The organism is Streptomyces sp. NPDC020731 (genome assembly GCF_044334705.1).
Taxonomy (GTDB): domain Bacteria; phylum Actinomycetota; class Actinomycetes; order Streptomycetales; family Streptomycetaceae; genus Streptomyces.
Genome location: NZ_JBIRTN010000016.1, coordinates 111,821 through 198,434, shown reverse-complemented (window position 1 = coordinate 198,434; position 86,614 = coordinate 111,821). Strand labels below are relative to the sequence as shown.

Below are 86,614 nucleotides of genomic sequence, written 5' to 3'. Positions count from 1 at the left end.
CGCCCGGTTACATTCCGAACCCGGAAGCTAAGCCTTACAGCGCCGATGGTACTGCAGGGGGGACCCTGTGGGAGAGTAGGACGCCGCCGAACAATTCTTGGAGAAAGCCCCCGTGCCGATGGCACGGGGGCTTTCTGCGTTTAGGGTCGAAGTCATGCGCTATGACCTCGCCATCTTCGACAACGACGGTGTTCTCGTCGACAGTGAGCCGATCTCCAACCGGCTCCTGGCCGCCTTTCTCACCGAACTCGGCCATCCGACCTCGTACGAGGACTCCATCCGTGACTACATGGGCTCCGCCATGCATCGCGTGCACGATCTCGTCGAGGAGCGGACCGGGCAGCGGTTGCCGGCGGACTTCGACGACGTGTTCCACGCCCGGGTCTTCGCCGCGTTCGAGCGGGAGTTGAAGCCGGTCGTCGGCGCCATGGACGTACTCGAGAAACTGGTCGCCGACGGGGTGCCGTACTGCGTGGCCTCGTCCGGGAGCCATGAGCGGATCCGGGTGGGGCACCGCACGACCGGGCTCGACCGGTGGTTCGACGACGAGCGGATCTTCAGCTCGCAGGACGTGGGGCGGGGAAAGCCGGCGCCGGACCTGTTCCTGTACGCGGCCGAGCGGATGGGCGTGGCGCCCGAGCGGTGCCTGGTCGTCGAGGACAGCCCGCTGGGCGTGCAGGCGGCGGTCGCGGCCGGGATGGACGTGTACGGGTTCACCGCGATGACGCCTGCCGGGAGGCTCTCCGGGGCCACAGGGCTCTTCGGGGACATGGGGGAGTTGGTCCCCCTGCTCTCACGAGCGCGAAACTGAGGGTAATTCATCTTTGACCGGATCTACCCACCGGTACCCCCGAGCCCTACGCTCGCCGCCATGACTGATGTGCTGCGGCGCGGCAGGGCCTCGCTGGCGTTCGGCTTCCTCGTGCAGGGCGTCGCCTTCGCCCTGCTCGTGACGCGCATCCCGGCCATCCAGGACCGGTACGGGGTGTCCGACGCGCTGCTGCCGGTCTTCCTCGCCGCCGTGCCGATCCTGGCGGGCGTCGGGAGCGTCACGACGGAGCGGCTGGTGAAGCGGGTGCCGCCGAGCCGGGTGCTGCGCTGGTCGCAGCCGGTGGTGCTGCTGGCGCTGCTGGGCGTCGGGGCGGGCGGGCACATGGTGGGGCTGGGCGTGGCGCTGGCCGCGTTCGGGCTGGCCGTGGGTGCGCTGGACGCGTCGATGAACATGCTCGGGGTGAGTCTGCAGCGGGCGTACGGGCGCAGCATCATGCTGAGTTTTCATGCCGCGTACAGCCTGGGCGGGATCGTCGGGGCGTCGCTCGCGTGGGCGGGGGCGCACTGGGATCTGGCGTTGTGGGTGTCGTATCTGCCGGTGGTGCTGGTGCTGCTGCCGGCCGCGCTGGTCGGCAGCCGGTGGTACGTCGACGGGGGCGAGGAGCCGGCACAGGAGAACAAGAAGGGCGAACAGGCGGCCGACGGCCTCAGGTGGCTGTTGCCGCTGTGCCTGGTGATGACGGTGGCGTACATCGGGGACTCGACGGTCTCCAACTGGAGTGCGAAGTACCTCCAGGACGTGCTGGGGGGTTCGGAGCAGCTGGCGACCGTTCCGTACAACGTCTACATGGTCACCACGCTGCTGGGGCGGGTGATCGGGGATGTCGGGGTGCGGCGGTTCGGTGCTGTGGCGGTGGTGCGGGCGGGGGCGCTGGTGGCGGCGGTGGGGTTCGCCGTGGTGGCCGGGGCTTCGGGGGCGTGGGTGGGGATGCTGGGGTTCACGCTGCTGGGGCTCGGGCTGTGTGTGCTGGTGCCGCAGACCTTCGCGGCGGCCGGGCGGCGGGCTTTCGAGAGTGGTCGTCCGGGAGCTTCGGATGCTGCCGTGGCGCGGCTCAATGTCTTCAATTATGTGGGTTTCCTGATCGGTTCGCCGTTGGTCGGGGCGCTCGGCGACGCCTGGAGCTACCGCGGGGCGATGCTTGTGCCGATGGTGTTGGTGCTGGTGACGCTCGTGTACGCCAGGTCGTTCGCGACTGAACCGGACCGATACGGTGGCGGGCATGAGCGGGCGCGTACAGCTGATGTGGGACGAGGCAGTAACGGGCTATGACTTCGGCCGGGACCATCCGATGGACCCGGTCCGGCTGGCGCTGACCCGGAGTCTGGTCGGTGCTCTGGGGCTCGACCGTGAGGTGGAGGTGGTCGCCGCGAAGGCGGCCGGGGAGTCGACGCTGCGGCTCGTCCACCGGGAGGACTACATCGAGGCGGTGCGGGCCGCGTCGGCGGACCCGGCGGCCGCTGACCAGTCGTACGGGCTGGGGACGCTGGACGATCCCGCGTTCGCCGGGATGCACGAGGTGTCGGCGCTGATCGCGGGGCAGTCCGTGGGCGCGGCGGAGGCGGTGTGGCGCGGGGACGCGCCGCACGCGGTGAACTTCGCGGGCGGGCTGCACCACGCCATGCCGGGCGCGGCCTCCGGCTTCTGCGTGTACAACGACGCCGCGCTGGCGATCGCGCGGCTGCTGGAGCTGGGCGCGGAGCGGGTCGCGTACGTCGATGTCGACGTGCACCACGGGGACGGGGTGCAGGCGGCGTTCTGGGAGGATCCGCGCGTGCTGACGATCTCGCTGCACGAGCATCCGCGGACGCTGTTCCCGCAGACCGGGTGGCCGGAGGAGACCGGGGCGGGTGGCGCGGAGGGCGGCGCGGTCAACGTGGCGCTGCCGGCCGGGACCGGGGACGCGGGGTGGCTGCGGGCGTTCCACTCCGTCGTGCCGGAGCTGATCGCGGACTTCCGGCCGCAGGTGCTGGTGACGCAGCACGGGGCCGATACGCATTTCGAGGATCCGCTGGCGCACCTGGCGGTGTCGCTGGACGCGCAGCGGGCGGTGCAGGTGGCGTGCCACGAGCTGGCGCACGAGTACGCCGACGGTCGCTGGGTGGCGCTGGGCGGTGGCGGTTACGCGGTGGTGGAGGTCGTGCCGCGGTCCTGGACCCATCTGGTGGGCATCGCGGCCGAGCGGCCGGTGGACCCCACGACGGTGATCCCCGAGGGCTGGCGGCAGGAGGTGTACGCCCGGACCCGGCAGCCGGCGCCCCGGCGGATGACGGACGGGCGGTGGCCGGTGTCCTGGGCCGCGTGGGACGAGGGGTACGACCCGGCGGACCGCCTGGACCAGGCGATCCTGGCGGCGCGGCGGGCGGTGTTCCCGTTGCGGGGGCTGCTGCCGTAGGAGCGGTGCCCGTTACTCCGACCGTGCGGTGTCCGCCGGTTCCGGGCGCGCCCCGATCCCGTGTCCCGCACCATCGCTTCCGTGCTGACCACCGCTGACCTCCGCGCGCATCTCCTCACGGCCCGGCTCGCCGGGGTCGTGGGCACGACGCGGGAGGAGAGCCTGCGGAGTTACCGGTTGTTCGCCGCCCGGGATCCGCGTCTGCTGATCGGGTTGGACCCCGAATGGGTATGGGGTGAGCGGGAGTTGCTCGCTTTGATGGCGGACAGGTGTGGAGTTTCGGCCGATCCCGCGCACACCTCCGGCCATGATGTGATCGACCCCGAGCGGACCCTGGCCGCCCTGGACGCCTTCGCGGAGCGGCTGGCGGTCGTTGCGGAGCGTGGCGGGCCGGTGCTGCTCGGCACCGGTCATCCGCACCGGCTGCTCGGCTTCTACGCCGCTCTGGCAGACGCCTTGTCGGCGGCGGGATGTGCCGTCCTCACCCCCGCACGGGGTCGCTGTGTCGACATAACGACCCGGTTCGGTCTACGCACGTACAACCTCGACTACGTACGAGGAGTCGGGCTCGTCCGGGGCGCGACCGCGGAACGCCCCGGTTGTGAGCCCGGCGCACACACGCACTCCCCCCTCCCGGTTCGGACCGCGCTCGTCGCGGCGGCCGACGCCGGCGGACCGCTTCCGGAGTTGGTGATCGGAGACCACGGCTGGGTATGCGGGGCAGGTCAGCTGGGGTTCGAGGCCGTCGGCCCGGCCGATGTGAACGACCCCGCGCCGTTCGTCGGCGAGGCCGAGGGGGCCGTATCCCTCGTCGTTCCACTTGATGACGGCGTGCGGTCCGATTACTACCTGCCGTTGACCCGCTACATACTCAATCGAGCGTGTCTGTCACAGTAGGCCGCCGATGGGTGCACCTCTTCCCCACTCGCATCACCCGCCCCTACATTGGGGAGTGAGCACGCAGCGACGAAGAGTCACCGGAAGGGGAAGCCGGTGGCCGTCGAGTGCGGAAGGTTCAGGTGTGTCATGGCTGCAGCTGGCGAGAGGCCTCTGAACGAGGTTCAGTTCCTTACCGTGGCGGAAGTCGCCTCGGTGATGCGAGTGTCGAAGATGACCGTGTACCGGCTGGTGCACAGTGGTCATCTGCCCGCGATCCGGGTGGGGCGGTCCTTCCGCGTCCCGGAGCAAGCGGTTCACGAGTACCTCCGCGAGAGCTACGTGGGGGTGGAAACCGCCTGACGGCGATCCGGGGAGGTCCGTACCGGGCACTCACGGGCCTCCCCGGTCACCTCGATTACGGTCTCGGCGCTCGGGCGGGTAGGCTAGCCCCTCGTAGGTCGTGTGGGCCCATGGCGCCCAAACACCGAGTGATGAGAAGTGAGCGAGGGTAGTCGTGGGCTCTGTTATCAAGAAGCGGCGCAAGCGGATGGCCAAGAAGAAGCACCGCAAGCTGCTCAAGCGCACGCGCGTCCAGCGTCGCAACAAGAAGTAAGCGACAGCGCGAGAGCGTGTCCAGTGGCCCCCCACCGCACCTCGGTGGGGGGCCACTGCCATTCGTACGTCCGGGGCTGTCGTCACTTCAAGCATCCGGTCGGCACCACAGAGCGACGACGACCCGATAGGTTGGCCGTCGGGAGCAGGGCGAGAGGAAGGCGCTGATCTTGGGAAAGGTCGTGCTCGTGACCGGGGTGGCCCGTCAGCTGGGGGGCCGTTTCGTCCGGCGGATCCTGCGGGATCCCGAGGTGGACCGGGTCGTCGCCGTGGACGCGGTCCCGCCCGAGCACCACCTGGGCGGCGCCGACTTCGTCCAGGGGGACATCCGCCAGCCCACCATCGCGCGGGTGCTCGCCGAGTCGGGCGCCGACACGGTCGTCCACCTCGACGTGACGGGCACGCCGCTCGGCAGCGGCGGCCGGACCGCGCTGAAGGAGACCAACGTCATCGGCACCATGCAGCTGCTCGGTGCCTGCCAGAAGTCCCCGAACATCAAGCGGCTGGTCGTGAAGTCCAGTACGAACGTCTACGGTTCCGCGCCCCGCGACCCGGCGGTCTTCACCGAGTCGACCCCGCCCAAGTCCCTGCCCAGCGGAGGCTTCGCGAAGGACACGGTCGAGGTCGAGGGGTACGTGCGCGGCTTCGCGCGCCGCCGTCCGGACGTCGCCGTGTGCGTGCTGCGGTTCGCCAACATCCTGGGCCCGGCCGCGGACAGCCCGCTCGCCTCGTACTTCTCGCTGCCGGTGCTGCCGACCGTGTTCGGCTACGACCCCCGGCTGCAGTTCGTGCACGAGGACGACGTCATCGAGGTGCTGCGGATCGGCTCGCACGAACCCCGGAGATCCACGCTCAACAGCGGCACCTTCAACATCGCCGGTGACGGCGTGCTGCTGCTCTCGCAGTGCTCGCGGCGGCTCGGCCGGCCGACCGTGCCACTGCTGCTTCCCGCGGTCACCTGGGCAGGTTCGCTGGTGCGTACGCTGGGGATGACGGACTTCTCGCCCGAGCAGATCCGGCTGCTCACACACGGGCGGGTGGTGGCGACGGACCAGATGCGGGAGACGCTGGGCTTCACCCCGAAGTACTCGACCGCCGAAACGTTCGCGGACTTCGTGCGCAGTCGCGGCCCCGGGCTGCTTCCGCCGGAGACGCTCGTGAGGGCCGTCGACCGGATCGCCGCGCTGCCCCTGCCGGGCAGCGGTCACCCCCCGACGCAGAGCGCCAACTGAGGAGCGCAGCAACGATGGCGGACGCCAAGGTCATTCCGTTCGACGACGACCACCGCTCGCGCGGGGGTGCCACGCAGCGCCCGTCGCGCCGCCGGGGCGCGGGGGGCCGGCGCCAGGGCGGCGCGCAGCCCGCGGCGGTCGGGGACGTCCAGCCGCTGCCGGGTGTGGCGTCCGTGCAGGATGATGAACCGGTGACCGGTGTGGACGAGCAGCCCCAGGAGCCGGCAGGCGACGGCGCCGGCGGCCTGGAGCAGCGGGTCGCGAGCGGTCTGGCGTTTCTGCGCCGTCGGCTCACCGGGGACTACGACGTCGACGACTTCGGCTACGACGAGGAGCTCACCGACCAGGTCCTGATGTCCCTGCTGCGGCCGATGTACGAAAAGTACTTCCGGGTCGAGGTGAAGGGCGTCGAGAACATCCCCTCGGAGGGCGGCGCGCTGATCGTCGCCAACCACTCCGGGACGGTGCCGGTGGACGGTCTGATGATGCAGGTCGCCGTCCACGACCGTCATCCGGCCGGCCGTCATCTGCGGCTGCTCGCGGCGGACCTGGTGTTCATGCTGCCGGTGGTCAACGAACTCGCCCGCAAGCTCGGGCACACCCTGGCCTGCGCGGAGGACGCCGAACGCCTGCTCGGGCAGGGTGAGCTGGTGGGGGTGATGCCGGAGGGGTTCAAGGGCATCGGGAAGCCGTTCGGCGAGCGGTACAAGCTGCAGCGGTTCGGGCGCGGCGGGTTCGTCTCGACGGCGCTGCGGCAGGGCGCCCCGATCATCCCGTGCTCGATCGTCGGGGCGGAGGAGATCTACCCGATGATCGGCAACGCGAAGACGCTGGCGCGGGTGCTGGGCTTTCCGTACTTCCCGCTGACGCCGACGTTTCCGTGGCTGGGCCCGCTGGGCGCGATTCCGCTGCCGACGAAGTGGACGATCCAGTTCGGTGAGCCGATCCCGACGGACGGTTATCCGCCGGAGGCGGCGGACGACCCGATGCTGATGTTCAACCTGACCGACCAGGTCAGGGAGCAGATCCAGCACACGCTGTACAAGTTGCTGGTGCAGCGGCGGTCGGTGTTCTTCTGAGGCGCGTTGTACCGACCGGGTGAGGTGAGGCGACGGGCGGAGTCCGGCGCAGCTGTGCGAAGCCTGCGGAGCAGTGCGAGGGCAGCAGGCAGGAGGGGTCAAGTTGCTGGTGCAGCGGCGGTCGGTGTTCTTTTGAGGGGGTGCCCCTTTTTGACCTCGGGGGCGCGGGAGAGCTCGGTGCGACGGGTTGTGTGGCGGGTGCGGGCCGGTCGTGGTTGTTCGCGCAGTTCCCCGCGCCCCTGAAGGGCGCAGTTCCCGCCCCTGGGAGGGGCGGGAACTGCGTATCCGGTCCTACTCGGCGTCCTCGCTGTCGATGCCCAGGCCGGGGAGGAGGCCGGGGAGGAGGGGCGGGAGGGTGACGTCGGGGGCGGAGGGCGGGGTGATGCCGCCCGTCCCCGGTGGCGGGGTGGTGACGGTGGCGCTCTCCTTGGGCGGGTCGAGCAGGCCGCCGGTGTTGCCGCCGAGCAGGCCGTCGCTCTCGCGGTCGGCGTCGGCGGAACCGGACGGACCGGTACTGCCGGCGCCGCTCTCGTCGGGGGTGCCGTCGCCGGTGCCGGAGGACTGCGAGGGGCCCGTGCCGGACGGGGCGTCGGACGCCGGACCGGAGTCGCGCCGCCGTGCGCCGTCGTCGTCCTCGTCGGCCGGGGGCCGGGGGAGCAGCGACCGCAGCGGGGCGACGTCTTCGTCTATGGCGTCGAACACCGACGAGACCTGCTCGCTCACGTCCCCCAGCTGCACGGGCAGCCGGTCGCGCAGGGTGCCCCAGCTCTGGCGGTGTGCCTGGGAGAAGGAGGAGAGCGCCTGCATGGGGCTCAGGGAGTCCGGGTCGCGCTCGTAGGCCTCGCGCAGCAGCCGGTGGCCCTCGGCGGCGTCGTGCCGCATGCCGGAGAGGGCGCGGCGGATCTCGCCGAGGGACTCGTGGTCGAGGGGGCCGCTGCGGTCGCGCTCCATCAGCCGACGGGCTTCGCCGAGACGGGTGGAGGCGTGGTCGAGGTAGACCCGGCCACGCTCGTCGTCGCCGTCGGCGAGGCCGAGCTTGACGTCCTCGATGCCGCGCTTGACTCCGTAGAGGGAGTCACCGGGCAGGGCGTCGGAGCTGGCGACGGCGACTCCGCCGAGGGCGCCGGCGGCGACGCCGACGGTGAGTCCGCCCGCGGTGAGCCCTTTGGCCAGCCGCGACCGTGGTCGCAGCTTGCCCAGTGGGGTCGCCCGGTGGGTGCCCCCGGCCCGGCGCGAGCGCTGTCCGGGTACGGCCTGATCCCTCGCCTCGCCCGCAGCGGTGCCCTCCTGGAGCATGGCCTCGAACGCGGCCACCAGCTGGGCCCGCTGGACGACCTTGACCTCGGGGTCCAGTTCCGGTTTGGGCAGCGCGCCGAGGCCGGAGGCCAGCGTGAGCAGCTGTGCCTGCCCGGTCTCCGCGGCGGCGGCCGGGGCCGGTGCCGATCCTTCGGACTGCTCGGCCGCCGTGCCCCGGTCGGACTGCTCCTCCAGGGCCTGGGCGAAGGCGTTCGCCCGCCGGTGCGCCGATACGTTCGCGATCACTGGCGGCACCTCCTCTCGTCATCACGGTCGACTCCCCAGGGGGTTCTGAGGGTTCCCCGCCCTGACCGGGGCCATACGATCGAGTGATCGAAGCCGGTCAGGGGGTGACCACAGGGAGCCTGTATCCCGCACAACGAGTGGCGCGGCACTTGGGTTACGGACCCGGGATGACCGAATGAGGAAGCCAACCGTGTTTCACGTACCGCGAGTTGGGTGTCGCGGAGCATGTTCCGGCCGGCGGGTGTGTTCGGTCAGCGGGCGTCGTCCGGGAGGAGCCGGGCGAGGGTGCGGACGGCCCGGTACTGGAGGGTCTTGATGGCGCCCTCGTTCTTGCCCATCACACGGGCGGTCTCGGCGACGGACAGACCCTGGAGGAATCGGAGCGTGACGCACTCCTGCTGTTGGGGGTTGAGTCGTCGTACGGCATCGAGGAGGGCGGCGTTGGACAGTGACTCGAGAACGGAATCCTCGGGGGAGCGCTCGACCTCGTTGGCGTCGAGCATCTCCCCGGTGGTGACCTCGAGGCGGAAGCGGCTGGACTTGAAGTGGTCGGCGACGAGGTTGCGGGCGATGGTCACCAGCCAGGCGCCGAAGTCGCGGCCCTGCCAGGTGAAGGTGCCGATGCGGCGCAGTGCGCGCAGAAAGGTCTCGCTGGTGAGGTCCTCGGCGGTCGCCTTGCCGCCCACCCGGTAGTAGATGTAGCGGTAGACGGTGTCGCTGTACTGGTCGTACAGCCGCCCGAAGGCCTCGGCCTCGCCGGCCTGGGCGCGCTCGACGAGGTCCATCATCCGGGCGCTGTCGCTGTCGGCGGCGGGGCGGCGGGCGGTGGGGGCGCCGGTGGTCGTCCTGGCGGCGGCCCCTCTGGCCGCGCCCTTGGCCGCGGCGGCGGGCGCTGTGGAGGGTGCCGCGGAGTGGCGCCCCCGTCTGCCGACCGCGGCGCTGCCGTCGGCGAGGGCGTAGCACGGGCCGGCGGCGGGGGCGGTGGCGAATGCGGGGACTGCGTGCGCGGTGGGGACGATGCCGCGCAGCAGGTCTCGGGCTGTCGCGACTGTCGCGCGCAGCGTAGCCAGGCCCGAGGCGTCAACCCCGACATGTGGGTACACGGGACTCCCAGAGGCAGAGCTTCCATCACGTGCAGTGCGGGACCGTTCACCCGTCGTGGCTATGGGTGGGTACCGGATTGCGTCTGAGGAGAATAACGCTTCGTACAGGCTCTGCTACACCGAGTTGCTCAAATCACCGATTGCGTCGCTTCTGTAACCGGTTGATGGGCGATCAGGTGCGGTCTGGTGACCGGTTGTTGACCGGAATCGTTCGTGTTTCGTGGCGGTGTGGGGCGGGTTGTGGCCGTGTGCAGCCAAGAGGGCTGGACAGGGGGGTTGCGGGGTACGGGAGTCGGATTGGCCGGGTGTTGACCGGTTGCGCGGTCATGTGGCCGGTCGGGGGTGTTCGCGCGGCCCGGCGCTTGCGGGGTGCCTCCCCCGGAGGGGGTACCCCCGGTCCGTCCGTGCCGCCCCAGCGGCACGACTGCCCGCGGGGCGGCGGGATGCGGCGGCTGCCCGTGGGGGCGGCAGCGGTGGAATGCGGCGGTTGTTCGTGGGAGTAGGGGCTGCGGGTGGTCGTGGTCTCGTGCGGGTCAGCGGCGTTTGCGGTGGAGGGCGATGGCGGCTGCCGTGCCGCCGGCCACCGCGCCCACGCCCGCCGCCGCCGGGATGCCGACCTTGGCCGCCTTGCGGCCGGTGCGGTAGTCGCGCAGGCGCCAGTCCATGCGGCGGGCGTGCTTGCGGAGCTTGGAGTCCGGGTTGATCGCGTACGGGTGGCCCACCAGCGACAGCATCGGGATGTCGTTGTGCGAGTCGCTGTACGCCGCGCAGCGGCCGAGGTCCAGTTCCTCCGCCAGCGCCAGCGCGCGTACCGCCTCCGCCTTCGCTGGACCGTGCAGCGGTTCGCCCACCAGTTTGCCCGTGTACACGCCGTCGACCGACTCCGCGACCGTCCCCAGCGCCCCGGTCAGCCCCAGCCGGCGCGCGATCACCTGCGCGATCTCCACCGGTGCCGCCGTCACCAGCCACACCCGCTGCCCCGCGTCCAGGTGCGCCTGTGCCAGCGCCCGGGTCCCCGGCCAGATCCGCTCGGCCATGTACTCGTCGTAGATCTCCTCGCCGATGGACTGCAGCTCGGAGACGCGGTGGCCCTGGACGATGGAGAGCGCCGAGTCGCGGGCCTCCTGCATGTGCTCGGGGTCCTCGACCCCGGCCAGCCGGAACCACGCCTGCTGCCAGGCGAACCGGGCGAGGTCGCGGGTCTCGAAGAACTTCCGCTTGTACAGGCCCCGCCCGAAGTGGAACAGGGCCGCGCCCTGCATCACCGTGTTGTCCAGGTCGAAGAACGCGGCGGCCCGTTCGTCGCCGGGTACCGGGAATTCGGGTTCGCGTTCGGAAATCTCCTGGGTGGACTTCCGTGCGGCCTCCGCCGAGGCCTCGCCTGCCAACACGCTCCGCGCCGTGGCGGAGCGCCTACGGGGAGTGAGCCATCCGAGAGCGGCCATGGCGTGAGCATAGCCAGTCGACGAGGATGTTCCGGAGCCGAGAGGTTCGAGCCTCGTGAACTCCCCGGGTCCGGGAGTCGGGGCGCGCGCGACAATGGCCCGTATGAGCCCTCTCTTCCGCCGCAACGCCCCGGCCGCCCCGCGGGACCGGCTCGTCACCCTCGTCCGCAAGCCCGGCTGTCATCTGTGCGACGACGCGCAGGTGGTGGTGGAGAAGGTGTGCGGAGAGCTCGGTGTCCCGTGGGAGCGCAAGGACATCACCCAGGACCAGGAGCTGCACGACCGGTACTGGGAGCAGATCCCCGTCGTTCTCGTCGACGGCCGTCAGCACACCTTCTGGCGCGTGAACGAGGACCGTCTCCGCAAGGCCCTCGCCGACTGACCGGCCAGTCCAAACCGACCGGAAAGTCGCTTAGGATCGATGGTGACTTGGTCTCGGGGGCGGGATTCACAGAGGAGAGTGTGCGGTTTTGCCCCCAGAAGAAAAGGAACGGTGGTGCTCGCGCGCCGGTTCCTCGCGAGTGCGCCGGGGGCGCGTGACCCCGGTCACGTTGGCCGGGCAAATCGGACACAATCTTTGTGCACGCGTTCACAAAGACATAGCCTGCATTCGACGGGGCGGTCCGGGGACGTATGACCTGACGTATGACCGCCTGAAGCCCCGCTCTACCCGCAGGAGCACCGTGGCAACTGGCCGAACTCACCGACCGGCGACCCGTAGCCGAGGGATTCCCGAGGCCACCGTCGCCCGCCTTCCGCTGTACCTCCGCGCCCTCACCGCGCTCTCCGAGCGCTCGGTGCCCACGGTCTCCTCGGAGGAACTGGCGGCCGCCGCGGGGGTCAACTCCGCGAAGCTGCGCAAGGACTTCTCCTACCTGGGCTCGTACGGGACCAGGGGCGTCGGCTACGACGTCGAGTACCTCGTGTACCAGATCTCCCGTGAGCTCGGCCTGACCCAGGACTGGCCGGTCGTGATCGTGGGAATCGGTAACCTCGGCGCCGCCCTCGCCAACTACGGCGGGTTCGCCTCCCGTGGTTTCCGGGTCGCCGCGCTGATCGACGCCGACCCCGCGATGGCCGGGAAGCCCGTCGCCGGCATCCCGGTCCAGCACACCGACCAGCTCGAGTCGATCATCACGGACAACGGCGTGTCGATCGGCGTGATCGCGACCCCCGCCGGCGCCGCCCAGCAGGTCTGCGACCGTCTCGTGGCCGCCGGTGTCACCTCCATCCTGAACTTCGCGCCGACCGTGCTGACCGTTCCGGACGGTGTCGACGTGCGCAAGGTGGACCTCTCCATCGAGCTGCAGATCCTCGCCTTCCACGAGCAGCGCAAAGCCGGTGAGGAGGCGGCGGCCGGGACCGCCGTCGCCCCGGCCGCCGTTGCCCGCAAGAACTCCGCCACCGACCAGGGGCCCGACGGGGACGTACCCGCCGTGATGCCGGCATGAGTCTCCTCGTCGTCGGACTGAGCCACCGCAGCGCGCCGGTCAGCGTGCTGGAGCGGGCCTCGCTGAACGCGGACGCGCAGACCAAGCTGCTGCAGGACACGGTCGCCGCGGAGCCCGCCGCCGAGGGCGCGGTCCTCGCCACCTGCAACCGCATCGAGCTGTACGCCGACGTGGACAAGTTCCACGCCGGTGTCGCCGAGCTGTCCACGCTGCTCGCCCAGCACAGCGGGGTCGGCCTGGAGGAGCTCACTCCTTATCTCTATGTGCACTACGAGGACCGGGCCGTCCACCACCTGTTCTCGGTGGCCTGCGGCCTCGACTCGATGGTCGTGGGCGAGGGCCAGGTCCTCGCCCAGATCAAGGACGCGCTCGCCCGCGCACAGGAGCTGCACACCGCCGGACGGCTGCTGAACGACCTGTTCCAGCAGGCGCTGCGGGTCGGCAAGCGGGCCCACTCCGAGACCGGTATCGACCGCGCCGGACAGTCCCTGGTCACCTTCGGCCTGGAGCAGCTGGCCGTCGGCGCGCCCGTCGAGACCTGGGTACGGGACAAGAAGGCCCTGGTCATCGGTGCCGGTTCGATGTCCTCGCTGGCCGCGGCCACGCTCGCGCGGGCCGGTGTCGGCGAGATCGTGATCGCCAACCGCACGCCCGAGCGTGCCGAGCGTCTTGCACAGATCCTCGCCGAGGGCGACGACACGGACGTGCTGGCCCGCGCGGTCCCGATGGGATCGGTGCCGTTCGAGCTGACACGTGCCGACGTCGTCGTCTCCTGCACCGGCGCGACGGGACTGGTCCTCACGGCCGACGCGATCGCCGCGGGTGTGGAGAGCCGTATCGGACAGCAGCCGGTCGTCGACCTGGACGACGAGGCCGCCGAGGCTCCGCTCCCGCCCACCTCCGTGGGCGCGGAGGAGGGCTGCCCGCTGGACCTGTCCGCCGTACGGCCCGGTTTCTCCGTGATGGGCGAGGCCGCCGTCGCCGGTATGGACGCGGCGACGCTGGAGCAGCACGCCACGTGGGCCGCGGGGACGACCGTCGACCGCCGCCGGGCCGGCCGCGGCGGTCCGGAGGCCGACGCCGAGCTGATCGGCGCGCTCGTCGCGACCGCTTCCGCCGTCGGCCGGATCCCCGAGCGGCGCCGTCCGGAGCCGGTGGCCGAGCCGCCGCGCCCCGAGCCCGTGCTGTTCCTGCTGGACCTCGCGATGCCGCGCGACATCGACGCGGCCGCGCACCGCCTCGCCGGTGTGCGCCTCGTCGACATCGAGTCGCTCGCCGAGGCGTCCGCGGACGCTCCGATGGCTGCCGATGTGGACCAGGTCCGGCGTATCGTCTCCGACGAGGTCGCCGCGTTCGGGGCGGCACAGCGGGCGGCGCACATCACGCCGACCGTCGTCGCCCTGCGCACCATGGCGGCCGATGTGGTGGCCGGCGAGATCGCCCGACTGGAGGGGCGGCTTCCCGGCCTGGACGACAAGCACCGCGCGGAGATCACCCAGACCGTGCGGCGGGTGGTCGACAAGTTGCTCCACGCGCCGACGGTACGGGTCAAGCAGCTCGCGGCCGAGCCCGGCGGCGCCGGGTACGCGGACGCGTTGCGCACCCTGTTCGACCTCGACCCCGAGACGGTGGCCTCCGTCTCCCGAGCCGAGGAAAGCACCGAGAAGAACGCAAGGAACCGAGGGCCGGCATGACTGAGAAGGCACTGAGGCTGGGGACGCGGCGGAGCAAGCTCGCCATGGCCCAGTCCGGGCAGGTGGCGGAAGCCGTGAGCCAGGTGACCGGACGGCCCGTCGAGCTCGTCGAGATCACCACGTACGGTGACGTCTCGCGCGAGCACCTCGCGCAGATCGGCGGCACGGGGGTGTTCGTGGCCGCGCTGCGCGAGGCGCTGGCGCGGGGCGAGGTGGACTTCGCGGTGCACTCGCTGAAGGACCTGCCGACCGCGCAGCCCGACGAACTGGTCGTGGCGGCCATACCGGTGCGCGAGGACCCGCGCGACGTGATGGTCACGCGGGACGCGCTGAAGCTCACCGATCTGCCGCGCGGCGCCCGTATCGGCACCGGTTCGCCGCGCCGCATGGCGCAGCTGAACGCGTACGCGCGCAGCCACGGCATGGACATCGAGACGGTCCCGATCCGGGGCAACGTCGACACCCGCATCGGGTACGTCATGAAGGGCGAACTCGATGCCGTGGTGCTGGCCGCCGCCGGAATGAACCGGATCGGACGCAGTGACGAGGTGACCGACTTCCTGTCGGTCGACACGGTTCTGCCCGCCCCCGGCCAGGGGGCACTGGCGATCGAATGCGCCGCGGACAACGCGGAGCTGATCGCCGCGCTCGCCGAGCTCGACGACCCGTTCACGCGGGCCGCCGTGACGGCCGAGCGCTCCCTGCTCGCCGCCCTGGAGGCCGGCTGCAGCGCACCCGTGGGGGCGCTGGCCGACTTGCTGGCCGACGGGCAGATTGTCAAGGAGATGCGCCTGCGCGGCGTCGTCGGCTCGACCGACGGCTCGACGCTGGTGCAGCTGTCCACCACCGGTCCCGTGCCCGAGACGCACGAGGCGGCGATGGCGCTCGGTCGCGACCTCGCCGCCGAGATGCTCTCGCAGGGCGCGGCCGGTCTGATGGGGGAGCGAGCACAGTGAGCCCCACCACCCTTCCCGCCCCTCCGGAACACGGGCACGTCACCTTCCTCGGTGCCGGACCCGGGGATCCGGGACTGCTGACCCTGCGCGCCGTGGAGGCGCTGGCGAACGCGGACGTCCTCGTCGCCGAGCACGAGGTGCTCGACGTCGTACGCACGCACGCGAGGCGGGGCGTCGCCGAAGTGCACACGGACGCCGATACGTCGGATCCAGGCACGGGTACGCCCCAGCTGACGGTCGTTGACGGCGCGTCAACAACCGCCGGTGCCCCCGCGATGCGGGATGCGGCACATCTTGTCATGGAGGCCGCGCGGGGCGGCAGGCGGGTCGTGCGTGCGGTGTCCGGTGATCCCGGGCTCGACGCGTACGCCGCCGGAGAGATGCTGGCGTGCGCCTCGGCAGGGGTGCCGTTCGAGGTCGTCCCCGGTGTCGCGACGGCGGTCGGCGTACCCGCGTACGCCGGTGTGCCGCTGCGCGACGCCGAGGGCGCGGACGTGCGGTTCGTCGACGCGCGGACGGCGTCCGACCGGTGCTGGACCGAGGTCGGGGCGTCGGACGGCACGGTGGTCGTCTCCACCACGCTGGACTCCGTGGCCGCCGCGGCGGGCGAACTGGTGTCCGCCGGACGCAAGCCCGACACCCCGCTGACGGTGACGGTCGCCGGTACGACGACCCGGCAGCGCACCTGGACGGCGACGCTCGGAACGATCGCGCAGATGCTGAAGCAGGCGAAGGTGCTGCCCTCCCCGGAGGGCGGCCGGCCGGTGATAGCCGTGGTCGGTGAGCGCAGTGCCGCCGCCCAGCGGGACCGGCTGGCGTGGTTCGAGTCCAAGCCGCTGTTCGGCTGGAAGGTGCTCGTACCGCGCACGAAGGAGCAGGCGGCGTCGCTCTCCGACCAACTGCGGTCGTACGGGGCCGTGCCGCACGAGGTGCCGACGATCGCCGTCGAGCCGCCGCGCACGCCCCAGCAGATGGAGCGGGCGGTCAAGGGCCTGGTGACGGGCCGCTACGAGTGGATCGCGTTCACCTCGGTCAACGCGGTGAAGGCGGTCCGCGAGAAGTTCGAGGAGTACGGCCTCGACGCGCGTGCCTTCGCGGGGATCAAGGTCGCGGCGGTGGGCGAGCAGACGGCGAACGCGCTGATCGCCTTCGGAGTGAAGCCGGACCTGGTGCCGAGCGGTGAGCAGTCGGCGGCGGGTCTGCTGGAGGACTGGCCTCCGTACGACCCGGTCTTCGACCCGATCGACCGGGTCTTCCTGCCCCGTGCCGACATCGCCACGGAGACGCTGGTCGCGGGCCTGATCGAGCTGGGCTGGGAGGTCGACGACGTCACGGCCTACCGGACCGTGCGCGCGTCGCCGCCCCCGGCGGAGACCCGCGAGGCGATCAAGGGCGGCGGCTTCGACGCGGTGCTGTTCACGTCGTCGTCGACGGTCCGGAACCTGGTGGGCATCGCGGGCAAGCCGCACAACGTGACGGTGATCGCCTGCATCGGCCCGGCGACGGCGAAGACGGCCGAGGAGCACGGCCTGCGCGTGGACGTGATGGCTCCCGAGCCGTCGGTCCACAAGCTGGCGGAGGCCCTGGCCGACTTCGGCACGCGGCGCCGGCTGGCCGCGCTGGACGCCGGCGACCCGGTGACCCGGCCGAGCGAGCGGCGGCCGGGGGCGCGGAGGCGGCGGTCGACGACCTGATCCCGGCGAGCGGCGGGGCGGGTGCAGCACGCGTGTGTGCTGTGCCCGCCCCGTTCGCGTCAGCTGCCCGAGGCGTACGGCAGGAAGGTCGCCCAGGTGGTGGGGGCGAGGGCGAGGCGAGGGCCGTCCGGGATTTTGGAGTCGCGTACGTGGACGGTTGCCAAGGTAGTGGCGACTTCGACACAGGAGGGGGTGTCTGCACCGCTGTAGCTGCTCTTTATCCACTTGAGCACTGTCTCGTCCCTGGAGGCGGGCTTGAAGCTCATGGCTCTCCCAGCATTTTCTCGATGAAGGCCAGGGACTCTTCGGGAGTGAGGGCTTGGGAGCGGATGGCCCCGTAACGGATCTCAAGGATCTGAACGAGCTTGGGGTCGACGATCGAACGACTGGTGAGCTGAACCTCGTTGTAGCCCACGGTGATGCCTTCCTTGAGCCTGAGTACCCGGAACGGGCCATCGACCCCGGCGTTCGCCTCGCGCCCAAGAGGCATGACCTGAAGGTCAACGTTCAGCAACCCGCCCAACCGCAACAGCTGTTCGAGTTGCTTGCGCATCACCATTGTGCCCCCGTACGGGCGCCGCAAGGTCGACTCGCACTGGACGAAGCTGAAGACCGGCAACGTGGCGGTGCAGTCCATGATCTCTTGGCGTGCCGCCCGCGCAGTGACCTGCTGCTCCAGTTCTTCCTTCGTGAACGGCGGACGCCGTGAGCCGAACACCGCACGCGCGTATTCCTCGGTCTGCAACAACCCGTCGATGACCGAGTTGTTGTAAGAGCAGATCTCGACGGCTTCCGCTTCCAGGCGCTTCACGTCCCGCACCTTCTTCGGGTACCGGACCTCCGCCACGTCCTTCTTCATCGCGGCGATCTTGCCGCCCGCGCCGAGGACCTCATCCGCCGCGTCCAGGTACTCCGGGCGGGGAATCCGCCGCCCCCGCTCCACGCAGGAGACCGTCTCCTCCCCGTACTTGATCGCCGCCCCGAACTCCGCCTGGGTGAGGCCGGCCGCCTCCCGCCACAGCTTCAGCTGCCGGGTGACCGTACGCATCACGGCCCCGGCCTCTTCGTCGTCCAGCCCCGCTTCCCACTCACCCATGTTCGCCGCCTCCCGTCGCGCGCCCTTCCCCGGACCAACTCCGGCCGCCCGCGCGCGGTCACCCCGGGCAGGGCGGACAGAAACCGGACAGCCGGCGTACAGCCACCGGCCGTACGAGCTGCCCGTATTCACAGTGTGCACACGCGTGAGCACACTGGGTGGCGAGAATCTGGAACTCCGCATCGCGGACAGAGAAGGGAACCCCATGACGACGCTCACCCCCGAAACCCCCTGGGCGCTGCGCCTGGTCACCGACCGGCTGCCGGTCGGGCCGCCGCCGTACGCGACGGTGGCGCTCGACCCCGTCACCCAGACCGCCCGCTACACCTGGTGCGCTGGACTGGCGCCGGGGCGACTGGGGCGCCCTGCTCCACGCCCCGATCACCGTGCCGCCGTCCGTCGAGGCGGCGCTGCACGCCTACCTGGCCTCGTTCGGTCTGGTCTTCGGTTGCTTCGACTTCGCGCTCACCGGGGACGGGGGCGACCCGGAACACTGGACGGCGATCGAGTGCAACCCGAACGGACAGTGGGGCCGGCTGCCCGACGCCGAGGACGTCACCGAGGCGTTCGCCGATCTTCTCACCGTGGAAAGGAAGGGCCGTTCATGACGCTGCCCGTCGACCTCGACACCGATGCCGCGCGGCTGCGCGCGGTCATGGCGGAGGACCTCGCCGTACGCGGGGCGCTGGACGATCCGGGCTGGCGGGCGGCCGTGGAGGCGGTGCCCCGGCACCGGTTCGTGCCCGGCTTCTACCTGCCCGGCGAGGGGCGCGACGGGCAGGGGCTGCCCCTGTGGCAGCCGGTCACCGCCCGCCTCGACCACGGGCGCTGGCTGGCCGCCGCGTACTCCGACACCACGCTCGTCACGCAGTTCGACGGCGACGAACCCGACTGGGAGCACCCGGCCGAGCGGTTCGGAGGGGCCCCGACCTCGTCCTCCACCCTGCCGTCGCTCGTGGTGCGGATGTGGGCCGACGCCGATGTCCGGGAGGGGCACACGGTGCTGGAGATCGGCACGGGGACGGGCTACTCGACCGCGCTCGCCTGCGAACGCCTCGGGTCGGCCGGCGTGACGAGCGTCGAGGTGGACCCGCACCGGCTGGAGCGGGCCGCGAGCGCGCTGCACGGCTGCGGTTACGCCCCCACCCTCGCGGTAGCGGACGGGCTGTACGGGTACTGGCCCGAGGCCCCGTTCGACCGGATCGTCGCCGCCTGCTCCTTCCGGGCGGTGCCCCCGGCCCTGGTCGCCCAGACCCGGCCGGGCGGAAAAATCCTGCTGACGCTCTCCGGCTGGCTCTACGGGTACGCCCGCGCCCTGCTCACGGTCGCCGGGGACGGCACCGCCGAGGGGCGTCTGCTGGGTGGCGCGGTCTCCTTCATGTCGGCGCGTACGCATGCGGCGCCGGCCTTCGGCAACCCCGCCCACTGGGCGGCGGAGCTGCCGGGGGAGGCGCGGGTCGCCCGGCACGGTCCCGAGCGGATCACCGCCGCGACCGAGGAGGCCTTCCACCTGCGCTTCCTCGCGCAGAGCGCGGTGCCCGACGCCCAACTGGCCACCGTCGGCGATGTCCTGCATCTGATCGATGTGGTGAGCGGGTCGGCCGCCGTGCTGACGCCGGACGGCGACGGTGGCTGGCGGGTGCGGGAGGGAGGTCCGGTGCGGCTGTGGGAACGGGTCGAGCGCGTTCTCGACGCCTACGACACGGCAGGGCGGCCGGGGCCGGAGACCTTCACCCTGTGCGTCCACGACGGCGGACAGCACCTGCGGCACCCGCGCGTGCCGTGCCTTCCGCTGCCGTCGCCCTGAGGGGGCGGCCCGGACGGAGCCGGACAGCCCCCGGCCGCACGGGCCACTCGCCTTCACAACAGGCGCGTGACTGAACACGCTGAGTGACATGAATCAAGGAATCGCCGCATCACGCACCCCGCTCCACCAGTTCACCGTGCCGCTCTCCGCCACCCGCCGGGGCGCCCGTCTCGCCCGCCTGCTCGCCACCGAGCAACTGGACGCCTGGGGGCTGCCGTTGGATCCGGCCCGGCTGATCGTCGCCGAACTGGCCACGAACGCCGTCCTGCACGGCCGTGTCCCGGGCCGGGGCTTCCGGCTCACCCTCACCGTCACCGTGGACGGGGTGCTGCGCATCGAGGTGGCCGACCCCAGGGGCGAGAGCGCGCCCGTGGCCCGGGACGCGCCGCCGGAGCCCGCCGAGTCGGGCTACGGGCTGCTGCTGGTCGAGGAGTCGGCCGACCGCTGGGGTGTGCTGCCGGGGCCGTTCCCGCGCAAGACCGTGTGGGCCGAGCTGGAGCCCGGCCGCTTCCGGTGACCTCGGGGGCAGAGAGCGTCGATGTCCTCGGCGAGTGCGGTGGGGGCCGCGTCGGCGAGGGCGGGTGGAAGGCCGCGGTCGTCACTCGGGCGCCGTAACCACCGTCACTGGCGACAGGGCCGGAGGGGAGTGTCTTGGGTGGTGGGGCACCGGAGCCGGGTGCGGCGGGACGCGGCGGGGCGCGGGACGGGGCTGCGGGCGGTAAAAGACCTAAGTACCAAGGGTAAAAACCAACCAACCCGACCAAACCTCGCGTAGGTCACTCGGGCGGGTGAAACGCCTCGAACTGGCTGGCGCGGCGGGGGTTCGGGCGGGCAGTCTCAGCGCTGAGGGCCGAAGCAACTCGGCGCTCCCACAAGCCCGTACGTACGTCGGCCCCCGCCGGGAACTTCACTTCCGAGGCGAGGGCCTGACCAACAAGGAAGAGAAGAGCTTCCCCATGGCTGAGAAGAAGCCTAGTCCTGCCCCGCTCCCGATTCAGGGTGTTCGAGGATCCGCCACACCCTCCGGTGTCACCCACGTACGCACGTACCAGTCCGGCCAGTACGTGGTGATCGGCAACCACCTCGCCCAGCACCGCGAGCTGTCGCTGACCGCGATCGGGCTGGCGGCCCACATCATGTCGGTGCCCGAGGGCACGCCGGTCGACATCCGCAGTCTCGCCGAGCGCTTCCCCGAGGGGCGGGACCGGATCGCGTTCGCACTGCGGGAGCTGGAGGCGCACGGCTATCTGGAGCGGGTCCGCGAGCACACGGAGGCGGGCCGTCTGGTGACGCGTACGTACGCCCACCACACGCCGCTGCCCGCGCGGGCGGCCGTGTCGTCCGTTCCCGCCCGGACGGCCGGGCGTGCGGGGACGGGACGTGCCCGTGCTCGGGACTCGGTGGAGGGCGCGGGCGGTCGGGAGACTCCCGAGGAGGGCGACCAAGCACCTGGTGAGCCGGTTGTCCTGGTTGCTCCGGTCGTCCCGGACGCTCCGGTCGTCCCGGACGCGCCGGTGGAGGCCCCTGAGGTGACGTCCGTACCCGCTGCCGTCCCCGTGGATCCGCCGCGCGAGCCCGCCCGCTCGGGGCGGTGGTACGAGGAGGCGGTCACCCTCCTCGCCGGCCTGCGTCGGACCGACGAACGCCTCACCCTGTCCCTGCGGGACGTGAACAGACTGGCCCCGAGCGTCGTCGACTGGCTCGAACGAGGCGCCGCCCCCGCCGCCGTCCACCGCACCCTGACCGCCGACCTGCCCGTCCCCATGAAGCATCCGGCGGGCGTGCTCGCCTACCGCCTCCGCGAGCTGCTGCCCCCGCCGCTTCCCGCGGTCCCGGCGCGTTCACCGGTCACGGCAGGCGCCCACCGCCCGCCTCCCTTCCAGGACTGCGACGGCTGCGATCGGCCCTTCCGCGCCCCGGAACCCGGCCGCTGCCGTGACTGCCGGTACGGACCGACGACAACGAGCGGGGTGGCGAGCGCGGCCTGAGCCCGTGCCCACCCGTACCGTCCGCCGAGGCGGCCCGGTGCCGGTGGTGCGGTCAGCCGCCCTGGCCGGCGCTGCCGATCGGGCCGACCTTCACCGGGGTGCCGGAGCCGTCCGTGACGGGCAGCGAGGCGGCGCCCGGCCAGTCGAGGGTGACCGACTTCGTCTCGTTCGGCGGGGTCACCACGAGCCCGGTGATGCGGACGCCGGAGCCGCCCGTGTCGTTGGCCGGGTAGGAGATGTGGAAGGAGATCGACTCGCCGTCCTTCAGGACGGTCGCGGGGGCCGGCTCACCCGTGCGCTCCGCGGACACCGTCCCCGCATTGGTCTTCAGGTCGACACCGGCGAAGCCCGCGATCGAGCAGTCCCGGCCGCCGCCGTTCGTGAACGTCACCGCGACGGTGTTGTCCTCGTCGCCGCCGATCGTGTTGTCCTGCGCCGTGACCTCCAGCTCGTCGGTGCGGCACTTGCCGGTCGCGCTCTGCTCCTGGTCCGAGCTCTCCCCGGCGGAGTCCTCCGCGGTTCCCTGGGCCGAGTCACCCGAGCCCGAACCGTCGTTCGAGGAGGAAGAGGACGAGGAGGAAGAGGAGGACGCGGCGGACGAGTTGCCCTGGCCCGTGGCGGCGTCGTCGTTCTGGCAGGCGGTGAGCGAGAGACCCGCGACAACGGCCAGGGCTGCGATGGTGATCTTGTTGACGCGCATGGTGTCTTCCTCGGTGTCGGTCGGGGTGCCGGCCCGTCGGTCCGGGCGAGCGTTTCTGAGCACCAAGAGCCGTTCGGTCCGGTCGCCGTTTCGCCCAACCACCCCCTAATACACCCCTGTTACAGATGGGGAGAGACGGTGACATGGAGCTCAGGAGCGCCGGGTCAGCTCGCGCAGGGCTTGGCCGAGGGTCCGTACGCCCTCGGTGAGGGCTCCGGGCGGGTCGGCCGCGTAGCCGAGGACCAGGCCCCGGGGGCCGGGGAGTTGGCGGTGCCAGGACAGGGGGTGGCACTTCACGCCGCGGGCGAGGGCGGCGGCGGCCAGTTCGGTGTCGGGTACGTCCGGCGCGTAGGTGACCGTCAGGTGCAGGCCGGCCGCCGCGCCGTGGACGGCCGCGCCCGGCAGGTGTGCGGTGACGGCGTCGATCACCGCGTCGCGGCGGCGGACGTGGCGGGCGCGGAGCAGGCGTAGGTGCCGCTCCAGTCCGCCCGATTCCATCAGCCGGGCGAGGACCAGTTGCGGCAGCACGGCGTTGCCCAGGTCGGTGAAGCGTTTCGCTTCGGTCAGCGCGTGCAGATGGTGGGGCGGCGGGATCATCCAGCCGATCCGCAGTGCGGGGGCGAGGAGTTTGGAGACGCTGCCCATGTAGCAGAGGCGGTCGGTGAGCAGGGAGCGCAGCGCGGGTACGGGCGGGCGGTCGTAGCGGTGCTCGGCGTCGTAGTCGTCCTCCAGGATCAGGCCGCCGTCCGCGGCCCAGCGCAGCAGTTCGCGGCGGCGCCCGCCGCTTGTCACGACCCCGGTGGGGAACTGGTGGGCCGGTGTGAGCAGTACCGCCCGGGCGCCGGTGGCGCGCAGCGCGTCGACGCGCAGGCCCTGGTCGTCGACCGGTACCGGCGGGGTGGCCAGACCGCCGTTCCGCAGGTGCTGGCGGGTGCCGAGCGAGCCGGGGTCCTCCACCGCGACACCGGTGACGCCGTCCGCCGACAGCACGGGGTGCAGCAGGGTGAGCGCCTGCGCGGTGCCGGCGACGATCAGGATCCCGTCCGGCTCGACCCGGATGCCGCGGCTGCGCGCCAGCCAGTCGGCGACGGCGCGGCGCAGCCGTGGGGCACCGCGGGGATCGCCGTATCCGAGGTCCGCGGTGGACAGTTCGGCGAGCACGGCCCGTTCGGCGCGCAGCCAGGCCGTGCGGGGGAACGCGGAGAGGTCGGGCCGGCCGGGGGTGAGGTCGATGCGGGCGTCGGCGGCGCGCAGCGCGTCGAAGACGTCGGCGCCGGGCTCGCCGGTGAAGGGGGAGCGGGGCGCTGTCCGGCCGGGGTGCGGGACCTTCGGTTCGCGGGCGGGGGGCGCCGCGACCACCACCGTGCCGCCGCGTCGGCGTCCCTCGACGTGGCCGTCCTCGGCGAGCCGCCGGTACGCCTCGGTGACCACGCCCCGGGAGACGCGCAGCTCGGCGGCGAGCACCCGGGTGGCCGGCAGCCTGCTGCCCACGGTCAGCCGGCGGTCGGTGATCGCCTGCCGCAGCCGCCCGGCCAGCCAGTCCGCCTTGCCGCCCGCGGGTGCGTCGTCGGGCCGCAACTGCAGGAAGTCGGAGCCGTGCGCCGCCGTACCGCTCGTCAGTGCTTCCCTCTCGCTCACCGCACCCATGGTGCCACCGGTGCCCCGCACCGCTACGGCGCCGCCCGAGTGCCGGACAGTGGCTCGTCGCTGAACGTGAACTCCCCTGCGGAGGGGGTGAGAAGGGCCGTCACCGGAGTGACCTGCCAGTGCGCGGTGAGTTCCCGTTCGATCGTCCGCAGCGCCTCCGCGACGGTGTCCGTTCCGCCGTCGTGCACGGCTTCCACCACCACGAAGATCCGGCTGGTGCGGTCGCCGACCGCGGAGTGGCCGCTCTGCCGGTTGGTCCAGCGGCGGGCGTGCGCCCGCCCGGCGGAGTCGGCGTACGTCACCTCGCCGGGTGCCGGGTGTTCCGTACCGCCGCCGAAGGTCGTGTACTCCTCGTCACCACGGGCGTGACGCACTTCGAGCAGCGGGCCGGTGACGCGGTCGGCGTCGAGCACCGCGACCGGGACGGCGTACGCGACGGAGATCGCGTTGCACAGGTCGACCACCGGGTGGATGTGCGGCAGTGCTCCCTCCTTGCGCAGCCGCCGCAGCAGGGACTCCGAGGCGCACCTGTACTGGGTCGGCTTCAGCCCCATCCGGGCGAAGACCCGCCGCCAGGCGAGCACTTCGGGGAACTGGCCCTCGGGGGCGTCGGCCAGCCGGGCCAGGGCGCGGGCGGTGTACTCCGCGACGCGCGGGCCGACGTCGGCCGCCCGGCTGACGCCGGTGGTGTGGAGCGCGCCCACCGCGAGGTGGGGATGGTCGGACCAGAGCGCGTCTGCGTGCCGGAAACGCATGTCACGCCACCGCCATCCGTGCGCTCAGACCCACGAAGCAGACGGCGAACACCCGGCGGATGCCGGTCATGATCCGGGGGCGGGCCGTCAGGCGGTCGCGCACGGCCGCGGCGAACATGCCGTACGCGGCGAAGACGACGAAGGTCAGTGCCATGAAGACCGCGCCGAGCCGGAGCATGAGGCCGAGGGAGCCGGGCGCGCCGGCGGGGACGAACTGGGGGAGGAACGCGACGAAGAACATCGTCAGTTTCGGGTTCAGCACGTTGATCAGGACTCCTGAGGCGATCACGCGGAGCGCCGGCCGCGGCTCGGCCTCCGCCTCGACGGCCAGCGTGTCCTTGTCGCGCAGCGTCGCCCACGCCATGTACAGCAGATAGCCGACACCGAGGTACTTCACCACCCCGTAGGCGACGGCACTGGTGTGCAGCAGCGCGGCGAGACCGCTGATCGTCGCCACCAGGTGCGGCACGACGCCGAGGGTGCAGCCGAGCGCGGCCACCACGCTCGCCCGACGGCCGTGGGACAGCCCGGCGGCGAGGGTGTACACCACGCCGGTGCCGGGGGTGACCACCACGACCAGGGTGGTCAGCAGGAACGCGAGACTCAAGAGAACCCTCCGGGAGGTCGACGGTCCTCCCAGCCTGCTGCGGCCATGGTCCGAAGGGCAGAGCCAAAAGGCACCGGTCCGACCGGTCCAAAAGCCACGGGGTGCCCGACCTGGCACCACCCCCGTCGGGCGGCGGCTCAGGTGCGGTTCACGAAGGGGCGGGAGAGGACCGTGACGGCGACCGAGACCGCGGCGAGCGCGGTGATCGTCGTGGCGGGGGTGAGGTGCTGGGCGATACCGCCCGCGAGCGCGGCGCCGATGCCCTGCCATGTCATGCGGCCGGCCGACTCGACGCCCTGGACCTGGCCGCGGACCGGGTCCGGGGTCAGCGCCAGGAGACGTTCCTGGAGGGGGAGGGTGGCGGCGAAACCGGCACTGGCGACGAACACGGCGGCCGTCGCCACCGGCAGGGGCGGGTGGAGGGCGAACAGCAGGTAGGGAGCGGCGAGCAGCAGGCGCAGGGGGAACGCGCAGCGGTCCCGGCGGGCGGCGGTGAGCAGTCGGCCGACGATCAGGTCGCCGAGGAGCATGCCCGCGGATCCGGCGGCCAGGAGGATGCCGGCGTGATCGGGGGCGTAGGAGATGAACAGGGCCTCGCAGCCGACGATCAGGCCATTGGGGACCCACAGGTTCAGCAGCAGCGCGCGGGGGCCGGAGCGGGAGAAGAGTGCGGTGTTCGTCGTCCAGGTCTGGCGGAGGCCGGGGCGGCGGGGCGGGCGGATCGAGCGTTCCCGGACGGTTGCCGCCGTCGCGATCAGGCCGGTCCCGGTCAGGACCGCCGCCGTGACGAAGAGACCCTGCGGGGTCAGGTACCGCAGCAGCACGGCGCCGAGCGCGTAGCCGAGGACGGCCGTGCCGCCCGAGGTGATGTTCATCAGCGAACGCGCCGGGACGTACGCGGAGGCCGGCACCACCTCGGCGAGCAGCCCCATCCGGGTACCGGTGCCCAGGGACTGGAAGAAGCCCAGCAGCAGGAGGAGGGCGAAGCGGACGGTCAGCGGTAGTCCGGGGACCGCCTGTGCGGCCACGCCCAGCAGGGAGACGCACTGGAGCGTGACAAGGGTCCGGCGCGGACGGTTTCCGTCCGCGACCGACATCAGCGTCATCGCGCCGAGCACGGTCGCGAAGGTGGCGCCGTACATGCTCACGGCCGTCAGGAACGGGGAGCCGGTCCGCCGGTCGACCAGCGTGCCGAGGGCGAAGCCCGACAGGGTGCTCGCGGCGACCGTGAGGGTGAAGCTCGCGTACAGGCCGGCGAACTCACGGTCGCGGAGCAACGCCCGGTAGGTGGTGGTGGGTTCGGAGAGGTCGGAAGGCATGAAAAAAGCCTCCGGACGCACCCGCCGGGGCGCCGAAGGCCAACACGCACATTCTAGCACCCCCGCGATCCCGTCCCGTCAGGAGGAACCCGCCGGCCGTTGGCGCTCGATCTCCGCGCGGACGGCGGTCGCGCTGTAGTACAGCCGGAGCAGGGTCCGCGTGGAAAGGATCCGTGCCTCGCAGTCGGGCGCGTGACCGAAGTACGCCTCGTTCCCGCTCCACGCGGGCATGTACGCGCCGCGGCAGAGGGGGCAGTACGTTTTCACGCGGTCGTCGAAGTCGTCGTCCCAGTCGATGCCGTAACTCATGGTGCGTCCCTCCGGCCGTGTTGCCTGCGTCGGACCCGCCGGGCCTCCACCACCGTGGCGACGGCCACGCGCAGCGTCGCGACGACCACGATCGTGCCGGCGGCCCAGCGGCATGCCGCATGCTCGGTCGACGCACTCTCGTGCGGGGCCAGCGCGACGGCCGTCCCCATGCCGAGCGTCACCACACCCCAGTTGTAGAGCCTGACAGCTTTGCGGGACGAGCGCTTCCAGATCTGGAAGTCGTGCTGCTGGATCTGCATCAGCACGGTGTCCGGCGGTTTCTCCGACGCCCCGTACCAGGTGTCCAGGTCCGCCGGGTTGAAGAGGTGTGTGGCCGCGTTGAAACTGCTCTGGATGCAGGTGACGAAGAGCACCGCGCACACGGTCAGCAGCATCATGGCCGGCCCCGGCCAGCGGAACTTGTCGCCGTCGGCGGCCATCACCCCGGCGATCCCGATGGCCGCGGCGGCCAGCAGCGGGGCCGCCACGAAGTGCGCGTTCTGCGCGGCGTTGACATAGCCGATCTTCGGCGGGATCGCCCAACGGTCCCTCGGTGTCCCCGGCACGGGTTCAGCCGAGGCGGCGGATCGGGGTGCCGGACAGGTAGGCCTCGATGTCCTCGACCGCCTGGCCGTAGTACGTGCGGTAGTTGGCGTGGGAGACGTAACCGAGGTGCGGAGTCGCCAGGAGGCGGGGTGCCGTGCGCATCGGGTGGTCGGCGGGCAGGGGCTCCGTGTCGAAGACGTCGACCGCCGCGCCCGCGATCCGGGCCTCGTGCAGCGCGGTGAGCAGCGCGTCCTGGTCGACGAGTGCCGAGCGGGAGGTGTTGATCAGGTAGGAGGTCGGCTTCATCAGGGCCAGTTCGGGGGCGCCCAGGATGCCCCGGGTGGTGTCGCCCAGTACGAGGTGGAGCGAGACGAAGTCACTGGTGCTGAGCAACTCCTCCTTCGACGGCGCCAGTTCGACGCCCGCCTCGTCCGCGCGCTCCTTGGTGAGGTGCGGGCTCCACGCCGTGACCTCCATCCCGAAGGCGAGGCCCACCCGCGCCACCCTGCCGCCGATCCTGCCCAGCCCGAGCAGGCCGAGACGGCGGCCGTGCAGGTCCGAGCCGACCGTCGACTGCCAGGGCCCGCCCGTGCGCAGGGCGTTGTTCTCCGTGACGATGCCGCGGGCCAGCCCGAGCAGCAGCGCCCAGGTCAGCTCCACCGGTGGGACGGAGGAACTCCGGGTGCCGCAGACCGTGACGCCGTTGCGTTCGGCGGCCGCGTGGTCGATGACCGAGTTGCGCATGCCGGAGGCGACGATCAGCTTCAGCCGGGGGAGCCGGTCGAGCAGCGGGGCGCGGAACGGGACCCGTTCCCGCAGGGTCACCACGATGTCGAAGTCCGCGAGTACCGCGGCCAGTTCGTCCTCCGTGGCGATGTGCTCGGTGAAGACGGTGACCTCCACCCGGTCGCGGAGGGGGCTCCAGTCGGCGATCGTGGTGGCGATGTCCTGGAAGTCGTCGAGCACGGCGCAGCGAAGCCGCATGTCGGTCCTCTCCTACGGGGCCAGGGCCTCCGCCACGGCATGGGCGAACGCCTCCGGATTGTCCAGCATGACGTTGTGGCCGCAGTCGGGCACCGGGATCACCGAAACGCCCGCGGCCGTCAGTTCAGAGGCACCGGGGAAGGGCGAGTCCGGCTCGGGGAACAGGAACGTGCGGGGGACCGGCAGGGCGAGCAGCAGCTCGCGCATGGTCGGGGTCGTGCCGCGGATCAGCTGGGTGGCGCTGCGGTGCAGGGCCTCCAGGCCCGCCAGGCGCATCGTCGACCACCAGTGCGCGCCCACGCGGTCGCGGACCTCGCGCCAGCCGCCGGACACGAACTCCTCCTCCGTGTAAGCCGCGATGCCGCTGCTGCCGGACGAGCCGGGCACCCGGGGCAGCGGGTCCAGGTTGGCGTCGACCAGCACGAGCCGGGACACCAGCTCCGGATGGCGGGCGGCGAGCACGACGGCGACCGAGCCGCCCATGCTGTGGGCGACCACTTCGGCCCCCGCGACGCCTGCGGCGCGCAGGGCGGTGGCGAGCGCGTCGGCGTGGTCCTCAAGGGTGTAGGCGAACGAGGTGGGGCGGTCGCTGTGGCCGTGGCCGAGGAGGTCCACCAGGAGCGAGCGGTGACCCGCGAGGAGCGGGTGGACCGCGGTCGCCGTGAAGTACGCGGGGGAGGTGGCGCCCAGGCCGTGGACGTAGACGCGTGCCGGGTCCCGGCCGGGCAGCTCGACCCAGCGGATGCGGTCGCCCTCGGCCGTTACGGTGGCGCTGTGCACGGTGTGGTTCCCCTCGGTGGCGTGATCGCGGCAGAGGAGAACGGTACTCACACCGTGTGGCCGAAGCGCAGGAGGTTCGACGGGTCGTAGGTCTGCTTGGCGCGGCGCAGGCGATCGTGGACCTCCGGGGTCCAGGCACGGGCGCGGTCCGTCGCGTCGCCCGGGGTGCCGTGGATGTTGACCATGGTGCGGCCCGTGCTGTACGGGGACATCGCGGCGTGCAGGGAGGTCGTGGCGCGTTCGACCGCCTCGGCGTCGGGCGGGGCGCCGATGACCGCGACCGACTCCAGGAAGTGTGCCGCGTCGCGGGCGCAGACCGCGTCCTCCGTCCGCGCGGGGCGGGACAGGGCGCCGCCCATGTGGCGGAGCTGGGCGACCAGCAGTGGGCAGTCGGGGACGTCGGGGCCCACCTGGCCGAGGAAGGCGCCGATCGCGTCGGGCGTCAGGTCGCGCAGCAGGGAGCACGACTCACGGGCGGGGAGCGGGTCCTGCGGTTCGATGTAGATGCGGTCTACGTCCGTGCACGGCATCTCCTCCACCATGTCGACCTCCACCGGCGCCGCCGCGCGGATCGGTGCCAACAGCTGCTCGGCCTCGGCCGGTTCGCCGGTCCAGGTGACCGCGACGCGGGCCCAGAAGCGGCCGCGGAGCTGTTCGGGGAGCTGCGGGATGGGCGGCAGGCGGAGGACGCCGAACGCGCTGCACATCTCCTCCGGCACCGTTCGCGTCCACTCGGCCCAGGCGGTCAGGAGGGCCTCGGCGTGCTCGCCGGAGGAGTAGAGGCCACCGCCGAGTACCGTGCGCAGCGGGACCAGTTCGGTGACCAGGGACGTCACGACGCCGACATTGCCCTTGCCGCCGCGCAGTGCCCAGAAGAGCTCCGGTTCGTGGGTCGGGTCCGTTTCCCGGAGGGTGCCGTCGGGGGTGACGACCTGGAAGGAGCGGACCAGGTCCGTGGCGTAGCCGTAGGTCCGGCCGAGCAACGGCAGGCCGCCGCCCACGGTGTAGCCGATCGCGCCCGCGTCCGTGGACGTGCCGTTGAGCGGGGCCAGCCCGTGCGGTGCGGTCGCCTTCAGCACGTCCCGCCACTTCGCGCCGGCGGCGATCGTCGCGGTGCGCCGCTCCGGGTCGACCTGTACGTCGGTCATGCGGGCGGTGCTGATCAGCAGGCCGTGGTCGATGGGGAAGTTGGCGCCGTGGCCGGTGGCCTGGACGGCGACCGGAGTACCGGTGGCCGAGGCCCAGCGCAGCGCGGTCACGACGTCGTCGGTGCCGGTCGCGACGACGATCACGTCGGGAGTGTGCAGTGCGGCCAGGTTGAAGCCGGTGGCCTCCTCGGCGTAGCCGTCCTCGCCGGGGCGCAGTACCGGGCCGCGGATCTCCGAGAGGGCGAACAGGTCGGGGGTGTGGTGCGTGGTTGTCATGACGTCCTCCGTGGCGCGCGTACGGAGGGACGGCGGCGGACTGCAGGTCAGACGTCGGAATGGGCGGCGGGGGGCGAGCTGCCGTCGGGGTCCGTCCTGGGGCGTAGGCCGACTGTGGTGGCCGGTGCGGGTCCCTTCCACCAGCATGACCCCTCGGCGGGGGTCCCGCACGCGGCCCCGGGCCGACTGCGCGTCGGTAAAGGCACGGGAGGGGCGGGCGTAGCGTAGGTGGTATGACGACGTACGGATCCTTCCCCGGCACGCGGCCCCGGCGTCTGCGTACCACCCCCGCCATGCGGCGCATGGTCGCCGAGACCCGGCTGCACCCCGCCGACTTCATCCTCCCGGCCTTCGTGCGTGAGGGCGCGGGCGAACCCGTGCCGATCACGGCGATGCCGGGGGTCGTGCAGCACACGCGGGACAGCCTGAAGAAGGCGGCGGCGGAGGCCGTGGCGGCCGGGATCTCCGGGATCATGCTGTTCGGCGTGCCGGAGGAGTCCGGGAAGGACGCGGTCGGGACGCCCGGCACCGACCCGGACGGGATCCTCCAGGTCGCCCTGCGGGACGTGCGGGCCGAGGTCGGGGACGACCTGCTCGTCATGTCCGACCTGTGCCTCGACGAGACGACCGATCACGGGCACTGCGGGGTCCTCGACGAGCGGGGGCGCGTCGACAACGACGCGACGCTGGAGCGGTACGCGGAGATGGCGCAGGTGCAGGCCGACGCGGGCGCCCATGTCGTCGGGCCGAGCGGGATGATGGACGGGCAGATCGGGGTCATCCGCGACGCCCTCGACCGGATCGGGCGGGAGGACGTGGCGATCCTCGCCTACACCGCCAAGTACGCCTCCGCCTTCTACGGGCCGTTCCGGGAGGCCGTCGCCTCCTCGCTGCGGGGCGACCGCAAGACGTACCAGCAGGACCCGGCGAACGTCCGCGAGTCGATGCGCGAGCTGGCGCTCGACCTGGAGGAGGGCGCCGACATGGTGATGGTGAAGCCGGCGGGTCCGTATCTGGACATTCTGGCCCGGGTCGCGGACGCGGTGGACGTGCCGGTGGCGGCGTACCAGATCTCCGGTGAGTACTCGATGATCGAAGCCGCCGCCGAGAAGGGCTGGATCGACCGGGACCGGGCGATCCTCGAGACGCTGACCGGCATCAAGCGGGCCGGTGCGCGCAACATCCTCACCTACTGGGCCACCGAAGTGGCCCAGAAGCTGGATGCCGTTCAGTAGGTGAGGGCGTCGGCCTGCGACTGCTGCCAGTACGTCACCGCCATGCTGCTGTCGTAGTACACGCCGTCCGCGGGCAGGCCCGGGACGGCCGACGGGCCGCCGTCGCTGTTCGGGGTGGAGCCCTGGAAGGCGACGGTGAGCTTGTGGGCGGTGGCGCCGCCGTCCCCGCTGCCGTCGGCGGCCGACAGGAGCACGCCCGCGTACGCCGTCTCACCCGGGGCGAGAGTGACCACGGCCTGCGGCTTCGACGCCTCGACGGGCTGCGGCACCCACTGCATCTCGTCGAAGCGGAGCACCGGGTAGTAGGTGAGGTCGCAGGTCCCCGAACCCGAGTTCTTGACCGTGATCAGCATGTGGTTGACGGGGCGGGAGACCGGCTGGGCGTCGACGGTGGTGTTGGAGCCGTTGCAGCTGACGCGGGCCTGCGGGCCGTCGTCGGACTCGGCCGTCCCGCCGCCGGCCTTGTCCCCGCCGCCGGTGCCTCCGTTGCCGGTGTCCTTGTTCCCGCCGGTCCGGGACGGGCCGTTCGAGGTGGAGTCGTCCTTCGCGGAGTCCGAGGGCTTGTCCGAGGGCGTGTCCGTGGTCGCCGTCGCGCCGGGCCGGGACGTGCCGGCGCCCTCGTCCTCGGTGCCCGTGCCGTCCTCGCAGGCCGTGAGGGCGAGGGCGGCGAGGGCGGCACCGGTGGCGGCGAGCAGACGGATGCGGGAGGTACGCATGGCGAATTCCTTTGTGTGAGTACGGCTTTGGCGTGACCGCTCGACCGGAGGCCGGGAGCGGCGTGCTTGGATGACCAGAGCTTGTTCGGTGATCCGTCCCGGCCGCCAGGCCTGGCGGGTCTTCCGGGACGCTGGAACGCTCGTACCGTTGTTGACCTGGGGAAACGACCGTTCCCTGGAACGGCGGAATGGGACGTGGGGTGGGAGGAACGGTGTCGCAGGACACGGCAGCGGCGGAGTTCGCCGCACGGTTGAGGGCGCTCAAGGAACGGTCCGGGCTGAGCTACGGGGTGCTCGCCAAGCGGCTCCACATGAGTACGTCGACCCTGCACAGGTACTGCAACGGGGACGCGGTGCCGACGGAGTACGCGCCGGTGGAACGGCTGGCCCGGCTGTGCAGGGCGAGCTCCGAGGAACTGGTCGAGCTGCACCGGCGGTGGGTGCTGGCGGACGCGGCGCGGGGGCGGAAGGGGTCGCCGCCGGAAGGAGCGGCGCCCGCGGGCGCACCGGCGCCTGCCGGCGAACCGGCGGAGGACGCGGCGGTCCGGGACCAGGAAGCGGACGGCCGCCCGGCGGCCGGGCAGCCGACGCCCGGGCAGCCCGGGGCCGAGGTCCCGGAAGCGGAGGTCCCGGAGGCGGAGGTCCCGGAGGCGGAGGTCCCGGAGGCAGGGCCCCAGGAGGCAGAGATCCCGGTGGTCGCCGGCCCCGGCGAGGTCCGCACCCGCCCCCGCCGCCGTACCCGTACCGCCGTCCTCGCGGGGATCGCCGTGGCCGCCGTGCTCGGCGGGGTCACGTTCGCGCTGGGCCTGCCGGACGGCGGCGACGGGGGCGGGAACGACCGGAAGGACCCGGTGGGAGCCGCGACCCTCGACGGCGGGGCGGACGGGAAGAAGGACGTCACCGCGTCACCGTCCGCCTCCGCCTCCGCTTCGGCCTCCGCCTCCGCGTCCGCGTCCCCCTCCGCGAAGGACAAGGAGGCGCCCCGTACCCCGGCCGCCGCCTCCACCACCCCGGCGGACGACGGCGCCGGGGACGCCGTGCCGCTGACCGTGCAGACCGACCCGTACGCGTGGGAGAGCCCCTGTTCGCAGCGGTACCTGGTCAACAGGCCGGCGAGCGGGGTGAAACCGCCGCCGACGGAGCAGGACGCGACGGCGTGGGTCAGTTCGTTCGGGGCCGTCCCGTCGGAGGAGCAGTACGTGCGGCTCACCGTGCAGGGGACCGGGGACGAGACGGTCGTCGTGGAAGGGCTCACCGTGCGGGTGGCGGCCAAGCGGTCGCCGCTCGCCTGGAACGACTTCGCCATGGGCTACCCCGGCGTCGGCTGCGGCGGTGACGTGCCCGCGCGTTCCTTCGCCGTCGCCCTGGACGCCGCCCGCCCGGCCGTGACGCCGGAGGCCGGACAGCGGAACTTCCCGTTCTCGGTGAGTGAGTCGGACCCCGAGGTCTACTACGTCACGGCCGACGCCTCCGCCTACGACGTGAGCTGGTACCTGGAGCTGAAGTGGTCCAGCGGCTCCCGCAGCGGCACGCTCACCGTGGACGACAAGGGGCGCCCCTTCCGCACCAGCGGCAACAACGGGCGTCCGGCGTACGAGTTCCCGCTGGGCGGCGAGGAGTGGGTCCCGGAGGGCACGACGAAGCTCGACTAGCCGGCCGGGCCGTCCGGATCGCGGAAAGCCGCATGTAGAGGGCACGCGGTTTCCTAGGCTGCGGGCACGCGTCGTCACCGCAGCCGAAGGAGCCGTGCCATGACCGTCACCGAGCCCGCCGCCCACGCCCCCACACCGCCGTTCGCGGCACGGGCCCGCACGGTCGGCGGCTCGCCCGTACGGGACATCCTGGCCGTCACCGCCCGCCCCGAGGTGATCAACTTCGCGGGCGGGCTCCCGGCTCCCGAACTGTTCGACACCGACGGCATCGCGGCGGCGTACCGGGCGGTGTTCGCCGAGACACCCGCACAGGCCCTGCAGTACTCCACGACGGAGGGCGAGCCCGCACTACGGGCGGCGCTCGCCGCCCGCACGGCCGCCCGCTCCCTGCCCACCGGCTCCGACGACCTGCTCGTCACCACCGGATCCCAGCAGGCCCTCTCCCTCCTCGCCACCGTGCTGCTCGAACCCGGTGACACGGTCCTGGTCGAAAACCCCTGCTATCTGGCGGCACTTCAGGCCTTCTCCCTGGCCGGGGCCCGCGTGGTGGCCGTCCCCGGCGACGAGCAGGGCCTCGACCCGGACGCGCTGGACGAGCTGGTGGCGCGCGAACGCCCCAAACTCCTCTACACCGTGCCCACCTTCCAGAACCCCACCGGCCGCACCCTGCCCGCCGCCCGCCGAGCCGCCGTCGCCGAGGCCGCCGCCCGGCGCGGACTGTGGATCGTCGAGGACGACCCGTACGGCGAACTGCGCTACGAGGGCGAACGGGTGCCGTGGATCGCCGCCCACCCCGGCGCCGAGGACCGCACCGTGCTGCTCGGCAGCTTCTCCAAGGTCATGGCCCCCGGCCTGCGCCTGGGCTGGCTGCGCGCCCCCGCCGACCTGCGCCGCGCCTGCGCCGTCGCCAAGCAGGCCGCCGACCTGCACACCCCCACCGTCAACCAGCTCGCCGCGGCCCGCTACCTCGCCGACAACGACCTCGACGCCCACGTCGCACGGGTCGCCGGGGCCTACGGCGCCCGCCGGGACGCGATGCTCGCCGGCCTGCCCGCCGCCCTCCCGGCCGGCTCGACCTGGACCCGCCCCGAGGGCGGCATGTTCCTCTGGGCCCGCCTGCCGGAGTCGTACGACACCACGGCCCTCCTCCCCGAAGTGGTCCGGCACGACGTGGCGTACGTCCCCGGCGCACCCTTCCACGCCGCCGACCCGGACCGGGCCACGATGCGGCTCTGCTTCGTCACGCAGACACCGGACGAGATCGCGGAGGGGCTGCGCAGGCTGGGGGAGGCGCTGCGCGCCCGACCCTAGGAGGGCGGCCGGCCCGTCGCGGCCGCGTCCACGCGGGCCTCGAATGCCGCCGGCACGCCGGGCGGGGGCCGGCAGTGACCGCGTGTCCCTCCGCCAGCGTTCGGCGGCGATCTCGTGCAGCACCAGCAGCCGGGCCACGGCGTGTGTCTTTCGGGTGCTCAGAGCCGCTCGGGCGTCCGGATGCCCAGGAGGGCCATGCCCCGGTGCAGGGTGGCGGCCGTGATGTCGCACAGGAACAGGCGGTTCTCCACCCGGGCCGGCGACTCGGCCTTCAAAACCGGGCACTTGTCGTAGAACGACGTGTACAGCGACGCCAGTTGGTACAGGTACGCGGCCAGCTTGTGCGGGGCGTACTCCGCGGCCGCCTCGAAGACCGTGTCCCCGAACGCGTCCAGGTGCAGGCCCAGCGCGCGCTCCGCCTCGTGCAGGTCCAGCTCCGGGTGGGCCGAGGGGCGGACCTCGCCGGCCTTGCGCAGGATGGACCTGATACGGGCGTACGCGTACTGGAGGTACACGCTGGTGTCGCCGTTGAGCGAGACCATCTGGTCCAGGTCGAACTTGTAGTCCCGGCTCGGCGACGTCGACAGGTCCGCGTACTTCACCGCTCCGATGCCGACCTGCGCGGCCCGCTCCCGGATCTCGTCCTCGGTGAGGTCGCGCGCCTTCTCCCGCACGACCTCCGCGGCCCGCTGCACCGCCTCGTCCAGCAGGTCCTCAAGGCGTACGGTCTCGCCCGCACGCGTCTTGAAGGGCTTGCCGTCCGCGCCGAGCACCGTGCCGTAGCCCATGTTGTGCGCGGTGACGTCGTCGCCGAGCCAGCCGGCCCGGCGGGCCGTCTCGAAGACCATCCTGAAGTGCAGCGACTGGCGCACGTCGACGACGTACAGCAGCGTGCTCGCGTGCAGGTCGACGACCCGGTTGCGGATCGCGGTCAGGTCGGAGGCCGCGTAGCCGAAACCGCCGTCCGCCTTCTGCACGATCAGCGGGACCGGCTGGTCGTCCTTGCCGCGGATCTCGTCGAAGAACACCACGAGCGCGCCCTCGGAACGCACCGCGACACCCGTCTCCTCCAGGATGCGGGCGGTCTCGGGCATGCCCTCGTTGTACGCGGACTCGCCGACGATCTCCTCGTCGCGGATCTCCATGTCGAGCTTCTCGAAGACGGAGTAGAAGTAGACCTTCGACTCGTCCACGAACTGCTGCCACAGTTCGAGCGTCTCCTTGTCACCGGACTGGAGGGCGACGACCCGCCTCCGGGCCCGCTCCTTGAACTCCTCGTCCGAGTCGAAGAGCACACGCGACGCCTTGTACACGCGGTTCAGGTTGCTCATGGCCTGCTCGCCGTCGACATCGGCCGCGGGGGCCAGCTCGCCGGGGTGCTCGAACAGGTACTGGATGAGCATGCCGAACTGGGTGCCCCAGTCGCCGATGTGGTGCCGGCCGATCGTCTTCTCGCCGGTGAAGTCGAGCATGGAGCGCAGCGCGTCGCCGATGACCGCCGACCGCAGGTGGCCGACGTGCATCTCCTTCGCCACGTTCGGCTGGGCGTAGTCGACGACCGTGACGCCCGGGTCCTCCTTCAGCGGCACGCCGAGACGCTCGCCGTCCGCGTGCCGCGCGGCGAGGTTCCCGGTGATCGCCCGGTCGGCGACGGTGATGTTGAGGAAGCCGGGGCCGGAGACCTCGACGTCCCGGATCAGGTCGCCGGTGGTGATGTGCGAGACGACCTCGGTGGCCAGCTCCCGCGGGTTCGCCTTCGCCTTCTTGGCCAGCGCGAGGATGCCGTTGGCCTGGAAGTCCGCCCGGTCGCTTCGTCGCAGCAGCGGGTCGGCGCCGGCGGCCTCGGGGCGGGTGGCCGAGAGGGCGGACGCGAGATGCTGCTGGACGGAGTCGGTGAGGGACGTGACCGAGGCCATGGAGTGGCTGCCGTTCTCTCGGGTTCGTGGACTGCTGCGAAAGTCGATTATCCCACGCGGTGAAAAGCGGTTTTCGCAGATGCGGGCCGGACTGGGAGAATGGAGCGGTCAGCCGTGCGACCGTACCGGCTGCCCGAGCAGAAAGAAGGACGTGCCGATCGTGGCTCAGAGCACCGAGACCACCGACTGGGTCTCCCGTTTCGCGGACGACGTCATCGAGGAGTCGGAGCGTCGGGCCCCGGGCAAACCTGTGGTCGTCGCGTCCGGTCTTTCCCCCTCGGGCCCGATCCACCTCGGGAACCTCCGCGAGGTCATGACCCCCCACCTCGTCGCCGACGAGATCCGCCGCCGCGGCCACCAGGTGCGGCACCTGATCTCCTGGGACGACTACGACCGGTACCGCAAGGTCCCGGCCGGGATCGCCGGCGTCGACGAGTCGTGGTCCGAGCACATCGGCAAGCCGCTGACCTCCGTCCCGGCCCCCGAGGGCTCCGCGTACCCGAACTGGGCCGAGCACTTCAAGGCCGCGATGACCGAATCGCTGGCCGAGCTGGGCGTGGAGTTCGACGGGATCAGCCAGACGGAGCAGTACACCTCCGGTGTCTACCGCGAGCAGATCCTGCACGCCGTCAGGCACCGCGCCGACATCGACGCGATCCTCGACCAGTACCGCACCAAGAAGGCCCCGGCGAAGAAGCAGCAGCAGAAGCCGGTCGACGAGGCCGAGCTGGAGGCCGCCGAGGGTTCCGGCGCCGCCGCCGAGGACGACGGCAGCTCGGGGGCCGCCGGGTACTTCCCGTACAAGCCGTACTGCGGCAACTGCGAGAAGGACCTGACGACGGTCACCGCGTACGACGACGACTCCACCGAGCTGACCTACGCCTGCACGGCGTGCGGCTTCTCGGAGACCGTCCGGCTCAACGAGTTCAACCGCGGCAAGCTGGTCTGGAAGGTCGACTGGCCCATGCGGTGGGCGTACGAGGGCGTGATCTTCGAGCCGAGCGGTGTCGACCACTCCTCGCCCGGGTCGTCGTTCCAGGTCGGCGGGCAGATCGTCGGGATCTTCGACGGCAAGCAGCCGATCGGGCCGATGTACGCCTTCGTCGGCATCAGCGGCATGGCGAAGATGTCGTCGTCCCGTGGCGGCGTGCCCACGCCCGCCGACGCGCTGAAGATCATGGAGCCGCAGCTGCTGCGCTGGCTCTACGCCCGGCGCCGCCCCAACCAGTCCTTCAAGATCGCCTTCGACCAGGAGATCCAGCGCCTCTACGACGAGTGGGACCGGCTCGACGCCAAGGTCGCCGACGGCACGGCCCTGCCCGCCGACGTCGCCGCGCACTCCCGCGCGGTGCGCACGGCGGGCGGTGAGCTGCCGAGGACGCCCAGGCCGCTGCCGTACCGCACGCTCGCCTCGGTGGCCGACATCACCGCCGGTCACGAGGACCAGGCGCTGCGGATCCTGAGTGACCTGGACCCGTCGAACCCGCTGGGCACGCTGGACGAGGCCCGGCCGCGCTACGACAAGGCCGAGGCGTGGATCAACACCCACGTCCCCGCCGACCAGCGCACCATCGTCCGCGCGGAGCCCGACGCCGAGCTGCTGAAGTCGCTCGACGAGCGGGGACAGCAGTCACTGCGGCTGCTGCTCGACGGCCTCGCCGACAACTGGTCGCTGGACGGGCTCACCCACCTCGTCTACGGCGTGCCCAAGGTCCAGGCGGGCTTCTCCGCCGACGCCACGCCCAAGGAGCTGCCGGCGGAGATCAAGACGGCCCAGCGGTCGTTCTTCGCGCTGCTGTACCACCTGCTGGTCGGGCGGGACACGGGGCCGCGACTGCCCACACTGCTGCTGGCGGTGGGGCAGGAGCGGGTGCGGGCGCTGCTCGGGGAGTAGGCCCCGGTCCTACGACGGAGGGGGCGCCCGGTGTGATCCGGGTGCCCCCTCCGTCGTGTGCGCGCGTCAGGCGATGTGGTCCTCTTCCATCTCTGCCGTGTGGCGTGCCTGGAAGCGTTCGGCGAGGGTCTTCAGCTCGCTCGAATTCAGGGTCGTGCCGTAGGTCGCCTGGATGTTGTCACCGAGGACGCGGGGCGTGGGGTAGCTGCCGTCTATCGACTGGCGGAACACCTGGTAGTACGCCTCCTCGTCCGGGTCGGAGGCGGGGGTGCCGCCGCCCTCGCCCAGCTCGCGGGTGCGGCCGCCGGGGACCACCGGGATGGGGAAACTGCCGGTCTCCTCCGGGGAGGGCTCCTGGAGGGGCGGCTCCTCCTGGTACTGGTCCTGGTACTGCTCGGCGTGCTGTTGCTCCGCGTACCAGCGGGCGTATTCCTCGTCGGGGTCGTAGGTGGGGTCGTAGCCGCCGTTGTACGCGACGGTGCGGGGGTCGCGGGCGTGGAGCCACTGGTTCTGGTCCGGGGCCGCGCCTCCCTGGGGTTCGGGGGTCTGGTTGCCCTCGAGTTCCAGGCGCTGCTCGCTCGGAGGTGCTGCCGCGCCCACCAGTGCCGCCCCAGCGGCACGACTGCCCGCAGCTGTCTCCGGTGTGTCGGGGGCCGGGGGGAGCAGGGCCGGTTCTATGCCTGCCGCCGCCAGACCCGCCGGGGCCGTTTCGGCCAGGGGGACGCCGTACTTGGCGAGGCGCAGCGGCATCAGGGACTCGACCGGGGCCTTGCGGCGCCAGGCGCGGCCGAAGCGGGAGCGGAGGCGGGCCTGGTAGACCAGGCGCTCCTGCTCCAGCTTGATCACCTGCTCGTAGGAGCGCAGCTCCCACAGCTTCATCCGGCGCCACAGCAGGAACGTCGGCACCGGCGACAGCATCCAGCGGGTGAGCCGGACGCCCTCCATGTGCTTGTCGGCGGTGATGTCGGCCATGCGGCCGATCGCATGCCGGGCCGCCTCCACCGAGACCACGAACAGCACCGGGATCACGCCGTGCATGCCCACGCCGAGCGGATCGGGCCACGCCGCCGCGCCATTGAACGCGATCGTCGCCGCCGTCAGCAGCCACGCCGTCTGCCGCAGCAGCGGGAACGGGATGCGGATCCAGGTCAGCAGCAGGTCCAGGGCCAGCAGGACGCAGATACCGGCGTCGATGCCGATCGGGAAGACGTAACTGAAGTTTCCGAAGCCCTTCTTCAGGGCAAGCTCACGGACGGCCGCGTACGAACCCGCGAAGCCGATTCCGGCGATGATCACGGCACCGAAGACGACCACACCGATGAGAACCCGGTGCGTCCGTGTCAGCTGAAGTGGCGCGGCCACCCGTACTCCCCTCCCAGTGCGTGTTGTTGCGCGCAACAGAGTGGCACATGTGTACGGGGGACGGGTGGCCGGTTCTCGTTCAGGGTCGGGTCAGCTCTTGCTCGACGCCTTCGAAGCGGACTCCGAGGCGGACTTGGAAGGCGACTTCGAGGCCGACTCGGACGGGGACTTCGAGGCCGACTCGGACGGCGCGGCGCCCGTGCCGTTCGCCTTCGTCACCGAGGCCACCGCCTCCTTGGCCGCCTTCTGCGCGTCCTTCATCAGGTCGTCGGCGTCCGGCGTCCTGTCACCGGCGAGACCGGCACCGTTGTAGTCGAGGGTGACGACCACGTTCTCGACGCGTGCCACGACCGTCTGCTGCTTGAAGGTGCCTTCCTTCTTCTTCAGGTCGTAACGCACCGCCGTCGCCTCGTCACCGGTCCCGCTGACCGGCTCCGCCTTGACGCTCTTCGCGCCCTCGGCCGACTGGGCGTCCCGCACCTGCTTGTCGTAGTACTCCTGGGCGAGCTTGTCCCCCGGACCACGGGTGGTGTCCGAGTCGAAGCGCAGCAGCGACACGTTCAGCCAGCGGAACTGCGAGCCCTTCACGCCGTTGTTGTCCAGACTGCTCCAGGAGCAGCTGCCCCGGGTGGAGACGTCGTCCGAGGTGCCCTCCTTGCCCGACTTCGCCTTCGGCGCCAGGTCGTCCAGGGTCTTCTCGGACAGCACCGCGCACGGCTCCGGGAGCCTCTTGTACGCAGCCGCCTGCACCGTCGGGGACGGGCTCGCGGACTGCGAGGCGGAGGCGGAGGCACCCTTGTCCTTGCCGTCGTCGGAGCCGGAGTCCGAGGAGCAGCCGGCGGCGACCAGGGGGACGGCGACCGCGCAGACAAGGACGCGGGTAAGGCGCTTCGCCCGCTTGTTTCGCGGGTCTCGCTGTGCTCGTCGCTGCATGGTTCCTTCACTCATGACGCTTGTGTTCCCTGCGGTCGGAACGGGGTCCGAGGGGTCACGGTACGCGGTGAGCCGCCCGTGCGGTCCTCCTTCGCGTGCTTCGCGCAGAGGGGTGGAGGAGCCGTGGACCGCGCTCAGCCACCCAGCGAATCGGCCAGCTCCGAGGCCAGCTTCCGTGCCCTGTCCTGCAATTCCTTGCTGTCCGGGACGACGCCGACGGTCATCGGCTGCTCCGCGTACTCGATGGTCACGATCACGTTGGACGTGCGGAACGCCACAGTCACCGTGCGCTGCCCGGCGGTCGAACCGGAGCTGTTCAGCTCGTCGTCGAGGAACGCCTCGTCGCCCAGGTCCTCCAGGAGACGGGGCTGGAGATCGGTGGGGGCGACGGACGGCGAGGCGGTGGTGGGCGACCCGGACGAGGAGGGCGAACTCGGGTCCGTGGAAGGGCCGATGGACGGAGTGCCGGTCTCCGTGGTCGTCACCGTCGGCTCCGGGAGCTGCGCCGCCGCCTGCCTGGCCGTGAAGAGTTCCCCGGCCTGGGCGTCGTCGCTGACGGCGTTGTCGTAGGAGACGGCCCGCTCGAAGTCGACCAGCAGATGGTCGGTCGCCTCCGCCGACTCCACCTTCCAACGACAGCCCACCTTGCGGTCGGTGTCGTACGTGAGGGTCGCCTCGCCCGCGTACGCCTTCTCGCGCTGCGCCTCGTCGGTCATCTCCCCGATGCCGGGCAGGAGTTGGTCGAGCGTGGTGTCCTCGACCACGCCGCAGGGCTCGGGGAGCGTGGCGTACCTGCCGGGCTGGGCCGCCTGGGTCGCCGTACCGGCGCTTCCCGGGTTGGAGTCGTCCGACCGGCCGCCGTCGTCCGAGCTGCCGGTGCAGCCGGCCAGGACGGCCGCCAGGAGCGCGGCGACGCCGGGTACGTACGCCTTCCGCTGCACGTTCGGGCTCCTCTCGACGGTGGGGTGCGGGCCGGTGCCCGCCGGGTCTCCCCAGTGTCCCCGCTGGTTAATCGCTTGCCGCACGGGGGCCTCCCCTGCAGACAATGTGTATCGCACGCACTGCCGTGGACGCCGGTCCGTCATCCCTTTTCGTCGACCTTGGCACCGGTTTTGCGATTCGATACTTCTGTTGGTTTTCCGGGGGAATGAGGACGTCATGTCGTACGTGGAAGTGCCGGGCGCGAAGGTGCCGATCCGCATGTGGGCCGACCCGGCGACGGTGGAGGAGGGCGCCCTCCAGCAGCTGCGCAACGTCGCCACCCTGCCGTGGATCAAGGGCCTGGCCGTGATGCCGGACGTGCACTACGGCAAGGGCGCGACGGTCGGGTCGGTCATCGCGATGCGGGGCGCGGTGTGCCCGGCGGCGGTGGGTGTCGACATCGGCTGCGGCATGTCGGCGGTGAAGACGTCCCTGACGGCGAACGACCTGCCCGGTGATCTGTCGCGGCTGCGGTCGAAGATCGAGCAGGCGATTCCGGTGGGCCGCGGTATGCACGACGACCCGGTCGACCCGTCCCGCTTCCACGCCTTCGCGACCGGCGGTTGGGACGACTTCTGGGGCCGGTTCGGTGGTGTGGCGGACGCGGTGAAGTTCCGCGAGGAGCGCGCCACCAAGCAGATGGGCACCTTGGGCGGGGGAAACCATTTTGTGGAGGTATGTACCGATACGGATGGTTCCGTCTGGCTGATGCTGCACTCCGGTTCCCGCAACATCGGCAAGGAACTGGCCGAGCACCACATCGGCATCGCCCAGAAACTCCCGCACAACCAGAACCTGGTCGACCGCGACCTCGCCGTCTTCGTCGCGGACACCCCGCAGATGGCGGCGTACCGCAACGACCTGTTCTGGGCGCAGGAGTACGCGAAGTACAACCGCTCGATCATGATGGCGCTCCTGAAGGACGTGGTCCGCAAGGAGTTCAAGAAGGCCAAGCCGGTCTTCGAGCCGGAGATCAGCGCACACCACAACTACGTGGCCGAGGAGCGCTACGACGGCATGGACCTGCTCGTGACCCGCAAGGGCGCGATCCGTGCGGGTTCCGGCGAGTACGGGATCATCCCGGGCTCCATGGGTACGGGCTCGTACATCGTCAAGGGCCTCGGCAACGCCGAGTCCTTCAACTCGGCGTCGCACGGGGCCGGTCGGCGGATGAGCCGCAACGCGGCGAAGCGGCGCTTCTCGACGAAGGACCTGGAGGAGCAGACGCGGGGTGTGGAGTGCCGCAAGGACTCCGGCGTCGTGGACGAGATCCCGGGTGCGTACAAGCCGATCGAGAAGGTGATCGAGCAGCAGCGGGATCTCGTGGAGGTCGTCGCGAAGCTGAAGCAGGTCGTCTGCGTGAAGGGTTAGGAGCCCGGTGGGCCCGGCATCGCACGCCGCGTCCACCGGGTCCGTCCGGTGACACGGACGCGCGTGGGTACGGGGTGCGGCCGAAGCGACGTGCCGACAGGACAGGCCGCCCTTCTCCGGACCCAGGCCGATCGGCGGCATCGCCACCGGCGGCGGAGAGGACGGCCACCGCCGTCTCCTGAGCCGGCCGGGACCCGGCCGTCACTTCGCGTGCGTCACCGCGTAGATCATGACGAAGGCCACGATGTGGATGCCGAAGAGGAAGTAGCCGAGGTAGTACCAGACGTAGCGTTCGCGCTTCTTCTCCAGGGCCAGGCGGCGTTGTTCGCTGTCGGACATCACTGCTCCCGGTGGACCTTCGTGTTGGAGGCCTGGGCGCGGGGGCGGACGACCAGCAGGTCGATGTTGACGTGGGGCGGGCGGGTGACCGCCCAGGTGATGGTGTCGGCGACGTCGTCGGCCGTGAGGGGCTCGGCGACGCCCTGGTAGACCTTGGCGGCCTTCTCCGTGTCGCCGCCGAAGCGGGTGAGGGCGAACTCGTCGGTCCTGACCATGCCGGGCGCGATCTCGATGACGCGCACCGGGCGGCCGACGATCTCCAGGCGCAGGGTCTCGGCGAGGACGTGGGCGCCGTGCTTGGCGGCGACGTAGCCCGCGCCGCCCTCGTAGGTGGCGTGGCCGGCGGTGGAGGACACGACGACGACCGTGCCGTCGCCGCTCGCGTCCAGCCGGGGCAGCAGGGCCTGGGTGAGGTTGAGGGTGCCGAGGACGTTCGTCTCGTACATCGTGCGCCAGTCCTGCGGGTCGCTGGTCGCGACCGGGTCGGCGCCGAGCGCGCCGCCGGCGTTGTTGACGAGGACGCCGACGGTCTTGAAGGCGGTGGCGAACTCGTCGACGGCCGCGCGGTCGGTGACGTCGAGGGGGTAGGCCGTCGCCGCGTGGCCGGCCGCGGTGAGTTCCTCGGCGAGCGCCTCGATGCGGTCCTTGCGGCGGGCGGTGAGGACGACGCGGTAGCCGGCCTCGGCGAGGCGGCGGGCCGTGGCGGCACCGATTCCGCTGCTGGCGCCCGTGACGACGGCGATACGGGACGCGGCGGGCGGTACGGCGGTGGCCATGGGCTGCTCCTCGGGCGGGCGGTGTGTGCGCGGTCGGGACCTGCGCGGCCAGCATAGGCGGGGGCGGCCGGGCGGTGACGGGGCGGGCGACGGGAGCCGTCAGCCGTTGCGCGGCGCCCACATGATCACGGCCATTCCGGCGAGGCAGACCAGTGCGCCGGTGATGTCCCAGCGGTCCGGGCGGTAGCCGTCGGCGACCACGCCCCACAGGATCGAACCGGCGACGAAGATCCCGCCGTACGCGGCGAGGACGCGGCCGAAGTGGGCGTCGGGCTGGAAGGTGGCGACGAAGCCGTAGGCGCCGAGGGCGAGGACACCGCCGGCCGCCCACATCCAGCCGCGGTGTTCGCGTACGCCCTGCCAGACCAGCCAGGCACCGCCGATCTCCAGTACGGCGGCGAGGACGAACAGGGCGGCGGAGCGGAGGATCAGCATGCGTGCAGCTTCGCATCCGGGTACATCACCTGATGGACGGCGCCTGGCACGGGCCGGAGGTGGGATACATCCGCAGACGCGGAGGAGCGGAGAGGAGCTGCGCATGCCGGGGAACGCGCGGGCCGGGCTGCTGGCGGAGCTGGGGGTGGTGTCCCGGCGGTACATGGCGGCCCACGCCCTGTTCAACCAGGTGCTCGCCGACCGTCTGGGTCTGCATCCCACCGATCTGCAGTGTCTGAACCTGCTGACGCTGGAGGACGGCCCGGTGACCACGGGCCGGATCGCGGAGCTGACGGGGCTGACGACCGGCTCGGCGACGCGGCTGGTGGACCGGCTGGAGCGGGCGGGGTACGTGGTGCGGGAGCGGGACGCGGGGGACCGGCGGCTGGTGCTGGTGGCGGTGGTGCCGGAGCGGGCCGCCGAGTTCGGGCGGGTGTGGGAGCGGCTGGGTGGCGGCTGGTTCGCGCTCTTCGACGACCTGGACGACTCCGAACTCACCCTGTTCATCGACCACATGAGGCGCACGACGGACTTCAGCGCGGAGCAGGCGGCCCGGCTGCGGTCGGGGGAGGTCCCGGACGGTTAGCCGGTCTCGGTGTCGTAGTGCTCCCTGGCCCGGTGGACCTCGTCGAAGTGGTTCTCCGCCCAGTCCTTCACGGCGGTCAGGAGCAGGCTGAGGCTGGTTCCGAGCGGGGTGAGTTCGTAGTCGACGCGGACGGGTACGGACGCGGTCACCGTGCGGGTGAGGATGCCGTCGCGTTCCAGTGACCGCAGTGTCTGCGTGAGCATCTTGGGGCTGACGCCGGCGATCTTGCGGCCGAGGTCGCTGTAGCGCATGGGGCCCGCGGCGAGGGCGCTGACGATCAGGCTGACCCACTTGTCGCTGATGCGGTCCAGGAGCTGGTTGGTGGGACAGCTCCTGAGGAACGCGTCGTACTCGAAGCGTGCCTGTTCGCGCCGCTGGGCCGCCGTCGTGGTCGCCATGGCTCACCTCCGGGAGACATACGCACTCTCAGGTAACTACTTACTCCTGGATAGTAACTCTTCCTAGGGTTGTTTCCAGCCGCGGAGGAACCGCGGTGCACAGCCACCATCAGGGAGTTTCTGTCATGCGTGCTGCAGTGGTGACGTCGTTCGGTGGGCCCGAGGCCGTGCGGGTCGTGGAGGCGGAGGTGCCGGAGCCGGCCGCCCGGCAGGTGCGGATCAAGGTCGCGGCGGCGGCGCTGAACCCGGTGGACGCGGGGGTGCGGGAGGGCGTCTTCGGCGGTGCGGGCAAGGCGATCGGGCTCGGCTGGGACGTCGCGGGCACGGTCGACGCGACCGGGCCGGCGACCGCGTGGAGCGTCGGTGACGAGGTGGTCGCGCTCGACCACGGCCTGGTGAAGCCGCTGGGCACGCACGCCGAGTACGTCGTCGTCCCGGCGGACGCGGTGGCGCGGGCCCCGCGGACGGCCGACGTGGTGCACGCGGCGACGTTGCCGCTGAACGCGCTGACCGCCGCGCAGGCCCTGGACCTGCTGGCGGTGCCCGAGGGCGGGTCGCTGCTGGTGACGGGCGCGGCGGGTGCGGTGGGCGGCTACGCCGTCCAGCTCGCCGCCCACCGGGGGATCGGCGTCACCGCCCTGGCCCGGGAGGACGACGAGGAGCTGGTGCGCTCCCTCGGTGCCGCACGCTTCACGGTCGGTGTGGTGGAGGCGGGGGGCTTCGACGCCGTACTGGACGCGGCGGTGCTCGGGGAGAGGGCGCTGGCGTGGGTGCGGGACGGGGGCGCGTACGCCGGTGTCATCCCGCGGGCCGCGCCGGCGTCGGAGCGCGGGGTGCGGACGGCCGCCGTCGAGGTGGCCGCCGACGGGGCCCGGCTGGCGGAGCTGGTGCGGCTGGTGGACGAGGGCGTGCTGACGCTCCGGGTCGCGGAGGTCTTCGCGCTGGCCGACGCGGTGAAGGCGCACGCGCGCCTGGCGGAGGGCGGGGTGCGGGGGCGGCTGGTGCTGGTGCCGTAGCCGCGTGGCGGGGGTGCCGCGGGGGGAGGGGAATAGGAGGGGGTGGGGAGCCGTTCCAGGGGTATAGTTGAAGCGTAAACAACCTGGAGGGTGAGCGGCCATGCAGTTCGGGATCTTCAGCGTCGGGGATGTCACGCCCGACCCGACCACGGGGCGCACGCCGACCGAGCGCGAGCGGATCAAGGCCATGGTCGCCATCGCGCTGAAGGCCGAGGAGGTGGGCCTGGACGTGTTCGCGACCGGGGAGCACCACAACCCGCCGTTCGTGCCGTCCTCGCCGACCACCATGCTCGGCTACATCGCCGCCCGCACCGAGCGGCTGGTCCTCTCCACCTCGACCACCCTGATCACCACCAACGACCCGGTGAAGATCGCCGAGGACTTCGCGATGCTCCAGCACCTGGCCGACGGCCGGGTGGACCTGATGATGGGGCGCGGGAACACCGGTCCGGTCTACCCCTGGTTCGGGCAGGACATCCGTCAGGGCATCAACCTGGCGGTGGAGAACTACGCGCTCCTGCACCGGCTGTGGCGCGAGGACGTCGTCGACTGGGAGGGGAAGTTCCGCACCCCGCTGCAGGGCTTCACCTCCACGCCCCGCCCGCTGGACGGCGTACCGCCGTTCGTCTGGCACGGCTCGATCCGCTCGCCGGAGATCGCCGAGCAGGCCGCTTACTACGGCGACGGCTTCTTCCACAACAACATCTTCTGGCCGGCCGACCACACCAGGCGCATGGTCGAGCTGTACCGGTCCCGGTACGCCCACTACGGGCACGGCACCCCCGAGCAGGCGATCGTCGGCCTGGGCGGTCAGGTGTTCATGCGGAAGAACTCGCAGGACGCGGTGCGCGAGTTCCGGCCGTACTTCGACGTCGCGCCGGTCTACGGGCACGGGCCCTCGCTGGAGGAGTTCACCGAGCAGACCCCGCTGACCGTGGGCTCCCCGCAGCAGGTCATCGAGAAGACGCTGTCCTTCCGCGAGTACGCCGGCGACTACCAGCGCCAGCTGTTCCTGATGGACCACGCGGGCCTGCCGCTGAAGACCGTGCTGGAGCAGCTCGACCTGCTCGGCGAGGAGGTCGTGCCGGTGCTGCGCGAGGAGTTCGCCAGGAACCGCCCGGCCGACGTGCCGGACGCGCCCGTCCACAGCTCGCTGCTGGCCGGAGCCAGGGCGAAGGAAGGTGCACAGGCATGAGGCTCGTCGTCGTCTCGGCGGGGCTGGGCGTCCCGTCCTCCACCCGGCTGCTCGGCGACCGGCTGGCCGCCGCGGCCGCCGCGCAGTCACCGGCCGACGTCCAGGTGATCGAACTGCGCGACCTCGCCGTGGAGATCGCGCACACCTTCACCAACGGCTTCCCGGGCCGGGCCCTGTCCGAGGCCTTCGACACGGTGGCCGGGGCCGACGGGCTGATCGTGGTCACGCCGGTGTTCTCGGCGTCGTACAGCGGACTGTTCAAGTCGTTCTTCGACGCGCTGAGCGGCACCGACCCCGACGTCCTCGCCGGGAAGCCGGTGCTGGTCGCCGCGACCGGCGGCAGCGCCCGGCACTCGCTGGTCCTGGACCACGCCCTGCGGCCGCTCTTCTCCCACCTCAGGGCCGTCGTCGTCCCCACCGGCGTCTACGCCGCCTCGGAGGACTGGGGCGCCGAGGGACTGGACGGCCGTGTCGAGCGCGCGGCCGGGGAGCTGGCGGCGCTGGCGGCCGGGCTGTCCACCGCCCGTCCGCTGCCCCGGCGGGACTCCTTCGAGGAGGTCACCCCGTTCGAGGAGCGGCTGGCGGCGCTGCGGCCCGCCGGGTGAGATACGGGTAAGAAGCGGGCTCCGGTGCCGTCCGCCGGGGCCGGGGCCCGCCGGTGGTTGGCACACTGGGCGCGTGCCGCACACCGTTCTGCTCGCCGAAGACGACCGCGCCATCCGCAACGCGCTGGAGCGCGCCCTCACCCTGGAGGGCTACCTGGTCACGGCCGTCGCCGACGGTGTCGAGGCCCTCGCGCAGGCCCATCGCAGCCGGCCCGACGTGCTGGTCCTCGACGTGATGATGCCCGGCATCGACGGGCTCCAGGTGTGCCGGGTGCTGCGCGCCGAGGGCGACCGCACGCCGGTGCTGATGCTGACCGCGCTGGTGGAGACCGCCGACCGGATCGCGGGACTGGACGCGGGCGCCGACGACTACGTCGTCAAGCCGTTCGACGTCGAGGAGGTCTTCGCCCGGCTGCGCGCGCTGCTGCGCCGGGCGGCCCCGGTGGTGCCGGTCCCCGAGCCGGTGGAGGAGGCGGGGCCGGAGACCTCCGGCCGGTTCGTGGAGGCGGCCGGGTTGCGCATGGACCCGCAGGCGCGCCGGGCCTGGCGGGGCGGGCGGGAGCTGGAGCTGACCCGTACCGAGTTCGAGCTGCTGGAGCTGCTGATCCGCCATGCGGGCATCGTCCTGGACCACTCCACCATCTACGACCGCATCTGGGGCTACGACTTCGGCCCCGGCTCCAAGAACCTCGCCGTCTACGTCGGTTACCTGCGCCGCAAGCTCGACGAGCCCGGCGCGTCGCAGCTGATCCACACCGTGCGCGGGGTGGGTTACGTGCTGCGGGAGGGCTGAGTGTCGTACGGGCGGCCGGTTTCCCGGAGACGGCTGCGGCTGCTGTCCCTGGGGACCACCTTCGCGGTGGCGTTCGCGGCGGTCACCGCCACCGTCACCGTGCTGGTCGGGATCCTCTCGTACAACGCCGCCGCCCGCCTGGTGCGGGTGGACCAGCAGTCCGTGTTCGACGAGGTCGTGCAGGACCTGCGGGACGAGGTCCGGGAGAACCGGATGTCGCCGCACGACTTCTCCTCCGCCGCGCCCGGCCACGACCTGGTGCGGCCCGCGCGGACCGACGTACAGGTGCTCGGGCCGGACGGCCGGATCGTCGACCCGGGCAACCCGGGGCTGCCGGTGGTCGACGCCGACCGGCGGATCGCGGGCGCCGCGACCGCCGGGCGGGTGGTCGTGCACGCGGACGTAGACGTCGGCGACGACGTCTACCGGGTGGCCACCGTCGCACTGGGCGGCAGCCGGGGCGCGGTGCAGGTCGCGCAGGAGTTCAGCGACACCGAGGACCTGCTGCGGGCGCTCCAGCGGCGCACGCTGATCCTGATGGCGGCGGTGGTGGTCGGCGCCGGGCTGTTCGGCTGGTGGCTGGCCCGGCGCATCACCCGCCGCCTGGTCGTCCTCACCAACACCGCCGAGGCCGTCGCCCGCACCCGGCGGCTCGGCATCCAGGTACCCGTCGCCGGCTACGACGAGGTGGGGCGCCTCGGCCGCGCCTTCGACCGGATGCTGGGCCGGCTCGCCCAGTCCGAGGAGGACCAGCGCCGGCTGGTCCAGGACGCCGGACACGAGCTGCGCACGCCGCTCACCTCGCTGCGCACCAACATCTCCCTGCTGCGCCGCATCGACGAACTGCCGCCCGGCACCCGTGAGGAACTCGTCGCCGACCTCACCCAGGAGGCCCGCGAACTGACCGACCTCGTCAACGAGCTGGTCGACCTCGCGGCCGGGCAGTACGACACCGAGCCGCCGCAGCGGGTCGACCTCGCGGACATCGCCGAGGACGTGGCGGGGCTGGCCCGGCGCCGCACCGGGCGGGAGATCGTGGTGGGCGCGAGCGGTGACACCACGACCGACGGGCGGCCGGGGATGCTCACGCGGGCGCTGTCCAATCTGGTGGAGAACGCGGTCAAGTTCGACCGGGGCGGTCGCGCTCCCGTCGAGATCCACGTCGCGGGGCCGGCGCGTCCGGGGACGGTACGGGTGGAGGTGCGCGACCGGGGCCCCGGTATCGCCGATGACGATCTGACCCGTGTCTTCGACCGCTTCTACCGGGCCGCCGACGCGCGCTCCCTGCCGGGGTCGGGGCTCGGTCTGTCCATCGTCCGCGAGGTCGCTCTCGCTCACGGCGGGGCGCCGTACGCCTTCCCCCGCGAGGGCGGCGGGACGGTGACCGGGTTCACGGTGGGGGGCGTGGCCGGGCGGCCGGCGGACGGGTGAGCGGTGCTTGCTCTCGGCTTCGCCCAAGCGGGAGGGCGTGAGTGGGGAGGAGGTACTGGGGAGGCACGACTGTCCGCGGCCCGCGGTCCGCGTCTCCGTGCCCGGGAAAGCGGCGCACGGCAGTTCACGGGAGCAGGGGGTCAGCGCGGTCGACGCCTATCTGCCCCTGCACCGGGCGCTGGCCGCGCTGGAGACGGAGCGGAACCGGGACCCGGACCCACTGCTCGCCGAGTACCCGGTCCCGTACGCCCTGTCGGTGGGCACCGTGCGCGCCGGGGACTGGGCGAGCAGCGTGCCCGACCTGCTGGTCGCCGAGGGCCGGCTCGGCGTACGCCTCGACGAGGACCCGGCGCACGCGCGGGCCGCGCTGGAGCGGTGCGTGGCCGAGGCGTGCGCCGCCGACCCCTGGCTGCGCGACCGTCCGGCGACCGTGACCTGGCCGGGCGGGCAGTTCGCGAGCGGCCGGCTGCCCGAGGGCCACGCCCTCGCGGACGTGGCCGGTTCCGCGTACGCCGACGCGACGGGCCGCCCCCGGCCGAGGCGGCGCGGCGCCACGTACGGCAGTGACCTGCGGCACTACGCCGGCGCCGGGATACCGACGCTGCAGTACGGTCCCGGGGACATCGCGGTGGCCCACAGCGACCGCGAACACGTGTCCCTGCGCGAGACGGCGGAGGCGGCCCGGACGCTGGTCCTGACGGTGCTGCGGACGGTCGGGACGAAGTGAGGACGGCGGGGCGTCCGCCGTTCCGGGGCCGGCCACCCGTGGGCGGCGGGGGAACGCCGGTCAGCGCACGAGGAGGTCGATCACGCCCGTCAGGTCCTCCTCGCCGCTGCCCTCGGCCAGACGGCGGCGCATCAACGCGAAGTACGGGGCGAGCAGTTCCGGACTGACGCCCTGTTGCTCGGCGGTGCTCAGGAAGGTCGGTGTGCCGGCCACCTGCATGGCGAGGTTGGAGACGACCCCCTTGGTGTAGTCGCCGCTGCGCAGCTGGTCGGCGGTCTGGTGCACGGACGGGGCCATCGCGGTGAGCCAGTCGGCGAGCAGCGGGGCGAGCGACGCGGGGTCGATGTCCTCCTTGCGGATCAGGGCGAAGGCGTGCGCCGCCCCGGCGAACATCCCGTACATGGCGCTGAGCAGGGCCACGTCGTGAAGGGCGGCGAAGCCCGCGTCCGCACCGACGTAGCGCGTGCCGAGCGGTACGCGCAGCGTCTCCGCGTATTGCTCGAACAGCTCCCGTGAACCGCTGTAGAAGACGTAGCCGCCGGCCTCGGCGACGCCGACCATCGGAGGGACGGCCATGATCCCGCCGTCCAGGTAGCGGGCGCCGCGCTCGCGGGCCCACTCGGCGCGGGCCCGGGCCTCGGCCGGGGTGCCGGTGGTCAGGTTGACCAGGTCCCGGCCGGCCAGGTCGGTGCCGGCCAGCGTCTCCTCGACCGAGGCGTCGTCCAGCAGACAGACGACGACGAGCGTGTTCGCCGCGACGGCGGCTGCGGCACCGTCCGCGACTTCCGCCCCCTCGGCGGCGAGCGGCGCGGAGCGGGCCGGAGTGCGGTTCCAGACGGTGACCGGGTGGCCGGCGGCGAGCCAGGTACGGGCCAGCGCGGTACCCATCGCGCCGAGGCCCAGCAGCGTGACGGCGGTCTTCTCAACAGTGTTCTGTGCCATGCCGACTAGGCTGGGAGCAGACCCGGAAGTGATCAAGTACGCACTTCGGAGTGGGTGGTTACCCCGGGGTGAGCGAGCACGTCAAAGGGGTGGGGCATGACGACGCTGAACCGGCCGGGCGCACCGGACGGACACGTCTGCGGGATCGACACCGCGATGGAGGTGATCGGCGGCAAGTGGAAGGTGCTGATCCTCTGGGCGCTCCACGAGCACCCCCACCGCCGCTTCGGCGAGCTGCGCCGGCTCCTCCCGGGGATCACCGAGAAGGTGCTCGCCTCCCACCTGCGCGAGATGGAGGCGGACGGTGTCGTGCGCCGCGTCTCCTACGACGAGGTGCCGCCCCGCGTCGAATACTCACTGACCGGGGACGGCGAGCACCTCAACGACGCACTCCGGCCACTGGCCGCCTGGGGAAGCGAGCGGACGGCCGCCCGAGGCGCGGGGGAGCGCGCCGACCGGAGCGCGCCACCGGTCCGCGCACCCTCAGGGCGGACCGCTTCGACACCCCCGGACCGGCACCGAGGCTGATGCCCCGCCTCATGTGCGGATGAAGGACGAACAGCCGCTCAGCTCCCCCTTGCCCGGCCGGCCGGAGGACGCGGAGTCAGTCCTTGCCCATGGCCTTGCGGACGGTGTCCTTGGTGCGGTCCATGAGGGCGGCGACCGGGCCGAGGGCCATGTTCTTGGCGCCGGACTCGACTCCGGGGTGGGGGCGGGTGGGTGCCATCGCCTCGGCGGCCTTGATGGCCTTGGCCATCGCGGCCAGGTTGGCAGTGTTGGTGCTGCGGCGGATGTGGGTGAACTCGTAGCGTTCCTCGGCCCGGGCGTGCTCCTGTACGTCCTTGCGCAGCTCGCGCAGCCGAGGCATGAACGCCGGGTCGTCGGTGTCCGTCCCGTCGAGCGCCGCGAGGGTCTCCTTGGCCGCCCGTTCCTCGGCGAGGCGGTCCTTCACGACCTTTTCACCGCCGGGGATTCGGTAGACGGGTCTCCCGTCACCTGCCGGAAGCCGACACTCACCGCCGGCGCACCACCGGTCACCCGTCGCGCTCGTCACCATTCCGTCCGTGGCGGGAGCCGGCGTACGCGGCGTCGCGGAGTCGGCGCAGTCGTCCGGTGGGCCGCAGCCCGGGGAGGCAGTGGGCGTAGGGGTCGTAGGACACGGTGCTGGAGGCCGCGGCGGTGTGCGCGGCCTCCAGGGACAGCGAGGCGAAGGTGCTCCAGGGCTCGTCGGAGGCGGCGGCGCGCAGGTCGAAGCGGACGGGCCGGCAGGTGAGTTCCTGCCACAGGGTGGGCATGGTGTCTTCCGGAGCGCCGCTCGGATCGGGGACGGGGAAGGCCGCCAGCACGCGTTCGCGATCCCCCACCCGGTAGGACAGCAGGGTCGAGTATGGCCCGCTCAGGGCGTCGGGTCGCAACAGGGGCAGGTGGCGGCCGAGCCGGCCGGAGCGACTGGACGTGAACAGCAGGTCGAGCGCGCTGCCGAGCCCGTCGGCGTCCTTGACCCGGACGGCCAGACCCAGGCCGTCCGGCAGTCGCCGGGGCAGTCCGAGCGCCCGGGACCAGCGCACCGTCACCCGATAGGAGCCGGGTCGGTCCAGCCAGGGCGCACCCCACCTGGTGCCCGGGCTACCGGTGACGGTCAGCGTCCCCGTGCACAGCACCCCCTGGGGGTGCAGGGCCGGTGCCGACCGCCACCGGGCCAGGCGACGGGCGAGTCCGTGAGCGACCCGACTGATGATCATGCCGTCCTTCAGGGCTGGGGGCGGATGACGGCGCGGACGCAGCCGTCGGTCTTCTGCTTGAACATGTCGTACGCCGTGGGCGCCTGGTCGAGCGAGAGGGTGTGGGTCGCCAGGTGGGCCGTCTCGATCTCCCCGGCGGCCAACCGGTCCAGGAGCATCGGGATGTAGCGCTGCCCATGCATCTGGGCGCCGCGGACGGTGAGCCCCTTGTTGATCACGGCGCCGAGCGGAAATTTGTCGACGGCGCCGGCGAAGACGCCCAGGACGAACACGGTGCCGGCCTTGCGGCAGGCGTGGATGGCCTGGCGTACGGCGGTGGGCCGGTCGGTCTGGAGGCGGAGCTGCTGCTTGGCCTGGTCGTACAGGTGCATCGGGCCGTCGCTGTGGGCTTCCATGCCGACGGCCTCGATGCACACGTCGGGGCCGCGTCCGCCGGTGCGTTCGCGCAGTTCGGCGGCGACATCCGTGGTGGTGTAGTCGATGGTCTCCGCGCCGGCGTACCGCTCGGTCATGGCCAGCCGCTCGGGGATGCGGTCGATGGAGATGACCCGCTCGGCGCCCTTGAGGACCGCCGCCCGGGCGGCCATTTGTCCCACGGCACCGCAGCCCCAGACGGCGACCACGTCGCCGGGTTTCACCCCGGCCAGGTCGGCGCCCATCCATCCGGTGGGCACGGAGTCGGAGACGAACAGGGCGCTGGTGTCGTCGACGCCTTCGGGGACCTTGAAGGCGCCGTAGTCGGCGAAGGGAACGCGGACGTATTCGGCGTGGCTGCCGCGCAGTCCGCCCATGGCGTGGGAGTAGCCGAAGATGCCGGCGGTCTCGTAGCCGAAGAGGGCCTGTCCGATGCCGGGGTTGGTGTTGGTGTTGTCGCACAGGGACCACAGGTCATTGGCGCAGTACCAGCAGCGTCCGCAGCCGACGAACGAGCAGACGACGACCCGGTCGCCCACCTTGTGCCGGCGCACGGCGGACCCGGTCTCCACGACCTCCCCGACGAACTCGTGGCCGATCACGTCCCCGGCGCGCATCGCCGGGATGTAGCCGCCGATGAGGTGCAGGTCGGAGCCGCAGGTGGTGCCCGCGATCAGCCGCACGATGACGTCCTGGTCGTTGCGCAGGTCCGGATCGGGGACCTGCTCGACGGAGAGCTTGTTCACGCCTTCCCAGCACAGCGCCTTCACAGCACTCCCTCCCCACCGGAGCGACGGGTGAAGATTTGGACCAGTTTGCCGCCCGGCGTGGGGCGGCTCGTGGGCGGTGCGTCGGGTTGCAGCACCTCTCCCGCCTCGAGCAGGGATTTGGCGTCGCGCAGGGCACGCCGCAGTTCTTGACGCGGGTCCTGCCCGGCCAGTCGCGCGGGTACGGAGGCGGTCGCGGGGGGTACGGGCTCCTTGAATCGTGCGGCCAGTTCCGTGCCGCGGTCGCCCGGTGCCGGTCGGATCTGTACATCGATCCGCTCGGCCAAGTCGTCCAGGGGCGGGGGCGGCTTCCCTTCGGAGCCGATGTCCGCGGGCGGCCGGTTGACCGTCACGGTCAGCCAGCGCTCGCCCGCCCGCTCGTCGGCCCGGTGCGCCGGCTGGGACCGCCGCACAGCCACCGCCCCCGCGGCCGCGACCGGAACCACCCACCACAGCTTCCTCATGGAAATGCCCTCCGCTCCGGCGCACCGGCGGCCACCGTCGGTCGCCGGGTTTCCGTGGCCACCCGCATGAAACGGTGACGGTCGGTACCCGCAGGGGCTGCGGGTACCGGAGCTCTCCCGCACGGCACCCACCCGACTGAACATGCGGCCGGGGCAGCGTCGGGCTACGAGGCGCGCTACCTGGAGTTGCGACGCGCCCTGGTTCGGCGTCAGCGGTGCGGTCCGCACGTTGGCGCGATGACCAGACACCGGTGGCGCCCGACCCCGGCCTCGGACGGCCCTCCGCATGGGTTCGGCCGCCACCGTCCGGCGGCGGCTTCCGCGGCCTCCGGGACGAGCGGTGACGCGAACCGGGCCGGGGGAGCCGGGGCAGGTGAGCCGCGAAGCGTTGGGTACTCGCCGCGGCATGATGAAGCGCGCGTGGTGGCAGGGGTTGCTGGCCGGCACGGCCGGGGTGCTGGTGATGACGCTGGGCGAGAAGGCGGAGCAGCGGCTGACCGGTCGCCCCGACTCCCACGTGCCCGCCCGGACCCTGGAACGCCTGACGGGTATGCGCGAGTATCCCGGCTGCCAGCCCGTAGCGGTGAACCTGGCCATGCACGTGGGGCAGGCCGCCTTCCTCGGTGTCCTCAGGTCGGTGATGTCGCACGCCGGGCTGCGCGGGCCCTGGTCCTCGGCGAAGTTCGCCGTCGTCCGTGTCACCAGCGACCAGATCCTGGAGAACGCCACCGGTGTCGGCGCCCCGCCCCCGACCTGGCCGCGCCGCGAACTCGTCGTCGACCTGCTCCACAAGACGGTGTACGCCTTCGCCACCGGGGCCGTCGCCGACGCCCTGGCCGCCCGGTCGGGACCCGGTCCGGGGCAACGGCACGCAGCCCTGCGCCCCGGCCGTCACTCCGACGTGGGCCCCCTGCCCCGGAGGCGGTGACCGCCACACCGCGCCACCGCCCCGAAGCCCCTCAGAGCCGTACGACGGGGTCAGTCACCGGTCGTCTTCTCCACCAGCGCGCTGTAGGTCAGCTGCAACACGTCCGCGCCGGCCAGCGCGGTGAGCGCCCCCATGGCGGTACGGGTGGCGCGCGGACAGAGCAGCTGTCCGGCGGTGAGGGTCGAGGCCACCCAGACGCTCATACAGAACGGACACGTCAGCAGCTCGCCGACCGTGTCCTTGGCGCCCTCGGACCGCGCCTCCTCGTGCAGCTCGGCCGGACCCTGCGGACCCTGGAACGTGGTGAAGGGAGCCCTCAGCGGACTGGTCACCGACGCCTTGCTCAGCAGCCGGCTCAGCCGGAACGTCGCCACCGCGGTCAGCGCCACGTCCCAGGGCAGAGGCCGGTCCGGCAGCGCACGGCCGCGCAGCTTGACCACCGCCGCCCATCCCGCTGTGTACGCGCCGAAAGCCGTCATGGCGGCCAGGTAGCCGCGCAGCGGGCGGTGCTCTTCCGCCGAGTACGTGCGTTCGGTATGCCGCAGTCGTCGCCTCAGACGCTCCGCGAAACGGCCGTCAGCTGCTGTGTCCATGGTGCCTGTCCTCTTCTGCCCGCATCGTCGTCTCGTCCGCTTCCCGGTCGGCCGGTCTCTCCGTCCCGTTCTCGCGGCGCAGTCCGACCTCCATGTGTCCGTCGACGACGCGGTGTCGAAGACGGGCTGCGGCGCGGTGGCGGGACCTCGGACGTTCCAGCCGTCCGAGAGCCGGATGACGCTGTCGTGGGCGGAGGGTCCCCCCAGGGGCAGGGGGCAAACAGCCACTCCAGGGCCCTTCGCCCGGCCGCGGGCCGGGCGAAGGGCCCTGGTTCCACGCCGAGGCCGGCCGGGCGCGTGCGCCCAGTGGAGGACGCGGAGTCAGTCCTTGCCCATGGCCTTGCGGACGGTGTCCTTGGTGCGGTCCATGAGGGCGGCGACCGGGCCGAGGGCCATGTTCTTGGCGCCGGACTCGACTCCGGGGTGGGGGCGGGTGGGTGCCATCGCCTCGGCGGCCTTGATGGCCTTGGCCATCGCGGCCAGGTTGGCAGTGTTGGTGCTGCGGCGGATGTGGGTGAACTCGTAGCGTTCCTCGGCCCGGGCGTGTTCCTGTACGTCCTTGCGCAGCTTGAGCAGCTGGGGCATGAACTTCGGGTCGTCGGTGTCCATGTCGTCGAGCGCGGACAGCGTCTCCTTGGCCGCCTTCTCCTCGGCGAGGCGGTCCTTCACGACCTGTTCACCGCCGGGGAGCGCGCGCCGGGCGAAGGGGTGGACGACCTCCTCCTCGGCGGTCTCGTGCACGGCCAGCAGCCGTACCAGACGGCGGAACGCGTCGCGGCGCTCCTCACCGGTGGTGGCCTCGACCTCGTCGAAGAGGTTGCGGATGTCGCCGTGCTGACGCATCAGCAGGGCGACGACGTCGTCGTCCTTGGCCTTGTCATCCCCGGTGTGCGGGGTTTTCAGCTCGGACATCCCGGCCTCCCTACTTCTCGCGCATCGCGGGGTCGGGGTGCTCGCCCTCGGACTGGACGCGGTACTCGCGGCCGAACATCGCGTCGTGTTCGGCCATGACCCGGTCGCTCGGGGGTGCTTCGCCGCCGTGGATGGCCTCCTGCATCTGCTCGAACCGCTCGTGCGCCTCACGCACGTAGCCGGCACCCAGCGTGGTCAGGTCCATCTGGGTGTCCAGCAGCTCGCGCAGGTAGCCCTTGTTCGGCTCGAAGGTGAGCACGTCGGGCAGCTCGGGGGCCAGTACCGAGGCGGGGTCGCGGCCGTCGTGCCGGCGCATCAGGTCGCAGGCGGCGTGCAGGTGCTCCAGCTCCATGTTCAGGTGCAGCTCCCAGATCGCCTTCACCCTGGGGTCGCTCTCCTGCTCCATGAAGGAGTGGTACAGGTAGCACTCGTTGTACTCGTGGTTGACCAGCTGCTCCCACCACGTCTCACCGGGGTCCACGAGGGACTCGTAGTGGGTGACGTGCTCCTCCTCGATCAGCCCGATCTCCTGGTAGAGCTGGCGGGCGATCGGCTCCATGTAGGTGGGGCCGGTGTTCATGTAGAAGTTCATGGTCTGCTGCTCGGCCGACATGATCGTCAGGGCGTGCAGCTTCGACAGCGGATCCGTCTCGTCCTTGGCGTAGGGGTCGCGGACGTTGTCGACCGGGTTGCGGTGGTGGAACCTCGTGGGCCGGCCGGGCATGACCTCGGTCAGGTTGTCGACGATCGACTCGGCCTTGCGGTGCTCGATCATCTCGTACAGGTTCGCGTACCGGTACAGGTGGTCGAAGTCCTCCAGCACACCGAACTGGTACGCCTGCTTCAGGTACGGGTCCGGCTCCATCCGCGCCACCCACGCCGTCAGGTCCACCGCGACCTGCTCGTAGGCGATCGTCGTCTCCAGCACCGACGACACCCCGGGCAGCAGCCAGTTCACGACCTTCTGCTGCTGCGCCTCGATGTACCGCACCCGTGCCAGCTGCCGCTTGATCTCCGGGTCCACGGTGTGGCGGGCGAGCTGGTGGCTGAACAGGATCGCCTCCACCTCGATCCCGTTCATCGTGATGATCCGGCAGCGGGTGTACGGGTCGCAGTGGTCCGGGTCGATCGGGTCCACGTTCAGCTCACGCCAGCTGCGCAGCTGGCGGTCCAGCGGGATACCCCGCTGTTCCAAGGGATTGAAGGTCATGGGGCGTGCCTCCTGAGGACGAGGGGGGATCCGCGCGCCGCCGGGGTACCCCGTTTCAAACGACGAGCACAGACATGGTCCTCAGTCTGTTCACGAGGGGCGCTTTCCAGCCACCACTCACACCCGCAGGCCGAATGGTTCCCCCTGGTGGCTCAACCGGGCGGGCGGATGCCGTGATCCTCGGCGAAGCGTGTCCGCGCCTCACCTGACGACGCGGCGGTCAACGACAGACGACGGCGTCCCGCTCGCGGCGCAGGGCGCATTGGTGCCCCCAGCGAAACCCATGTGCCCTGGCTGCCTGACGGCCCCTCCCGGCACATGACAAAGGCGGGACCCGAAAGCCCCGCCTGCACCCAACGAAACCCCAGCTCAGGGCCACACCAGGCAATAAGGCTGATGCCCCGCCTCATGCAGCCGATGGCTGAAGTCCTGCCACTCGTGCAGCGATTGGCGGCAGCCTCCCCCTGACCTGGAGTTACTCGGGTGAACGTGCGTTGACCAGGGGAAAATCCTCTCCGTAGTTCTCACTGGTCTACGCCGTTTCCCGGGCTCATGTGCCCTGGATGTGCCCTCGCGGTCGCCTAGCCCAGAGCATCGACGAGTGCTTCGCACAAAGCCTTGGTGTCCTCGATCGCCTGGCGGCACACGCCCTCGGTGAGAACGAGTCGCTGACCGGCGCGTACAGAGGAGTTCGGCACCTTGGCCAGGTACTTGTCGTCCACGATGCCGTCATTGTGGGTGAAGACGTGACGGGCCGCCCAAGTGGTCAGAAGGCGCTGCCACCTCTCTTGACCAAGAACCGGTCGTAGATCGGGGAAGCCGGCGTCGACGAGCAGGTCGGCCATGGGGTCGAGGCGCTGGAAGATGGCACCTTTTCCTCTCACCAGGGTGCCGGCGTCCGGCACGGCGGCGTGGAAGAGGGAGGACGCGAGAGCTTCTACGACTCCGACCACGTTCTCGACCGTGTCCACCCAGTTGCGTGTGAACACTCCCTGCTCGCGGAGCAGCGCCTTCCCCAATCGCCTACTGATCTTCTGCATTCCGTAGTTGCCTGCGGCTTGTATGAGGCGCTTACGCTGCTGTTGGGTCAGGAAGTTCGAGTGCTCGGCGTGATACCCGCAGTACACGCACCACAGAGTGAGGTCGTCGGGCAGGGCCTTGTACTGCTGCATGTCCATCCGGAAGATCAGCGAGCAGTCGGGGCACTGACGACCGAAGAACCCGTCGCCGTCGGAGGGCACGCTGACCTGTATCCGAACCGATTTGCCCGGGCGGCCGACGAGTTCGGCACCGTTGGGCATTCTGAAGTTGCGGGTGTCGCGCATGGGTCGATTGTGGTGTGGTGCACTGACAATGCCGCTGTCTGTGGTGCCGGCCGCCGCGTTCCTGCCGTCCGTCAGGAGCGCACGAGGCGGGCGATGGCGTCGCTGGCTTCCTTCAGCTTGATGTCGCCGCTGTCACTGCCGTCCGCCACGGCGGTGCGTACGCAGGTGTCCATGTGCTCGTCGAGCATCTGCAGGGCGAAGGACTGCAGGGCGCGTGTGGTGGCGGAGACCTGGGTGAGGACGTCGATGCAGTAGGTGTCTTCTTCCACCATTCGCTGCAGGCCTCGGACCTGCCCTTCGATCCGCCGCAGTCGCTTGAGTACGTCCTCTTTTCGATTGCTGTAGCTGGCCATCGGCTTCTTCTCCCTTCTTCTTGCGGGGTCAGTGCTGGTGGTTGCTGTCGCTGTGCTCTTCGCTGGTTGCAGGCTTCGTAGTGCCCGCGGGAGTCGTCTTCCCGGTGTGGACGGTGAAGGCCGCGGTGTGGACGGTTCCGTTGTGCTTGAAGTCGAGGAACAGGCGGTACGTCCCGGTGCTGGGCGCGGTGGCGGTGAAGGAGATGCCGGGACCGGGCTTGGTGGTGCCGTCGCCGGGTTCGCCGCTGGGGTGGACGTGGAGGTAGGCGAGGTCGCCGGAGCGCAGGGCGACCAGGTGGCCGTAGGCGCCCAGGTAGGGCTCCAGGTCGGTGACCGGGCGGCCGTCGCGGCTGACGCTGAGGGTCAGCTCGCCCGCCTTGCCGGGGCGCAGGGCGCCGTTCAGTGTGACGGCGTAGCCGTCGATTGTTGTGGTGGCGGCGGGTTCGGGCAGGGCTGCCGTCCTGTAGGCGCCGGAGGCTGTGAGGTCCGCTCCCAGGGTGAGGTTGGTGGCGTCTTCGGCGTCCGGGGTGAAGTCTGCGAAGACGCGGTAGGTGCCGGCGGCGGGCAGGTCGACGGGGGTGCTCCAGGTGCCGTCGGCTGCGCGGGCGGGGTGCAGGTGGCGGTAGGTGACCAGGTCGCGTGAGGCGAGGATGAGGTGGAGCTCCTTGCCGTGCTCGCGCCGGAAGGATGTCACCCGGCGTCCGTCCTGGTCGCGGATGGCGAAGCGGAGTTCGCTCTCTTCACCTGCGGTCACGTGAGGTGTCTTGAGGTCCAGGGTGTATCCCGCCTCGGAGATCTGCAGGCCCGCGGGGGCGGCGTTCGCGTGGCCGCTGTGGCCGGACGGTGCCGGGCGGTCGTGCTTCGCGTGCGCTGCCGGCTCCTGGTCTCCGGCGGCGGGGTCGATCGCCGCGCCGACCCCGTAGGCAGTGCCGAAGGTGGCCGCGAGCGCGGTAGCGAAAACGGTGATCTTCACGCCGGTGTTCATGACGTGCCCTCTCTTGTCGGCGTCGCGCTTCTGCTGAACCTGACGCCGACTATATACCCCAGGGGGGTATGTGCAAGTGATCCGTCAATGTTTGCCAAACATACCCAGGGGGGGTATACATGGTGGCGCCAGGATACCCCTCGGGGGTACTGATCGCCTTGTCTAGGAGGAACCCATGTCCTGCTGCACCCCCGACGGCAACTGCTCCACCGGCACCACTACGGCCACGGTCACGGCGGGCACCACCACCGTCTACGACGTCTCCGGGATGACCTGCGGCCACTGCAAGGCCACGCTCACCAAGGAGATCGGCGCGCTGGAGGGCGTCCTGGCGGTCGACGTCGATCTCGAAGCCGGCCAGGTCAGCGTCACCACGAAGGACGAGCCCGACGACGCGCTGCTGGCCAAGGTCGTCGACGACGCCGGTTACGAGCTCACCGGCCGCGCGGCCTGAAGCCTCCGCATACCTGCCGGGCCCGCCCGCGGGCCCGGCCACCTCTTTCGTTTTCCTTCCCTTGTTCGCCGACCAGCACGAGGAGCAGTGATGGCCACCACGGTCCCCGACACAGCCGAGGTAGAACTCGCCATCGGCGGTATGACCTGCGCCTCGTGCGCCGCCCGGATCGAGAAGAAGCTCAACCGGATGGACGGGGTCACCGCGACCGTCAACTACGCGACGGAGAAGGCGAAGGTCAGCTACGCCGCTGACGTGTCCGTCCCGGAATTGATCGCCACGGTCGAGGCGACCGGGTACACCGCCCGCGAACCCGAACCGGCGCGCACCGAGGCCGCGTCCGGGCCGGAGGGCGCCGAGACCGCCGACGAGCTGCGCCCCCTGCGGGAGCGGCTGGTGACGGCGGTGGTGCTGGCGGTCCCGGTGATCGCGATGGCGATGGTGCCGGCGCTGCAGTTCGAGTACTGGCAGTGGCTGTCGCTGACTCTGGCGGCGCCCGTGGTGACGTACGCGGCCTGGCCCTTCCACAAGGCCGCGTTCACCAACGCCCGGCACGGCGCGGCCACCATGGACACCCTGATCTCGGTCGGCACGTCCGCGGCGTTCCTGTGGTCGCTGTGGGCGCTGTTCCTCGGCACCGCGGGCACGCCCGGCATGACCCATCCCTTCGAGCTGACCATCGCCCGCGGTGACGGCTCCGGGAACATCTACCTGGAGGCCGCGGCCGGGGTGACCGCCTTCATCCTCGCCGGGCGCTACTTCGAGGCCCGCTCCAAGCGCAAGGCCGGCGCCGCGCTGAAGGCCCTGCTGGAGCTGGGCGCCAAGGACGTCACCGTTCTGGACCCGGACGGCAGCGAACGGACAATCCCCACGGCAGAACTGGCGGTGGGTGACCGCTTCCTGGTCCGCCCCGGCGAGAAGATCGCCACCGACGGCACGGTCGTCGAGGGCACCTCCGCGGTCGACGCCTCCATGCTCACCGGCGAGTCGGTGCCCGTCGAGGTCGGCGTGGGCGACCAGGTCACCGGCGCCACCCTGAACGCGGGCGGCCGGCTGGTGGTCGAGGCGACGCGGGTCGGCGCCGACACGCAGCTGGCGCGGATGGCGAAGCTGGTGGAGGACGCGCAGAACGGCAAGGCCGCGGCCCAGCGGCTCGCCGACCGCATCTCCGGGGTCTTCGTGCCCGTCGTCATCGCCCTGGCGCTGGCCACCCTCGGCTTCTGGATCGGCAACGGCGCCGGACTGACCGCCGCGTTCACCGCCGCCGTGGCGGTTCTGATCATCGCCTGCCCCTGCGCGCTGGGGCTGGCCACCCCGACCGCGCTGATGGTCGGCACCGGGCGCGGCGCCCAGCTCGGCATCCTCATCAAGGGCCCCGAGGTCCTGGAGTCCACCCGCAAGGTCGACACCATCGTCCTCGACAAGACCGGCACCGTCACCACCGGCCGCATGACCCTGCTCGCCGTGCACACCACCGACGGCACCGACGAGACGGACGTACTGCGCCTGGCCGGCGCCCTGGAGCACGCCTCCGAACACCCGATCGCGCAGGCAGTTGCCGCCGGGGCAGCCGACCGCACGGGCACCCTGCCCGTCCCGGAGGACTTCGCCAACGTCCCCGGTCTCGGCGTGCAGGGCATCGTCGAGGGGCACGCCGTCCTCGTGGGCCGCGAGAAGCTCCTCGCCGAGTGGGCCATGGACCTGCCCGTCGACCTGGCACGCGCCAAGGCCGAAGCGGGGGCGGCGGGACGCACCGCGATCGCGGTCGCCTGGGACGGCGAGGCGCGGGCGATCCTGGAGGTCGCCGACGCGGTCAAGGAGACCAGTGCCGAAGCCATCGGTCGACTGCGCGCCCTGGGCCTGACCCCGATTCTCCTCACCGGCGACAACAGGGCCGTCGCCGAGGCGGTGGCGGCGGAGGTCGGAATCGCCCCCGAGCACGTCATCGCCGAGGTCATGCCCGAGGACAAGGTCGATGTCGTCAAGCGCCTCCAGGACGAGGGCCGTTCGGTGGCGATGGTCGGGGACGGGGTCAACGACGCCGCCGCGCTCGCCCAGGCCGACCTGGGGCTCGCCATGGGCACCGGCACCGACGCCGCCATCGAGGCCGGCGACCTCACCCTGGTCCGCGGCGACCTGCGCGCCGCCGCCGACGCCATCCGCCTCGCCCGCAAGACGCTCGGCACCATCAAGTCCAACCTCTTCTGGGCCTTCGCCTACAACATCGCCGCCCTGCCGCTCGCCGCGGCCGGACTCCTCAACCCGATGATCGCCGGAGCGGCCATGGCCTTCTCCTCCGTCTTCGTCGTCGGCAACTCCCTGCGACTGCGTGGCTTCAAGGCCGCGAGCTGAGAACACTGTCCAAGAAAGAGGGTGAGGGCGGGGCCTGATGGCCCGCCCTCACCCTCTTCTGCCCTCCCGCTTCGGGCCCGCAGGGGTCACCCTGCGCCGGCTCCCGAGTACTTGCCCAGCGTGATCTGCACGCGCAGACACATCCCCACCACCTGCCGGACCAACGTCACCTGCGCCGTGCCGACTCCGCACCACGTCCCGCATGACGACGCCTTGGCGGCCCTGGTCGCCAACTGAGCAATGTCCTTCGCTTCCACAGAGCGTCCATACCCCCTCCCCGTATGCTCAGTCATCCTGGAAGCGGTCACTGGTCAGCCGCGGGACAGGGTGCCCTCATCGAAGACGTGCACCTCGCCCAGCGTCCAGCCGTCGACGAGGCGGTGGCCTGGACGTCGAATGCCGCCCGCTACGGGGCTCCGCTCCCCTCTCCGGCCGACCCCGTAGCTCCCCCGGTCGGCTCAGGAGGCGTTGGCCAGGACCTGGCGCAGCTGGTCGGTGGCGGGGAGTCCAGCCAGCCCGTCGGGGATGCGGTACACCCGGCAGGTCAGGCCGGCTGCGTGGTCGGGCTCGGTGAAGGGGTCTTGGCCGTCGACGAGGATGGTCGGCGAGCCGGTGAAGCCGAGCCGCTCGGCCTCCGCCTGGTCTGCGATGGTCCGGGTGGTGAACGCGGTGTCGTGCAGACCGAGGTCGTCGAGCACACCTCTGAGCTGCTCGGCGGCAGGCGTCGCGTCGGGGCGGGCACGACAAGGATCTCGATCTCCATGCCTCCAGGATCGCGCGTCCTGCCGCAGCGCCCCAAAGTCATGACGGCTCTGCCATCTCTTCCCGCGACGCGCAGATCGTCGTCTGCTCACCGCAAACCAGGGCCATCGTCTACAGCAGTGACACTCACATGGCCGGTCACAGCCACGACCTGCCGTTCTTCGCCCAGGCACGCAGTCCGTGGCCGGCTGACGCGAGCGGGATCACGCCTCCAGCGGCACGCCGGAGGACTTGAGCAGCACCGCGAGATCGCCGGCAGTGGCATCGGTGTGTTCAGCCCCGCCCGGGTCCGCCTCCGCGATCGCCGACTCCAAGCAGACGCTCCTGTGCACGTACCTGTCGGCCGTCCTCCTGGTCGGCTTGGCCCTCAACGCCACCTTCGGCTGGTCCTGGGCCGATCCGATCGCCGCCATATCGCTCGTTCCCTCCCGCTGAGTATAGATACCCCGGGTGGGTATCTTTCTTGCGGCGGAACGATATACCCCCTGGGGTATCTCGGAAAGGGGTTGTTGTTCTGGGACAGGCTGTGTGCGAGGTCATCCAGGCCCGGCGGAGAGTCCGGAGGCGGGAGCTGTCACTGGGTCACCGTCTGTGGGCATGCCGCAGCAGGCCGTGGTGGGTGCGAGACTTCCGGGTCGACCCTGGGCGTCAGATCGGCGCGGGTCCGGTCCTGTGTGGATGCCGGGCGGGCGGGCGTCCGTCAGGCGGGGCGGGGGCTGTAGTGGCCCAGGAACATGTCGACGCCGCTCACGGTGAGGCGGTCGGTGAGGTCCTCGTCGATGTGTGTGCCGTAGGTGCCGAAGATCAGGTGGGGGAAGATCAGGAGTGCGTAGAGCTGGATGATCGCCGTTTCCGGGTCGGGAATGACCAGGCGGCCTTGGTCGGCGAGGGTGCGCAGGGTCTGGGCGGCGGCGGGGTGATGGCCTTCCGGCCCGTGGTGTTGCCAGGCCCGGCCCAGCTCGGGAAAGCGGCGCGCCTCAACGGCGACCAGATTGCGCAGCGCGGTGACGTCGTCGTTGGTGCGCACCGAGTGGACCCACCGTCGCGCGGCGTCGAGCAGGGCCGGGCGGAGGTCGTCGGCCTCGACGAGCTTGGCGAGCGCGGCTGACGGCTCCCCGGACAGGGAGTCGTCCAGTGCGCCGGCGATCACCGCGGTGAAGAGCGCTTCCTTGCTGCCGAAGTGGTTGTAGACCGTCACCTTGGAGACGCCCGCCGCTGCGGCAATGGTGTCCATACCGATGCCGAAGCCGTGCCGGAGGAAAAGTTCGCGGGCGGCTCGCACGATGGCCTGTCGCTTGAGGGTGGCGCGAGGCCCGCTCGGTGGCTGCTTGGCCCCTTCCGTGTCCATGCGCCGAGCCTACACCTGCCTGTACTGAACGGTTGAGTTCATATGAACTGCACAGTACAGTTCAATTCATCGGCCGTGGTCACCCTGCGGCATGCCGGTTCGTCGCTGCCATCCGTACGCATCGCGCGTCGGCGACCGACTCCACAGCTCCTTCGCCTCGTCCTCCGCCCCCGGGCCTCATTCCGTGGGCCTCGTCCAAGGACTCAAAATGACGCACCCGACCGTCGGCGCTTCGCACCCACCGGGCCACGCCGACCCCCACGCCCATCCACACAGGTGGGTCGCTCTGGCTCTCATCTGCCTGGCGCAGTTCATGCTGATCCTCGACGTCACCGTCGTGAACGTGGCGCTGCCCGACATGGCCGCGGACCTCGACCTCGGCCGTGAGTCACTGACCTGGGTCGTCACTGCGTACACCCTCTGCTTCGGCGGCCTCATGCTGCTCGGCGGACGTCTCGCGGACGTGCTGGGCGCCCGCCGGACCCTGCTGGTCGGACTGGCTCTGTTCACGGCTGCCTCGCTGGTCTGCGGCCTGGCGGGCAACGCAGCGGTCCTGCTGGGCGGGCGCATCGCCCAGGGGGTCGGCGCGGCACTGCTCTCTCCCGCCGCACTTTCCCTCGTCACGGCCACTTTCCACGGCCCCGAACGCACCAAGGCCCTCGGCGCATGGGCGGCCATCGGCGGGTCCGGCGCCGCCGCCGGTGTCCTGCTCGGCGGGGCGCTCACCGACGGACCGGGCTGGCCATGGGTCTTCTATGTCAACGTGCCCGTGGGACTCGTCGTCCTGGCCGCCCTCCCTGGCGTCGTGGCGGCCCGTGCCCCACAACCGGCCCGACTCGACCTTCCGGGGGCCCTGCTGGCCACCGCCGGAACCGGCGCGCTGATCTACGGCCTGGTGGAAGCGGGAGACTCGGGCTGGGGGAGCCCGTCCACCCTGTCCCCGCTGGCCGGCGCCCTGGCGGCCTACGCACTGTTCACCGCCGTTGAGCGCACCAGTCGTGCTCCGCTGATGGACCTGCGCATGTTCACCCGGCGGCCCGTCCTCGCCGGGGCGTTTCTCATGCTTATGGCCACGGCGCTGCTGATCGCCTACTTCTTCCTCGGGTCGGTGTACCTCCAGCACCTGCGCGGCTTCAGCCCGCTGAGGACCGGACTGGTCTTCCTGCCCGTAGCCGTCGCCACCGGCGTCGGCGCACACCTGGGCTCCCGCCTGGTCGGCAGGATCGGCAGCCGTGCGACGGCCGGCGGCGGCATGGCGGTCACCGCCGCCGGAACCGTGTCGCTGGCCCGGCTCTCGAACACGGACAGCGTGTACGCCGTGCTGCTGCCGGGCTTCGTCGTCGCCGCCCTCGGTCTGGGCGCGGTCTTCGTCACCGCGACCACCACGGCGCTCGCCATGGTCGAGCACCGAGAGGCCGGGCTGGCGTCCGGTGTGGTCAACACCTTTCACGAAGTCGGCGGCTCGATCGGCGTGGCAGTCGTCTCCACCGTCGCGGCCTCAGGCTTCGAACGGGGATCCGCCGGCGGATTCACCGACGCGTTCACGCTGTGCGCGGCAGCGGCCGCGGTGACCGCAGTCGTGGCCCTGCCGCTCGTGCCGCGGGGCAAGCCCCGGATGACGGGCGGACCGCACGTGCACTGACCTCTGTCCCGCCCCGTGAAGCCGACGTTCTTCCTCGGAGTGCGCGAGGCGGTGACCGTTTGCGGCGCGCGGTCGGGTGATACCCGGCAGGCACCGCGCGACGGACGCTGTCCGGTGCTCCGTCAGCAGCAGAACAGGAGCGGCCCCATGAGCACATCCGTCAACGACATGCTCCGCACCTACCCCGCAGACCTGGGTGGCGTGGACCAGGAAGCGATGGCCAGGTGCATCGAGGAGTGCCTCGCCTGCGCTCAGGCGTGTACCGCGTGCGCCGACGCCTGTCTGTCGGAGGGCATGGTCGGCGATCTGACCAAGTGCATCCGCACCGACATGGACTGCGCCGACGTCTGCAACGCCACCGCATCGGTCTTGTCCCGGCACACCGGCTACGACGCCAACATCACCCGGGCCGTCCTGCAAGCCTGCGCCACCGTCTGCAAGGCGTGCGCCGACGAGTGTGCCGCCCACGCCGACATGCACGAGCACTGCCGCGTCTGCGCCGAAGCGTGCCGACGCTGCGAGCAGGCATGCAACGACTTGCTGGCGAGTCTGGGCTGACTTCGGCTGCTCAACGCCGGGCGGCCCCCAGGTTTCTGGGGGCCGCCCGGCGTTGTGGTGATGCGGTTCAGTGGTAGGCGTGGACGACGGCGTGGCCCTTGCCGCGGCCGATCATCCACTTGTTGACCGGCGTGGTGATCACGAACGCCACGGCGAAGCCGCCGAGCAGGGCGTACCAGAACAGGCCGTCGGACAGGTGTGCGTCCATCGCGTCCGGTACGAGGGCGATGATGCCGTTGTCGACCAGTTCCATCACGGCGGTGACTCCACCCACCGCTGAAGCGGCGGGCTTCCTGTGTCGGTGGCTAAGCACCGTCGCAGAGGGCCGGCCCGGCCCTGTGCAGGACGTTCAGCGCGCCGACGTGGTCGGCGTTGGCGGTGAAGCCGCACGCGGTGCACTCGAAGTCGGCTTGGGTGACGCGGTTCTCCTTGGCGACGTGCCCGCAGGCGGGGCAGGTGCGGGAGGTGTTGCGGGCGTCCACCGGGATCACGCGGCGAGCGGCACTCTCAGCCTTCTGCGCCAGGATTCCCAGGAACAACCCCCAACCCGCGTCGAGGATGCTGCGGTTGAGTCCGGCCTTCGCGGCGGCCCCGTTCGGCAGGAAACCGCCGGGAGTCCCGGGATCGGGCCTGGCTGCCGGGCTCTTGGTCATCCCGGCGGTGTTCAGCCTCTCGTGGGCGACCACGTCGTGATCGCGCAGCAGTTCGTTCGCCCGCTTGTGGTGGTGGTCGAGCCGCTGCCTGCGGATCTTCGCGTGGATCGTGGCGACCTTCCGGGCCGCCGCGCGGTGGCGCTTGGTGCGCTGCCGGGTCCGCTTGGGGAATGTCGCGAGGTGCTGCTGGGCGGCGGCCAGCTCCCTGCAGGCGGCCCCGGAGGACGGCATCACGCCCTCCGGCACGCGTACGCCTCCGTGCTCCTGGACGCGGGGGAGAGCATCAAAGCGCTCTCCGGGTACCTCGGCCACTCGGACCCCGGCTTCACGCTCCGGACGTACACGCACCTGTTGCCGTCCAGCGAGACCCGCACTCGCAAGGCGATCGACGATGCCTTGACAGCCACCCGCAGCGCCCCGGCCGTCACGCGGTGAGGCCGGGCCGGGTGCGGCCGGTGTTGCCGTCCGGGTACTTCCCGGCCGCTGAGCCGGGGGCGGCGACCAGCAAGCGCACGAGCTGTATGAGCGCTGCGGTGAGGTCGCCTTGGCGCAGGGCGAGGCGGAGCATCACGGCGTGGGTGCGGGTGTGGGACATCGGCCCGGTCTGGCACGGCAGGGACCTCCAGATGATCCAGGGATTCCTGAATTCAGGATTGTGTGTACCATGGTGTCCATGCTGAGTCTCGCCACCGACCTTGATGCGCTGACCCGGTTCGGTCGGGCGCTGGCCGACCCGATCCGCTGTCGCATCCTGCTCGCTCTGCGCGAGGAGCCGGCCCACCCGGCCACGCTGGCCGACCTGCTGGAGATCTCCCGCACCCGGCTGTCGAACCATCTGGCCTGTCTGCGGGACTGCGGATTGGTCGTCGCCGTGCCGGAGGGACGCCGGGTGCGCTACGAGCTGGCGGACGAGCGGCTGGGACACGCGCTGGACGACCTGCGCACCGCCGTGGTCGCCGTCGAGGCCGACAAGACCTGCGTGGACGCCGACGAAAAGGGCTGCTGCTGATGACAGCGGACATCTCCATATCCCTCGGCCCGTCCCCGGCCCGCCGTGACGTCCTGGCCAAGCGGATACGTCTGTTGGTGGCCGCGACGATCACCTACAACGTGATCGAGGCGGTCGTCGCCATCATCGCCGGCACTATGGCTTCCTCCACCGCGCTGATCGGCTTTGGCCTGGACTCGGTCATCGAGGTCTCCTCGGCCGCTGCGGTCGCCTGGCAGTTCTCCGCCCGCGACCACGACCTGCGCGAAGCCCGCGAGAAGGTCACCCTGCGGATCATCGCCGTCTCCTTCTTCGCGCTCGCTGCTTACGTCTCCTTCGACGCCGTCCGCGCGCTGACCGGCACGAGCGAGGCCGAGCGCTCCATCCCCGGCATCGTCATCGCCGCCCTGTCCCTGGCGATCATGCCGTTCCTGTCCTACGCCCAGCGCAAGGCCGGACGCGAACTCGGCTCCGCCTCGGCCGTGGCGGACTCCAAGCAGACCCTGCTGTGCACCTACCTGTCCGCGGTGCTGCTGGTGGGGCTGGTCCTCAACGCCACCCTCGGCTGGTCCTGGGCCGACCCGATCGCCGCCCTCGTCATCGCCGCCATCGCGGTCAAGGAGGGCATTGAGGCGTGGCAGGGCAAGGGCTGTTGCGCGCCGAACGCCACTGCCGTGGGCGCCGGTGCGGGCAAGGCCGAGTCGGACGCCTGCGGCAGCTGCGGCCCGGGCTGCGACTGCTGCTGAGCGGCACCTGCCGAACGAGAAAGAGCTCCGGGCCCCGCGTGATGCGGGAGACGGAGCCCCTTCTCGTTGTCAGCGGGTGCTCTTGACGAGCAGCGGCAGGTCGAACGGCTTGCCGGCGGTGTCGGTCAGGACCAGGTCGGGCTTGGTGAAGCCGCTGTCCAGCGCGGTGCCCCGGTAGGGGGAGTTGTCCGCCTGGGAGACCACGGCAGCGGGCTCCGCGTCGGCGTGATGCTCTTCGGAGGCGCCGCACCCGGCCAGGAGCACCGCGGCGGCGGCGGTCAGGCGGATCGGACGCGTGCGGTGCTGCATGGTCGGCTTCTCAGTTTTTTCGGACTCGGCCGCGGATGGGCTCCGCCACCGGCAGCTCCAGATACAACAGGTCGCAGGCGTCGTCCCCGCCTCTCCCCAGGGCACACCGGTGCCCCGGGCGAGATCAATGTGCCCTGGCCGCCTGACGGCCCCTTCCCGGCACGGAAAAGGGCGAGGCCCGAAGACCCCGCCCGACCCCTACGAAACCCCAGCTCAGGGCCACACCAGGCAGTAAGGCTGATGCCCCGCCTCATGCAGCCGATGGCTGAAGTCCTGCCACTCGTGCAGCAGCTGGTACACGTTGAACGCGTCGCGCGGGCCGCCGCGGTCCGGGACCGTCGACCAGATGAAGGCCGCCGCGCCGACCGCTTCCTCGCCTATCCCGCGCAGCGGGTCGACGACCGTCATGGGGAGTTTCACGACCGCGTAGTCGGGGTGCAGGACGACCAGTTCCAGGGGTGGGACCTTGTGCAGGGGGACGCCCTCGATGCCCGTGAGGACCATCGCGGCCATGGTTTCCGGCTTGATCTTGGTGAACATGCCGTTCATGCCGAGCTCGTCGCCGCCGAGTTCCTCGGGGCGCATCGAGATCGGGACGCGGGCCGCGGTGGCGCCGTCCGGCGCGCCGAAATACTTGTACGTCACCCCCACCCGACCACCATTCCTGCTCCCTGCCCCTCCAGGGGGGCCGATCCGCTCCGGCTCGCCGCGCGTCCGGCGCGGCTCGTCCGTGTCCTCCGCCTCGCGCCGGTGCTTCCCCCGCCGGGCACGTCGAGGACCCAGGTCATCAGTCCCCTCGCCCAGTCCGCCACCGCGATGCATATCTCCACCCGACTGCTTTTCTAGGACGCGTGGCCCCCGCCGCGCAACCCGATCATCGTGTCAGTGACCTCCCCCACGGCCGCCCGCCGAAACGTGCGGTGAAACATCTGCCCGCGGGACCCCCGCAGCCTCCGGCCGGCCCCGGCCGGGTGAGCTGTGTGTATCAAACGCCAGTTTCGCAGATCACGGCGGATCGGGGGCCGGATGCCGGAGGCCGCCCCTGGCCTACCCTGGACACGTCATACGCACCCGGAGCCGGGAAACTCCCGGAATGACGGAGAAGGTCGGAGAAGTCGCAGGTCATGAGCGAACTGCCATATTCGTACGAAGCCCAAGCCTCGCAGGCGCTGTTCGATCGTGCCGCGGCCGTCACTCCCGGTGGTGTGAACTCACCGGTGCGTGCCTTCCGCGCCGTCGGCGGCACGCCCCGGTTCATGGTGTCGGGCACCGGCCCGTACCTGACCGACGCCGACGGACGCGAGTACGTCGACCTGGTCTGCTCCTGGGGGCCGATGATCCTCGGGCACGCGCACCCCGAGGTGATCGCCGCCGTACAGGAGGCCGTCGCGCGCGGTACGTCCTTCGGCACGCCCGGTGAGGGCGAGGTCGCGCTCGCCGAGGAGATGACCGCCCGGATCGAGCCGCTGGAGCAGGTGCGGCTCGTCTCCAGCGGGACCGAGGCCACCATGTCGGCGATCCGGCTCGCCCGCGGGTTCACGCGGCGCACCAAGGTGATCAAGTTCGCCGGCTGCTACCACGGGCACGTCGACTCGCTGCTCGCCTCCGCCGGCTCCGGGGTGGCCACGTTCGCGCTCCCCGACACGCCCGGCGTCACCGGCGCCCAGGCGGGCGACACGATCGTCCTGCCGTACAACGACCTCGACGCCGTGCACGCCGCCTTCGCCGCGCACCCGGGTGAGATCGCCTGCGTGATCACCGAGGCGTCCCCGGGCAACATGGGCGTCGTACCGCCGCTGCCCGGGTTCAACCAGGGGCTGAAGGACGCGTGCGCCGCGAACGGCGCGCTGTATGTCTCCGACGAGGTCATGACGGGGTTCAGGACCAGTCGGGAAGGGTGGTACGGCGTCGACGGCGTCCGGCCCGACCTGATGACCTTCGGCAAGGTGATGGGCGGCGGCTTCCCGGCCGCGGCCTTCGGCGGGCGCGCCGATGTGATGGGCCACCTCGCCCCCGCCGGGCCCGTCTACCAGGCCGGCACCCTCTCCGGCAACCCCGTCGCCACCGCCGCCGGGCTCGCCCAGCTGCGGCTGCTCGACGACGCCGCGTACGAGAAGGTGAACGACGTCTCCGCGCAGGTCCGGTCCCTCGTCACGGAGGCGCTCGGCAAGGAGGGCGTCGCGCACACGCTGCAGAACGCCTCCAACATGTTCTCCGTCTTCTTCACCGACCGCCCGGTGCGCAACTACGAGGACGCCAAGGCGCAGGAGTCGTTCCGCTACACCGCGTTCTTCCACTCCCTCCTCGCGAACGGCGTCTACCTGCCGCCGTCGTCCTTCGAGTCCTGGTTCGTGTCCACCGCGCACGACGAGCGGGCCGTCCAGCGGATCGCCGACGCCCTTCCGGCGGCGGCCCGAGCGGCAGCGGAGGCGACCGCGTGAGCACCCCGAAGAAGGACGACGACGTCACCGTCGTCCACCTCATGCGGCACGGCGAGGTCGAGAACCCGGACGGCGTCCTCTACGGCCGGCTCGCCGGCTACCACCTCTCCGAGCTGGGCCGGCGCATGGCCGACCGGGTCGGGGAGCACCTCGCCTCCCGCGACATCACGTACGTCGTCGCCTCCCCGCTGGAGCGGGCGCAGGAGACGGCCGAGCCCATCGCCAAGGCGCACGGCCTGGACATCGCCACCGACGGGCGGCTGATCGAGGCGGAGAACGTCTTCCAGGGCAAGACCTTCGGCATCGGCGACGGCGCGCTGCGCCGCCCGGCCAACTGGAAGCACGTCGTCAACCCGTTCAAGCCGTCCTGGGGCGAGCCGTACGTCGAGCAGGTCATCCGCATGATGGGCGCGCTGAACGCGGCCAAGGACGCGGCGCGCGGACACGAGGCGGTGCTGGTCAGCCACCAGCTGCCGATCTGGATCGTGCGGTCCTACGTCGAGAAGCGGCGGCTGTGGCACGACCCGCGCAAGCGGCAGTGCACGCTCGCCTCGCTGACCACCTTCACCTACCAGGGGGACAGGATCGTCTCCGTCGGCTACAGCGAGCCGGCCCGTGATCTCGTCCCCGCGCATCTGCTCGCGGGCGCCAAGCCGGTGAAGGGGAAGGGCAAGGCCTTCGGGGCGTAGTCCTCGAAGGTTCCCGCACCGACGGCCGCTTCGAACTCCGTTGCGAAACCTTCGCACGAGGCGGGAACCCCCCGCTTCGTCACGTCCTCTGAAGAAGTGACCACCAGAGGACGTGACGAACGGGGTTGCCATGCGCAGTCTCACCCGCAGGGGAATGCTCGGGCTCGGGGCGGGAGCCGCGGCCGCGGTCTCGCTGGCGGGCTGCGGCGGCCACGAGGATCCGGACGGCGCAGCCCGCCCCGGCGGCGGCGGTGACCGGTCCGGGACGCCGAAGCCCGAGCCGAAGCCGACGGACACCGCCCGCCCGATCGGTGACGGCTCCACCGCCTTCACCGGCAGGCAGCCCCACCAGCCCGACGGGCCGGTGCCGCTGGAACCGGGTCAGACCCCGCCGCAGTTCGTCGTCTTCTCCTGGGACGGGGCCGGTGAGGTCGGCAACGGCCTCTTCCCGCGCTTCCTGGACCTCGCCAAGGAGCACGGCGCGTCCATGACCTTCTTCCTCTCGGGCGTGTACCTGCTCCCCGAGTCGAAGAAGCGGCTCTACGACCCGCCGAACAACCCGCGCGGCGCCTCCGACATCGGCTACCTCACCGACGGCCACATCAGGGACACGCTGAAGAACCTCCGCCGCGCCTGGCTCGAAGGGCACGAGATCGGCACCCACTTCAACGGCCACTTCTGCGGGGGCTCCGGCAGCGTCGGCGGCTGGACGTCGCAGCAGTGGCGCAGCGAGATCGAGCAGGCCAAGTCCTTCGTCAAGGAGTGGCGGACCAACTCCGGCTGGACCGACCTGGACCCGCTCCCCTTCGACTACGACAAGGAGCTCGTCGGCGGCCGTACGCCCTGTCTGCTCGGCCAGGACAACCTGCTGCCCACCGCCCGCGAGCTCGGCTGGCGCTACGACGCCTCCTCGCCCGGCGGCCGTCAGGTCTGGCCGTCGAAGAAGCAGGGCATATGGGACCTGCCCCTGCAGCAGATACCGTTCCCCGGTCACTCCTTCGAGGTCCTCTCGATGGACTACAACATCCTGGCCAACCAGTCGGTCAACTCGACCAACGCGCCGGCCCACAACCACCCGGGCTGGCGACGGCAGGCGACCCGGGCGTACATATCGGGCTTCAAGCGGGCATACAAGTCGAACCGGGCGCCCTTCTTCGTCGGCAACCACTTCGAGCAGTGGAACGGCGGCATCTACATGGACGCCGTGGAGGAAGCCCTCAAGCACATCGCGCGGGAGAAGGAGAAGGGCGGCGACGTGAGGCTCGTCTCCTTCCGGCAGTTCACCGACTGGCTGGACGTGCAGAAGCCGGAGGTGCTGGAACGGCTCCGCACCCTGGACGTCGGCCAGGAACCGGCCGGGGGCTGGAAGGCGTTCACCGGGGAGACCGGCGGCACGACCGGAACGGGCACCGGCAACGCCGCCTGATATGCGGATTTCCGCCCGCACGGGGGGTGCCCAAGATCCCCGGAACGGGCATGCGAAACTTTTCACATGAGTGCCGCCAGCCGCGCCCCCCAGCGCTCGAACCGCGTCCTCCGCGTCCGCCGTCGCGCCACCCTGGCCGCCGGCACCGCCGCGGTCGCACTGCTCGTCTCCGCCTGCGGGTCGGGCGGAACGTCCGGCGGGGGCGGCAACACCAACTTCGTCACCGGAACCGACGGCATCTCCACGGTTCCCGAGGGCAAGCGGGTCGCCGCGCCCGAGCTGTCCGGGAAGACGCTCGAGGGCGAGCAGCTCGACGTCGCCGACCACAAGGGCAAGGTCGTCGTCCTCAACGTCTGGGGCTCCTGGTGCAACCCGTGCCGCGCGGAGGCCAAGTACTTCGCCAAGGTGTCCAAGGACTACGCCGGCCGGGACGTGGAGTTCGTCGGCATCAACACACGGGACGGCAGCACCACGGCCGCCCTCGCCTTCGAGAAGGACTTCGGCATCCCCTACCCGAGTCTGTACGACCCCACGGGCAAGCTGATGCTCCGCTTCGAGAAGGGCACCCTCAACCCGCAGGCCGTCCCCTCCACCCTGGTCCTGGACCGGGACGGGAGGATCGCGGCCCGTTCACTGACCGCGCTCGACGAGGAACGCCTGCTGAAGATGCTCGAGCCGGTCGTCGCGGAGAAGTGACGTGACGACCCTGCACACGCTCGCCGCGGAGACGGGCTACAACGGCACGGTGCTCGACGGCGCCCTGCTGGTCGCCCTGCCCATCGCACTGCTCGCCGGGCTGGTCTCCTTCTTCTCGCCCTGCGTGCTGCCGCTGGTCCCCGGCTACCTCTCCTACGTCACCGGCGTCTCCGGCACCGACCTGGCCGAGGCCCGGCGCGGACGCATGGTCGCCGGCGCCTCCCTGTTCGTGCTCGGCTTCACCGCCGTGTTCGTCTCCGGCGGCGCCTTCTTCGGCTACTTCGGGCAGACCCTGCAGGAGCAGTCGGGCGTCCTGTCCAAGGTGCTCGGCGTCCTCATGATCCTCATGGGTGTCTTCTTCATGGGCCTGATGCCCTGGCTCACCCAGCGCGAGTTCCGCTTCCACAAACGGCCGGCCACCGGCCTGGTCGGCGCCCCCGTCCTCGGCGCCCTGTTCGGCATCGGCTGGACCCCCTGCATCGGTCCCACCCTCGCCTCCGTCATCACGCTCTCCGCACAGCAGGAGAGCGCCGGGCGCGGCGCCCTGCTGACCGTCGCGTACTGTCTGGGACTGGGCGTGCCCTTCGTGCTCACGGCCGTGGCCTTCCGCAAGGCGCTCGGTGCCTTCGGCTGGGTCAAGCGGCACTACGTCTGGGTCCTGCGCATCGGCGGCACGATGATGATCGTGACCGGTGTGCTGCTGCTGACCGGCGCGTGGGACAGCCTCGTGGCGGAGATGCAGACCTGGTCCAACGGCTTCACTGTGGGGATCTGACCCGATGAGCAAGACGACGACCGACGACACTCCCCGGTCCGCCGACGACCAGGAGCTCGGCGCCGCCGGCTCCCAGCTGTCCACCGCCCCCAAGGAGGACGCGCCGGGCCTGCCCGCCCTGGGCGTCATCGGCTGGGCCCGTTGGTTCTGGCGGCAGCTCACCTCCATGCGGGTCGCGCTGCTGCTGCTCCTGCTGCTGTCGCTGGGCGCGATTCCCGGCTCGCTCATTCCGCAGACCGGGATCGACGAGACGGCGGTCGCCGACTTCCGCGAGCGCCACGACATGCTCGCGCCGGTCTACGACAAGCTCGGCCTCTTCAACGTCTACAGCTCGGTGTGGTTCTCGGCGATCTACATCCTGCTGTTCGTCTCCCTCATCGGCTGCATCGTGCCCCGCACCTGGCAGTTCGTGGGCCAGCTGCGCGGCCGCCCGCCGGGCGCGCCCCGCCGGCTGACCCGGCTGCCCGCGCACACCACCTGGCGCACCGGGGCCGAACCCGAGCAGGTCCGCGAGGCCGCGCTCGCCCTGCTGAGGAAGCGCCGCTTCCGCGCCCACCTCGACGGTGACGCCGTCGCCGCCGAGAAGGGGTATCTGCGCGAGGTCGGCAACCTGCTCTTCCACATCGCACTGATCGTGATGCTGATCGCCTTCGCCTGGGGCCAGCTGTTCAAGTCCGAGGGCAACAAGCTGGTCGTCGAGGGCGACGGTTTCTCGAACACGCTCACCCAGTACGACGACTTCAAGTCCGGCAGCCTCTTCACCAACGACGACCTGGTGCCGTTCAGCTTCGACGTGAAGGAGTTCACCGGCACCTACGAGCGCACCGGCCCCAACAAGGGCACCCCGCGCACGTACGAGACCGAGCTCACCTACACCGAGGGCGCCGACGGCGAGGAGAAGACGGCCCTCGTCAAGGTGAACAAGCCACTGAAGATCGGCGACGCCAAGGTCTACCTCGTCAGCCACGGCTACGCGCCCGTCGTCACCGTCCGCGACGGCAAGGGGAAGATCGTCTACCAGGACGCCGTGCCGTTGCTGCCGCTCGACGCCAACGTCACCTCCTCCGGCGTGGTCAAGGTCCTCGACGGTTACCGCAACTCCGAGGGCGAGAAGGAGCAGCTCGGCTTCAACGCCTTCTTCGTGCCCACCTTCGGCGGTTCCGCCAGCGGCACGATGCTCTCCCAGTTCCCCGCGCTGGACTATCCGGTGCTCGCGCTCTCCGCCTACCACGGTGACCTGAAGGCCGACTCCGGCATTCCGCAGAGCGTGTACCAGATGGACAAGACCAAGATGAAGGAGTTCAAGGACTCCGAGGGCGAGCTGTTCAAGAAGCTGCTCACGCCCGGCGAGACCATGACGCTCCCGAACGGCGCCGGCTCGGTCACCTTCGAGAAGGACGTCAAGGAGTGGGCCGGCTTCCAGGTCGTCCAGGAGCGGGGCGCCGGCTGGGCGCTCGGCGCTGCCGTCGCCGCGATCGGCGGCCTCGCCGCCTCCCTGTTCATCCAGCGCCGCCGCGTGTGGGTGCGCGCGGTCGAGGGTCCCGACGGCGTGACCGTCGTCGAGATGGCCGGCCTCGGCCGCAGCGAGTCCGCCAAGGTGCCCGAGGAACTCGGCGACCTCGCCGGCATCCTCTACGACCAGGCGCCGGGCGCACCCGATCCCTCCCCGGACCCGTCCGGTTCCACCGACACCGACACCGATCCCGAAGCCGTACCTGCCGAAGGGGCTGAGAAATGACTCTCGCCGCCGCAACAGATCTGGCCGCCGCGGCCAACGAGAACCTCGCGGAGATCAGCAACGTGCTGGTCTACTCCGCGATGGCGGTCTACACCCTTGCCTTCCTCGCGTACATCGCGGAGTGGACCTTCGGCAGCCGCAGCAAGGTCGCCCGGACCGCCGCCGCCCTCACCCCGAAGACGGAGACGAAGAAGGCGCCGGCCGTCACCGTGAAGCAGGCCGGCGGCACCGCCGTGCTGGAGCGGCCGAAGGTCGTCGTGCGTGCCGCCACCGGATCGCGGGACGTGCCCGACGGGCCCGGGGCGCACGGCGGGGACGAGAAGGGCGACCTCTACGGGCGCATCGCCATCTCCCTCACCGTGCTCGCGTTCTGCCTCTCCTTCGGCGGGGTGCTCACCCGCGCGCTGTCCGTGGAGCGGGCGCCGTGGGGCAACATGTACGAGTTCAACATCACCTTCTCCACCACCGCGGTCGGCGTGTACCTCCTGCTGCTGGCGCTGAGGAAGAACGTGCGCTGGCTCGGCCTGTTCCTGACCACCACGGTCCTCATCGACCTCGGTATCGCCGTCACCTGGCTCTACACCGAGAGCGACCAGCTGGTCCCCGCCCTCCACTCGTACTGGCTGTACATCCACGTCTCCACGGCGATCCTGTGCGGCGCGGTCTTCTACGTCGGCGCGGTCGGCGTGATCCTCTACCTGTTCAAGGACGCGTACGAGAACAAGCTCGCGAACGGCGGCAAGCCCGGCAGCTTCGCCACCTCCGTCCTGGAGCGCCTGCCCGCGGCCGCGTCCCTCGACAAGTTCTCCTACCGCGTCAACGCGGCCGTGTTCCCGCTGTGGACGTTCACGATCATCGCGGGCGCCATCTGGGCGGGCGACGCCTGGGGCCGCTACTGGGGCTGGGACGCCAAGGAGGTCTGGTCCTTCATCACCTGGGTCGCCTACGCCGGCTACCTGCACGCCCGCGCCACCGCCGGCTGGAAGGGCCGCAAGGCCGCCTACCTGGCCCTGCTCGCCTTCGGCTGCTGGCTGTTCAACTACTACGGCGTCAACATCTTCGTCTCCAGCAAGCACTCGTACGCCGACGTCGGCCTGGGCGCGCTGGGGTCCGTGGGCTTCTGAACCAGGAGCCCCGGGAGGCCGGTCCGCGTGTGCCAGGCACCGATGTCAGTGGTGCCTGACACCCTTTCGATCATGGAATCGAAACTGCGGGCGGCCATTGACGACCTCGGGCGCGGGACCGGTGTTCCCGCGCCCCTGGTCGAGGAGATCCTGCACCGGCTGCGCCCCTCCGTCCGCCTGTGCCCGGACGTGCCCGGACAGGACGAGAACGCTCCGCCGGCCGCGAGGCTGGGCGGACTGCCCCGGATGCCCGAGGACATGGCGTGGCCCGACGGCGGGGAGCCACACATCGCCACCATCGACTGCGCTGTCCTGCCGAGGGACGTCCTGGACATAGAGCTGCCCGAGGACGGCCATCTGCTGGTGTTCGCCGACATCGTCGACGCCGACGGCTCCGCCGCCGTGCGGTACGTCCCGGCCGGCTCCGAGACCGTCGAACGGGGACCGAGGATCACCAACGAGGACGGGTACTCCTGGGACGTCACCGTCTACGAACCGGCGCCGCTTTACGCCGTGGTCGTGCCGAGCTTCGACGACGACTGGGAGACCCTCCCCCTCGCACGCGAGTTCATGGAACGGTTCCCCTCGGGCTCGAGAACACTGGAGGATTTCACCAGCGGGCTGGACGCCCTCCTGGACACGTCCCGCTTCGCGAGCATCCGGATCGGCGGGCACTCGCGCTACTTCCAGATCCCTCCGGAGGAGGACGGGCTGACCCACTTCCTCTCGGTCTTCGGCGACCCGATCTGCGGCAGTCCGTTCGACGTCGCCCTCGCCGGGACGCCGGAGGACATGGCGGCCCGCCGGTACGAGGAGCTCCAGATCTACCTCGGGGGCTGACCGGCCCCCGTGGTCGCCCGGCCCCCGCCGGACCCCGTCGGACGCCTCTGTACCCTGGCCCGATCACCGCCGCACGCGCGGCAGTTGGGCCTGGGAGGAACGTCATGGGTGCTCCGGTGCTGGAGGAGCTGCGGGAGGTCTGCCAACCGCAGGCCAAGATGGAGAGCCGCAACGGCGAGCACTGGGCCGGCCGGCTCTACATGCGGAAGATCTCCCTGCGCACCACCCGCCACCTCGTGCGCACCCCGGTCACCCCGGACCAGCTGACCTGGACCATGGTCGTCTGCGGTGTCGCCGCCGGCGCCGCGCTGATGATCCCGGGCCTGACCGGCGCGGTCCTCGCCGTGATCCTCATGCAGCTGTTCCTGCTCTTCGACTGCGTGGACGGCGAGGTCGCCCGCTGGAAGGGGCAGAACAGCGCGGCCGGCATCTACGTCGACCGGCTCGGCGCCTACCTCGCCGACGCGGCGCTGCTGGCCGGCGCGGGCTACCGCGCCGCCGAGTCGGGCGTCGGCGGCTGGCTGTCGGTCGGCATCGCCACCGCCCTCGGCGTCGTCCTGCTCAAGGCCTCCACCGACCTGGTGGACGTCGCCCGCGCCCGGCGCGGTCTGACCGTCGCCGACGACGAGTCCACCCGCCCCCGCTCCCAGGGCGTCGCCACGGTCCGTCGCATCGCCGCCGCGTTCAAGATCCACCGGGTGACCAACGGCATCGAGGCGTCCCTCGTCCTCCTCGTCGCGGCCGTCGCCGACGAGGTGACCGGCGGCATCGAGCCGACCCGCTGGGCCCTGGGCGCGCTCGCCGTCATCACCTGGGTGATGGTCCCGGCCCACCTGCTGTCGATCCTGTCGTCGTCCCGCCTGCGCTGACCCGGCGGCCCGTCGGCGCGCCGCCGTGGTCAGCGCCCTGGTGCCGGCGCGGCAGCACGTTCGCGTCCGTCTCCGCCGTACCGTCGAACGACGCCTGCGCCGGCGCGCGTCGGGTCGCGAGGTCCTCGCACGTCGCGCAGCCGGGGAACGGTACGGGGGCGACTCCACCAGCTACCTGTGGACGAAGTACCGGCTGCCCGCCGCGCTCCTCGTGGTCTGCCAGGACCACGCCACGGCCCAATGGGCCCAGCGGGCGGTCAGCACGCGCCGCCGAGGACGTCCTGCTCGTCCTGGAGCAACGCGGCCTCGACGTCTCCGACGACGTCCGCAGCCGCATCACGGACTGCGGCGACCCCGACCTCCTCCGCCACTGGCTCACCCGCGCCGTCACCGCCCCGAAGGCCGAAGAAATATTCGGAGACGAGTGACCGAGAGAGCTGTCGGTCTCGTGGGTGTCCCCTGGCTCCTGGTCGCGCGTCATCCACGAGGAGGACGATGGTCGAAGTACCGTACGACGTGCGGTACTTCGACGAACACGGGTGCGATTGGCTTTATGCTTGGCCCTGCCCTCATGGGCCGAGATCGCACGCCGGGAGGCATTTGTGTCAGCGCTGGAGCCGGACGACCCGCACTCCGTCGGGGCGTACCGGTTGCTGAGCCGACTGGGCGCGGGCGGCATGGGCCAGGTCTTCCTCGGCCGCTCCCCGGGCGGACGGCTCGTCGCGGTCAAGGTGGTGCACGCCGAACTGGTGCGCAGGCCCGAGTTCCGGGACCGGTTCCGCCGGGAGGTCGAGGCGGCCCGGAAGGTCAGCGGCGCCTTCACCGCCCCGGTCGTCGACGCGGACCCGGACGCGCCCCTGCCGTGGCTGGTCACCAGCTACATCGCCGGGCCGTCGCTGGAGCAGGCGGTCGTCGAGCGGGGGCCGTTCGAGGCGGGGGCGGTCCTCGCGCTGGCGGCCGGGCTGGCCGAGGCGCTGGTGTCGATCCACGCCGCGAACCTCGTCCACCGCGACCTCAAGCCCTCCAACGTGCTGCTCGCCGAGGACGGGCCACGCGTCATCGACTTCGGGATCGTCCGCAGCGTCGAGGCCGACTCGATCACCGGCACCGGCCTCGTGGCCGGCTCGCCCGGATTCATGTCGCCCGAGCAGGTCAACGGCGACACGGTCGCCCCGGCCAGCGACGTCTTCTGCCTGGGCGCGGTGCTGGCCTTCGCGGCGACCGGCGCCAATCCCTTCGGCGACGGACCGACCCCCGCGCTGCTCTACCGCGTGGTGCACAACACCCCCGACATCAGCGCTGTCACCGACCCGGCCCTGCACGCTCTCATCGGCGACTGCCTCAGCAAGGACCCGGCCGGCCGTCCCACCCCGCAGGAGATCCTCGCCCGGGTCGGCGCACTGGGCAACGAGAACACGATGGCCCTGCGGCACCTCGGTCCCTGGTCGCAGCAGGGCAACGTTCCCGGGTCCCCGACTACGGCCGGAACGCCCTTCCCGGGCGCCCGTGCCACGGACCCGGGGGCCCTGACGAACGTACTGCCGAGAGACGGCGGGCCCGGCGCCCTTCCGCAGCAGGCGACCATGGTGGCGCCGCAGTTCCACGACCAGGCCACCCGGGTGGGCGCCACCCCGGAACCCGCACCCGCCGCGACGGAGCCCACCGGCCGCGGGGCGGGCCGGGAACGCGGCGGCAGCCGGCGGGCCTTCCTGCTCCTCGGCGTCGGCGGGGGCGCGGTCGCCGCGGCCGGTGTCGGTGCGGGATTCTGGTTCAACCGGTCGGCCGCCGCGGACCGGAACCGGGCCACGCCCCCCTCCTCGGCCTCCCCCTCGGCCTCACCCTCCGCCGCCCCTCAGCCCGTCCAGGCCGTCGGGCACTGGCCCCTCGACGAGACGTCGGGCACGGTCGCGCGGGACGCCGCGGGCGGTCACGACGGCACCGCGACCGGCGTCACCTGGGGGCCCGGCGGAGGCGGGGCCGTCTTCGACGGGCAGGGCAGCCAGATCGTGACCGGGGGTCCGGTGCTGGAGACCGGGGAGGGCCGGAGCTTCACGGTCGCCGCCTGGGTCCGGCTCTCCGCCGCACCGGAGACCTGGGCCACCGCCGTCAGCCAGGACGCCGAGGACGCCAGTGCCTTCTACCTCCAGTACGCCGTCGAGGAGAACCGCTGGGCCTTCTCCCGCCCCGGCCTGCGCGCCACCGGCCGCAGTGAGCCCGCGGTGAACGTCTGGACCCACCTCGCCGGCGTCTGCGACGGCCGGGCGCGCACACTGCGGCTGTACGTCAACGGCGTACAGGAGGCGGAGGCCGAGGACACCAACCCGATGTCCGCCACCGGCCCCTTCATCATCGGCCGGGCGTCGTACGGCGGACAGGCCGTCGACTTCTTCCCCGGTGCCGTCCGGGACGTACGGGTCTTCGACCGGGCCCTCACCGCCGCCCGGATCGAGAAGCTCGGCTGACCCGCCCCGGCGCCCCGCCCGCGCTCAGTCGCCCTTGGGGTCCTCGTCCCGGTCCTTGCCGGGCTTGTCCTCGTCCAGGGACTTCAGGAACTCGGGGTTGTCGTCCGGCGCGACCCATTGCTGTCGGCCGCCGCCCCGGCTCCAGGCGGAACCGACGGAGCCGCCCGCGCCCGCGGGATGCCGCTTCTTGCCGGCGATCAGCCACGAGATCGAGCCGACCAGCGGGAACAGCAGCACGAGGATCGCCCACAGCGGCTTGGGCATGTGACGGATGTCGTCGTCCTTCGTGCTGATGCAGTCGATGAACGCGTACACGCTCAGGGCCAGTGGCACGAGGAACATCAGCACCCGCAACATGGGGCCTCTCCAGCGAAAGCGGTGGGCGGTACAGGGCCAGGGTAACCGCTCGGGGATACTGGACCCCATGGCTTACGACGATCTTCGCTCCCTGCTCAGGGCGCTGGAGCGCGAGGGCGACCTCAAGCGCATCAAGGCCGAGGTCGACCCGTATCTGGAGGTCGGTGAGATCGTCGACCGGGTGCAGAAGGCCGGCGGTCCCGCG

88 protein-coding genes, 1 rRNA gene and 7 pseudogenes (1 of these 96 only partly in view) are annotated in these 86,614 nt (G+C 71.4%); 52 read left to right on the top strand and 44 right to left on the bottom strand.

Going from position 1 to position 86,614, the window contains the following annotated elements; translation table 11 throughout:
- The 9 genes from rrf to ACH4VX_RS24845 all read left to right on the top strand — a co-directional run.
- Positions 1-92: ribosomal RNA gene (rrf, locus tag ACH4VX_RS24885) — 5S ribosomal RNA — on the top strand; the annotation flags it as partial.
- A 62-nt stretch (positions 93-154) separates the two neighbouring features.
- Positions 155-811, top strand: a complete 657-nt coding sequence (locus tag ACH4VX_RS24880; RefSeq protein ID WP_398370167.1) for an HAD family hydrolase — start codon at positions 155-157, stop codon at positions 809-811.
- A gap of 60 nt (positions 812-871) precedes the next feature.
- Positions 872-2,101, top strand: coding sequence for an MFS transporter (locus tag ACH4VX_RS24875; RefSeq protein WP_398370166.1), 1,230 nt, complete (start codon positions 872-874; stop codon positions 2,099-2,101).
- Positions 2,052-3,224 (top strand): acetoin utilization protein AcuC, encoded by a 1,173-nt coding sequence (locus ACH4VX_RS24870; RefSeq protein ID WP_398370164.1) that lies wholly within the window; start codon positions 2,052-2,054, stop codon positions 3,222-3,224. The genes ACH4VX_RS24875 and ACH4VX_RS24870 overlap by 50 nt, the downstream gene beginning before the upstream one ends.
- An 81-nt stretch (positions 3,225-3,305) precedes the next feature.
- On the top strand, positions 3,306-4,121 hold the full coding sequence (locus ACH4VX_RS24865) for a phosphatase (protein ID WP_398370163.1): 816 nt from the start codon (positions 3,306-3,308) through the stop codon (positions 4,119-4,121).
- Between the two features lie 129 nt (positions 4,122-4,250).
- Positions 4,251-4,463 (top strand): helix-turn-helix domain-containing protein, encoded by a 213-nt coding sequence (locus tag ACH4VX_RS24860; RefSeq protein WP_004984898.1) that lies wholly within the window; start codon positions 4,251-4,253, stop codon positions 4,461-4,463.
- Positions 4,464-4,617: 154 nt separating this feature from the next.
- The gene (locus tag ACH4VX_RS24855; RefSeq protein ID WP_003948845.1) at positions 4,618-4,716 is read left to right on the top strand and encodes a 30S ribosomal protein bS22; all 99 of its coding nucleotides are present in this window, start codon (positions 4,618-4,620) and stop codon (positions 4,714-4,716) included.
- Between the two features lie 169 nt (positions 4,717-4,885).
- Complete coding sequence (locus tag ACH4VX_RS24850) at positions 4,886-5,947, top strand: NAD-dependent epimerase/dehydratase family protein (RefSeq protein WP_398370162.1); 1,062 nt, start codon at positions 4,886-4,888, stop codon at positions 5,945-5,947.
- 14 nt (positions 5,948-5,961) lie between these two features.
- On the top strand, positions 5,962-7,026 hold the full coding sequence (locus tag ACH4VX_RS24845; RefSeq protein WP_398370160.1) for a lysophospholipid acyltransferase family protein: 1,065 nt from the start codon (positions 5,962-5,964) through the stop codon (positions 7,024-7,026).
- Positions 7,027-7,317: 291 nt separating this feature from the next.
- On the opposite strand, the gene ACH4VX_RS24840 is transcribed toward ACH4VX_RS24845, so the two are convergent.
- From ACH4VX_RS24840 to ACH4VX_RS24830, 3 genes are all read right to left on the bottom strand, one after another.
- The gene (locus ACH4VX_RS24840) at positions 7,318-8,568 is read right to left on the bottom strand and encodes a DUF5667 domain-containing protein (protein ID WP_398370159.1); all 1,251 of its coding nucleotides are present in this window, start codon (positions 8,566-8,568) and stop codon (positions 7,318-7,320) included.
- Between the two features lie 251 nt (positions 8,569-8,819).
- Positions 8,820-9,671 (bottom strand): ECF subfamily RNA polymerase sigma factor, BldN family, encoded by an 852-nt coding sequence (locus ACH4VX_RS24835; RefSeq protein WP_398370158.1) that lies wholly within the window; start codon positions 9,669-9,671, stop codon positions 8,820-8,822.
- 533 nt (positions 9,672-10,204) lie between these two features.
- Complete coding sequence (locus ACH4VX_RS24830; RefSeq protein WP_398370156.1) at positions 10,205-11,116, bottom strand: HAD family hydrolase; 912 nt, start codon at positions 11,114-11,116, stop codon at positions 10,205-10,207.
- Positions 11,117-11,219: 103 nt separating this feature from the next.
- Between ACH4VX_RS24830 and ACH4VX_RS24825 the strand changes: the two genes are divergently transcribed.
- The 5 genes from ACH4VX_RS24825 (at position 11,220) to ACH4VX_RS24805 (ending at position 16,911) form a co-directional block, all read left to right on the top strand.
- Positions 11,220-11,498: a glutaredoxin family protein gene (locus ACH4VX_RS24825; RefSeq protein WP_398370154.1), complete on the top strand. Its 279-nt coding sequence runs from the start codon at positions 11,220-11,222 to the stop codon at positions 11,496-11,498.
- Positions 11,499-11,799: 301 nt separating this feature from the next.
- Positions 11,800-12,567 carry a redox-sensing transcriptional repressor Rex gene (locus ACH4VX_RS24820; protein WP_398370153.1) on the top strand — a complete coding sequence of 256 codons (768 nt, stop codon included), beginning with the start codon at positions 11,800-11,802 and terminating at the stop codon, positions 12,565-12,567.
- Positions 12,564-14,261: a glutamyl-tRNA reductase gene (locus tag ACH4VX_RS24815; RefSeq protein WP_398370151.1), complete on the top strand. Its 1,698-nt coding sequence runs from the start codon at positions 12,564-12,566 to the stop codon at positions 14,259-14,261. The genes ACH4VX_RS24820 and ACH4VX_RS24815 overlap by 4 nt, the downstream gene beginning before the upstream one ends.
- Entirely contained in the window at positions 14,258-15,217 is a 960-nt protein-coding gene (gene hemC / locus ACH4VX_RS24810) for a hydroxymethylbilane synthase (protein WP_398370149.1), read from the top strand. The genes ACH4VX_RS24815 and hemC overlap by 4 nt, the downstream gene beginning before the upstream one ends.
- Positions 15,214-16,911, top strand: a complete 1,698-nt coding sequence (locus ACH4VX_RS24805) for a uroporphyrinogen-III synthase (protein ID WP_398370148.1) — start codon at positions 15,214-15,216, stop codon at positions 16,909-16,911. Before hemC ends, ACH4VX_RS24805 begins: the two co-directional genes overlap by 4 nt.
- A gap of 59 nt (positions 16,912-16,970) precedes the next feature.
- Here the strand turns inward: ACH4VX_RS24805 and ACH4VX_RS24800 are convergent, their stop codons facing one another.
- Positions 16,971-17,177 (bottom strand): DUF397 domain-containing protein, encoded by a 207-nt coding sequence (locus ACH4VX_RS24800; RefSeq protein ID WP_398370146.1) that lies wholly within the window; start codon positions 17,175-17,177, stop codon positions 16,971-16,973.
- Positions 17,174-18,007, bottom strand: a complete 834-nt coding sequence (locus ACH4VX_RS24795) for a Scr1 family TA system antitoxin-like transcriptional regulator (protein WP_193513641.1) — start codon at positions 18,005-18,007, stop codon at positions 17,174-17,176. Before ACH4VX_RS24795 ends, ACH4VX_RS24800 begins: the two co-directional genes overlap by 4 nt.
- On the opposite strand from ACH4VX_RS24795, the pseudogene ACH4VX_RS24790 reads away from it, so the two are divergent.
- The 5 genes and pseudogenes from ACH4VX_RS24790 to ACH4VX_RS24770 form a co-directional block, all read left to right on the top strand.
- A pseudogene (locus ACH4VX_RS24790) lies at positions 18,006-18,287 on the top strand (hypothetical protein); the annotation flags it as partial. The gene ACH4VX_RS24795 and the pseudogene ACH4VX_RS24790 sit on opposite strands and share 2 nt — an antisense overlap.
- A gap of 106 nt (positions 18,288-18,393) precedes the next feature.
- On the top strand, positions 18,394-18,615 hold the full coding sequence (locus ACH4VX_RS24785) for a hypothetical protein (RefSeq protein WP_398370192.1): 222 nt from the start codon (positions 18,394-18,396) through the stop codon (positions 18,613-18,615).
- Positions 18,612-19,814 (top strand): ATP-grasp peptide maturase system methyltransferase, encoded by a 1,203-nt coding sequence (tgmC, locus tag ACH4VX_RS24780; RefSeq protein ID WP_398370190.1) that lies wholly within the window; start codon positions 18,612-18,614, stop codon positions 19,812-19,814. The genes ACH4VX_RS24785 and tgmC overlap by 4 nt, the downstream gene beginning before the upstream one ends.
- Before the next feature lie 88 nt (positions 19,815-19,902).
- Positions 19,903-20,331, top strand: coding sequence for an ATP-binding protein (locus ACH4VX_RS24775; protein WP_398370145.1), 429 nt, complete (start codon positions 19,903-19,905; stop codon positions 20,329-20,331).
- Positions 20,332-20,770: 439 nt separating this feature from the next.
- On the top strand, positions 20,771-21,802 hold the full coding sequence (locus ACH4VX_RS24770; RefSeq protein WP_398370143.1) for a helix-turn-helix domain-containing protein: 1,032 nt from the start codon (positions 20,771-20,773) through the stop codon (positions 21,800-21,802).
- A 52-nt stretch (positions 21,803-21,854) separates the two neighbouring features.
- On the opposite strand, the gene ACH4VX_RS24765 is transcribed toward ACH4VX_RS24770, so the two are convergent.
- From ACH4VX_RS24765 to ACH4VX_RS24720, 10 genes are all read right to left on the bottom strand, one after another.
- Positions 21,855-22,502, bottom strand: a complete 648-nt coding sequence (locus ACH4VX_RS24765; protein WP_398370141.1) for a DUF4232 domain-containing protein — start codon at positions 22,500-22,502, stop codon at positions 21,855-21,857.
- Positions 22,503-22,652: 150 nt separating this feature from the next.
- A complete protein-coding gene (locus ACH4VX_RS24760; protein ID WP_398370140.1) occupies positions 22,653-24,149 on the bottom strand; it encodes a PLP-dependent aminotransferase family protein in 1,497 nt (498 codons plus the stop codon).
- Positions 24,150-24,172: 23 nt separating this feature from the next.
- The gene (locus ACH4VX_RS24755) at positions 24,173-24,904 is read right to left on the bottom strand and encodes a B3/4 domain-containing protein (RefSeq protein WP_398370138.1); all 732 of its coding nucleotides are present in this window, start codon (positions 24,902-24,904) and stop codon (positions 24,173-24,175) included.
- A 1-nt stretch (position 24,905) separates the two neighbouring features.
- On the bottom strand, positions 24,906-25,511 hold the full coding sequence (locus ACH4VX_RS24750; protein ID WP_398370137.1) for a LysE family translocator: 606 nt from the start codon (positions 25,509-25,511) through the stop codon (positions 24,906-24,908).
- A 137-nt stretch (positions 25,512-25,648) separates the two neighbouring features.
- Positions 25,649-26,830, bottom strand: a complete 1,182-nt coding sequence (locus tag ACH4VX_RS24745) for an MFS transporter (protein WP_398370135.1) — start codon at positions 26,828-26,830, stop codon at positions 25,649-25,651.
- Between the two features lie 78 nt (positions 26,831-26,908).
- Positions 26,909-27,139 (bottom strand): hypothetical protein, encoded by a 231-nt coding sequence (locus ACH4VX_RS24740; RefSeq protein WP_398370133.1) that lies wholly within the window; start codon positions 27,137-27,139, stop codon positions 26,909-26,911.
- On the bottom strand, positions 27,136-27,705 hold the full coding sequence (locus ACH4VX_RS24735; protein ID WP_398370131.1) for a hypothetical protein: 570 nt from the start codon (positions 27,703-27,705) through the stop codon (positions 27,136-27,138). Before ACH4VX_RS24735 ends, ACH4VX_RS24740 begins: the two co-directional genes overlap by 4 nt.
- Before the next feature lie 4 nt (positions 27,706-27,709).
- Positions 27,710-28,669 carry a D-2-hydroxyacid dehydrogenase family protein gene (locus tag ACH4VX_RS24730; RefSeq protein WP_398370130.1) on the bottom strand — a complete coding sequence of 320 codons (960 nt, stop codon included), beginning with the start codon at positions 28,667-28,669 and terminating at the stop codon, positions 27,710-27,712.
- Positions 28,670-28,681: 12 nt separating this feature from the next.
- On the bottom strand, positions 28,682-29,449 hold the full coding sequence (locus ACH4VX_RS24725; protein ID WP_398370128.1) for an alpha/beta fold hydrolase: 768 nt from the start codon (positions 29,447-29,449) through the stop codon (positions 28,682-28,684).
- Between the two features lie 47 nt (positions 29,450-29,496).
- Positions 29,497-30,873, bottom strand: coding sequence for an FAD-binding oxidoreductase (locus tag ACH4VX_RS24720; protein WP_398370126.1), 1,377 nt, complete (start codon positions 30,871-30,873; stop codon positions 29,497-29,499).
- A 233-nt stretch (positions 30,874-31,106) separates the two neighbouring features.
- Here ACH4VX_RS24720 and hemB point away from each other — a divergent pair, with 233 nt between their 5' ends.
- A complete protein-coding gene (gene hemB, locus ACH4VX_RS24715) occupies positions 31,107-32,108 on the top strand; it encodes a porphobilinogen synthase (RefSeq protein WP_398370124.1) in 1,002 nt (333 codons plus the stop codon).
- Here hemB and ACH4VX_RS24710 read toward each other — a convergent pair.
- On the bottom strand, positions 32,102-32,824 hold the full coding sequence (locus tag ACH4VX_RS24710) for a DUF4232 domain-containing protein (RefSeq protein WP_398370122.1): 723 nt from the start codon (positions 32,822-32,824) through the stop codon (positions 32,102-32,104). The two genes, hemB and ACH4VX_RS24710, sit on opposite strands and share 7 nt — an antisense overlap.
- A 212-nt stretch (positions 32,825-33,036) precedes the next feature.
- Here ACH4VX_RS24710 and ACH4VX_RS24705 point away from each other — a divergent pair, with 212 nt between their 5' ends.
- Together ACH4VX_RS24705 and ACH4VX_RS24700 are read left to right on the top strand one after the other, a co-directional pair.
- Positions 33,037-34,476, top strand: a complete 1,440-nt coding sequence (locus ACH4VX_RS24705) for a helix-turn-helix domain-containing protein (RefSeq protein ID WP_398370120.1) — start codon at positions 33,037-33,039, stop codon at positions 34,474-34,476.
- Positions 34,477-34,575: 99 nt separating this feature from the next.
- Complete coding sequence (locus ACH4VX_RS24700) at positions 34,576-35,787, top strand: PLP-dependent aminotransferase family protein (RefSeq protein ID WP_398370118.1); 1,212 nt, start codon at positions 34,576-34,578, stop codon at positions 35,785-35,787.
- Between the two features lie 158 nt (positions 35,788-35,945).
- Here ACH4VX_RS24700 and argS read toward each other — a convergent pair whose 3' ends face one another.
- Complete coding sequence (argS, locus tag ACH4VX_RS24695; protein ID WP_398370117.1) at positions 35,946-37,703, bottom strand: arginine--tRNA ligase; 1,758 nt, start codon at positions 37,701-37,703, stop codon at positions 35,946-35,948.
- Positions 37,704-37,854: 151 nt separating this feature from the next.
- Here argS and lysS point away from each other — a divergent pair, with 151 nt between their 5' ends.
- Entirely contained in the window at positions 37,855-39,597 is a 1,743-nt protein-coding gene (lysS, locus tag ACH4VX_RS24690) for a lysine--tRNA ligase (protein WP_398370115.1), read from the top strand.
- A 66-nt stretch (positions 39,598-39,663) separates the two neighbouring features.
- Here the strand turns inward: lysS and ACH4VX_RS24685 are convergent, their stop codons facing one another.
- The 3 genes from ACH4VX_RS24685 to ACH4VX_RS24675 all read right to left on the bottom strand — a co-directional run bounded on the left by ACH4VX_RS24685 (position 39,664) and on the right by ACH4VX_RS24675 (position 42,833).
- Entirely contained in the window at positions 39,664-40,959 is a 1,296-nt protein-coding gene (locus ACH4VX_RS24685; protein WP_398370113.1) for a DUF2637 domain-containing protein, read from the bottom strand.
- A gap of 90 nt (positions 40,960-41,049) precedes the next feature.
- Positions 41,050-41,892 carry a DUF3558 family protein gene (locus ACH4VX_RS24680; RefSeq protein WP_398370112.1) on the bottom strand — a complete coding sequence of 281 codons (843 nt, stop codon included), beginning with the start codon at positions 41,890-41,892 and terminating at the stop codon, positions 41,050-41,052.
- A 134-nt stretch (positions 41,893-42,026) separates the two neighbouring features.
- Positions 42,027-42,833 carry a DUF3558 domain-containing protein gene (locus ACH4VX_RS24675; RefSeq protein ID WP_398370110.1) on the bottom strand — a complete coding sequence of 269 codons (807 nt, stop codon included), beginning with the start codon at positions 42,831-42,833 and terminating at the stop codon, positions 42,027-42,029.
- Positions 42,834-43,050: 217 nt separating this feature from the next.
- Between ACH4VX_RS24675 and ACH4VX_RS24670 the strand changes: the two genes are divergently transcribed.
- The gene (locus tag ACH4VX_RS24670) at positions 43,051-44,244 is read left to right on the top strand and encodes an RtcB family protein (protein ID WP_398370109.1); all 1,194 of its coding nucleotides are present in this window, start codon (positions 43,051-43,053) and stop codon (positions 44,242-44,244) included.
- A 201-nt stretch (positions 44,245-44,445) separates the two neighbouring features.
- On the opposite strand, the gene ACH4VX_RS24665 is transcribed toward ACH4VX_RS24670, so the two are convergent.
- From ACH4VX_RS24665 to ACH4VX_RS24655, 3 genes are all read right to left on the bottom strand, one after another.
- Positions 44,446-44,679: a hypothetical protein gene (locus ACH4VX_RS24665; RefSeq protein ID WP_398370188.1), complete on the bottom strand. Its 234-nt coding sequence runs from the start codon at positions 44,677-44,679 to the stop codon at positions 44,446-44,448.
- Positions 44,583-45,359, bottom strand: coding sequence for an SDR family NAD(P)-dependent oxidoreductase (locus tag ACH4VX_RS24660; protein ID WP_398370108.1), 777 nt, complete (start codon positions 45,357-45,359; stop codon positions 44,583-44,585). The genes ACH4VX_RS24665 and ACH4VX_RS24660 overlap by 97 nt, the downstream gene beginning before the upstream one ends.
- Positions 45,360-45,458: 99 nt before the next feature.
- A complete protein-coding gene (locus tag ACH4VX_RS24655) occupies positions 45,459-45,794 on the bottom strand; it encodes a YnfA family protein (RefSeq protein WP_073932994.1) in 336 nt (111 codons plus the stop codon).
- 103 nt (positions 45,795-45,897) lie between these two features.
- On the opposite strand from ACH4VX_RS24655, the gene ACH4VX_RS24650 reads away from it, so the two are divergent.
- Entirely contained in the window at positions 45,898-46,380 is a 483-nt protein-coding gene (locus tag ACH4VX_RS24650; protein WP_398370106.1) for a MarR family winged helix-turn-helix transcriptional regulator, read from the top strand.
- Here ACH4VX_RS24650 and ACH4VX_RS24645 read toward each other — a convergent pair.
- Positions 46,377-46,778 carry a winged helix-turn-helix transcriptional regulator gene (locus tag ACH4VX_RS24645; protein ID WP_398370104.1) on the bottom strand — a complete coding sequence of 134 codons (402 nt, stop codon included), beginning with the start codon at positions 46,776-46,778 and terminating at the stop codon, positions 46,377-46,379. The two genes, ACH4VX_RS24650 and ACH4VX_RS24645, sit on opposite strands and share 4 nt — an antisense overlap.
- A gap of 125 nt (positions 46,779-46,903) precedes the next feature.
- Here ACH4VX_RS24645 and ACH4VX_RS24640 point away from each other — a divergent pair, with 125 nt between their 5' ends.
- From ACH4VX_RS24640 to ACH4VX_RS24615, 6 genes and pseudogenes are all read left to right on the top strand, one after another.
- A complete protein-coding gene (locus ACH4VX_RS24640) occupies positions 46,904-47,794 on the top strand; it encodes an NADP-dependent oxidoreductase (RefSeq protein WP_398370102.1) in 891 nt (296 codons plus the stop codon).
- Positions 47,795-47,894: 100 nt separating this feature from the next.
- Positions 47,895-48,989: an LLM class flavin-dependent oxidoreductase gene (locus ACH4VX_RS24635; RefSeq protein ID WP_398370101.1), complete on the top strand. Its 1,095-nt coding sequence runs from the start codon at positions 47,895-47,897 to the stop codon at positions 48,987-48,989.
- Positions 48,986-49,594 (top strand): CE1759 family FMN reductase, encoded by a 609-nt coding sequence (locus ACH4VX_RS24630; protein WP_398370099.1) that lies wholly within the window; start codon positions 48,986-48,988, stop codon positions 49,592-49,594. The genes ACH4VX_RS24635 and ACH4VX_RS24630 overlap by 4 nt, the downstream gene beginning before the upstream one ends.
- A gap of 73 nt (positions 49,595-49,667) precedes the next feature.
- Entirely contained in the window at positions 49,668-50,387 is a 720-nt protein-coding gene (locus ACH4VX_RS24625; protein WP_398370097.1) for a response regulator transcription factor, read from the top strand.
- A complete protein-coding gene (locus tag ACH4VX_RS24620; protein ID WP_398370095.1) occupies positions 50,388-51,818 on the top strand; it encodes an ATP-binding protein in 1,431 nt (476 codons plus the stop codon).
- Between the two features lie 88 nt (positions 51,819-51,906).
- Positions 51,907-52,545: pseudogene (locus ACH4VX_RS24615) on the top strand (M20/M25/M40 family metallo-hydrolase); the annotation flags it as partial.
- A gap of 60 nt (positions 52,546-52,605) precedes the next feature.
- Here ACH4VX_RS24615 and ACH4VX_RS24610 read toward each other — a convergent pair.
- A complete protein-coding gene (locus ACH4VX_RS24610) occupies positions 52,606-53,487 on the bottom strand; it encodes an NAD(P)-dependent oxidoreductase (protein ID WP_398370094.1) in 882 nt (293 codons plus the stop codon).
- Positions 53,488-53,583: 96 nt separating this feature from the next.
- Here ACH4VX_RS24610 and ACH4VX_RS24605 point away from each other — a divergent pair, with 96 nt between their 5' ends.
- On the top strand, positions 53,584-54,015 hold the full coding sequence (locus ACH4VX_RS24605; protein ID WP_398370092.1) for a winged helix-turn-helix transcriptional regulator: 432 nt from the start codon (positions 53,584-53,586) through the stop codon (positions 54,013-54,015).
- Positions 54,016-54,091: 76 nt separating this feature from the next.
- Here ACH4VX_RS24605 and ACH4VX_RS24600 read toward each other — a convergent pair whose 3' ends face one another.
- From ACH4VX_RS24600 to ACH4VX_RS24585, 4 genes are all read right to left on the bottom strand, one after another.
- Positions 54,092-54,439 carry a hypothetical protein gene (locus ACH4VX_RS24600; RefSeq protein WP_398370090.1) on the bottom strand — a complete coding sequence of 116 codons (348 nt, stop codon included), beginning with the start codon at positions 54,437-54,439 and terminating at the stop codon, positions 54,092-54,094.
- 82 nt (positions 54,440-54,521) lie between these two features.
- Positions 54,522-55,229 (bottom strand): phosphodiesterase, encoded by a 708-nt coding sequence (locus ACH4VX_RS24595; protein WP_398370089.1) that lies wholly within the window; start codon positions 55,227-55,229, stop codon positions 54,522-54,524.
- Positions 55,230-55,237: 8 nt separating this feature from the next.
- The gene (locus tag ACH4VX_RS24590) at positions 55,238-56,413 is read right to left on the bottom strand and encodes a zinc-dependent alcohol dehydrogenase (protein WP_398370088.1); all 1,176 of its coding nucleotides are present in this window, start codon (positions 56,411-56,413) and stop codon (positions 55,238-55,240) included.
- Positions 56,410-56,874 (bottom strand): hypothetical protein, encoded by a 465-nt coding sequence (locus ACH4VX_RS24585; RefSeq protein WP_398370087.1) that lies wholly within the window; start codon positions 56,872-56,874, stop codon positions 56,410-56,412. Before ACH4VX_RS24585 ends, ACH4VX_RS24590 begins: the two co-directional genes overlap by 4 nt.
- A gap of 406 nt (positions 56,875-57,280) precedes the next feature.
- On the opposite strand from ACH4VX_RS24585, the gene ACH4VX_RS24580 reads away from it, so the two are divergent.
- Entirely contained in the window at positions 57,281-57,802 is a 522-nt protein-coding gene (locus ACH4VX_RS24580; RefSeq protein WP_398370085.1) for a hypothetical protein, read from the top strand.
- A gap of 50 nt (positions 57,803-57,852) precedes the next feature.
- On the opposite strand, the gene ACH4VX_RS24575 is transcribed toward ACH4VX_RS24580, so the two are convergent.
- The 7 genes and pseudogenes from ACH4VX_RS24575 to ACH4VX_RS24545 all read right to left on the bottom strand — a co-directional run bounded on the left by ACH4VX_RS24575 (position 57,853) and on the right by ACH4VX_RS24545 (position 63,180).
- Positions 57,853-58,395, bottom strand: coding sequence for a DUF1360 domain-containing protein (locus ACH4VX_RS24575; protein ID WP_398370084.1), 543 nt, complete (start codon positions 58,393-58,395; stop codon positions 57,853-57,855).
- Positions 58,379-58,584, bottom strand: a pseudogene (locus tag ACH4VX_RS24570) ((2Fe-2S)-binding protein); the annotation flags it as partial. The gene ACH4VX_RS24575 and the pseudogene ACH4VX_RS24570, both read right to left, overlap by 17 nt.
- 132 nt (positions 58,585-58,716) lie before the next feature.
- The gene (locus ACH4VX_RS24565) at positions 58,717-59,307 is read right to left on the bottom strand and encodes a hemerythrin domain-containing protein (RefSeq protein WP_398370082.1); all 591 of its coding nucleotides are present in this window, start codon (positions 59,305-59,307) and stop codon (positions 58,717-58,719) included.
- Between the two features lie 10 nt (positions 59,308-59,317).
- A complete protein-coding gene (locus ACH4VX_RS24560) occupies positions 59,318-60,517 on the bottom strand; it encodes a hypothetical protein (protein ID WP_398370080.1) in 1,200 nt (399 codons plus the stop codon).
- Positions 60,518-61,098: 581 nt separating this feature from the next.
- Entirely contained in the window at positions 61,099-61,842 is a 744-nt protein-coding gene (locus ACH4VX_RS24555; RefSeq protein ID WP_398370078.1) for a hypothetical protein, read from the bottom strand.
- Positions 61,843-61,913: 71 nt separating this feature from the next.
- Positions 61,914-62,195, bottom strand: coding sequence for a metal-sensitive transcriptional regulator (locus tag ACH4VX_RS24550; RefSeq protein ID WP_398370077.1), 282 nt, complete (start codon positions 62,193-62,195; stop codon positions 61,914-61,916).
- Positions 62,196-62,223: 28 nt separating this feature from the next.
- On the bottom strand, positions 62,224-63,180 hold the full coding sequence (locus tag ACH4VX_RS24545; RefSeq protein ID WP_398370075.1) for a hypothetical protein: 957 nt from the start codon (positions 63,178-63,180) through the stop codon (positions 62,224-62,226).
- Positions 63,181-63,355: 175 nt separating this feature from the next.
- Here ACH4VX_RS24545 and ACH4VX_RS24540 point away from each other — a divergent pair, with 175 nt between their 5' ends.
- Entirely contained in the window at positions 63,356-63,634 is a 279-nt protein-coding gene (locus ACH4VX_RS24540; RefSeq protein ID WP_398370074.1) for a heavy-metal-associated domain-containing protein, read from the top strand.
- A 90-nt stretch (positions 63,635-63,724) separates the two neighbouring features.
- Positions 63,725-65,986, top strand: coding sequence for a heavy metal translocating P-type ATPase (locus ACH4VX_RS24535; protein ID WP_398370073.1), 2,262 nt, complete (start codon positions 63,725-63,727; stop codon positions 65,984-65,986).
- Between the two features lie 458 nt (positions 65,987-66,444).
- Here ACH4VX_RS24535 and ACH4VX_RS24530 read toward each other — a convergent pair whose 3' ends face one another.
- On the bottom strand, positions 66,445-66,684 hold the full coding sequence (locus ACH4VX_RS24530) for a hypothetical protein (RefSeq protein WP_398370072.1): 240 nt from the start codon (positions 66,682-66,684) through the stop codon (positions 66,445-66,447).
- A gap of 349 nt (positions 66,685-67,033) precedes the next feature.
- Between ACH4VX_RS24530 and ACH4VX_RS24525 the strand changes: the two are divergent.
- Positions 67,034-67,162: pseudogene (locus tag ACH4VX_RS24525) on the top strand (cation transporter); the annotation flags it as partial.
- A gap of 286 nt (positions 67,163-67,448) precedes the next feature.
- On the opposite strand, the gene ACH4VX_RS24520 reads toward ACH4VX_RS24525, so the two are convergent.
- Positions 67,449-68,096 (bottom strand): TetR/AcrR family transcriptional regulator, encoded by a 648-nt coding sequence (locus ACH4VX_RS24520; RefSeq protein WP_398370070.1) that lies wholly within the window; start codon positions 68,094-68,096, stop codon positions 67,449-67,451.
- 208 nt (positions 68,097-68,304) lie between these two features.
- On the opposite strand from ACH4VX_RS24520, the gene ACH4VX_RS24515 reads away from it, so the two are divergent.
- Positions 68,305-69,738 carry an MFS transporter gene (locus tag ACH4VX_RS24515; protein ID WP_398370069.1) on the top strand — a complete coding sequence of 478 codons (1,434 nt, stop codon included), beginning with the start codon at positions 68,305-68,307 and terminating at the stop codon, positions 69,736-69,738.
- A 147-nt stretch (positions 69,739-69,885) separates the two neighbouring features.
- Entirely contained in the window at positions 69,886-70,296 is a 411-nt protein-coding gene (locus ACH4VX_RS24510) for a four-helix bundle copper-binding protein (protein WP_398370067.1), read from the top strand.
- 67 nt (positions 70,297-70,363) lie between these two features.
- Here ACH4VX_RS24510 and ACH4VX_RS24505 read toward each other — a convergent pair.
- Positions 70,364-70,555: pseudogene (locus tag ACH4VX_RS24505) on the bottom strand (DUF4396 domain-containing protein); the annotation flags it as partial.
- Positions 70,556-70,601: 46 nt separating this feature from the next.
- Positions 70,602-71,165, bottom strand: a pseudogene (locus ACH4VX_RS24500) (RNA-guided endonuclease InsQ/TnpB family protein); the annotation flags it as partial.
- Here ACH4VX_RS24500 and ACH4VX_RS24495 point away from each other — a divergent pair.
- Positions 71,146-71,384: pseudogene (locus ACH4VX_RS24495) on the top strand (tyrosine-type recombinase/integrase); the annotation flags it as partial. The pseudogenes ACH4VX_RS24500 and ACH4VX_RS24495 sit on opposite strands and share 20 nt — an antisense overlap.
- On the opposite strand, the gene ACH4VX_RS24490 reads toward ACH4VX_RS24495, so the two are convergent.
- On the bottom strand, positions 71,374-71,544 hold the full coding sequence (locus ACH4VX_RS24490) for a DUF3703 domain-containing protein (protein WP_398370066.1): 171 nt from the start codon (positions 71,542-71,544) through the stop codon (positions 71,374-71,376). The pseudogene ACH4VX_RS24495 and the gene ACH4VX_RS24490 sit on opposite strands and share 11 nt — an antisense overlap.
- Before the next feature lie 78 nt (positions 71,545-71,622).
- Here ACH4VX_RS24490 and ACH4VX_RS24485 point away from each other — a divergent pair, with 78 nt between their 5' ends.
- Positions 71,623-71,958: a metalloregulator ArsR/SmtB family transcription factor gene (locus tag ACH4VX_RS24485; RefSeq protein WP_279564973.1), complete on the top strand. Its 336-nt coding sequence runs from the start codon at positions 71,623-71,625 to the stop codon at positions 71,956-71,958.
- Positions 71,958-72,683 (top strand): cation transporter, encoded by a 726-nt coding sequence (locus tag ACH4VX_RS24480; RefSeq protein WP_398370064.1) that lies wholly within the window; start codon positions 71,958-71,960, stop codon positions 72,681-72,683. Before ACH4VX_RS24485 ends, ACH4VX_RS24480 begins: the two co-directional genes overlap by 1 nt.
- A 69-nt stretch (positions 72,684-72,752) precedes the next feature.
- On the opposite strand, the gene ACH4VX_RS24475 is transcribed toward ACH4VX_RS24480, so the two are convergent.
- Both ACH4VX_RS24475 and ACH4VX_RS24470 read right to left on the bottom strand, forming a co-directional pair.
- A complete protein-coding gene (locus ACH4VX_RS24475; protein ID WP_398370062.1) occupies positions 72,753-72,992 on the bottom strand; it encodes a hypothetical protein in 240 nt (79 codons plus the stop codon).
- A gap of 213 nt (positions 72,993-73,205) precedes the next feature.
- Positions 73,206-73,814: a hypothetical protein gene (locus tag ACH4VX_RS24470; RefSeq protein WP_398370060.1), complete on the bottom strand. Its 609-nt coding sequence runs from the start codon at positions 73,812-73,814 to the stop codon at positions 73,206-73,208.
- Between the two features lie 302 nt (positions 73,815-74,116).
- Here ACH4VX_RS24470 and hemL point away from each other — a divergent pair, with 302 nt between their 5' ends.
- The 10 genes from hemL to ACH4VX_RS24420 all read left to right on the top strand — a co-directional run bounded on the left by hemL (position 74,117) and on the right by ACH4VX_RS24420 (position 86,052).
- Positions 74,117-75,433 (top strand): glutamate-1-semialdehyde 2,1-aminomutase, encoded by a 1,317-nt coding sequence (gene hemL / locus ACH4VX_RS24465; RefSeq protein ID WP_398370058.1) that lies wholly within the window; start codon positions 74,117-74,119, stop codon positions 75,431-75,433.
- Positions 75,434-75,474: 41 nt separating this feature from the next.
- The gene (locus ACH4VX_RS24460) at positions 75,475-76,122 is read left to right on the top strand and encodes a histidine phosphatase family protein (protein WP_398370186.1); all 648 of its coding nucleotides are present in this window, start codon (positions 75,475-75,477) and stop codon (positions 76,120-76,122) included.
- 154 nt (positions 76,123-76,276) lie between these two features.
- Positions 76,277-77,548 (top strand): hypothetical protein, encoded by a 1,272-nt coding sequence (locus ACH4VX_RS24455; protein ID WP_398370185.1) that lies wholly within the window; start codon positions 76,277-76,279, stop codon positions 77,546-77,548.
- Positions 77,549-77,614: 66 nt separating this feature from the next.
- Positions 77,615-78,244 carry a TlpA family protein disulfide reductase gene (locus ACH4VX_RS24450; protein WP_398370057.1) on the top strand — a complete coding sequence of 210 codons (630 nt, stop codon included), beginning with the start codon at positions 77,615-77,617 and terminating at the stop codon, positions 78,242-78,244.
- Between the two features lies 1 nt (position 78,245).
- Entirely contained in the window at positions 78,246-79,019 is a 774-nt protein-coding gene (locus ACH4VX_RS24445) for a cytochrome c biogenesis CcdA family protein (protein ID WP_398370056.1), read from the top strand.
- Positions 79,020-79,023: 4 nt separating this feature from the next.
- The gene (locus ACH4VX_RS24440) at positions 79,024-80,757 is read left to right on the top strand and encodes a cytochrome c biogenesis protein ResB (protein WP_398370055.1); all 1,734 of its coding nucleotides are present in this window, start codon (positions 79,024-79,026) and stop codon (positions 80,755-80,757) included.
- Positions 80,754-81,881, top strand: a complete 1,128-nt coding sequence (ccsB, locus tag ACH4VX_RS24435) for a c-type cytochrome biogenesis protein CcsB (RefSeq protein ID WP_398370053.1) — start codon at positions 80,754-80,756, stop codon at positions 81,879-81,881. Before ACH4VX_RS24440 ends, ccsB begins: the two co-directional genes overlap by 4 nt.
- A 72-nt stretch (positions 81,882-81,953) precedes the next feature.
- The gene (locus tag ACH4VX_RS24430) at positions 81,954-82,721 is read left to right on the top strand and encodes a DUF1963 domain-containing protein (protein WP_398370051.1); all 768 of its coding nucleotides are present in this window, start codon (positions 81,954-81,956) and stop codon (positions 82,719-82,721) included.
- Between the two features lie 104 nt (positions 82,722-82,825).
- A complete protein-coding gene (locus tag ACH4VX_RS24425; RefSeq protein WP_398370049.1) occupies positions 82,826-83,590 on the top strand; it encodes a CDP-alcohol phosphatidyltransferase family protein in 765 nt (254 codons plus the stop codon).
- Between the two features lie 602 nt (positions 83,591-84,192).
- Complete coding sequence (locus ACH4VX_RS24420) at positions 84,193-86,052, top strand: LamG-like jellyroll fold domain-containing protein (RefSeq protein ID WP_398370048.1); 1,860 nt, start codon at positions 84,193-84,195, stop codon at positions 86,050-86,052.
- A gap of 24 nt (positions 86,053-86,076) precedes the next feature.
- Here ACH4VX_RS24420 and ACH4VX_RS24415 read toward each other — a convergent pair whose 3' ends face one another.
- Positions 86,077-86,409, bottom strand: coding sequence for a PLD nuclease N-terminal domain-containing protein (locus tag ACH4VX_RS24415; protein WP_398370046.1), 333 nt, complete (start codon positions 86,407-86,409; stop codon positions 86,077-86,079).
- A 67-nt stretch (positions 86,410-86,476) separates the two neighbouring features.
- Between ACH4VX_RS24415 and ACH4VX_RS24410 the strand changes: the two genes are divergently transcribed.
- Positions 86,477-86,614: the beginning of a menaquinone biosynthesis decarboxylase gene (locus ACH4VX_RS24410; RefSeq protein WP_398370044.1), read on the top strand. It continues 1,320 nt past the right edge of the window; the window shows 138 of its 1,458 coding nt (coding positions 1-138); the start codon lies at positions 86,477-86,479; its stop codon lies beyond the right edge, outside the window.

What these genes read in the sequence shown, in the direction of transcription:
- ACH4VX_RS24880 (WP_398370167.1), top strand. Translation starts at nt 155, where the DNA reads ATGCGCTATGACCTCGCCATCTTCGACAACGACGGTGTTCTCGTCGAC.
- ACH4VX_RS24875 (WP_398370166.1), top strand. Translation starts at nt 872, where the DNA reads ATGACTGATGTGCTGCGGCGCGGCAGGGCCTCGCTGGCGTTCGGCTTC.
- ACH4VX_RS24870 (WP_398370164.1), top strand. Translation starts at nt 2,052, where the DNA reads ATGAGCGGGCGCGTACAGCTGATGTGGGACGAGGCAGTAACGGGCTAT.
- ACH4VX_RS24860 (WP_004984898.1), top strand. Translation starts at nt 4,251, where the DNA reads ATGGCTGCAGCTGGCGAGAGGCCTCTGAACGAGGTTCAGTTCCTTACC.
- ACH4VX_RS24845 (WP_398370160.1), top strand. Translation starts at nt 5,962, where the DNA reads ATGGCGGACGCCAAGGTCATTCCGTTCGACGACGACCACCGCTCGCGC.
- ACH4VX_RS24830 (WP_398370156.1), bottom strand. Translation starts at nt 11,116, where the DNA reads ATGGCCGCTCTCGGATGGCTCACTCCCCGTAGGCGCTCCGCCACGGCG.
- ACH4VX_RS24825 (WP_398370154.1), top strand. Translation starts at nt 11,220, where the DNA reads ATGAGCCCTCTCTTCCGCCGCAACGCCCCGGCCGCCCCGCGGGACCGG.
- ACH4VX_RS24815 (WP_398370151.1), top strand. Translation starts at nt 12,564, where the DNA reads ATGAGTCTCCTCGTCGTCGGACTGAGCCACCGCAGCGCGCCGGTCAGC.
- hemC (WP_398370149.1), top strand. Translation starts at nt 14,258, where the DNA reads ATGACTGAGAAGGCACTGAGGCTGGGGACGCGGCGGAGCAAGCTCGCC.
- ACH4VX_RS24800 (WP_398370146.1), bottom strand. Translation starts at nt 17,177, where the DNA reads ATGAGCTTCAAGCCCGCCTCCAGGGACGAGACAGTGCTCAAGTGGATA.
- ACH4VX_RS24795 (WP_193513641.1), bottom strand. Translation starts at nt 18,007, where the DNA reads ATGGGTGAGTGGGAAGCGGGGCTGGACGACGAAGAGGCCGGGGCCGTG.
- tgmC (WP_398370190.1), top strand. Translation starts at nt 18,612, where the DNA reads ATGACGCTGCCCGTCGACCTCGACACCGATGCCGCGCGGCTGCGCGCG.
- ACH4VX_RS24775 (WP_398370145.1), top strand. Translation starts at nt 19,903, where the DNA reads ATGAATCAAGGAATCGCCGCATCACGCACCCCGCTCCACCAGTTCACC.
- ACH4VX_RS24770 (WP_398370143.1), top strand. Translation starts at nt 20,771, where the DNA reads ATGGCTGAGAAGAAGCCTAGTCCTGCCCCGCTCCCGATTCAGGGTGTT.
- ACH4VX_RS24765 (WP_398370141.1), bottom strand. Translation starts at nt 22,502, where the DNA reads ATGCGCGTCAACAAGATCACCATCGCAGCCCTGGCCGTTGTCGCGGGT.
- ACH4VX_RS24760 (WP_398370140.1), bottom strand. Translation starts at nt 24,149, where the DNA reads ATGGGTGCGGTGAGCGAGAGGGAAGCACTGACGAGCGGTACGGCGGCG.
- ACH4VX_RS24755 (WP_398370138.1), bottom strand. Translation starts at nt 24,904, where the DNA reads ATGCGTTTCCGGCACGCAGACGCGCTCTGGTCCGACCATCCCCACCTC.
- ACH4VX_RS24745 (WP_398370135.1), bottom strand. Translation starts at nt 26,830, where the DNA reads ATGCCTTCCGACCTCTCCGAACCCACCACCACCTACCGGGCGTTGCTC.
- ACH4VX_RS24740 (WP_398370133.1), bottom strand. Translation starts at nt 27,139, where the DNA reads ATGAGTTACGGCATCGACTGGGACGACGACTTCGACGACCGCGTGAAA.
- ACH4VX_RS24730 (WP_398370130.1), bottom strand. Translation starts at nt 28,669, where the DNA reads ATGCGGCTTCGCTGCGCCGTGCTCGACGACTTCCAGGACATCGCCACC.
- ACH4VX_RS24720 (WP_398370126.1), bottom strand. Translation starts at nt 30,873, where the DNA reads ATGACAACCACGCACCACACCCCCGACCTGTTCGCCCTCTCGGAGATC.
- hemB (WP_398370124.1), top strand. Translation starts at nt 31,107, where the DNA reads ATGACGACGTACGGATCCTTCCCCGGCACGCGGCCCCGGCGTCTGCGT.
- ACH4VX_RS24710 (WP_398370122.1), bottom strand. Translation starts at nt 32,824, where the DNA reads ATGCGTACCTCCCGCATCCGTCTGCTCGCCGCCACCGGTGCCGCCCTC.
- ACH4VX_RS24700 (WP_398370118.1), top strand. Translation starts at nt 34,576, where the DNA reads ATGACCGTCACCGAGCCCGCCGCCCACGCCCCCACACCGCCGTTCGCG.
- argS (WP_398370117.1), bottom strand. Translation starts at nt 37,703, where the DNA reads ATGGCCTCGGTCACGTCCCTCACCGACTCCGTCCAGCAGCATCTCGCG.
- ACH4VX_RS24680 (WP_398370112.1), bottom strand. Translation starts at nt 41,892, where the DNA reads ATGCAGCGACGAGCACAGCGAGACCCGCGAAACAAGCGGGCGAAGCGC.
- ACH4VX_RS24670 (WP_398370109.1), top strand. Translation starts at nt 43,051, where the DNA reads ATGTCGTACGTGGAAGTGCCGGGCGCGAAGGTGCCGATCCGCATGTGG.
- ACH4VX_RS24660 (WP_398370108.1), bottom strand. Translation starts at nt 45,359, where the DNA reads ATGGCCACCGCCGTACCGCCCGCCGCGTCCCGTATCGCCGTCGTCACG.
- ACH4VX_RS24655 (WP_073932994.1), bottom strand. Translation starts at nt 45,794, where the DNA reads ATGCTGATCCTCCGCTCCGCCGCCCTGTTCGTCCTCGCCGCCGTACTG.
- ACH4VX_RS24650 (WP_398370106.1), top strand. Translation starts at nt 45,898, where the DNA reads ATGCCGGGGAACGCGCGGGCCGGGCTGCTGGCGGAGCTGGGGGTGGTG.
- ACH4VX_RS24645 (WP_398370104.1), bottom strand. Translation starts at nt 46,778, where the DNA reads ATGGCGACCACGACGGCGGCCCAGCGGCGCGAACAGGCACGCTTCGAG.
- ACH4VX_RS24640 (WP_398370102.1), top strand. Translation starts at nt 46,904, where the DNA reads ATGCGTGCTGCAGTGGTGACGTCGTTCGGTGGGCCCGAGGCCGTGCGG.
- ACH4VX_RS24635 (WP_398370101.1), top strand. Translation starts at nt 47,895, where the DNA reads ATGCAGTTCGGGATCTTCAGCGTCGGGGATGTCACGCCCGACCCGACC.
- ACH4VX_RS24630 (WP_398370099.1), top strand. Translation starts at nt 48,986, where the DNA reads ATGAGGCTCGTCGTCGTCTCGGCGGGGCTGGGCGTCCCGTCCTCCACC.
- ACH4VX_RS24610 (WP_398370094.1), bottom strand. Translation starts at nt 53,487, where the DNA reads ATGGCACAGAACACTGTTGAGAAGACCGCCGTCACGCTGCTGGGCCTC.
- ACH4VX_RS24605 (WP_398370092.1), top strand. Translation starts at nt 53,584, where the DNA reads ATGACGACGCTGAACCGGCCGGGCGCACCGGACGGACACGTCTGCGGG.
- ACH4VX_RS24595 (WP_398370089.1), bottom strand. Translation starts at nt 55,229, where the DNA reads ATGATCATCAGTCGGGTCGCTCACGGACTCGCCCGTCGCCTGGCCCGG.
- ACH4VX_RS24585 (WP_398370087.1), bottom strand. Translation starts at nt 56,874, where the DNA reads ATGAGGAAGCTGTGGTGGGTGGTTCCGGTCGCGGCCGCGGGGGCGGTG.
- ACH4VX_RS24580 (WP_398370085.1), top strand. Translation starts at nt 57,281, where the DNA reads ATGATGAAGCGCGCGTGGTGGCAGGGGTTGCTGGCCGGCACGGCCGGG.
- ACH4VX_RS24575 (WP_398370084.1), bottom strand. Translation starts at nt 58,395, where the DNA reads ATGGACACAGCAGCTGACGGCCGTTTCGCGGAGCGTCTGAGGCGACGA.
- ACH4VX_RS24565 (WP_398370082.1), bottom strand. Translation starts at nt 59,307, where the DNA reads ATGTCCGAGCTGAAAACCCCGCACACCGGGGATGACAAGGCCAAGGAC.
- ACH4VX_RS24560 (WP_398370080.1), bottom strand. Translation starts at nt 60,517, where the DNA reads ATGACCTTCAATCCCTTGGAACAGCGGGGTATCCCGCTGGACCGCCAG.
- ACH4VX_RS24555 (WP_398370078.1), bottom strand. Translation starts at nt 61,842, where the DNA reads ATGCGCGACACCCGCAACTTCAGAATGCCCAACGGTGCCGAACTCGTC.
- ACH4VX_RS24550 (WP_398370077.1), bottom strand. Translation starts at nt 62,195, where the DNA reads ATGGCCAGCTACAGCAATCGAAAAGAGGACGTACTCAAGCGACTGCGG.
- ACH4VX_RS24545 (WP_398370075.1), bottom strand. Translation starts at nt 63,180, where the DNA reads ATGAACACCGGCGTGAAGATCACCGTTTTCGCTACCGCGCTCGCGGCC.
- ACH4VX_RS24540 (WP_398370074.1), top strand. Translation starts at nt 63,356, where the DNA reads ATGTCCTGCTGCACCCCCGACGGCAACTGCTCCACCGGCACCACTACG.
- ACH4VX_RS24535 (WP_398370073.1), top strand. Translation starts at nt 63,725, where the DNA reads ATGGCCACCACGGTCCCCGACACAGCCGAGGTAGAACTCGCCATCGGC.
- ACH4VX_RS24520 (WP_398370070.1), bottom strand. Translation starts at nt 68,096, where the DNA reads ATGGACACGGAAGGGGCCAAGCAGCCACCGAGCGGGCCTCGCGCCACC.
- ACH4VX_RS24515 (WP_398370069.1), top strand. Translation starts at nt 68,305, where the DNA reads ATGACGCACCCGACCGTCGGCGCTTCGCACCCACCGGGCCACGCCGAC.
- ACH4VX_RS24510 (WP_398370067.1), top strand. Translation starts at nt 69,886, where the DNA reads ATGAGCACATCCGTCAACGACATGCTCCGCACCTACCCCGCAGACCTG.
- ACH4VX_RS24490 (WP_398370066.1), bottom strand. Translation starts at nt 71,544, where the DNA reads ATGTCCCACACCCGCACCCACGCCGTGATGCTCCGCCTCGCCCTGCGC.
- ACH4VX_RS24485 (WP_279564973.1), top strand. Translation starts at nt 71,623, where the DNA reads ATGCTGAGTCTCGCCACCGACCTTGATGCGCTGACCCGGTTCGGTCGG.
- ACH4VX_RS24480 (WP_398370064.1), top strand. Translation starts at nt 71,958, where the DNA reads ATGACAGCGGACATCTCCATATCCCTCGGCCCGTCCCCGGCCCGCCGT.
- ACH4VX_RS24475 (WP_398370062.1), bottom strand. Translation starts at nt 72,992, where the DNA reads ATGCAGCACCGCACGCGTCCGATCCGCCTGACCGCCGCCGCCGCGGTG.
- ACH4VX_RS24470 (WP_398370060.1), bottom strand. Translation starts at nt 73,814, where the DNA reads ATGCATCGCGGTGGCGGACTGGGCGAGGGGACTGATGACCTGGGTCCT.
- hemL (WP_398370058.1), top strand. Translation starts at nt 74,117, where the DNA reads ATGAGCGAACTGCCATATTCGTACGAAGCCCAAGCCTCGCAGGCGCTG.
- ACH4VX_RS24460 (WP_398370186.1), top strand. Translation starts at nt 75,475, where the DNA reads ATGCGGCACGGCGAGGTCGAGAACCCGGACGGCGTCCTCTACGGCCGG.
- ACH4VX_RS24455 (WP_398370185.1), top strand. Translation starts at nt 76,277, where the DNA reads ATGCTCGGGCTCGGGGCGGGAGCCGCGGCCGCGGTCTCGCTGGCGGGC.
- ACH4VX_RS24450 (WP_398370057.1), top strand. Translation starts at nt 77,615, where the DNA reads ATGAGTGCCGCCAGCCGCGCCCCCCAGCGCTCGAACCGCGTCCTCCGC.
- ACH4VX_RS24440 (WP_398370055.1), top strand. Translation starts at nt 79,024, where the DNA reads ATGAGCAAGACGACGACCGACGACACTCCCCGGTCCGCCGACGACCAG.
- ccsB (WP_398370053.1), top strand. Translation starts at nt 80,754, where the DNA reads ATGACTCTCGCCGCCGCAACAGATCTGGCCGCCGCGGCCAACGAGAAC.
- ACH4VX_RS24430 (WP_398370051.1), top strand. Translation starts at nt 81,954, where the DNA reads ATGGAATCGAAACTGCGGGCGGCCATTGACGACCTCGGGCGCGGGACC.
- ACH4VX_RS24425 (WP_398370049.1), top strand. Translation starts at nt 82,826, where the DNA reads ATGGGTGCTCCGGTGCTGGAGGAGCTGCGGGAGGTCTGCCAACCGCAG.
- ACH4VX_RS24415 (WP_398370046.1), bottom strand. Translation starts at nt 86,409, where the DNA reads ATGTTGCGGGTGCTGATGTTCCTCGTGCCACTGGCCCTGAGCGTGTAC.